At 50.9% G+C, this 115343-nt stretch carries 111 protein-coding genes (1 of these 111 running past the window's edge); 96 read left to right on the top strand and 15 right to left on the bottom strand.

Features of this window, described 5'->3' with window-relative positions; genetic code table 11:
* The 14 genes from AC0YNW_RS12780 to AC0YNW_RS12715 all read left to right on the top strand — a co-directional run.
* Nucleotides 1-202 carry the 3' portion of a metallophosphoesterase family protein gene (locus tag AC0YNW_RS12780; RefSeq protein WP_475832323.1) on the top strand. The gene continues 515 nt to the left of window position 1, outside the view, so only the last 202 of its 717 coding nucleotides appear in the window; the start codon falls outside the window, past its left edge; it ends in the stop codon at nt 200-202.
* 6 nt (nt 203-208) lie between these two features.
* Nucleotides 209-712, top strand: coding sequence for an N-acetyltransferase family protein (locus tag AC0YNW_RS12775; RefSeq protein WP_475832322.1), 504 nt, complete (start codon nt 209-211; stop codon nt 710-712).
* Entirely contained in the window at nt 681-1331 is a 651-nt protein-coding gene (locus AC0YNW_RS12770; protein WP_475832321.1) for an AAA family ATPase, read from the top strand. The genes AC0YNW_RS12775 and AC0YNW_RS12770 overlap by 32 nt, the downstream gene beginning before the upstream one ends.
* Nucleotides 1332-1374: 43 nt before the next feature.
* Nucleotides 1375-1674, top strand: coding sequence for an antibiotic biosynthesis monooxygenase family protein (locus AC0YNW_RS12765; protein ID WP_475832320.1), 300 nt, complete (start codon nt 1375-1377; stop codon nt 1672-1674).
* A gap of 24 nt (nt 1675-1698) precedes the next feature.
* Nucleotides 1699-2100, top strand: coding sequence for a GNAT family N-acetyltransferase (locus AC0YNW_RS12760; RefSeq protein WP_475832319.1), 402 nt, complete (start codon nt 1699-1701; stop codon nt 2098-2100).
* Nucleotides 2101-2135: 35 nt separating this feature from the next.
* Nucleotides 2136-2672: a class I SAM-dependent DNA methyltransferase gene (locus AC0YNW_RS12755; RefSeq protein ID WP_475832318.1), complete on the top strand. Its 537-nt coding sequence runs from the start codon at nt 2136-2138 to the stop codon at nt 2670-2672.
* Between the two features lie 171 nt (nt 2673-2843).
* Complete coding sequence (locus AC0YNW_RS12750) at nt 2844-3257, top strand: hypothetical protein (RefSeq protein WP_475832317.1); 414 nt, start codon at nt 2844-2846, stop codon at nt 3255-3257.
* A 14-nt stretch (nt 3258-3271) separates the two neighbouring features.
* Nucleotides 3272-3988 carry an FG-GAP repeat protein gene (locus AC0YNW_RS12745; RefSeq protein WP_475832316.1) on the top strand — a complete coding sequence of 239 codons (717 nt, stop codon included), beginning with the start codon at nt 3272-3274 and terminating at the stop codon, nt 3986-3988.
* A 14-nt stretch (nt 3989-4002) separates the two neighbouring features.
* Nucleotides 4003-4497 carry a GNAT family N-acetyltransferase gene (locus AC0YNW_RS12740; RefSeq protein ID WP_475832315.1) on the top strand — a complete coding sequence of 165 codons (495 nt, stop codon included), beginning with the start codon at nt 4003-4005 and terminating at the stop codon, nt 4495-4497.
* Nucleotides 4472-5008 (top strand): hypothetical protein, encoded by a 537-nt coding sequence (locus tag AC0YNW_RS12735; protein ID WP_475832314.1) that lies wholly within the window; start codon nt 4472-4474, stop codon nt 5006-5008. Before AC0YNW_RS12740 ends, AC0YNW_RS12735 begins: the two co-directional genes overlap by 26 nt.
* Nucleotides 4968-5759, top strand: coding sequence for a class I SAM-dependent methyltransferase (locus AC0YNW_RS12730; protein ID WP_475832313.1), 792 nt, complete (start codon nt 4968-4970; stop codon nt 5757-5759). Before AC0YNW_RS12735 ends, AC0YNW_RS12730 begins: the two co-directional genes overlap by 41 nt.
* 25 nt (nt 5760-5784) lie before the next feature.
* On the top strand, nt 5785-6429 hold the full coding sequence (locus tag AC0YNW_RS12725) for an HAD family hydrolase (protein ID WP_475832312.1): 645 nt from the start codon (nt 5785-5787) through the stop codon (nt 6427-6429).
* On the top strand, nt 6426-7076 hold the full coding sequence (locus AC0YNW_RS12720) for a carboxylesterase family protein (RefSeq protein WP_475832311.1): 651 nt from the start codon (nt 6426-6428) through the stop codon (nt 7074-7076). The genes AC0YNW_RS12725 and AC0YNW_RS12720 overlap by 4 nt, the downstream gene beginning before the upstream one ends.
* 158 nt (nt 7077-7234) lie before the next feature.
* The gene (locus AC0YNW_RS12715) at nt 7235-7957 is read left to right on the top strand and encodes a YebC/PmpR family DNA-binding transcriptional regulator (protein WP_475832310.1); all 723 of its coding nucleotides are present in this window, start codon (nt 7235-7237) and stop codon (nt 7955-7957) included.
* Between the two features lie 58 nt (nt 7958-8015).
* Here the strand turns inward: AC0YNW_RS12715 and AC0YNW_RS12710 are convergent, their stop codons facing one another.
* Nucleotides 8016-8210 (bottom strand): hypothetical protein, encoded by a 195-nt coding sequence (locus tag AC0YNW_RS12710; protein WP_475832309.1) that lies wholly within the window; start codon nt 8208-8210, stop codon nt 8016-8018.
* A gap of 83 nt (nt 8211-8293) precedes the next feature.
* On the opposite strand from AC0YNW_RS12710, the gene AC0YNW_RS12705 reads away from it, so the two are divergent.
* From AC0YNW_RS12705 to AC0YNW_RS12675, 7 genes are all read left to right on the top strand, one after another.
* Entirely contained in the window at nt 8294-9262 is a 969-nt protein-coding gene (locus AC0YNW_RS12705) for an NAD(P)H-quinone oxidoreductase (RefSeq protein ID WP_475832308.1), read from the top strand.
* Nucleotides 9263-9338: 76 nt separating this feature from the next.
* Nucleotides 9339-10271 carry a helix-turn-helix transcriptional regulator gene (locus tag AC0YNW_RS12700; RefSeq protein ID WP_475832307.1) on the top strand — a complete coding sequence of 311 codons (933 nt, stop codon included), beginning with the start codon at nt 9339-9341 and terminating at the stop codon, nt 10269-10271.
* Between the two features lie 32 nt (nt 10272-10303).
* Complete coding sequence (locus tag AC0YNW_RS12695) at nt 10304-11188, top strand: hypothetical protein (protein WP_475832306.1); 885 nt, start codon at nt 10304-10306, stop codon at nt 11186-11188.
* A gap of 147 nt (nt 11189-11335) precedes the next feature.
* A complete protein-coding gene (locus tag AC0YNW_RS12690; RefSeq protein ID WP_475832305.1) occupies nt 11336-11893 on the top strand; it encodes a YfiT family bacillithiol transferase in 558 nt (185 codons plus the stop codon).
* A gap of 160 nt (nt 11894-12053) precedes the next feature.
* Entirely contained in the window at nt 12054-13205 is a 1152-nt protein-coding gene (locus AC0YNW_RS12685) for a serine hydrolase domain-containing protein (RefSeq protein ID WP_475832304.1), read from the top strand.
* A 230-nt stretch (nt 13206-13435) separates the two neighbouring features.
* Nucleotides 13436-13735, top strand: a complete 300-nt coding sequence (locus tag AC0YNW_RS12680) for a hypothetical protein (RefSeq protein WP_475832303.1) — start codon at nt 13436-13438, stop codon at nt 13733-13735.
* Between the two features lie 25 nt (nt 13736-13760).
* The gene (locus tag AC0YNW_RS12675) at nt 13761-13907 is read left to right on the top strand and encodes a hypothetical protein (protein WP_475832302.1); all 147 of its coding nucleotides are present in this window, start codon (nt 13761-13763) and stop codon (nt 13905-13907) included.
* A 67-nt stretch (nt 13908-13974) separates the two neighbouring features.
* Here the strand turns inward: AC0YNW_RS12675 and AC0YNW_RS12670 are convergent, their stop codons facing one another.
* Complete coding sequence (locus tag AC0YNW_RS12670) at nt 13975-15195, bottom strand: oxalate decarboxylase family bicupin (protein ID WP_475832301.1); 1221 nt, start codon at nt 15193-15195, stop codon at nt 13975-13977.
* Between the two features lie 167 nt (nt 15196-15362).
* Between AC0YNW_RS12670 and AC0YNW_RS12665 the strand changes: the two genes are divergently transcribed.
* The 4 genes from AC0YNW_RS12665 (at nt 15363) to AC0YNW_RS12650 (ending at nt 17778) form a co-directional block, all read left to right on the top strand.
* On the top strand, nt 15363-15806 hold the full coding sequence (locus AC0YNW_RS12665; RefSeq protein ID WP_475832300.1) for a DUF6376 family protein: 444 nt from the start codon (nt 15363-15365) through the stop codon (nt 15804-15806).
* 44 nt (nt 15807-15850) lie between these two features.
* Entirely contained in the window at nt 15851-16165 is a 315-nt protein-coding gene (locus tag AC0YNW_RS12660) for a hypothetical protein (RefSeq protein WP_475832299.1), read from the top strand.
* 181 nt (nt 16166-16346) lie between these two features.
* The gene (locus tag AC0YNW_RS12655) at nt 16347-17531 is read left to right on the top strand and encodes an MFS transporter (RefSeq protein ID WP_475832298.1); all 1185 of its coding nucleotides are present in this window, start codon (nt 16347-16349) and stop codon (nt 17529-17531) included.
* Nucleotides 17532-17571: 40 nt separating this feature from the next.
* Complete coding sequence (locus AC0YNW_RS12650) at nt 17572-17778, top strand: helix-hairpin-helix domain-containing protein (protein WP_475832297.1); 207 nt, start codon at nt 17572-17574, stop codon at nt 17776-17778.
* A 94-nt stretch (nt 17779-17872) separates the two neighbouring features.
* Here AC0YNW_RS12650 and AC0YNW_RS12645 read toward each other — a convergent pair whose 3' ends face one another.
* The gene (locus AC0YNW_RS12645) at nt 17873-18598 is read right to left on the bottom strand and encodes a MerR family transcriptional regulator (protein WP_475832296.1); all 726 of its coding nucleotides are present in this window, start codon (nt 18596-18598) and stop codon (nt 17873-17875) included.
* A 198-nt stretch (nt 18599-18796) separates the two neighbouring features.
* On the opposite strand from AC0YNW_RS12645, the gene AC0YNW_RS12640 reads away from it, so the two are divergent.
* From AC0YNW_RS12640 to AC0YNW_RS12595, 10 genes are all read left to right on the top strand, one after another.
* Nucleotides 18797-19198, top strand: coding sequence for a GNAT family N-acetyltransferase (locus tag AC0YNW_RS12640; protein WP_475832295.1), 402 nt, complete (start codon nt 18797-18799; stop codon nt 19196-19198).
* A gap of 139 nt (nt 19199-19337) precedes the next feature.
* Nucleotides 19338-20150 (top strand): GNAT family N-acetyltransferase, encoded by an 813-nt coding sequence (locus AC0YNW_RS12635; RefSeq protein WP_475832294.1) that lies wholly within the window; start codon nt 19338-19340, stop codon nt 20148-20150.
* 66 nt (nt 20151-20216) lie between these two features.
* Nucleotides 20217-21536 (top strand): hypothetical protein, encoded by a 1320-nt coding sequence (locus AC0YNW_RS12630; protein ID WP_475832293.1) that lies wholly within the window; start codon nt 20217-20219, stop codon nt 21534-21536.
* Between the two features lie 110 nt (nt 21537-21646).
* Complete coding sequence (locus tag AC0YNW_RS12625) at nt 21647-22663, top strand: NAD-dependent epimerase/dehydratase family protein (protein WP_475832292.1); 1017 nt, start codon at nt 21647-21649, stop codon at nt 22661-22663.
* Nucleotides 22664-23734 carry a dihydrodipicolinate synthase family protein gene (locus tag AC0YNW_RS12620; protein ID WP_475832291.1) on the top strand — a complete coding sequence of 357 codons (1071 nt, stop codon included), beginning with the start codon at nt 22664-22666 and terminating at the stop codon, nt 23732-23734.
* A 30-nt stretch (nt 23735-23764) separates the two neighbouring features.
* Nucleotides 23765-24448 (top strand): L-serine ammonia-lyase, iron-sulfur-dependent subunit beta, encoded by a 684-nt coding sequence (gene sdaAB / locus AC0YNW_RS12615; protein WP_475832290.1) that lies wholly within the window; start codon nt 23765-23767, stop codon nt 24446-24448.
* A complete protein-coding gene (gene sdaAA / locus AC0YNW_RS12610) occupies nt 24445-25338 on the top strand; it encodes an L-serine ammonia-lyase, iron-sulfur-dependent, subunit alpha (RefSeq protein ID WP_475832289.1) in 894 nt (297 codons plus the stop codon). The genes sdaAB and sdaAA overlap by 4 nt, the downstream gene beginning before the upstream one ends.
* Complete coding sequence (locus AC0YNW_RS12605; RefSeq protein WP_475832288.1) at nt 25335-26537, top strand: M20 metallopeptidase family protein; 1203 nt, start codon at nt 25335-25337, stop codon at nt 26535-26537. Before sdaAA ends, AC0YNW_RS12605 begins: the two co-directional genes overlap by 4 nt.
* Nucleotides 26534-27460, top strand: coding sequence for a Gfo/Idh/MocA family protein (locus AC0YNW_RS12600; RefSeq protein ID WP_475832287.1), 927 nt, complete (start codon nt 26534-26536; stop codon nt 27458-27460). Before AC0YNW_RS12605 ends, AC0YNW_RS12600 begins: the two co-directional genes overlap by 4 nt.
* A gap of 124 nt (nt 27461-27584) precedes the next feature.
* Nucleotides 27585-29771 carry an outer membrane protein assembly factor BamB family protein gene (locus AC0YNW_RS12595; protein WP_475832286.1) on the top strand — a complete coding sequence of 729 codons (2187 nt, stop codon included), beginning with the start codon at nt 27585-27587 and terminating at the stop codon, nt 29769-29771.
* 45 nt (nt 29772-29816) lie between these two features.
* On the opposite strand, the gene AC0YNW_RS12590 is transcribed toward AC0YNW_RS12595, so the two are convergent.
* On the bottom strand, nt 29817-30632 hold the full coding sequence (locus AC0YNW_RS12590; protein WP_475832285.1) for an SDR family NAD(P)-dependent oxidoreductase: 816 nt from the start codon (nt 30630-30632) through the stop codon (nt 29817-29819).
* A gap of 641 nt (nt 30633-31273) precedes the next feature.
* Between AC0YNW_RS12590 and AC0YNW_RS12585 the strand changes: the two genes are divergently transcribed.
* The 4 genes from AC0YNW_RS12585 to AC0YNW_RS12570 all read left to right on the top strand — a co-directional run bounded on the left by AC0YNW_RS12585 (nt 31274) and on the right by AC0YNW_RS12570 (nt 37467).
* On the top strand, nt 31274-32608 hold the full coding sequence (locus AC0YNW_RS12585; RefSeq protein WP_475832284.1) for a lytic polysaccharide monooxygenase: 1335 nt from the start codon (nt 31274-31276) through the stop codon (nt 32606-32608).
* Nucleotides 32609-32787: 179 nt separating this feature from the next.
* Complete coding sequence (locus tag AC0YNW_RS12580) at nt 32788-34767, top strand: M28 family metallopeptidase (RefSeq protein ID WP_475832283.1); 1980 nt, start codon at nt 32788-32790, stop codon at nt 34765-34767.
* Nucleotides 34768-34909: 142 nt separating this feature from the next.
* The gene (locus tag AC0YNW_RS12575; RefSeq protein ID WP_475832282.1) at nt 34910-35458 is read left to right on the top strand and encodes a GNAT family N-acetyltransferase; all 549 of its coding nucleotides are present in this window, start codon (nt 34910-34912) and stop codon (nt 35456-35458) included.
* Nucleotides 35459-35502: 44 nt separating this feature from the next.
* Nucleotides 35503-37467 carry a peptidoglycan D,D-transpeptidase FtsI family protein gene (locus AC0YNW_RS12570; RefSeq protein WP_475832281.1) on the top strand — a complete coding sequence of 655 codons (1965 nt, stop codon included), beginning with the start codon at nt 35503-35505 and terminating at the stop codon, nt 37465-37467.
* 60 nt (nt 37468-37527) lie between these two features.
* Here AC0YNW_RS12570 and AC0YNW_RS12565 read toward each other — a convergent pair whose 3' ends face one another.
* Entirely contained in the window at nt 37528-39126 is a 1599-nt protein-coding gene (locus tag AC0YNW_RS12565; RefSeq protein ID WP_475832280.1) for a discoidin domain-containing protein, read from the bottom strand.
* Nucleotides 39127-39412: 286 nt separating this feature from the next.
* Here AC0YNW_RS12565 and AC0YNW_RS12560 point away from each other — a divergent pair, with 286 nt between their 5' ends.
* The 10 genes from AC0YNW_RS12560 to AC0YNW_RS12515 all read left to right on the top strand — a co-directional run bounded on the left by AC0YNW_RS12560 (nt 39413) and on the right by AC0YNW_RS12515 (nt 54987).
* Entirely contained in the window at nt 39413-40480 is a 1068-nt protein-coding gene (locus tag AC0YNW_RS12560; RefSeq protein WP_387473010.1) for a GntR family transcriptional regulator, read from the top strand.
* Between the two features lie 77 nt (nt 40481-40557).
* Nucleotides 40558-43026, top strand: coding sequence for a family 43 glycosylhydrolase (locus AC0YNW_RS12555; protein ID WP_475832279.1), 2469 nt, complete (start codon nt 40558-40560; stop codon nt 43024-43026).
* A gap of 92 nt (nt 43027-43118) precedes the next feature.
* On the top strand, nt 43119-44942 hold the full coding sequence (locus AC0YNW_RS12550; RefSeq protein WP_475832278.1) for a cache domain-containing sensor histidine kinase: 1824 nt from the start codon (nt 43119-43121) through the stop codon (nt 44940-44942).
* On the top strand, nt 44935-46542 hold the full coding sequence (locus AC0YNW_RS12545) for a response regulator transcription factor (RefSeq protein WP_475832277.1): 1608 nt from the start codon (nt 44935-44937) through the stop codon (nt 46540-46542). Before AC0YNW_RS12550 ends, AC0YNW_RS12545 begins: the two co-directional genes overlap by 8 nt.
* A gap of 217 nt (nt 46543-46759) precedes the next feature.
* Nucleotides 46760-48082 carry an ABC transporter substrate-binding protein gene (locus tag AC0YNW_RS12540; protein WP_475832276.1) on the top strand — a complete coding sequence of 441 codons (1323 nt, stop codon included), beginning with the start codon at nt 46760-46762 and terminating at the stop codon, nt 48080-48082.
* A gap of 99 nt (nt 48083-48181) precedes the next feature.
* A complete protein-coding gene (locus AC0YNW_RS12535) occupies nt 48182-49081 on the top strand; it encodes a carbohydrate ABC transporter permease (protein ID WP_475832275.1) in 900 nt (299 codons plus the stop codon).
* A gap of 15 nt (nt 49082-49096) precedes the next feature.
* Nucleotides 49097-49909 (top strand): carbohydrate ABC transporter permease, encoded by an 813-nt coding sequence (locus tag AC0YNW_RS12530; RefSeq protein ID WP_387472998.1) that lies wholly within the window; start codon nt 49097-49099, stop codon nt 49907-49909.
* 52 nt (nt 49910-49961) lie between these two features.
* Nucleotides 49962-51722 (top strand): glycoside hydrolase family 2 protein, encoded by a 1761-nt coding sequence (locus tag AC0YNW_RS12525; RefSeq protein ID WP_475832274.1) that lies wholly within the window; start codon nt 49962-49964, stop codon nt 51720-51722.
* 121 nt (nt 51723-51843) lie between these two features.
* Nucleotides 51844-53133 (top strand): MFS transporter, encoded by a 1290-nt coding sequence (locus AC0YNW_RS12520; RefSeq protein WP_475832273.1) that lies wholly within the window; start codon nt 51844-51846, stop codon nt 53131-53133.
* 129 nt (nt 53134-53262) lie between these two features.
* Nucleotides 53263-54987: a TolB family protein gene (locus AC0YNW_RS12515; RefSeq protein WP_475832272.1), complete on the top strand. Its 1725-nt coding sequence runs from the start codon at nt 53263-53265 to the stop codon at nt 54985-54987.
* 67 nt (nt 54988-55054) lie between these two features.
* On the opposite strand, the gene AC0YNW_RS12510 is transcribed toward AC0YNW_RS12515, so the two are convergent.
* Nucleotides 55055-55597 carry an NADPH-dependent FMN reductase gene (locus AC0YNW_RS12510; RefSeq protein ID WP_475832693.1) on the bottom strand — a complete coding sequence of 181 codons (543 nt, stop codon included), beginning with the start codon at nt 55595-55597 and terminating at the stop codon, nt 55055-55057.
* A gap of 165 nt (nt 55598-55762) precedes the next feature.
* Here AC0YNW_RS12510 and AC0YNW_RS12505 point away from each other — a divergent pair, with 165 nt between their 5' ends.
* The 3 genes from AC0YNW_RS12505 (at nt 55763) to AC0YNW_RS12495 (ending at nt 57304) form a co-directional block, all read left to right on the top strand.
* The gene (locus AC0YNW_RS12505; protein ID WP_475832271.1) at nt 55763-56239 is read left to right on the top strand and encodes a GNAT family N-acetyltransferase; all 477 of its coding nucleotides are present in this window, start codon (nt 55763-55765) and stop codon (nt 56237-56239) included.
* Nucleotides 56240-56327: 88 nt separating this feature from the next.
* Nucleotides 56328-56852, top strand: a complete 525-nt coding sequence (locus AC0YNW_RS12500) for a hypothetical protein (protein ID WP_475832270.1) — start codon at nt 56328-56330, stop codon at nt 56850-56852.
* Nucleotides 56849-57304, top strand: coding sequence for a GNAT family N-acetyltransferase (locus AC0YNW_RS12495; RefSeq protein WP_475832269.1), 456 nt, complete (start codon nt 56849-56851; stop codon nt 57302-57304). Before AC0YNW_RS12500 ends, AC0YNW_RS12495 begins: the two co-directional genes overlap by 4 nt.
* On the opposite strand, the gene AC0YNW_RS12490 is transcribed toward AC0YNW_RS12495, so the two are convergent.
* Nucleotides 57301-58185 carry a LysR family transcriptional regulator gene (locus AC0YNW_RS12490; protein WP_475832268.1) on the bottom strand — a complete coding sequence of 295 codons (885 nt, stop codon included), beginning with the start codon at nt 58183-58185 and terminating at the stop codon, nt 57301-57303. The two genes, AC0YNW_RS12495 and AC0YNW_RS12490, sit on opposite strands and share 4 nt — an antisense overlap.
* A 109-nt stretch (nt 58186-58294) precedes the next feature.
* On the opposite strand from AC0YNW_RS12490, the gene aroA reads away from it, so the two are divergent.
* The 33 genes from aroA to AC0YNW_RS12325 all read left to right on the top strand — a co-directional run bounded on the left by aroA (nt 58295) and on the right by AC0YNW_RS12325 (nt 95298).
* Entirely contained in the window at nt 58295-59701 is a 1407-nt protein-coding gene (gene aroA, locus AC0YNW_RS12485; RefSeq protein WP_475832267.1) for a 3-phosphoshikimate 1-carboxyvinyltransferase, read from the top strand.
* Between the two features lie 3 nt (nt 59702-59704).
* Nucleotides 59705-60781, top strand: coding sequence for a hypothetical protein (locus AC0YNW_RS12480; protein WP_475832266.1), 1077 nt, complete (start codon nt 59705-59707; stop codon nt 60779-60781).
* A gap of 97 nt (nt 60782-60878) precedes the next feature.
* Nucleotides 60879-61460 (top strand): nucleotidyltransferase family protein, encoded by a 582-nt coding sequence (locus tag AC0YNW_RS12475; protein WP_475832265.1) that lies wholly within the window; start codon nt 60879-60881, stop codon nt 61458-61460.
* Between the two features lie 200 nt (nt 61461-61660).
* On the top strand, nt 61661-62128 hold the full coding sequence (locus AC0YNW_RS12470; protein ID WP_475832264.1) for an SRPBCC family protein: 468 nt from the start codon (nt 61661-61663) through the stop codon (nt 62126-62128).
* Nucleotides 62129-62260: 132 nt separating this feature from the next.
* The gene (locus AC0YNW_RS12465) at nt 62261-62725 is read left to right on the top strand and encodes an N-acetyltransferase family protein (RefSeq protein ID WP_475832263.1); all 465 of its coding nucleotides are present in this window, start codon (nt 62261-62263) and stop codon (nt 62723-62725) included.
* A 267-nt stretch (nt 62726-62992) separates the two neighbouring features.
* Nucleotides 62993-63901 carry a LysR family transcriptional regulator gene (locus AC0YNW_RS12460; RefSeq protein WP_475832262.1) on the top strand — a complete coding sequence of 303 codons (909 nt, stop codon included), beginning with the start codon at nt 62993-62995 and terminating at the stop codon, nt 63899-63901.
* Between the two features lie 183 nt (nt 63902-64084).
* The gene (locus tag AC0YNW_RS12455; RefSeq protein ID WP_475832261.1) at nt 64085-64885 is read left to right on the top strand and encodes a transporter substrate-binding domain-containing protein; all 801 of its coding nucleotides are present in this window, start codon (nt 64085-64087) and stop codon (nt 64883-64885) included.
* Between the two features lie 52 nt (nt 64886-64937).
* Complete coding sequence (locus tag AC0YNW_RS12450) at nt 64938-65723, top strand: amino acid ABC transporter permease (protein WP_475832260.1); 786 nt, start codon at nt 64938-64940, stop codon at nt 65721-65723.
* Nucleotides 65720-66430 (top strand): amino acid ABC transporter permease, encoded by a 711-nt coding sequence (locus AC0YNW_RS12445; RefSeq protein ID WP_387472966.1) that lies wholly within the window; start codon nt 65720-65722, stop codon nt 66428-66430. The genes AC0YNW_RS12450 and AC0YNW_RS12445 overlap by 4 nt, the downstream gene beginning before the upstream one ends.
* Nucleotides 66427-67179 carry an amino acid ABC transporter ATP-binding protein gene (locus AC0YNW_RS12440; protein WP_475832259.1) on the top strand — a complete coding sequence of 251 codons (753 nt, stop codon included), beginning with the start codon at nt 66427-66429 and terminating at the stop codon, nt 67177-67179. The genes AC0YNW_RS12445 and AC0YNW_RS12440 overlap by 4 nt, the downstream gene beginning before the upstream one ends.
* Before the next feature lie 15 nt (nt 67180-67194).
* Nucleotides 67195-68202 (top strand): LLM class flavin-dependent oxidoreductase, encoded by a 1008-nt coding sequence (locus AC0YNW_RS12435; RefSeq protein ID WP_475832258.1) that lies wholly within the window; start codon nt 67195-67197, stop codon nt 68200-68202.
* Between the two features lie 33 nt (nt 68203-68235).
* Nucleotides 68236-69423 carry an amidohydrolase gene (locus tag AC0YNW_RS12430; RefSeq protein ID WP_475832257.1) on the top strand — a complete coding sequence of 396 codons (1188 nt, stop codon included), beginning with the start codon at nt 68236-68238 and terminating at the stop codon, nt 69421-69423.
* Nucleotides 69420-69902, top strand: coding sequence for a DinB family protein (locus AC0YNW_RS12425; protein WP_475832256.1), 483 nt, complete (start codon nt 69420-69422; stop codon nt 69900-69902). Before AC0YNW_RS12430 ends, AC0YNW_RS12425 begins: the two co-directional genes overlap by 4 nt.
* A gap of 66 nt (nt 69903-69968) precedes the next feature.
* The gene (locus tag AC0YNW_RS12420) at nt 69969-70505 is read left to right on the top strand and encodes a GNAT family N-acetyltransferase (RefSeq protein WP_475832255.1); all 537 of its coding nucleotides are present in this window, start codon (nt 69969-69971) and stop codon (nt 70503-70505) included.
* On the top strand, nt 70484-71815 hold the full coding sequence (locus AC0YNW_RS12415; RefSeq protein ID WP_475832254.1) for an LLM class flavin-dependent oxidoreductase: 1332 nt from the start codon (nt 70484-70486) through the stop codon (nt 71813-71815). Before AC0YNW_RS12420 ends, AC0YNW_RS12415 begins: the two co-directional genes overlap by 22 nt.
* 252 nt (nt 71816-72067) lie before the next feature.
* Nucleotides 72068-73084, top strand: a complete 1017-nt coding sequence (locus tag AC0YNW_RS12410) for an ABC transporter ATP-binding protein (RefSeq protein WP_475832253.1) — start codon at nt 72068-72070, stop codon at nt 73082-73084.
* The gene (locus AC0YNW_RS12405) at nt 73081-74094 is read left to right on the top strand and encodes an ABC transporter ATP-binding protein (RefSeq protein ID WP_475832252.1); all 1014 of its coding nucleotides are present in this window, start codon (nt 73081-73083) and stop codon (nt 74092-74094) included. The genes AC0YNW_RS12410 and AC0YNW_RS12405 overlap by 4 nt, the downstream gene beginning before the upstream one ends.
* Before the next feature lie 25 nt (nt 74095-74119).
* The gene (locus AC0YNW_RS12400; RefSeq protein WP_387472948.1) at nt 74120-75070 is read left to right on the top strand and encodes an ABC transporter permease; all 951 of its coding nucleotides are present in this window, start codon (nt 74120-74122) and stop codon (nt 75068-75070) included.
* Between the two features lie 15 nt (nt 75071-75085).
* A complete protein-coding gene (locus AC0YNW_RS12395; RefSeq protein WP_475832251.1) occupies nt 75086-76009 on the top strand; it encodes an ABC transporter permease in 924 nt (307 codons plus the stop codon).
* 95 nt (nt 76010-76104) lie between these two features.
* Nucleotides 76105-77787 (top strand): ABC transporter substrate-binding protein, encoded by a 1683-nt coding sequence (locus AC0YNW_RS12390; protein WP_475832250.1) that lies wholly within the window; start codon nt 76105-76107, stop codon nt 77785-77787.
* Between the two features lie 151 nt (nt 77788-77938).
* Nucleotides 77939-78112 carry a lysine biosynthesis protein LysW gene (locus tag AC0YNW_RS12385; protein WP_475832249.1) on the top strand — a complete coding sequence of 58 codons (174 nt, stop codon included), beginning with the start codon at nt 77939-77941 and terminating at the stop codon, nt 78110-78112.
* A gap of 9 nt (nt 78113-78121) precedes the next feature.
* Complete coding sequence (locus AC0YNW_RS12380) at nt 78122-79027, top strand: RimK family alpha-L-glutamate ligase (RefSeq protein WP_475832248.1); 906 nt, start codon at nt 78122-78124, stop codon at nt 79025-79027.
* Nucleotides 79028-79047: 20 nt separating this feature from the next.
* Nucleotides 79048-79710: a degT/DnrJ/EryC1/StrS aminotransferase gene (locus AC0YNW_RS12375; protein WP_475832247.1), complete on the top strand. Its 663-nt coding sequence runs from the start codon at nt 79048-79050 to the stop codon at nt 79708-79710.
* Nucleotides 79707-81029: a DegT/DnrJ/EryC1/StrS aminotransferase family protein gene (locus tag AC0YNW_RS12370; RefSeq protein ID WP_475832246.1), complete on the top strand. Its 1323-nt coding sequence runs from the start codon at nt 79707-79709 to the stop codon at nt 81027-81029. Before AC0YNW_RS12375 ends, AC0YNW_RS12370 begins: the two co-directional genes overlap by 4 nt.
* Nucleotides 81026-82078 (top strand): N-acetyl-gamma-glutamyl-phosphate reductase, encoded by a 1053-nt coding sequence (argC, locus tag AC0YNW_RS12365; RefSeq protein ID WP_475832245.1) that lies wholly within the window; start codon nt 81026-81028, stop codon nt 82076-82078. Before AC0YNW_RS12370 ends, argC begins: the two co-directional genes overlap by 4 nt.
* Nucleotides 82078-83967, top strand: a complete 1890-nt coding sequence (locus tag AC0YNW_RS12360; protein WP_475832244.1) for a M20/M25/M40 family metallo-hydrolase — start codon at nt 82078-82080, stop codon at nt 83965-83967. The genes argC and AC0YNW_RS12360 overlap by 1 nt, the downstream gene beginning before the upstream one ends.
* Nucleotides 83924-84727, top strand: coding sequence for a thiamine pyrophosphate-dependent enzyme (locus AC0YNW_RS12355; protein WP_475832243.1), 804 nt, complete (start codon nt 83924-83926; stop codon nt 84725-84727). Before AC0YNW_RS12360 ends, AC0YNW_RS12355 begins: the two co-directional genes overlap by 44 nt.
* Entirely contained in the window at nt 84724-85671 is a 948-nt protein-coding gene (locus AC0YNW_RS12350) for a transketolase family protein (RefSeq protein WP_475832242.1), read from the top strand. The genes AC0YNW_RS12355 and AC0YNW_RS12350 overlap by 4 nt, the downstream gene beginning before the upstream one ends.
* Nucleotides 85661-86890, top strand: coding sequence for an MFS transporter (locus tag AC0YNW_RS12345; protein WP_475832241.1), 1230 nt, complete (start codon nt 85661-85663; stop codon nt 86888-86890). Before AC0YNW_RS12350 ends, AC0YNW_RS12345 begins: the two co-directional genes overlap by 11 nt.
* 157 nt (nt 86891-87047) lie before the next feature.
* Nucleotides 87048-88301 (top strand): ATP-grasp domain-containing protein, encoded by a 1254-nt coding sequence (locus tag AC0YNW_RS12340; protein ID WP_475832240.1) that lies wholly within the window; start codon nt 87048-87050, stop codon nt 88299-88301.
* 58 nt (nt 88302-88359) lie between these two features.
* Nucleotides 88360-88896, top strand: a complete 537-nt coding sequence (locus AC0YNW_RS12335) for a flavodoxin family protein (protein ID WP_475832239.1) — start codon at nt 88360-88362, stop codon at nt 88894-88896.
* Between the two features lie 635 nt (nt 88897-89531).
* Nucleotides 89532-91076: a helix-turn-helix domain-containing protein gene (locus tag AC0YNW_RS12330; RefSeq protein WP_475832238.1), complete on the top strand. Its 1545-nt coding sequence runs from the start codon at nt 89532-89534 to the stop codon at nt 91074-91076.
* Between the two features lie 142 nt (nt 91077-91218).
* On the top strand, nt 91219-95298 hold the full coding sequence (locus AC0YNW_RS12325; RefSeq protein WP_475832237.1) for a discoidin domain-containing protein: 4080 nt from the start codon (nt 91219-91221) through the stop codon (nt 95296-95298).
* Nucleotides 95299-95586: 288 nt separating this feature from the next.
* Here the strand turns inward: AC0YNW_RS12325 and AC0YNW_RS12320 are convergent, their stop codons facing one another.
* Nucleotides 95587-96516: a tyrosine-type recombinase/integrase gene (locus AC0YNW_RS12320; RefSeq protein WP_475832236.1), complete on the bottom strand. Its 930-nt coding sequence runs from the start codon at nt 96514-96516 to the stop codon at nt 95587-95589.
* 211 nt (nt 96517-96727) lie between these two features.
* Between AC0YNW_RS12320 and AC0YNW_RS12315 the strand changes: the two genes are divergently transcribed.
* The 6 genes from AC0YNW_RS12315 to AC0YNW_RS12290 all read left to right on the top strand — a co-directional run bounded on the left by AC0YNW_RS12315 (nt 96728) and on the right by AC0YNW_RS12290 (nt 101250).
* Nucleotides 96728-97297 (top strand): RNA polymerase sigma factor, encoded by a 570-nt coding sequence (locus AC0YNW_RS12315; protein ID WP_475832235.1) that lies wholly within the window; start codon nt 96728-96730, stop codon nt 97295-97297.
* A complete protein-coding gene (locus tag AC0YNW_RS12310) occupies nt 97272-98093 on the top strand; it encodes a hypothetical protein (RefSeq protein ID WP_475832234.1) in 822 nt (273 codons plus the stop codon). The genes AC0YNW_RS12315 and AC0YNW_RS12310 overlap by 26 nt, the downstream gene beginning before the upstream one ends.
* Complete coding sequence (locus AC0YNW_RS12305) at nt 98077-98955, top strand: ABC transporter ATP-binding protein (RefSeq protein WP_475832233.1); 879 nt, start codon at nt 98077-98079, stop codon at nt 98953-98955. Before AC0YNW_RS12310 ends, AC0YNW_RS12305 begins: the two co-directional genes overlap by 17 nt.
* Complete coding sequence (locus AC0YNW_RS12300) at nt 98952-99977, top strand: ABC transporter permease subunit (protein WP_475832232.1); 1026 nt, start codon at nt 98952-98954, stop codon at nt 99975-99977. Before AC0YNW_RS12305 ends, AC0YNW_RS12300 begins: the two co-directional genes overlap by 4 nt.
* Nucleotides 99978-100796 (top strand): ABC transporter permease, encoded by an 819-nt coding sequence (locus tag AC0YNW_RS12295; RefSeq protein WP_475832231.1) that lies wholly within the window; start codon nt 99978-99980, stop codon nt 100794-100796.
* A 97-nt stretch (nt 100797-100893) separates the two neighbouring features.
* Nucleotides 100894-101250 (top strand): hypothetical protein, encoded by a 357-nt coding sequence (locus AC0YNW_RS12290; RefSeq protein ID WP_475832230.1) that lies wholly within the window; start codon nt 100894-100896, stop codon nt 101248-101250.
* 4 nt (nt 101251-101254) lie between these two features.
* On the opposite strand, the gene AC0YNW_RS12285 is transcribed toward AC0YNW_RS12290, so the two are convergent.
* Nucleotides 101255-102136, bottom strand: a complete 882-nt coding sequence (locus tag AC0YNW_RS12285; protein ID WP_475832229.1) for a deoxyribonuclease IV — start codon at nt 102134-102136, stop codon at nt 101255-101257.
* 194 nt (nt 102137-102330) lie between these two features.
* Between AC0YNW_RS12285 and AC0YNW_RS12280 the strand changes: the two genes are divergently transcribed.
* From AC0YNW_RS12280 to AC0YNW_RS12270, 3 genes are all read left to right on the top strand, one after another.
* On the top strand, nt 102331-102984 hold the full coding sequence (locus AC0YNW_RS12280) for a GNAT family N-acetyltransferase (RefSeq protein ID WP_475832228.1): 654 nt from the start codon (nt 102331-102333) through the stop codon (nt 102982-102984).
* 633 nt (nt 102985-103617) lie between these two features.
* Nucleotides 103618-104799 (top strand): multidrug effflux MFS transporter, encoded by a 1182-nt coding sequence (locus AC0YNW_RS12275; RefSeq protein WP_387472906.1) that lies wholly within the window; start codon nt 103618-103620, stop codon nt 104797-104799.
* A 215-nt stretch (nt 104800-105014) separates the two neighbouring features.
* On the top strand, nt 105015-105959 hold the full coding sequence (locus tag AC0YNW_RS12270; protein WP_475832227.1) for an alpha/beta fold hydrolase: 945 nt from the start codon (nt 105015-105017) through the stop codon (nt 105957-105959).
* A gap of 185 nt (nt 105960-106144) precedes the next feature.
* Here AC0YNW_RS12270 and AC0YNW_RS12265 read toward each other — a convergent pair whose 3' ends face one another.
* The 6 genes from AC0YNW_RS12265 to AC0YNW_RS12240 all read right to left on the bottom strand — a co-directional run bounded on the left by AC0YNW_RS12265 (nt 106145) and on the right by AC0YNW_RS12240 (nt 113290).
* Nucleotides 106145-106405, bottom strand: coding sequence for an HPr family phosphocarrier protein (locus tag AC0YNW_RS12265; protein WP_119799892.1), 261 nt, complete (start codon nt 106403-106405; stop codon nt 106145-106147).
* A gap of 12 nt (nt 106406-106417) precedes the next feature.
* Complete coding sequence (gene ptsP / locus AC0YNW_RS12260) at nt 106418-108130, bottom strand: phosphoenolpyruvate--protein phosphotransferase (protein ID WP_475832226.1); 1713 nt, start codon at nt 108128-108130, stop codon at nt 106418-106420.
* Complete coding sequence (locus AC0YNW_RS12255; RefSeq protein WP_475832225.1) at nt 108127-109290, bottom strand: mannitol-1-phosphate 5-dehydrogenase; 1164 nt, start codon at nt 109288-109290, stop codon at nt 108127-108129. The genes ptsP and AC0YNW_RS12255 overlap by 4 nt, the downstream gene beginning before the upstream one ends.
* Nucleotides 109290-109721 (bottom strand): PTS mannitol transporter subunit IIA, encoded by a 432-nt coding sequence (locus tag AC0YNW_RS12250; RefSeq protein WP_387472896.1) that lies wholly within the window; start codon nt 109719-109721, stop codon nt 109290-109292. The genes AC0YNW_RS12255 and AC0YNW_RS12250 overlap by 1 nt, the downstream gene beginning before the upstream one ends.
* Nucleotides 109718-111781, bottom strand: coding sequence for a BglG family transcription antiterminator (locus AC0YNW_RS12245; RefSeq protein ID WP_475832224.1), 2064 nt, complete (start codon nt 111779-111781; stop codon nt 109718-109720). The genes AC0YNW_RS12250 and AC0YNW_RS12245 overlap by 4 nt, the downstream gene beginning before the upstream one ends.
* 72 nt (nt 111782-111853) lie before the next feature.
* Nucleotides 111854-113290, bottom strand: a complete 1437-nt coding sequence (locus AC0YNW_RS12240; protein ID WP_475832223.1) for a PTS mannitol transporter subunit IIBC — start codon at nt 113288-113290, stop codon at nt 111854-111856.
* 749 nt (nt 113291-114039) lie between these two features.
* Here AC0YNW_RS12240 and AC0YNW_RS12235 point away from each other — a divergent pair.
* Both AC0YNW_RS12235 and AC0YNW_RS12230 read left to right on the top strand, forming a co-directional pair.
* Nucleotides 114040-114300 carry a hypothetical protein gene (locus tag AC0YNW_RS12235; protein WP_475832222.1) on the top strand — a complete coding sequence of 87 codons (261 nt, stop codon included), beginning with the start codon at nt 114040-114042 and terminating at the stop codon, nt 114298-114300.
* 42 nt (nt 114301-114342) lie between these two features.
* Entirely contained in the window at nt 114343-114492 is a 150-nt protein-coding gene (locus tag AC0YNW_RS12230; RefSeq protein WP_475832692.1) for an S-layer homology domain-containing protein, read from the top strand.
* Nucleotides 114493-115343: the final 851 nt, after the last annotated feature.

Here is a 115343-nt window from a genome sequence, read left to right as displayed (position 1 = left end):
TCATCCTACCACAGTAGACAAAACCGTCATCTTCGGCCATACCATCACGACAAAGCTTCATGCAAAGGCCGATGTATGGTTCGCCGGGGATAAAATCGGCATCGACGGAGGCTGCTCGATCGGTCTGCAGCTTAATGCGCTTCTGTATAAAGATGGAGTCTATGAAACAGCTTGCGTAGAGAACAAGAAAGCAAAGGAGTGAATGCATATGCTGCACATACGTCCGGTTACGGTAGAAGAGGCTCCGGTATGGTGGGAACTCCGCTTGGAGGCGCTGCGAACTAGTCCTGAGGCTTTCGGCAGCTCCTATGAGGAAGCGCTAGAGACATCACCGGAGGCTGTGCGGGCGAAAGTCCAGGCAACTGCCAGCCAATTTGTACTGGGGGCTTACGCCGATGGCCAACTGGTTGGGATAGCGGGATTTTTGAGACAGACCGCACGCAAGACAAGGCATAAAGGAATGATATGGGGCGTGTACGTCAAGTCAGATTATCGGAAGCATGGAGTAGGCAAAGGATTAATTGAAGAGGTCATCAAGCAAGCACGCCGAATGGAGGGGCTTGAGCAAATCCAGTTGACAGTTGTCACAACGAATACAGGGGCAACGCAATTGTACAAGTCACTTGGTTTCCAGAGCTATGGCTTGGAGCGAAATGCCCTCATTGTGGATGGGAAACGGTATGACGAAGAATGGATGGCTTATGACTTATAGCTGTAATGAATCCTGTCGCTCGGCTAAGCTGATCTGGATTAACGGCGCTTTCGGCGCGGGTAAGACGCAAGCCGCACATGAGCTATGCAGAAGGCTGCCGGATTCGTATTTGTACGACCCGGAGAATATGGGCTACTTCCTTCGGAAGCATATGCCGTCTTCTATTGCACGCGGGGATTTCCAAGAATTCGCCGCATGGCGCGAATGTAATTATGCCATATTGAAGATGCTTCATGAAGAATATGACGGTCCCATAATTGTCCCAATGACTATTGTAGATACACGCTACTTCGAGGAGATTGTAGGGCGTTTGAGAGCGGATGGAATCGAGGTTGTGCATGTGGCCTTATGCGCTTCGAGAGACGTACTGTTGGCACGGTTGAAGAAGAGGAGAGAGGGAGCGAGCTCCTGGGCGGCGCAGCAAATTGACCGCTGTGTACAGGGACTTCAACAGGAGACTTTCCTCCAACAAATCGATACAGATCGTATGAGCATGGATGAGGTTGTAGATGAAATTGCGACTATTGCCGGGATTCAGCTTCAGCCTGATCGCAGAAGCAAGCTTCAGAAGTGGAAGGACAGATGGTCGACTCAGCTCAAACATATCAGATGGTTTTGAACCTGATCCTGGATTAAGGTGACTAAGAGGAGAGAAAACAACGATGATTCTGGAAGTAGCCATATTGAATATTAAGCAGGGTCTCACCCGCGAGTTCGAAGCAAGCTTCAAGGAAGCGTCACGCATTATAGCCAGCATGAAAGGTTATATCAAGCATGAGCTTCAATCCTGTATGGAGAATGACCACCAGTATATCCTGCTTGTCCATTGGGAGACGCTTGAGGATCATACGGTCGGCTTCCGGGAGTCGCAGCCCTATCAAGAGTGGAAAGCATTGCTGCATCATTACTATGATCCATTCCCGACAGTCGAGCATTATGAGCTGGTTCAACTAGACCATTAACGAACTAGAAAGCAGGGATGACTTATGACAATAACATATCACGAAGCTGATACCATTACCCCGGAAGAGCTGGCTGAGGTATTCCTGCAGTCGGGTATCCGCAGGCCGACGCATGATCTGGAGCGGCTCGGACGCATGCTTGCCCAAGCCGATGAATTGCTGACGGCTAGAGCGGACGGCAAGCTGGTTGGCGTATTGCGGGCTATTACGGATTATGCGTATTGCTGCTACATCTCGGATTTGGCTGTAGATCGGGATTATCACGGGCAGCGAATCGGTGAAAGTCTGATGAAGAAGCTGCAGGAAAAGCTGGGCAACGAAGAAGTTCAATACATCCTTACATCAGCGCCAACGGCAGTCGGATTCTATGAACGGATTGGCATGGAACGCTTGGATAAAGCATTTGTCATTCGGCGTCAGCGCTAGGTACTTTATTTACCGACAAGAAAGGAAGTAGGACGATGTCAGAAGCGCAGTCCGATCTCTACGATGCGATATACAGCTTCAAAAACTATGAGCAGGAAGCAGCTGCAATTAAAAGCTTGATTGAAAGCAAGCGACCGGAAGCCAGATCGGTTCTGGATATGGCGTGCGGAACGGGAAAGCACGCAAGCTTCCTGCAAGCCAGCTACGCAGTGGATGGGATTGATTTGAATGAGTCTCATGTTGAGGCGGCGAGGAAAAGAAATCCGAAATCACGGTTTACCGTCGGTGATATGATGAGCTTTCAACTCCATCAAACTTATGATGTCATTACTTGCCTGTTCAGTTCAATCGGATTTGCGAGAACGCTGAGAGGTGTAGAGCAAGCGGTGCACAGCTTCAAGGAGCATCTGGAGCCGGATGGAATTATCCTGATTGAACCATGGTTTACACCAGAAGATTGGCAGCCCGGTTATGTGACAGTCCTTCAATATGAATCGGATGATTGCAAGATTAGCCGAATGTCTCATTCAAGTACGAATGGTTCAACTTCTATTCTACAATTTGATTATTAGATAGGTCGCAGCAGCGGTATTCAACATGTACAGGAACAGCTTGAGCTGGGCTTATTCTCAAGAGAAGAACTGACGGAGCTTTTCATCCGTGAAGGCTTGCATGTGGAGTACGACGAAAAAGGATTGATCGGCAGAGGCATGTATCTATTAAGCAGGAAGTGAGGCTATCGGATGGAACACCAGGTACGATTAGCGCAAGGCAGATATTGGTATGTATTCAGCGGAGTTTTACTTATAACTTCTGCCTATGCAATCGTTAATGCCTTTTATAAGATAAATCCCATACCTTATGCGGTTCTTATCTTGTTTAGCCTGCCTTTTCTATTGAAAAGCATAAGAGATATGAAAAGAAACTATCATCTGCAATGGGCAAATGAGAGTTTAAGCTTTGGCGATACGAAGATTCATGCCGAACACATTCAAAAAATATGCTTTTATTCGCCAGTTTCTTTCTTTGTCTATCGGAATGATGCCGGGTGGTTGAACAGATCCCTACACTTTCAGTGCGACAAAGCGCGCTTCCCGGTAATACAAAGCGAGCTTGGCGCCTGGGCCGAAAACAGGGGCATTACAGTCGAACATTGAGAGGCGGTGGAAGTGTGGTGCGTCAACTGAGAGCAATACGTATGCTGTTCTTTGTAATATTGGTCCTTACAGCATGCCAGTCGCCTAATCAATCAGAATCTGCTCCTCCAGTCAAGGAGCCTGAACGTTCGAATAACGGCTTCACGAATCACGAAGTAGACACTAATCCAGCTGCTATCCAGATTCAGGGACCAATGACGGTTTCACATAATCCACTCCTTTCTTATGTTGGAGAAGACATCTACTTGGATGTATCGATGGTGGAGGGCCGTTATTTTGAAGATTGGAATCCGGGACCTCTCATGGGTCGAAATTGGTATGGGAGCTTTCAATTCATTATTCGTGATGCCGCTGATCAAATCGTGAAACAATTCGATATCGACAGTTCCTTCTTTCAACAGGTAAATCAGTTTTTCGAGCTGTCATTCGCAGACTATAATGGGGATGGCGACTTGGATTTTGCCCTTGGTCAATATGGGACAAGCAACGGTAATTTCTATCAGCTTTATACGATAAGAGAGGACTATTCCATAGAAAGATTAGTAATCGCAGGGCACCAAGAGCTGTTTGCCAGCGGCGGAAGCCGCAACACTATTGAATTGCAAACCTGGGGCGATCATGGCTTTGAACTTGATTACTATGACAATTCCGAAGGGAAGACGTTCACCAACCGCTATATCTGGGAGAAGGAGAATAATCAGTTCAGGCTTCTAGAAACTTCTGAGAAATAGAAAGGGAGAGCGCCATGATTCGGTTATGCGAAGCTCATGAGTGGACGACGGTTCACGCTATTATTAATGACGCGGCAGTGGCTTATAAGGGCGTTATTCCGGATGATCGGTATCACGAGCCTTACATGTCCTTAACGGAGTTGGAGCAGGAACTGAATGACGGGGTCCAGTTCTGGGGTTATACCGATGCAAGCGGCGAGCTGATTGGTGTAATGGGGTTGCAAGACAAAGGGGATGTCAGTCTTATTCGTCACGCTTATGTCCGGTCTATTGCCCGCAATGGCGGCATAGGCGGCAAGCTGCTTCATCATTTGATAACCCGCACCAACAAACCCATTCTTATTGGCACATGGTCGGATGCAAGCTGGGCGATCGGTTTTTATGAGAAGCATGGATTCAGAGTTGTATCCACACAGGAGAAAGAACGGGTGCTTCGCTTATATTGGAATGTGCCAGAAAGGCAGATGGAGGAGTCTGTTGTGCTTGCCAATCAGACGCAGGATGGGTAAGTCTGCACATTCGAGTAAAGGTGTGAACATAGCTACTATGAAGAAATACGTTTTTCTAACCGTCATTATGCTGATTGCTGCCGTTGCTTCCTATCTTCTGTATTCATTTCATCGACCGATCACTATTGAACAAACCTATCAGGGCATTGTTTATGACAATGATAACAACTTTACGGCTCAAGACACCGTCTCCTTCAAAGGCGAGCTCTCACGATTTCTCTTCGGGAGTGACAGCTTAAAAGGAATATTGACAGCAGGAGATCAGACGTATGACATCCAGCTTAAGAAAGATAGACACTACTATTTTGCAGTACTAACTGAAATAAAAGAAAGTCATGTGACAGGCCTCGGCTCCATATATCTTTCAAGCGACTTTAATCAAATCTGGCTGCAACTTAAACACTATAGTGAACGTTATCCTGTAGATCATGGTTATTTTGTTAACGGTGCAGCGACGATTGAGGAAGCAAATGAGGTCGCAGGGAACCTATTGGAGAAGCCATTCAAATAGGAGGGGGATTGCTATACTTAGCTATTCCAATCACGAGCAATCGGATCGAATTGGTCGCATCCGTGCGGAGGAAAAAAGGTATCACGATCAATGCTATGAGCAGCACAAATTATTCGAGCCCGGTTCATGGCTGCATAAGCCGGTGCAGACGGTTATGGAAGTGCTGCCGGAGCTGATTCAAACTGATGGCATGCGGGTACTTGATCTAGGGAGCGGTGTAGGCCGCAATACGATTCCAATCGCCGCTTATCTGAAGCCGTTCAACGGAACGGTGGTCGCTGTGGATTTGCTAAGCTCAGCCATTGAAGGGTTGAGGAGCTATAGCCTTGAGCATCAGGTATACCCCTACATAGAAGTTGTTCACTCTGATATTGAAAGCTACCGGATAGAAGCAGACAGCTTCGATGCGATCATCGCAGTATCTACGCTGGAGCATCTGGGCTCAGAGGATGAATTGAAGCGCAAGCTTGCTGAGATGGCGCTAGGCACCAAGCCAAGCGGTATTCATTGCATCATTGTTGGCACCAACATACAGGAAACGGCTATTCGTACGAATGAAGCACTTGATCCGATGTTCGAGATTAATATGTCGACAGAAGCGATGAATGTGCTGCTTCAACATACATACCAAGGATGGGAGACGATGAAACATCTCGTCAAACCGTTAGAATTTGAAATTTCCAGGGGCGATGAGTCAGTCAGGCTGGTATCGAATGGTTTAACCTTAGTAGTCAGAAAGCCGTTTTTATAGATTGCAGCTTAAAAGGAGAGAGGGCATGTATCAGACATTTATATTCGATGTAGACGGTACGCTGATCGATACCGAGAAGGCGGTGCTTGGTTCGCTTCAGAAGATGCTTAAGCTTGATTATGGACAACATCTGGAAGCGGAGCAATTATCGTTTGTGCTTGGCATACCGGGCGCAGACGCGCTTCCGCAGCTAGGAATTGAGGATATTGATCGCGCGAATGAGCGATGGAACGAATATATGGTTGATTTTGCCCATACGATCACGATATTTAACGGCATTAATCACACATTAATGGCATTAAATAATGAGGGCGTAACTACAGGTGTCGTCACATCAAAAACAACGGATGAGCTTCAAGCGGACTTCGTGCCGCATGGGCTAATGGACAAGCTGCATTATGTGGTGTGCGCGGACGATACAGCCAGACATAAGCCTCATCCTGATCCGTTGCTTAAGTTCCTTGAGCTATCCGGAGCAGACCCTGCATCATCCGTCTATATCGGCGATACGATTTACGACGCCCAGTGCGCGCGTGATGCTGGAGTCGACTTTGCGCTTGCCTTATGGGGCTGTAGCGATTCCGACGCCATTGATGCGAAGCATCGACTCAGCTCTCCTAGCGAGCTATTAACTTTGATTATGAATAGTGGAAGGGAGCATTCAGAATGATCATTGTGGAAGAAAAATTTGCGCTGCCTTCGAAAAGCATCAATTACATGCTTGCATTGCCTGATGCTTATGAGCAGGATGGTGCGCCAGCTTGGCCGCTTATTCTCTTCCTGCATGGTTCCAATCGACGTGGAGACGACTTCGCGCTTCTTCGGGATTATGGGTTGAACACCAGATTGCAGCAGGATAATGACCAGCCCTTTCTCTTATTGACCCCTCAATGTCCGGGTGATTCGTCTTGGACGGATGAATTCGAGAGCATCATATTGCTATTGGATGACATTTTTGATCGTTACAACATAGACAAGAGGCGCATCTATCTGACGGGATTCAGCATGGGCGGCCATGGCGCTTGGTACTATGCGGCGCACAAGCCTGGACTTTTCGCAGCTGTATCGCCTTTATCGGGCTGGTTCAATCCTGACCAGGCGGAATTGCTGAAGGCTATTCCGATTTGGGCATTCCATGGTGATGCTGATGATGTTGTACCGTTCGAGAGATCGCATGAGATGATCGAGGCATTGCGTGACTTGAATCCGCAAATCCGATTTACCCCCATTCCCGGCGAGGGACATCGAATTATGCATCATGCCTATGATCAGGATGAATGGGTAGAGTGGATGCTGTCCAATCAGCTTAAAGCTTAACGACTTTATTAACTCAAACCGTGCAACTCCCACGAGCGCAAAAGCAACCAGAAACTGATTTCAAGCAGGTTCCAGCCCGTTTGCGCGATAGCCTGTCCACATCTGCCTAAAATCGGTTATAATGATGAAGAATCCATAAAGAAGAAAGTGGGAGCAGCATGGGTCGTAAATGGAACAATATTAAGGAAAAGAAAGCGTCCAAAGACGCGAATACAAGCCGGATATACGCCAAGTTCGGCGTTGAAATTTTTGTAGCCGCCAAAAAAGGCGAGCCGGACCCTGAGTCCAACCGCGCGCTTAAAGTGGTACTTGAGCGGGCCAAAACATACAACGTGCCAAAAGCCATTATCGACCGTGCGATCGATAAGGCCAAAGGCGCCGGAGACGATAACTATCAAGAGCTGCGATATGAAGGCTTCGGTCCGAACGGCTCGATGGTTATCGTGGACACGTTGACCAATAATGTGAATCGTACAGCGCCAGAAGTGCGCTCGGCCTTCAATAAGGCCGGGGGAAGCATGGGCGTGAGCGGTTCTGTGGCGTATATGTTCGATGCTACTGCTGTTATCGGTATATCGGGCAAGTCGCTGGACGAAGTGATGGAGCTGATGTTGGAGTCCGATGTTGATGTTCGCGATATCGTGGAGGAAGACGAGTCGGTAATCGTCTATGCGGAGCCGGATCAATTCCATGCGGTACAGGAAGCATTCAAGCAAGCAGGCATCACAGAGTTCGACATTGCTGAATTAACGATGCTTGCGCAGAACTATGTAGCATTGCCGTCCACTGAAAGCCAGGCGCAATTCGAGAAGCTGATCGATGCGCTGGAGGATCTGGAGGATGTACAGCAGGTCTATCATAACGTGGAGCTGGAAGACTAATTAATCCCCCTCCCATGAACAAAGCCGCGACGGTTGTCGCGGCTTTGTTGGCATAAAATTAGACTTGTACTTGTTCCAAGGTTTCGGCTTCGGACTCGGATTGAATCATGTAATCCCGCTGATCGTACGTCCAACGGTTTTCCTCGCTATAATGCAACAGAGCATTTTGCGTGGCGGCATCGCTTTTCTGGGGAAATAACGTTACGATTAAGCTTAGAGCAAGCAAGATCATCAAGGATTGCAGTCGTTTCAAAAGCGTCTCTCCTTGTACAATAGATTAAACTACATACTCAATCGGCAACTTTTCCATTAAAAAAAGCGCTGGAGGTATCCATTATGAGAGCGATTATGCAAGATTCGGAATCGAACCGCCTGATCATTGGGGAAGCGGCAGAGCCTGATCCAGCTTACGGCGAGCTGTTGATCGAGGTAAAGGCTACTGCGCTCAATAGAGCCGATTTGCTGCAGAAGCGAGGGCTGTATCCGCCGCCGCCAGGCGCGTCCCCGATTCTGGGATTGGAGATGGCGGGTACCGTACTGAAAGGGGCAGGCTCATGGCAACCTGGCGATCGAGTCATGGCTTTGCTGCCGGGCGGGGGCTACGCGGAGCGTGTACGCATTCCTGCCGGCATGGCGATGCCGATTCCGCAAGGTCTTTCTTATGCTCAGGCAGCGGGCATCCCGGAAGTATTCCTGACCGCGTACCTGAACTTGTTCCGGTTAGGCGGCCTTCAGGCTGGACAGTCCGTGCTGGTACATGCGGGTGCAAGCGGAGTGGGGACGGCAGCTATCCAGCTGGCGAAGTCGGCTGGATGCTATGTGATCGCGACAGCGGGCTCTGCAGAGAAGCTGGATGCCTGCTTGAAGCTTGGAGCAGATGGAGCTATCGATTATAAAGAGGGGCCGTTTCTGCCGAAGGTGCTGGATTATACAGCCGGTAGAGGCGTAGATGTCATTATGGACTTTGTCGGCGCGTCTTATTGGGAGCAGAATTTGTCTGCGCTTGCCCTCGACGGCAAGCTTATCCTGATTGGCTTGTTAGGCGGCGCCAAGGCGAAGGAGTTGAACCTGTCACAGTTGATCGCGCGACGCTTGCAACTGATTGGAACCTCGCTCAGGACATTGTCGCCCGACCGCAAGGAAGCTCTGACTGCCGAGTTTGCGGAGCGATTCATGCCGCATCTGATGAGCGGAGCCATCTTTCCCGTCATTGATTCGGAATGGGATTGGAACCGGGCGGAGGAAGCTCATGCCTACATGGAGAGCAATCGCAATACCGGTAAAATTATTTTGACGGTATCGTAATCAGTTACAGAATTGATGACACCCAACCTGTCACCAATCATCCGGTATACTGATGGCACATAGGAGGAATTCAAGGTTGAAACGATCGGACAGGCTAATGGCCATTCTTATCGCCTTGCAGCAGAAGCCGGCAACCGCACAGTCGCTGGCCGATAAGCTGGAGGTGTCCAAACGCACCATTCTGCGCGATATGCAGGCGCTCGCCGAGATTGGCATCCCGCTCTATGCGGTGTCTGGCCCTGCTGGCGGTTATCGCTTGATGGAGGGCTATTCACTGCCGCCGCTGCACTTCAGCTCGGAGGAGGCGCTTGTTATTCTGTTCGCGCTGAATGCCGTAACGCGCCTATCCGATACGCCGTTCCATCAGGCTCGCTGGACTGTCATGGACAAGATCCGCTCCACACTTCCGCCAAGCATGCTGGAGCAGGTCGAGCCGGTGCTGAATCGGCTGGAGATCGAGATTCCGGCTAGGCCGCAGCGCACACCGCTGCTGGACCGCTTGTTGGCGTATGCCGCAGAATCTGCATGGATTCTCGCGCATTACCGCTCGGAGAAGCATCAGCGATGGCTTCATATGCAGCCGAAACGTGTGTATATGGCCCACGGCTTCTGGTATTGCCAGGCCTATTCTTATGAGCATGGAGAGCAGAGAAGCTTTCGGGTGGATCGATTCCTGGAGCTGAAGCAAGCGGCACCGCCTGAATCTGGGGTTTCCGAGTCAATCAGTGACAGCAGCAAGCCCATTATGGCTCCACTCGCCATCCACGCCAAGCTTACTTATCGCGGAGCGCTTCTCGCCGAACAGGATACACATGTCGGACATTACGTTAAGCAGATCGATGACAATGAGTGGGAGCTTCGCTTTAAGTGTCCGGCAAGCGAACGGGAATGGGCGGTAAAGTTCTTTTACGGTATGGGGATGGATGCCACGGTACTGAAACCAGATGAGCTGCGGCGCGAATTGTATGAGCTGGGCTGCAAGCTGGCCGATCGGTATGCCAAATCTTGAAATCCTTTTAGACCAAAGGGAGGTAGATTGCGATGACACAATTACAGCTGTTCGAAAAGGCGAGAGAGTTCATATACCGCAATGCGCGATTACTGGATCGGCAGCGATTCGCTTATGGGTTCGAGGGAGGAAGCAAAGCGAGCGTGCTGGAAGCACTGGCGGCCTATCAGAATGAAGATGGCGGATTCGGGCATGCGCTGGAGCCTGATATTCGTTGCCCGCAGAGCCAGCCTGTTCCGACCGAGCAAGCGCTCATCATCATCGATGAGCTGGAGGCTTATGATACAGAGCTAATGGAAGGAATGATTCGCTATCTCAAAAATATTACATTACCAGAGGGCGGCTTTCCGCTTGCCTTCCGCAGCCTCATGGCATATCCTCATGCGCCATGGTGGATAACGGAGAGGGACGACGTGCCGAACCTCAATCCGACAGGACATATTCTGGGCTTACTAATGAAGCATCCGCGCTGGGCGGAATGGGAGCAGGAGGATTGGGTACAGCGAAACCTTCGCTTCGTCTGGCAAGCCATGGTGAAGCCTGAACCGGGTGAATATCATGAAGGCGTGCAATGGGTGTCTTTCCTGGAGCATGCGCAGGTTACACCACAAACCTCGTTTGCCAAGGAGAAGCTAGACACATGGCTGGCCAAGGACGGCGTCATAGAGCGCAATCCTTATGCGGAAGGTTATGTGCAGAAGGTGCTGGACTGGGTGGCAGCCCCCGATAGCTATGCGGCTAAATTCGTGTCGCAGGCCGAATTGAATGAGCATCTGGATGCTCTGATTAAGCAGCAGTCGGAAGACGGCGGCTGGCCGATCAGCTTCCCGGCGGCAAGTCCGTTAGGCGAGCTGGAATGGCGCGGATCTCTTACTGTAGATAGGCTGAAGACACTACGTTCATTCGGCAAGCTTTAACCTTGCTTAAAGGATCATAAGATAACGTTAATCCTTGTTTCCGGTAATAGTCAGCCATTACAATAAGCTCGAAATTCTGCAAACTTTCATCGCGTTTATTCATGGGCGGGCGTTCCGCTCTCTTTTACAATAAGCATAAGCTTGCTGATGACAGTTCATAAAGGGGAGATAAGCCAAGTGGAAGATGTTCGATACCCGATAGGCACATTCCGTTTCAATGATGAGATAGACGCAGCTCAGCGGAAAATATGGATCGATCAGATTGCATCATTACCGGAACAGCTTAGAGAGGCTGTCGCCGGTTTGTCAGACGAGCAATTGAGCACACCGTATCGGGATGGCGGATGGACAGTCAGGCAAGTGATTCATCATGTCGCAGACAGCCATATGAACGCCTATATCCGCTGGAAGCTGGCGCTGACGGAAGAGGGTCCTCCCATCAAGCCGTACCACGAGGATCGTTGGGCAGAGCTGCAGGATACCGAGCAAGAACCCATCGAGACATCATTGGTGCTGCTCGATGCGCTGCATCGCAGATGGACGACGCTGATCAAGTCCCTGCCGGAGGCAGCCTATGAACGTACGTTCTATCATCCCGAACAGCAGAAGTCGATTCCGCTGGATGTGAATCTAGGCATGTATGCTTGGCACGGGCTCCATCATCTCGCCCATATTGTCGTCTTGAAGCAGCGAAAAGGCTGGTAAAAGCAACAGCTATGCTGACGACTGATCATTCACAGCAAGAAAAATATGATAAAATTTCATGATCTTTTATACTTTGCAATGAATTGTCGAAACACCGCTAGACTGGTCAAAACCTATCCATTAGAATGTATTTCTAGTATATAAAAGGGTGGGTGGAGACATGAGTGAAGTAGAGTTGGAGTTGGAATCCAGAGTCATAGAAGGCGCGCTTGACGCAAGTCCCGGCTCGGTCGATATGGACGAGAGCCAGCTGATTAAGCTGGACGCTCATATCCAGGGATTGATGGCTGCCGAGAAGCTTCAAGGCGGAAGCTATCTGGTCGCAAGACACGGCAAAATCGTGGCATGGCGTTCTATGGGCGCATTGACCGGTACGACAGGCACTGGCGAATTGCTGCCGGACGCCATTATGAAAATTTCGTCCATTACGAAAGCTTTTACCGCTGTAGCCATCGTCAAGCTGATCGAAGACGGCAAGCTTTATCTGGATCAGCCGGTTGCGTCGATTCTGAAGGAATTCGACAACCCCATGCACGGGAACATTACCTTATTTCACTTGTTGACGCACACCTCGGGTCTCGCTCCGGTTACGGGCTATTACAATGAGCCATATCCTCGTCCGTGGTGGGGCGAGAGCGGTATGGACGGCTGGATTGCCAAGCAATTGCAGGGGACGCTCGCTTGCGAGCCGGGCACAGCATACAACTATTCAGGCGGAGGCTTCATGCTGCTGGGCGAAGTGATTCGCCGCGTATCCGGGCAAAGCTATGAATCGTATGTTCTCGACCATATCATTGAACCGCTCAATCTGCGACGCACGTTCTTCCAAGTGCCGGAATATTTGCACGGCGAAGTATTAACAATCTCGCAATATGATTTGGATGCCCTTAAGGAACAAGAAGACGAGGACCTTCGTTATCCGCCGAGATCGGCAAGCGGCTTGCACTCGACCTTGTACGATCTATGGCGATTCAGCCAGATGCTGCTCAATGGCGGTACATTCGAAGGAACCCGCATTCTAGGCCGGAAGTCGGTCGAGCTTCTGACCAAGCGCCATTTGTTCCAAGTGCCGGCTTACCATTGGGGCGGTAAAGTTAAGGACAAAGGCCATGCGCTAGGTATCGATCTCGCCATTGATCATATGTCCTATGAATCTATTGGCACGTATCAGATGGAGGGAGCAGGACGATCGGCAATGTTTGTTGATCCCGAGGAGAATTTGATCGTTACGTTCTTTGTTCCATCGATTTATTCCTGGGTGCCGGAATCGGTGCTCGGAACCAAGCAAATTATTTGGTCGAGTCTGAAATAATACCTACGGCACACTGACCCTTTGTCTTAGCAGCTTTAGCTCACATAAGCAATTAGCCCGCGCTGTCAGCGGGCTTTTTTCGTATTGCGGATTATCGCTTATCCTTCGTTTCCGTTATAATAGGGGCAAAGACGTCGTGGAGGTTTATCGGCATGAATGAGTCTGTCCAAACCAGTATCCAGCATTTGTAATCAACTGACCGGAGCCTGCAAACAAAGGCTTTTCTTGATTTGCAATTCCAAACGGAAGAGGTAGTAGACTGGGCGTATGATGTATGGGACGACCTGGTATCGGACTTGTCCCATTCGGACAATCACTGCAGAGCTATTGCCGCGCAGTTGCTGAGCAATCTGGCGAAGAGCGATCCCGAGAAGCGCATCCTGCGGGACTTCCCCAAGCTGCTTGCTGTGACATGGGATAAGCGCTTCGTCACGGCGCGGCATACCCTGCAGTCGCTATGGAAAATCGGGATTGCGGGAGATACGCAGAAGGACATGGTGCTGGATGCGCTCGCCCAACCGTTACCGTAACTGTGCGGATGAGAAGAACGGTACTTTGATCAGATATGATATTTTGGTAGGATTCCGCCAGCTCTATGACCGGGTGCTTGATGAGAAGATTCGAGAAGGTTCACTCAACCTCATCGAGCTGGAACTAGACCCTAAATACCGCAAAAAGTATGCAGCCGTTTGGAAAAAGTGAAATGGCAAGGCCATATTCGAGCAGGCAAGACGAAATAAGCCCCTCACTCGAGGAGGCTTATTCGGCGTTACTCGTTAGCAGATCGGTTGTCATACGTGAACCCTGGCATTTTCACAACAGGCCATTTTTCTTTGCGCAGATGGGACAAGAAGCCTTCTCCTACATTCAAATTGCTTGCCACAAGCGCTTGTGGCGTCAACGCCAGCCATTGGTTAAGGGAGACGTCGGCAAATCGGTCGCTCTTGAACATTTCCAGAAACCATAACGTTTCGGTGCCGGTATTCTGAATATAATGTCCGAAGGCGAACGGCACATAGCCGACATCGCCCGCTCGTACGTCATAGGTGCGCGCATTGCCTTCTGCGCCGAAGACAGTCATGCGGCCTTGGCCAGTCAAATAATATTGCCACTCATCATTATTGGGATGCCAATGCAGCTCTCTCATCGCGCCGGGCTGAATCTCCACGAGCGCAGCGGCAATCGTCCTGGATATCGGGAAGTTGCTGGAATCGACGATCCTTACGCTTCCGCCCGGCGTCTTCAGGGGCGGCTGCGCCAGCAGCTTATGCGTAAATGGCAATGGAACTTCCCCGTATGGGGATTGAACGGCTTGAGACGAGATCGGTCCCGGCACTTTGCCCTGATAGATATAGACTTGTTCGCGCGGGATAGCAGCGAGCTCCGACTCCGGAATGCCGAAATTGGCAGACAGCACTTCCTTGGGCGTATGGGCGAACCAGTCGGATAGCGACAGCGTATTCAGATCAGAGAAATGACCATCGTCGAATACAAGCAGGAACTCGCAGCCGTCCTCCAGTCCTTGAATGGAATGCGGTATTCCGGGAGGGAAGTACCATAGATCGCCGGGTCCCACATCGGCAATAAAGTTTCTGCCATTCTGATCAACGGCAGTGATCCGCGCGCGCCCGACAAGCATATAAGACCATTCCGCTTGCTGATGCCAATGCAGCTCCCGCACGCCGCCTGGGGTCAAGCTCATGTTGACGCCGGCAAGCGTGGTGGCGATCGGGAGTTCCCTAATGGTGATCTCCCGCGACCAACCGCCGTGATTGAGCTGCATATGTGTATCCGAGAACGAAAATCTGACATTCGGTATGAGTCCGTTGTCCGTCACCGGGGGGACGAGCATATCCGGATTTTGACGGTCTCGCATCACATCGCGCGGTCCTCTGTCGATGCCGCCTGCTCCGTCGCTCCTGATCGGCTGGGGGACCGACCATGGAGTGGATGGATCTCTGGAACCCGGCTGTCGACGCTCCTCACTCATGCAAGTTGCCTCCTTCTGTCATCGATAAGTTCCGTTCCCGGATTAGGGAGTTCGGGACGAAATACGGAACGTAGCGACGTTGTTTCCGTATGGTTATGTAGGGGTACAATGAAATAGACGCAGGTAACCGCAAATTGCAAAAGGTTAGGGAGAAGGAGAGAATGAAGATGAAGAAGTGGAGCGTTCCCTTATTAATGGCATTAATGATGTTCATTGCATCCGGCTGCGGCATATTGGAGAGCGTCAATCAGGGTGTTAACTTTGCAACTGAAACGACTGAATATATGAATAAATTGGATAGCTTCAGGCAGGACATGAACGGTCTGGCTGAGCAAGCGTTAACGGATCTGGACGCAAGAACTGATCTGAAAAATCAGCTTCTGACGCTCAAGGATCAGATTATGAGCTACAAGAACCTGGAGGTTCCCGATTATGCCAAGGATCTTCATGCCAGCATCGTAGGCTATAACGACAAGCTTCAGCAGGGACTGGACCAGGCGCTCACAAACATCGAGCAAGGAAGAGCCGCATTCGAATCAACGGGCATTCCCGACACGATGAACAAAATCAATGAGCTGCTTGGACAATTGAACGCGCTGAACCCAAACTAAGGTATAGTGGAGCCTCCATGGAACGGTCATGGAGGCTCCTTCTTATGAATCAAGTGGAAGGAGTGCTAGCTATGTCGTGGATTGCGAAGCAGTCCTACTATAAAATCGAACGAATCTTGACGGGCACAGAAATGAAAACAGTCAAGGAGCCGCGGCAAATGCTGCTCTATGCCGAGCATCTGCAGACCAAGCGGCGCAGCTTCCCGCTGAATGAGGTACATGATCTCTCGTTCCGTCCGATGGGCGATGCGGGAGGCATCCTCTATGTGCATACTGGCCACGGCGTATATGCGTATACGGTGTCAGAAGATCCGGCAGCGTTTATGGAGTCATTCAAGCGGCATACGGGTGATGGATAAGGGAAATGGATGATTAAATGAAGCTGCATGCGTGTTGTTCAACTTGCTGATTCAATTGCAAATAGACAGATAAGTTTGGCTTTAATCCTTCCAGAAAGCCAAGGTTGCCAACCAGGTCCGGCCACGTTACAATGTGTGAGGGCCTCAGGGAGGCATCATTCACGAGGAGAGTGCAATCGTCTTGTCATCAGCGTCTTTATCATCAGCACAGCATCCATCTTCCTACCGATTGCTGACGCTTCTGCTCGTAATAGTCGTTGCGGGCATGAGCCAAGGCATGTTATTGCCTTTATTATCGATTATGCTGGAGGATGCCGGCGTCTCATCGGATCTGAACGGCATTAACTCCGCTGCGATGTACATCGGTATATTCTGTACCATGTTTTTCATCGAAAAGCCGGTGCTTCGGTTCGGTTATAAGAAAGTAATCTTGACCGGCATTACTTTGGTCACCTTGTCAACGTTGCTATTCCCATTAACCCATTCGCTAACGGCATGGTTTGTACTGCGCCTGATCGTTGGCGTGGGAGACAGTGCCCTTCATTATTCGTCGCAGCTCTGGATTGTAAGCACGGCGCCAGCTGATCGACGCGGCCGCTACATATCCTTCTATGGGATGTCGTATGGACTTGGCTTCAGTATCGGTCCGCTTGGGATTAACTTGATGCCACTTGGCAGAGCGGTTCCATTCCTGGTTACGAGTCTGTTCTTTATTACGGTGTTGTTGCTTGTACTGCGTATGTCCAACGAATGGCCGGAGCGTGCAGCGAAGAGGGTTAGAGCGGAAAACCGCTTCTTGACGACTTACCGGGTGGCGTGGTTTGTCCTTATTCCCGGCTTCTTGTACGGCTTGATGGAATCGTCCATGAACAGCAACTTCCCGCTATATGGCCTGCGAATTGCTATCGACCAGCACTGGATATCGCTGCTGCTGCTGTCTTTCGGCATCGGAGGTTTGATTCTTCAGCTGCCGATAGGGATATGGAGCGACCGAATCGGGCGCAAGCCGATCTTGATTGCTTGCGGCATCATCGGTTCGATCGTCTTTCTCGCTATTCCGGCAGCAGGCAACGAAATCGTCTGGCTGTTCATACTCTTTACCATAGCGGGAGGAGTCGTAGGTTCGTTCTATTCATTGGGGCTGGCCTACGCGGCTGATCTGCTTCCTAAGCCTATCTTGCCTGCCGCGAACGTCATTGCGTCCATTCACTTCAGCATTGGCAGTATTCTGGGACCAACGCTTGGCGGCTTCGGCATCCGATATGTTTCAACAAACAGCATGTTTCTGTTATTGGGAGCGGCGTTTCTTGCTTTCGCTTTGCTAGGCTTGCTGTTCCGGCCAAAACGGATACCGGCTGAAGGATAAGCAGGTACAGCATCTACATCTGCTACAGGGGGTTACTCTGATGTCCATCGATTCAACATCTGTATCCGGTTTTCCGAAGCTGGCTAAGCCCGCTCAGCGAGCGCTGGCGAACACCGGTTACACCAAGCTGTCACAGTTGTCAGGCGAGAGTGAAGCTGAGCTCATGAAGCTGCACGGGATGGGACCGAATGCAATGAAAGTGATCAAGGAAGCGCTAGCTGAGCAAGCCATGAGCTTGAATCCGTAATTAGACTGGAATTAACCCCTAATAAAAGCCCGAACTTACTCCGGTAAGCTCGGGCTTTTTGATAGGGGTAACTGACCACTTGATGAGACTGCCGTTACCAATGTGCATACATGGTTGTGATGTGTCCAGACGTACGGCATAGCTCAACTAGCTGATAGACCCCGCTTAACTGCATCCGATTGCGGCCATGCAGCACATGTAGTGCTTCCTCGGTTACTTCCTTCGCTTTCACGACGTCGTGATGCTCCACCGCTTTGACGATCGCTCGCATACGGTCCAGCAAATATACGGTGCGGCGCAATGTTCGAATGAGCAGGATTTGCCGAATTTGTGTGGCGCCAAATATCCGATAGCCGTTCTCGGGATCGCGGTCGGGAATGATCAATCCTTCCTTCTCCCAGTGACGGATGGCTGAAGCCTGCACATTCGTATAGGCGGCCGCTTCGCCAATGCTCATGCGTCCCAACCGCTTCTTGCCGCGGATAGGAGGAAGATCAGGCTGCTGAAGCAGGGCAAGCGTCTGGTCTGCGACCGACTTTTCTTCATGCAGCAAAGCTTGTTCCCGGTTGACCAGCCAGAAAGCAGCGTCAATGTCTCCATTCATGACAAGCTTCAGTGTCTGGCAGGTGACGCTTACTCCGAAGCCGGGGAACATCGCCCGCAGGCAGCGGAAGTACGCGGCATGCACTTCCGTGTATTGTCGATAGCCGTTAGCCGATCTCTCCGGACTCGGTATGACACCCCAGGATTCGTAATGTCGCAAAGCGCTTGTGCTAATGCCAAGCTCTCGGGCAATATCGATGGGTCGGTAGAATCGCATGGACTGCACCGTCCTTTGTCAAAAAAGTAGATTTCTACTATAACAGACAGATTGATGCGCAGCAAGCCTTCATTTTAAACCTTAAAGTGCTTTAAGAAGGGTGTGTCAATTGTGGTTGTAGTAAGAGAGGGTCAGCTTTAGCACTTGCATCAAGGTAGTATGATGATCTATATCCCCATTGAAAAGGAGAATGCCATAATGAACCTGCAACATGTCATGCCGAGTCCCAAACAATACAACATGCTTGCCCGGGCGGCCGGAGTGCCGGAGAAGGTGGAGGAGGAGCTCCAAGTGGCGCTGAATCGGTCCTTATTCGGTGTTGCCTTGTTAGGAGCGGACGGAGAGCCGATTGGCATGGGACGTATGATCGGTGACGGGAGATACACCTTCCTGATCACCGATCTGATCCTCCGTCCCGAATATGCCAGCGAGGACAATACCCGCACCATCCTCCATGCTCTAATAGACTTTATTGAAGAGAATGCCGCGTCAGGCGCGGAAATTATTCTCATGGCCGATGTGCCATCCATCGCCATCTATCAGAAGCATGGCTTTAGCTTCACCTATCCAAACAAGATTAGCTTGAGCCGATCGATCTGAAGATAGACTAGCTATTGAGGATTGACAACTTCTAACAGTGCCAGTACACTTGTAAAAAAATCAATGGCCGTTCGATTAGCCGCTCCTTCCCTTAGGGAAAGGAGCTTTTCGATTAGGCAGGGGAGAGTAGGGGGAACGCATGACGTTAATCGAATTACTGCCAGACGATTTGGCACGCCCTCATCCCAGCTTTTTGCGCGATGAAGCGGCTTATCAATTGTTTCATATGATCACGCAAGGCGATTGCGCGCACAGATGGAAGTCGAAGGACGGAAGAGTAATGTTCGCCCAGTCGACAGGCTACAAGGGCTGGTTATGGCTGTCGCAGGAATTGACGGAGAAGGAACGCGCTGAAGGGATTGCAGCAATATGCGCAATACTGGAAAAGGATCGTCTGCCCGGCATCCTGTCCGATCCGGAAACAGCTGATCAATTCTCCCATGCCTACAGCGCCATAAGCGGGATGAGCTCCAGCCTTGAAATGAGGATGGAGGCCTATGCATGTCCCGCCGTAAGACCTGTAGAGAACGTTGTGGGCCAGTTGCGCCCGGCCGATCCGCAAGATGCTCACGTTATCGCCGAATTTCTAGCTGGCTTCTCCGAAGATGCCTATGGCTATACGGTTACGGCCGAGAGCCAGCTTCCCGGTGCCGAGAGATTAATGAATGCCGGCCATCTGTACCTATGGATCAATGAAGGAATTCCAGTCTCCATGGCCAATATTGCTCACCGTTCGCCAAGACATGCCCGAATCAATGCGGTTTATACGCCTCGCGAGCATCGGAAGCAGGGATTCGCAAGCGCGCTTGTGGGTGAAATTACAGGCAAGGTATGGAAGGAAGGGCTGATGCCGATGCTGTATGCGGATTTAAGCAATCCTCACTCGAATGGCGTATATCGGAGTTTGGGGTATAGCGAGCAGGGGCAAATAACAGATATCCGTTTTTATTAATAGCATTAACTAATAAAGGTTATTTCACGATAGAAGCGAGACACTTCGTAGACAAAGGAGCAGGACATGCAGATCAAAATCGGAGTTATCGGGACGGAGTCTATCATCGAGAAGACACTGTTGGTTATGAAGGCATTCCCAACCTTCGTGCCCGTCACGCGTATGATTGAACAGGAGAAGGATGCGCCCGCTGCCGCTTTAGAGATATCCGGTGAGGTGGAAGTACTGCTTCTCTCCGGGCCGCTGGCGCATCACTTGGTCAAGGAGCAGCTGCCGCCTTCCATACCGGTTCATTATTTGCCGCTTACGGGTGCCGGATTGTACAAAGCGCTGTTCCGTGCAATGCGGGAGGGCAAACTCCAAGTCGGCATATCTGTCGATACGCTGACCAAAAGCATGGTGACGCGGACTTTGAAGGATCTGGGCCTGGAGAGCACTCGCGTCGTTGTCTACGATGGGCCGGCCTACGCATCGCCGGACAAGCTGGTTGCCTTTCACCAATCCCAGTTCGCAGCCGGTCATTGCTCCGTTGCGTTCACTGGTGTCGAGCTTGTCGCCCGGCAGCTGGAGAAGCTGCAAGTGTCAAGCGAATGGCTGCTTCCCTCGGAGCAGGATATGATCGTGACATTGGAGAGAGCTCTGCTGTCGACGGAATCCCGGCGCAACAAGGAAGCGCAGATTGTCGTTGGCATGATTAACGTCGACGACTTCGGTAAGCTTGTCATGCAGCGGCATAATGAACATGAAGTACAGAAGCTGAAGCTCGATATTCACCGAATGGTGCTTGGCTATGTAGAATCGCTTGACGGCTATTCAATGTCGCTTGGCGGTGATGAATTTCTGTTCTTCACGACGCGCGGTATCTTCGAGCGGGAGACGGGCGGGTATAAGACGATTCCGCTGGCCAAGGACGCGAACAAAAGCTACGGCATCTCGTTAAGCGTAGGAATCGGCTTCGGAGTGACCGCGAATGAAGCCGGGACGAATGCGCGAACCGCGTTGCGAAAGTCGAAGGAAGCAGGAGGCAACACCTGCTTTATCGTCAGGGAAGATGTGACCGTGATTGGCCCACTTGAGATGGCTGATCCCGTACAGGCTGTACTTGCGCCAACAGAACCTGAGCTCATTAAGCGGGCGGAGGAGTCCGGGATGACGAGCGCTTATTTAAGCCGGCTGCTGGCGAACATGGCCAAGTTCGGCAAATATGAATACAAAGTTCATGACCTGGCTTCCGTATTGGGCATATCTGTGCGCAGCGCGCATCGGCTGCTGCTTCTGTGGATCGACAACGGGCTGGCCGAGATTGCAGGCATGGAGAAGGTGCCAAAGGGAAGGCCCCGCCAAATCTACCGTTTCCCGTTTCTGATGGACAAGTCTCAGCAATAAGCTGCGTCTTGTCTTTTTTTATGCTCATTTAAAGTCAATTAAAAGACTTGTCTTTATATCGAAGCGGATCGTATCATGGTGGTAACGACAACCAAGGAGGTACGAGAAAAATGAAAACGATTGCGGAATTGGAAGAGAAGCTGGCCCAGCCCTCTGAGGCCTTGATTCAGGAATTGGCGAAGGTAGATGGTGACTTGATCCTGCTCGGAGTCGGCGGCAAGATGGGGCCGAGCCTGGCCAGACTTGCGATGAACGCGATCCGCGAAGGCGGGCTTAACAAGCGCGTGATCGGTGTATCGCGCTTCTCCAACCAGGAAGCGCGGACCGAGCTTGAAGCGTTCGGCGTCGAGACGATTTCCTGCGAGCTGCTGGATAACGAAGCGCTGACGGCTCTGCCGAATGCAGCTAACGTCATTTATATGGCAGGCAATAAGTTCGGTACGACAGGCAATGAGCATTTCACATGGGCGATGAATACGTATCTGCCCGGAAGAGTGGCCGAGAAATTCAAGGATTCCCGTATTGTAGTGTTCTCCTCCGGCAATATTTATCCGTTCACTCCGGTGAGCAGCGGCGGCGCCAGCGAAAGCGTATCTCCCGATCCGCTGGGCGAATACGCACAATCTACGCTAGGCAGAGAGCGCATCTTCGAATATCACTCGCACCGCAACGGCACACCGATGGTGATGTATAGACTCAATTATGCCATCGATATGCGTTACGGCGTCCTGCTGGAGCTGGCGAGAGCGATCCATGAAGGTCGTACGATTAACCTGGCAATGGGCTTTGCGAACATCATCTGGCAAGGCGACGCCAACTCAATGGCGCTCCGCTGTCTGACGCACTGCTCCAGCCCTCCGACTGTCATTAACATTACGGGGCCTGAGACGGTATCCATCCGCTGGGCGGCAGCCGAGCTTGCGAAGCGTATCGGGAAGGAAGCGCTGTTCGAGGGGTTGGAATCGGAGACTGCGCTGCTGAACAATGCGTCGAAGTCGCATCAGCTGTTTGGCTATCCAAGCGTCTCCTTGCTGCAAATGATCGATTGGACGGCGGATTGGGTGCTTCAAGGCGGGGCGACTTGGAATAAGCCGACACACTTCCAGGAACGAAAGGGGAAATTCTAAATGACCGCTCAACAATTATCGCCAGCGCTGCTGGCGGCGCTGCATGATGGACTGGTCATTCCGGCACATCCGTTGGCGCTAGATGAGAAGCGCAAGCTCGACAAGAAGCATCAGCGGGCATTAACCCGTTATTATATGGCCTCCGGAGCCGGAGGCATTGCGGTGGGTGTTCATTCTACCCAATTTGAAATTCGCGATCCGGAGCATGGGCTATTCGAGACGGTGCTTCGCATGGCAGCAGAGGAAGTGGATAAAGCGGGGCTGGATCGCCCGTTCATCAAGGTGGCCGGAATATGCGGCGGCATGGAGCAAGCGATTAGCGAAGCGCATATTGCGCTGGCGCTTGGATATGATGCAGCGCTGCTTAGCATGGGTGGACTGACCGGCTGGAGCGAAGCCGATATTTTGAAGCGGACCGAGCGAATTGCCGCTATTATGCCGGTTATTGGCTTTTATCTGCAGCCGTCGGTCGGAGGACGTATCTTCTCTTATGATTTCTGGCGCGCATTCGCCGATATTCCGAATGTCGTTGCGATTAAGATGGCTCCGTTCAACCGTTATCAAACCATCGATGTGGTGCGTGCTGTCTGCTATTCGGATAGAAGGGACGAAATTGCGCTGTATACAGGCAATGACGATAATATCGTGGCGGATCTGCTCACGACTTATCGCTTTCAGGTTAACGGGAAAACCGTCGAAAAGCAGATCGTTGGGGGATTGCTTGGCCACTGGGCAGTATGGACGCAGAAGGCGGTGGAGCTGCTGGAGGAGATCAAGTCGTTCCGCGGCGCAGACGTCATATCGACGGAATGGCTCACCCGCAACATCCAGGTAACGGATTCCAACGCGGCGTTTTTTGACCCGGCGAACCATTTTGAGGGCTGCATCCCTGGTATTCACGAAGTACTGCGCAGACAAGGCTTGCTGAAGGGAACCTGGTGCCTTAATCCGGATGAAAAGCTGTCTCCGGGCCAAACAGAGGAGATTGACCGCGTCTATGAACAGTACCCGCATCTCCATGACGATGCGTTCGTTGCGGCTCATCTGGAGAAGTGGCTGAGTCACGATTAACGCATAACTCACATAGAAAGGGACTCGGCCATGAGATTCAAGGATGTATTCTCCATTATCGGTCCCAGCATGATCGGCCCCTCCAGTTCCCATACGGCAGGGGCCGTCAGGCTTGGGCGATGCGCGAGGCAAGCGCTGGGCTTGGCGCCCGAGGAAGCGATCATCCGCTTCTATGGCTCTTTTGCGGACACTTATATGGGCCATGGCACCGATCTGGCGATTACCGCCGGCATTATGGATTACGATACGGACGATGATCGGATTCGGAATTCGATCCAATTGGCAGCGGAGCAGGGGATTGCGATCAGCTTTCAATCTGAGCTGAGGCCCGGTCCGCATCCCAATACCGCGACCATCCTGCTGCGAAAGGGGGCGAGTACCGTTCGAATGACGGGCTGCTCCATTGGCGGGGGCAATATCGAGCTGGTGGGCGTGAACGGCTTTGACGTGAAGTTTACTGCGATCTATCCGACGCTGCTCATCTATCATCGCGACCGCTCCGGCATCCTTGCAGAGATTACCGACATCGCCAAACATTACGGCATCAACATAAGCTATATGGAAGTCGACCGCAAAGCGAGGAACGGGGAAGCCTTGACCGTCATCGAGAGCGACCAGCCGTTCAAGCCGGAAGCAATCGCCAGGCTGGAGCTGCTGCCTGATGTTCAGGAGATTAGCGTGATCGACTTAACGAGCAGGGAGGAAACGCGATGAGATTCTCCACTCTGGAAGAGCTGAAGGAGCTGTGCAAAGCCGAATCGCTGAGTATCGGCGGGATGATGGTGAAGGAGCAGGCCCTCGAAACGGGCAAAACCGAGCTTGAGGTTATCGAGCAAATGTCTGCATATTATGAAGTGATGAAGGAAGCTGTGCACAGGGGGCTGCACCAGGATACGACCTCTCGCAGCGGATTAACCGGGAAGGATGCCCAGCGCGTCTCTGCCTATATGAATCAGACCATTCCGTCGCTGGGGGCCGATGCATGCACCGCTATGGCGTATGCGCTGGCTGTATCCGAAGTGAATGCCTCAATGGGCCGAATCATCGCCACGCCGACTGCAGGCTCATGCGGTATTATTCCAGGCGTATTCGTCAGTACGCAGGAGCGGTTTCAGTGGGGGGACTCGCATATGGTGTACGGATTGTTCGCTGCGGGAGCGATCGGCTATGTCATTGCGAACAACTCCTTCGTCTCCGGAGCGGAAGGCGGCTGCCAGGCGGAGGTTGGCTCGGCTATCGGTATGGCGGCCGGCGCGTTGACCGAGCTGCGCGGCGGATCGCCGGAGCAATCGGTCCATGCAATCGGGCTCGCGCTCAAAAACTCGCTCGGTCTCATCTGCGATCCCGTAGGCGGCCTGGTCGAAATACCGTGTATCGTCCGCAACGGATTTGGCGCGGTTACAGCGCTTGCCGCCTCGGATATGGCACTCGCAGGCGTACGGAGCGTCATCCCGTCGGATGAAGTGATTGACGTCATGCTGGAGGTCGGGTCCGCCATGCCGGAGAAGCATCGTGAGACGGCTAAGGGCGGGCTCGCGCAGACGCCTACAGGCCGCAGCATTATGAATCGGTTGTATGGGAAGGGAGGCCAATCGACAACATGATGGCTAACAAATCAGATTTGCGGCGGGACGCGCTTGATCTGGCGCCCGCATTAGTCGCACTGCGCAGAGAGCTTCACGAATACCCGGAGCTAAGCCATGAAGAGTCCGAGACGGCAAGCAGAATAGTAAGAGAACTCGATCGACTCGCCATCCGTTATCGCTCAGGTGTAGGCGGCCATGGCATTGTAGCCGAGCTGACGGGCAGCCAGCCGGGCCCGATTATCGCGCTGCGAGCCGATATGGATGCGCTGCCGATTCAAGAAGAGACGGATATCGCTTTTCCATCGAAGCGCCCCGGCGTCATGCACGCCTGCGGCCATGATGCGCATACCGCGATGCTGATTGGCGCCGCTGAGTTACTGTCGGCTTCTCGGGAGCAGCTTCAGGGAACCGTCCGCTTTCTGTTCCAGCCAGCCGAAGAGGTGAACGCGGGGGCAGCGGCGATGATAGAGGATGGCGCGCTGGACGGCGTCAGCGAAATCTATGGCTTGCATAACCTGCCGACCTTGCCCGCGGGCATGGCTGCTACAAGGTACGGCGCTCTCATGGGTTCGGTAGATCGAATCGAGATCACGCTGGAAGGCAGGGGCGGTCATGGCGCCATTCCCGACCAGAGCGTCGATCCGATCGTATGCGCTTCCGCGATCATCCAATCGCTGCAGAGCGTCATTAGCCGGGAAGTGTCGCCGTTTGATCCTGTAGTGGTCACAATCGGCAGCATCCATGCAGGGGAAGCGAATAACGTTATTCCGCACTATTGCCGAATGACCGGAACGGTGCGCGCATTCCATCCCGATGTGCAAGAGAAGCTGCCAGAACGGATTGACCGCATCGTTCAAAACATTGCGGAAGGTTATCGCTGCCAAGCCGCCCTTCACTATATCCGCCAGACGCCTGTCTTAATGAACCATGAAGAGCAGGTGAAGTTCGTCGAATCTGTTATCGACGATACCATAGGCAGCCAGCACCGCATTACGGCCCAGCCTACACTCGCTGGCGAAGATTTCTCGATCTACTTGAACACTGTGCCGGGTTGTTTCTTCTGGCTTGGCTCCGGTCCTGAAGAGCATGCCGAGCAAGCGTATGGCTTGCATCATCCGAAGTATTGGCTGAATGAAGACTGCCTGCCCTATGGCGCATCGCTGCTCGCTACTATTGCACGAACACGTCTCGCTCAGCTGGCGGGAGGTCCTCTATGATGCTTCAGGAGCCGCTTCGAATCGGCATTATAGGCACAGATACATCCCATGCCATAGCCTTTACTCGAATGATTAATGAGGTTAATGATCCTCATTATGTTCCGGGAGGAAAGATCGTTGCCGCTTATCCCGGCGGCTCTTCGGACTTTCCGCTTAGCGCTTCAAGAGTGGAAGGATTCATGAAGACGCTTGAAAAAGAATTCGGGGTAGCGAGAGTGGATACCCTGGAAGCTCTGGCCTGGCAATGCGACGCTTATCTGCTGTTGTCGGCTGATGGGCGGGTGCATCTCGAACAACTGCGAGCGATTGTTCCTTGTCGCAAGCCTGTTTTTATTGATAAACCGCTAGCCTTATCCCTAAAGGAGGCGAAAAACATATTTGAGCTGGCGAATCATTGGGATGTCCCACTCATGAGCAGCTCTTCGCTTCGCTTCCTGGAGTCGCTTGTGCATGACCTTGATGAGCGCGGCCGACAGCAGGTAACGGCGGCTTCCGTACAAGGACCGCTTACGGTAGAGCCCACTCAGTCAAGATATTTTTGGTATGCCATTCATGCTGTGGAAATGCTCTATGCCATCATGGGTCCAGGCTGCCACGAGGTTCGGGTCGAAAGGGATGCGACAGGAGATCGCTTAATTGGCGTCTGGCAAGATGGACGAATAGGTGAGGCTATATGCCGAACCGATGGTGACGACCGATTCCTGGCGCAGTTGGACCGGAGCGGCGTGCTTACTAAGCTGGATGCGGCGCAAAGCGCAACGCCATTCTATGCAAGCTTAATTGCGAAGATCATACCATTCCTGCAAACAGGACGCTCGCCGGTTCATTGGCGTGAGACAATGGAGATCATCGCATTCCTTGAAGCAGCCGAAAAGAGCCTTGCGGCAGGCGGCACTCCTCAGCCTGTAGCCGGGGTATTGTAAGCGATCCATGCAACGCAATTGAATATTGGCAACCTTTACCTATCCTGTCTCGTCTTAGAAGCCAACAGGGATTAGCATCTGCATCGCTGACAGACAGGATAGAAGAAAGGTGGCATGTTCGTCGATGAAACAATCAACAAAGCGGATGATGCTCGCAACCATACTGTGCACAGCTCTTCTTACCGGTTGCGAGTCTGGAAATACGCCTATCGAAAGCAGCGCCGTTACACCGCCCCCTACGGCAACCCCCTCAGCCAGTCCTTTACCAACTGTGAAAAATCCTCAACCAGCAAATTTATACCAGACGATAAACGGAGTAGTCTCTCTGAATTGGAAGTTAGAACCGGCATCGTACTTTCTGCTTCAATCCGGAGACAGATATATTGTGAATGATGAACAGGGTGACTTTTCAGAAATCCGTACCGATTCCGGTGAAGGGAGATGGATCCCGACTTGGTATTTGGACGAGGAAGCCACTCAAATTCGCAATCTGGAGCCAGAAGTTTTGTCCATAAGCCTGGGTACAGATGCGCTCTGGTTCCCTAACGGCCAGATACCTGCATCTTCCTTGAAAGCAGGAGAGCAGGTATATGCTTATCAGGAATATAGAGATTGGTATGGCGTCATTGCTTCGAGCACAGATGACGCTCCTAGTCCGTTCATGCTATGGATACCTAAAGCGAATGCTGAAAAATCAGGTCAGGCACCAAATTGGTTTGGCAAGGGCGTGGATGAAGAGGCAGCGAAACACATACTGGCAACTGCCGTACCATCTTTATTAGTTCCTGGCACCACACAGGAACGAGTTCGCAAGTTATTCGGTGAGCCTACATATGTGGAGCAATCAGGTAACACTGCGGAGACAGGAGCTATACCTATTACTCTACCTGTTTGGCGATATGAAACTCGCACTTCGCATTTGATTATCGGATGGAACGAAGCAGGCGTATTGGAAACCGCCTATTATCGAGACGCTGACCGATTACTGAACCTGGGCCAATGGACGGGATTTTTAGCCGGCGAAGCTTATCTTGTTCCTTCCATCGTACCGGAGTGGGAATGGCGGTTTCAGTCTGAGTTGGCCTATAATTTTTTGATCGATAAGATAGGCGATACTTTAATTATTGCGGGCGAGGACGGTGGGTTCAGCGGCATGCATATGAAGTCAAACCTATATGCTTTGCATAAGCGGACAGGGAAAAAGATCTGGCAATTTGATTTTGGTCCATACGCCCATATGTATGGAATGTCAAAAGATAAAAGTCTGATGGCTATCCTCAAGCAGGACTTTAATACAAAGACTTACCCTTACGTGCTTGAAGTCATTCATACCAAGACGGGACAACAGGCATGGCGGCATAAGATGGGCAATGTTAATGTGCAAGATTTTGCCGTATCCGGCAATGTGGCGGCTGTCTTCTATGCCGATATGCTGAACGGCACGGTGACAGATGACAATTCCTTGCAGGCATGGGATATTCGCACTGGAAAATCACTCTGGACTAAAAAGCTGCCAGATTATAAAAATATATCTATACTAAGCCATCCAGGGCTGGTCATCCTCCAGGCATACAGGGACGGATATGATCCAGATGGAGGCACCGTAATCGCATTAGACGCGAAAACAGGCAAAGAGCAGTGGACGCTGGAGAAACGCAACACGTCCATGTTCAGCCTATTGGAAGACCCTAATGGGCTCACCCAAAGCACAGGAAGGATATGGACAAGCACAACCGATCGTTTATGGTTAACGGATGTGAGAACAGGAGCAGATATCGAACAATATCCGCTACATCAAGAAGGCTGGTATGAAGTTCTGAACGACCAATACTTGTTTTCCGTCATATCGGATCGTTCAGGAGACGAATGGAAACTTACCAGTTCCCTTATTGACCGGAAGACAGGAGAGAAGCTATTTACAGAGCCGGGCTGGGCCTCATTCGGCATAATCGTCGGGGATAAGCTATATTACCGGCTTAATAATCACACCGTCTCGTTCGATCTGAAAACCAAAAAGAAAACTGGTTCCGAATACGAAGGTAATGTTAACTATAATGATCTTGGACCAACTATCGCTTATGGCGATTTCCTGGTAAGCGCTTATCCCGTGAATGGAACGGTGTACGTGCTGGACCCCGTTACGATGGAGCCATTAGGGAGGCTGCTGGATACTCGGGTCGGACTATACGATATTACGCCGAGTCAATTCCTGCAAGGCTATCTGACTGACATCGATGGCTCACTTTATATCGGCTCAGCGAACGGCTTGTTCAGCAAAATAAAGTCGATTGAGCTGCAGCCTGCGCCCTAATAGAACTGCCCAGGCCGGTAAGCCTGGGCAGCTCTTCTATAACGATTATGTCACCTGCGCTTCCCGCACGACGCGGCAGACAAGGCGCATGAGCTTTCGATGTGCAGCGGGGAAGAGGTGGAAGAACACTTCCATTGTTTTGCGCATCGGAATCGGGCAGATGATAGGTTTGTTTTTACTCAGTCCCTTCAGGGCAAAGGCGGCGAATGCTTCTGGACTCATCATTTTACGCTGCTTGACAGTCTCGTTAATTTTCGATTTATGAAGACCGATCGCATACCCGTTGTCATAGATGGCTGTATCCACGTGACCTGGGCAGATCGCACTTACTTTAATGCCATAAATCTCCGCCTCATAATGCAGCGAGGTTGTAAAGCCAACGACTGCATGCTTCGTTGCGGCATAGGCGGACACCATTGGGGTAGGACTTAGTCCGGCAGCTGATGCCGTATTCGCAATATGGCCGAAGCCTTGCTCCTGCATGATGGGATATGCAGCGCGCGTGCCATTGATAACACCCCAGAAGTTGATATCGACAATTTTCTTCCAATCCTCTGGCTTCATAAGTTGAAATTCACCGTACATCGAGATGCCTGCGTTATTGAACAAGTAATCCAACCTGCCAAACTCTTCATATACATCGCGGACGATTTTTTCGAATGCTGCAGCATCCGTTACATCCAAATAGACGAATCTGGCAAACCCTCCGCGCATAACGATTTCCTGAGCAAGCTTGCCGCCAAGTTCTGCCTGAATATCAGCAATGACCACCATAATCTGCTGCTCTGAAAGCTGCTGGCAGAGCGCTCGTCCAATACCGGAAGCGCCCCCTGTAACAATAGCTATTCTCCCATATTCCATCCCGTTACCTCCCCATAATTGGTGTATGAAGGATCTAGAAAAACCGGATTTTATACCTTAATACTGCCACAACTTTCCACTCGTAGGCAGAGAGAGTGATGGCGGAATCGTGGAGGAACTGCAACGAAATTGTGTCTGATTATGGAAACAAAGCAAATACAGGTTGAAATTACTTTAGTTCTAAAGCACTTTTCATTTGTCGAAAAGAATAAGCCTTTTCGCATATCATCGACATTCACAACATGACTCAAGAATCAGAATATTCCGAATAAAACTGATTCGTCTTGTTTATTGCTCCTTGCCCGCTTCAGGATTACTATTGGGATATATCTATTATTTTACTTATATGGTTTTGGAAACGCTTTAATATTGTTCATAATTCGATATAAATTCCTTCGGGAGTTTATATACACAATTGGCAGGCGAGGAGGGAAGAGGTCGTTTTTTAACAGATAGGCTAGAAAAATAGCAGGATAGAAAGGCGGTGGCATCGGTTAACTTGAATGGGATTCGCATAGGCTTCATAGGAAAGAACGAGTAATTCCTCTAAGTTTTCCCTCAGGGCGGAGCTTCTTCCCGTTTCTACGTTATGCTTTACCACGATAGGTTGTTCACCCCAATCCATATTAGGAGGTTATAAGATGAATTCATTACAATTGACCATGCCGGGTCGGGCAAAAATGATAATGGCCGGCGTGCTTGCACTTATTATGGTCGTATCCATGCTGTTCATTCCTTCAGGTAAAGTATCCGCTCATGGCAACATTACGAATAGCCGGGCTGGTTTATGTGCCAGCGGTCAGAATCAGAATTGCGGGCAAATTATCTACGAGCCATACAGCTTGGAAGGACCAAAAGGGTTCCCGGCTGCAGGACCGGCGGATGGGAAAATCGCCAGCGCTAACACTTGGTTCTCTGAACTGGATCAGCAATCGGCAACTCGCTGGACCAAAGTGAACATTAACGCTGGATCATACACCTTCAACTGGAATATCAAAGTTTCTCATGCTACGACTAGCTGGAAATACTACATGACGAAACAAAACTGGAACCCTAATGCCCCGCTCACTCGCGATTCCTTTGACCTCACGCCATTCTGCAGCGTAAATTCCGGCGGAGCCATGCCGGGCAGTACTTACTCCAATACATGCAACATCCCAAGCCGCACCGGTTACCAAATCATTTTGGCCGTATGGGAAATCTATGATACCAATAATGCGTTCTACAATGTCATTGATGTGAATTTTGGCGGCAACGCGGATGTGACTGCTCCAACTGCTCCATCGAATGCTGCTGCATCCAACATCGGATCAACAACGGCAACCGTTTCTTGGGGAGCTTCCACAGATAACGTCGGTGTTGCCGGTTACCGAATTTTCAATGGTTCGAGTGAGCTTGCAAGCACGACCGGAGCGCTATCTGCTTCGCTGACTGGTTTGACTGCAAATACAGCTTATAATCTGACGGTAAAAGCATTCGATGCTGCGGGCAATCTGTCCAATGCGAGCAATACCGTTTCCTTCACAACCCTCCCGGTAACCGGACCAGACGTAGTAGCCCCAACTGCGCCGTCCGTTCTCCATGTCATGGGTACGGTCACCCATAACTCCGTACCGCTTATGTGGAATGCATCGACAGACAATGTAGGTGTAACAGGGTATCAAATTTTCCGCAACGGCACGCTGGTCGCTACTGTAACGGGCACGACGCTGCAATACACCGTCAATGCACTTAGTTCAAGCACGGCCTACACTTTCACGGTGAAGGCAATTGACGCAGCGGGCAATGTATCGGCGGCAAGCAATTCGCTGAGCGTTACAACAACAGCGATTCCTACGACTTATCCTGCTTGGAGCTCGACGACCGTCTATGTAGGCGGCAATAAAGTGTCTCATAACGGCGTCAATTACGAAGCCAAATGGTGGACGCTAGGCGAAACGCCGGGCAGCGCCGATGTTTGGAAGGTTATTCCTTAATAGAAGTAAAGCAGTGGCCTGCATAGCGGTTATCCGCTATGCAGTTTTTTTTGCTTCTACGAAAGGTGAAACCAGTGAAACAATCTATTGAATGTTAAGGATATCCATAATAGAGAGAATTATATATAATGACATTAACGGACGATTTGCTTACGAAATACGACAGGAGAGAAGATTCATTGAATCTGAAACGACTAGCAGCCATGATCACAACGATTGGATTAAGCCTTACTCTGGTAAGCTGTATGGAGGATGCGCCACAGAATCCGTTCGAGCAATCGGTCAAAACATTGACTGCCTCGGAGATGAAGGGAAGATTGGCGGGCACGGAAGGAAATGAGAGGGCAAAAGCATGGATTGAAGAACAATTCAAGACAATCGGCCTGACGCCTCTTGAAGGAGACAGCTTCGCCGTATCTTATGATCATGTATACCATGATCCAGATAAGCAGTCTATTACTTTGGAAGCTGTCTATTCCAACGAACAGCGCAGCACCTTCAAGCACGGCGTTTCTTTTATCGTCCAAGCTTATGCTGAGAGCTTCGACGAGTCCGCGCCGATCACATCCAACGTGAACGACCCTGAGCTTGCCAGTAAGATATTAATTACAGACCGGGAAGTGTATCTCAGCCAACTCAACATCAAGCCTAAAGCTATTTTAGTGAAAACAGCAGAATTTAAGAAAAATACGATACGTCACAATTCGTATATAGATGTCCCCCTCGTACAAATCAGTCCAACGACTTATCGCAAGCTAATCAAGGAGAAGGATAAGCTGGAGCAGATCAGGCTAAGTCTTCAGCTTCAGCCAGAGAAGATTCAAGCGGATAATGTGATTGGGGTATTGTCTGGTCACAGGGAAAGCGATTCGCCAGTACGCTCAGCCATCGTGGTCTCTGCCCACTTCGATGCCGTAGGCTGGACGAATAATACGGCATTCAGCGGAGCGCTGGACAATGCATCCGGCGTAAGCGCATTACTGGAACTTGCTGCCGGGCTGAAAGACAAGGAGCGGGAAGAGGCGGATCTTGTATTTGCAGCGTTCAACGGAGAAGAATCCGGCTTGCAGGGCAGTAACGCTTTTGTCCAGCAATTAAAAGACTACTATGATATCGTCTACAATATTAACTTGGACTCGATTGCCGGCACTTCAAGAGGATCTACTCTGATTTCGTCGGCGAATAATAGCACAGAGCTTGCCATGGCTGTAGGCGAATCGCTGAAGCAGAGTGGCATTGCCGTCGAATATAGCGAGGATGCCGGCTCTAGTGATCATCTGTCTTTTTCAGAGGACATCTATCAAAGCGTGACGATTTCTGACGATAATCTAGAGGTCATTCATACACGACAAGATACAGCAGAGCACATCGATTATGCCTATCTGGAGCGACTGGTGCAAGCTTTATCCGATTTTCTTCTTGCCAAGAAGCATCATCCAGAGCTGTTCAGATCCTACAAGATCCTTAAGCAAAACCAAGATGAATTTACGGAAGAACAACTTCGGATCATGAAAGAAGAAGCGGAGCGCCATCTCGCCCAGCTTAAGCTGGGACAATACAAATATTTTGTGCATCCTATTACATTCACGAACCAGCCGATCTATAAATTTGAAGCTATTATTGAATACGCAAGTGAGTTTGAAGAGCAATTGCAAGGCATGAAGGTGCCAGAGCAGATCGCAGGATATCCGTTTCAGCTTGCCAATGTGAGTTTTCGCCATTTGTTTGACAGGCTTGTAGAAGCGCCTGAATTGGATGTCATCTATACCGTTGAAGATCTTTCAGCAAAGGACATTACCGCGCTCGGCCTTCAATATACTGAAGGAGAACAAGGCATATATGTCTATTTGTATCCACTCGGCGATGATATGTTCAATGATATGAATTATTCTTCTGCAATCGTCAAAGTAGAGGAGTATAATGCCAGCGAAGATGATCACTATTATTTGGAGTACTACCCGGAAGACGATAACAGTCTAACCTATATTAAAATAATGGAGATCGACGGTCAGATTTACTACACGAGAATTTATGAGCTGGTCAGACAAAATGACCAGGCAAGCTACGGGAGAAATTCTTCCTTAGCGGAAAAGCAAACGCTGGTAGAACGGGCACAGTCCATTCCACTCGAGGCCATCATTCGAGAGATGGGCATCTGATCCTGTCTTTGCGAAGCAAATGGAACGAAACTCGGAGTTTTTTTAGTTGCGTATCCTTTGCAGCAACCTTATAATGGGAATTCTCGTTATAACATCTGTATAACGTCGATCACTTATAAGTAAGCAAAGGCGGGATTACGAAATGGAACGACTGACATCCAGATTGCGGCTATTTACCTTGGACGATTTTGCAAAGGCGCCGCTTGTACTCGATTATTTTAAAAGGAATAAATCCTTCCTAGCGGCATGGGAGATTGTCAGGGAAGATTCCTTCTATACGCTGCAAGCACAGCAGGACATTTTATTTAATGACATGAATTATTCGGCGGCTGGCCAGCTCATCAAGCTATGGATCAGCAAGCAGGGAGAAGATCGAATCATTGGCTCGGTAGCGCTGAGCAACATTGTATATGGCGCCTTCCTGTCCTGCCATCTCGGCTACCGGCTGGATGGAGAAGAAGAGGGCAAGGGCTATATGACCGAAGCGCTTCAAGCTCTGATTGATTATGGGTTCCAGGAGCTGAAGCTGCACCGAATTGAGGCCAATATAATGCCGCATAACGCGGCTTCGTTCCGGGTGGTGGAGAAGCTCGGATTCCAGCATGAAGGGCTGGCCCGCAAATATTTGAAAATTAACGGTAAATGGGAGGATCATGTGCATATGGTTCTCTTGAATGAAGCATTGGAATAGAAAGCAGCAGCATCTAAACTGATCGGATGAGGGAGGCAAACGCTGTGTCAGAGGAGCAAGAAAAGAAGGCGATTGCGATACGGCGGCAGCATTTTTTTCGGCTTAACTTGTTTTTTCTATTGGTATTTGTGTTATTCGCCATCCTGATCATTAGGCTTGCTATCCTGCAGTTTGTCGAAGGTCCAACCATCCTGCAGCAAGTAAAGGACAAGATGGGTAATACGCCTGTTCGAATCGCACCCATCCGGGGCAATATTTATGACGCTGACGGCGTGAAACTGGCGTATTCGACATCTGTGCAGTCTCTTTACTTCTCCATTGAGCGCGGCTTCAAGGCGAAGGATGCCAATGCGTTTGCCGCAAAGCTCAAAGAGGTATTCGACCAATACGGCGATCCTGCCAAAAGCATGACGATTGACCAGATCAAAGAAAATATGGACTTGATCTACCGCAGAAACAATATATCTGTGCCTCGCCGAATTAAGTCTGGTCTGACCAAAAAGGAAGTCGCCTATTTCTCTGAAAATCTGGCGAAGTACGATGGTGTGGATATCGTGGAGGAGAGCATTCGCCATTATGATCCGGATACGGTAGCCGTTCAGCTTGTCGGTTATCTCAAGAAATTCAGAGGCTCCAAGGACCTGTCGTTCTATAAGAACCTGGTGCAGGATAATCCACTCCTTAATTACATCGAAGAGGAGGAGGTCGGCTTCGACGGCTTGGAATATATGTTCCAAGAGCAGCTGAGGGGAAAAAACGGACTGAAGCTGATACCTATCGATTCTATGGGGAGAGTGAATGGCGAACCTCAAGTAACGCCTCCTGTTAAAGGAAATAATCTTCATCTGACCATTAATAAAAAGGTTCAAATGCTTACGGAAGAAGCGATTATGGACCAGCTCAAGATCTTGCAGGAGGGAGGCGACCCCCGAAGCAAAAATGCCCGTACCGGATATGCGGTCGCGATGGAAGTAAAGACTGGGAACATTATCGCAATGGCCAGTATGCCGGATTACGATACGAATATTTGGGAAGGCGGGGGCGTTAACAACGACGAACTGAAGGAAATTCTGTTTTATATGGTTAATGGCACAATCAGAGAGGTCTATCAGCCCATCCATGATGATAAAGAACGCGCCAGACACCCTGGCTCTATTGTGCCGCTAGGCTCAACCATCAAGCCGTTAACCGTTCTCGTCGGCTTGAACGAGAAGCTGATAACGCCGACTACGAGCTATAGTGATACAGGTATCTTCCAATTCGGGAAGGCTGGCATTCACCGCAAAAGCATCCGCAACGCAGAAAATGCTGTTTACGGGCCGATGGACCCGGCGCGCGCGATAGAGAAATCATCCAACCCATTTATGACGGAGAAGATCGGCAATGCGCTGAATATCAAATATAAAGGCAGCGAAGAAGGCGTACAGAAGTGGGACGAATATATGAAGATGTTCGGGCTTGGCGTCTCGACGGGCAGCGGTCTGAATGAATGGCCTGGCACGATTGAATATTTTAACGAAGCCAAAAATGCAAGCACGCAATCCGCACTGATTTATGCTTCCTTCGGGCAGCAAGGCCGTTACACAACGCTCCAATTAGCCCAATATACCGCAACGCTCGCAAGCCGGGGAAAACGCATGAAGCCTCAATTCGTTACTGAGATCAAAGATTCCGACGGCACCGTCATACAGAAGTTTGAGCCGGTCGTGCTGAATAGAGTGGATTTCCCTGACAGCTACTGGGAAGAGATTGAAGCCGGCATGCGGAAAGTTAAAGTGACAGGCTTCGATGATTTCCCGCATGAGTTTTTGCGGAAGACCGGCACGTCGGAGCAAAGCGTTGCCGGAAAGATTGTGGAGAATTCCGTGTTCATCGCGTCTGCGCCAGCGGATGATCCTGTGCTGGCTGTAGCCGTAGTCGTGCCGGAAGGCGGATTCGGAAGCCGGGGAGCCGCGCCAATCGCTCGCAAAATATTCGACGCGTATGATGAGGTATACGGATTAAAGTAAGCCATTATATAGGGATACGTAATAAAAGAGAGGGGGCTAAAGAGCCCCCTCTTTCCGTTTCTATTGAGCAAGTGATTGCTGATATTGCGTCCACAAAGTGCCCACCGGAATGCCGGTGATAAGCTGGAACTGGCTTTCCTTCCATGCGAAGATTTGAGCTTCTGTAAGACCATAAGTATCCAAAGAAGCTTCGTTTAGTTGGCGAATAAATCCGCGATGCTTGGTATCGTCAATCCAACGAATGAAGTTGGCGGTGCCATGGGTGTGCCAGCTGCCTCCTTGCGTTATGCCGTACCGGTCATGATAGCCGGTAGTATAACGCAAGCTGTCCGTCAACGCTTCCACATCGAAATTGCCGTATTGATAGGCATGTCCAATCTCATGATACAGAATGCCGATAATCTCATCGCGCAATGATTGATTAGGATTAGCCGCCACGTTCGCGAGATGCTGGGAATTGAAGGTTAGCGTCTTGAGCTCGCTGTCTCCTCCCATGGAAGCGACCGGACCGGTAGGCTCGATTTTCACTAGTATTTTCTTCACCTCAAGGGGAGCATCTGCCGGACTTAGATACAGCAGCTCATTAACTTTGCGCGTAATTGCCAATATCTCTTGTTCGGCATTGGGAAGCGCCTGCTCGAATGGCGTGAAGCCCGCCAGATTCTGTATTTCAATGGCCGGATTAACAGCATGCCACAAATCATCGGTACGAGAGAACTCTACTTCGCTAAGCTGAACGGTCCAGCCGCTATGATTTTGAATATTGTTCAGCTTGTAGTAACGGTAAGCCGTTGTATGGTTCTCCAGCAAATAATGCTTTCGCTGATGCCGGAGCCTGAAGTTCTCGTTCGTTTTCGTGTCTATCGTCGTCCAGGCAGCAAGATCGTTTGATCCTTGGAGCACCCAGCTCTTGGGATCAGCGTCAGGACTATGATTAGGGGTCTTGGCCGAAGTCAGCGCATAACCGTCGATGGTTACGGCTTCGCCGAAGTCGAATTGCAGCCATGCCGTGTTATTGTAAGTCAACCATTTGGTATTGCTGTTTCCGTCAACCAGATTAGCTTTCACATCGGTTGGCGCATTTTCGCCGCTGGCGGTAACGGTAGGCTTGATCGTTTTGTAGGTCTGCGCTTCGTCGCCGAACAGCTTGATTTCAGCTAATTGCAAGAGACCGCCGTTCTGGTATTGATTCACGAATTGATCAAACTTGATATATTTGTAAGGGGTTGAATTGACGAATGAATACGTATTTGTGTGATGACGCCCCGCAAAGCTTTGATTGGTCTGCGTATTCAAATCCGTCCATTCAATTCCGTCATTGGAGCCTTTGACGACCCAGTTTTTCGGATCACGGTCCGGCGCATCTTCTGCTGACGTAATAGAATAAGCATTCACAACTTTTGCTGTGGCGAATTCATATTGCAGCCATGCCGGCGTACTGAAGGTAAGCCATTTGGAGAAAATAAATTGATCGAATGCTTTGTGCCTGCTTTGGTGATCGCCATTCTCGCCGCTAGCGGTGACTGTTCCGCCTTTTGCGAGATTAGTAGGCAAGATTGTAGTTGTAGACTCCGCAGCTGCTGCGGTCGGAATAGAAGCATCGCTGCCAAAGCCTAGTCCGATTACTGCCGCCAACAGTAGTACTCCCAGTTTCTTCATGTCTCCACGTCCTTTTTATCTATATATGGTCAAGCTCCAAACGAAAACCATTCACCTCCTGATCCTAGTAATAACTAATATGTAAAATATATCATATAAAGTCGAGTTCTCATAGTGTATTTCTCGTAAATATAAGGAGGGCACTTGTCTGACTACTTTATAGGCTTAAATTTTAGCCTCCTAAATTATGGAGCGGAATATAGCAGAGATCATGTTATAATCCTACTAAAGCAGCACATCATCGCACTCAATCCGCAAGCTATTAAGCTTACAACGAGGGGTAATTATGAAATCGCTTCCGCTGTATAAGAGAATTCAAGAAGATATCCGGTTTCAAATTCGGACAGGGCAGCTCAGGCCGGGGGACCGCGTTCCGTCGGAGAAAGAGCTCGCCGAGCACTACCATGTCAGCCAGATTACGTCCAAAAACGCGATTAACGGTCTAGCAGAAGAGGGGATACTTGTCCGGCATCGCGGCAAAGGCACTTTCGTTAATGCCAATCATGAGGATCTGCCTGCGATGAGCCGTCATAAAGGCTTCATCGGGCTGATTTTGCCCAGCATGAAAACAAAGGTCGACCAACGCATTATGAATGCGATTGAACAATATGTCAGAGAAAGCGGCTACTACTTGCTGGTGAAGATTACGCAGGAATCCCCGCTTGAGGAGAGCAGGGCGATCGATGATTTTATGCTGCTGCGGGTGAAGGGGCTTATCATCTTCCCGATTGAGCAAGAAATGTACAACAATGATATATTGCGCTTGACGTTGAATCGGTTCCCGCTTGTGCTGATCGATCGTTATCTGAAGGAAATTGAGACGTACAGCGTCTCTGCGGATAATCTGGACGGAGCTTGCCGCGCAGTCGGCCATCTGCTCAGCAAGGGTCACGAGAACATCGCATTTGTCACCGTGAAGGTGACCAACTCTGCGACGGCGGATCGGGCGGCTGGATTCGAGAAGGCGTTCCTGGAGCGCAATCTGCCTATTCATAAAAGCTTGTGGTGCACGCTGGGCATTGAGGATATCGCATCGGGAAGGAGCGTCTCGATCATACAGGAGTTTCTGGAGGACAATCCCGGCATTACGGCGGTGTTCACTTGCAATGCGGAGCTGACGGGATATACCTATCGAGCCATGAGCACGCTCAGCCAATCGGGGGGGAGAAGGCTGGAGCTGGTAAGCTTCGACCAATCCGAGCTTTCCGATGTGAGCTATGTCAAGCAAAATGTAGAGGAGATGTGCAGGATCACGATCGAGCTTCTGGTGGAGCAAATTCAAGGAACCTATAACCCTAGAAGAGTGGCGGTGCCCGTCACGCTTTTTCACAAAAATATACTTAATAAGATATAAAACCGGAGGGGCCATGGTGGTACGATGTAGGCGTAATATGAAAACGATTACATCAACCGATGGAAAGGGAGGAAGTTATGAAGAAATCGAAGCTACTGCTTGCACTCCTCGTCTTATGCCTGATGTTGCCCGCTTCACTGGCAACCGCGTACCAGAATCCAAGGCCGCTCAGCAACGAATGGCCGACCTATGGCTCCGGCGATCCGTACATTCTGAAGTTCAAAGGCGTCTACTATTTGTATGTCAGCACCAAAGATTCCGAGATTGGCATCAAGGCTTGGAGCTCGACTGATCTGGTGAACTGGACCTACGCCGGATTGGTAGCGACAGACCCCATTACGAAGGCTGCTTACGCGCCGGAGGTCATCTACTGGAACGGATATTTCTATATGTATACCTCCCCGGGGGGCGGGGGCCATTATGTGCTGCGCAGTGAAAGCCCGACAGGCCCTTTCACCATCCAGACTCCGAATAAAGGGCTGACCATTGACGGCCATGTCTTCATCGACGATGACGGACAGTGGTACTTCTACCGCGCAGCGCACGGTCAGATGGTCGCGCATCGCATGAGCGATCCCTATACGTTCGGTCCCGGCTTCAATACTGGCGCAACTGTGAATGGCGGCTGGACCGAAGGGGCGACAGTTGTCAAACGCAACGGCAAATATTATATGACGTACACCGGCAATCACGTACACAGTCCGGCTTATCGGGTCGACTACGCGGTAAGCGACAATCCGCTGACTGGATTCGTACCTGTACAGAACCAAAATCCGGTGCTCATCTCGACAGAGGGGCCAACGATCGGCCTTGGGCATAACGGCTTGGTGACAGGTCCGGATCTGGATTCCATGTACATGTTCTATCATGATTGGAAGGGCTATACGCCTGAGGGCTGGCCGATTCGCAGCATTAATATGGACCGGGTCGTCTGGAACGGCGACAAGATGACCGTCCTTGGACCGACGACGACTTCACAGCCTGATCCAGCGCTTCCTGCTTTCCAGGACCGTTTCAACCGGACAACAATCGGATCAAGCTGGACCAATGTCAATGGCGGCACTTGGGGCATCTACAATCAAGAGCTTATGTGGCAAGATACGATTGGGACGACAACGGCATACAAGCAAATCACCAATGCTGCAACCGCTTCTAATTATACAGCTGAATTCCACGCGAAGCAGATGGCAAGAGGAACGAGCGCAGCACCTCGGTATGGCGCGACCTTCTCCTATGTGGATGAGAACAATTATGGCGTAGCGATGCTTAGCTCCAAGAACAATCAACTGGAGACGAATATGGTTGTTGGCGGAGTCTCCCAAGGCTGGGTGAACGCGGCTTTGCCGGCTGGCTTTGATTACAGCAAGTGGCATAACATTCGGGTAGAAAAGTCGGGGAACTCGTTCAAGATTTACGTGGACAATATGCTGAAGGTTACGAGAACCGCTAATCTGGGAGGCGGTAAAGTAGGCTATGTCTCCGAAGACACCCATGCCGACTTCGCTTATGTCGCCTTTAGCAATCAAGCAGGCGGAAGCAGCGATTGGGACGCGTATAAGCCGATTCCGGGCAAAATTGAAGCAGTCCACTACATGAGCGGCGGCGAAGGAGTCGGATACCATGACTTGACGCCAGCGAATCTCGGCGGTCAATACCGCAGCGATGCGGTAGATATTCGCGTCAATCCCGAGGGCGGCTACAACGTTGGCTGGAATCAGACGGGCGAATGGCTGAAGTATCGGGTGAACGTGGCAGCGACAGGAGCTTACGACGTTACGTTCCGTATGGCAACAACGATGAACGGAGTAGGCATTCGTCTATGGGACGGCGCGACAGCCTTGACAGGCGTTATCTCCATCCCGAATACCGGCGGCTGGGATGCATGGCGATCGGTTACGGTGACGAATATTCCGATGACGCAAGGGCTGCGGGAGATTAGGGTGGAGTTCGTAACGGGCGAAGCGGATTTCGCCAGCATGGAATTCCACAAGCATGCAGCCGTTCCGAGCTTGACGGATAACTTCAACGACAATAACAGCGACGGTTGGAAGCGCTGGGAGGGCAACTGGTCGGTGAGCGGAGGCCAATACCATTCGGCAGGCGGCACCTTCGCGAAGACGACATTCGGCGATGACAACTGGGCCAATTACACGATTGAAGCTGATATCAAAATGAATGAGAGCGGCGGAGATGCCGGGATTATCGTGAGAGGGAAGAATCCGGCAAACGGTCTGGAGCGTGCACAAGGCAATGCCGACTTCTTGCAGGGCTACTACGCCTATATCAAGACAGACGGGGTCTATCTTGGGAAACAAAATTACAATTGGAGCAATCTGGCCGGATTCACAACGCCGCTTGCCATTAATACGTGGCATAAGATGAAGGTCGTCGTGAACGGCACGAATATTAAGGTGTATGTGGGCGATATGACGACGCCGAAGCTGGATTACAATGACCACTCGCCAACGGCGTTCACTCACGGCAAGATAGGCCTGAGAACGGCACACAAGCATACATCGTTCGACAATGTCATCTTGTATCCTTAAATTCATAGACAAGCAGAATTGAAGCAAAGACGGATCCTGCCATGCGGCCGGGTCTTTCTTTGTTCGACAGATCAGATGCGGAGATGATGAACATGGCGGCTCTTGGGAAAGGCAGAACACAATTACGGTCCAGCATTACGTACAAATGGCTGTTGCTGCTCGTGGCGATCACATTGATACCCTTGCTGGTGCTTGGTGCGGTCTCTTATTCCATCACCAAAAATGCAATCGACAAAAAAGTGACGGATGCCTCGAAGCAGCTGATCAGGCAGACGGCGGAGAACATCGATATCCGCTTCTCGGGTTATAAGGATATCGTCATGCAGATGATTACCAATCCGGAGATTATGTCGCTGCTGCACCGGATCAGTCAACGTGACGAGCCATCTGCCGAGCATATATCGCTAACGTCGAAGCTGGCGTACTTTACGGCCGTATCCCCAGAGTTCAAATCCGTGTCCTTCGTAACGGATTCGATGTACATCAAAGGCATATTCCGCTGGGACGACCAGGCCGAGCTGAAGTCCGAATTCTACACCAAGACTATGGCTGCAGGCAACGACTTTGTCTGGTTTCCGACCAGACGAGGCTATTATTCCGATACGGCAGACAGCCATGAGGAAGTCGTTTTCTCCGTCTCGAAGCAAGTGTTCAACATTCATGACGGGCGCCAGCTCGGCATGGCCGTTGTGCTCGATATCCGGGAGGAGATGCTCAGCGAGATATTGAGAAACAATGCGGATGGCGACTTGCGCACGGAGAGCTTTGTCATCGATCAGAACGGCTACATATTGTCCCATGGGGACAAAGGGATGCTGCTTACTCCAGTCGAGAATTGGTTCGAAGCGGAAGAAGCCTCCATACTCATAAGCGGCGGCAAAGAAGACAGCTTTGTCGCCCATTACAAAGGCAAGGAAGTAATGGTCAACTATCAGCAACTCAAAACAAACCATTGGCGGGTCGTGCACGTTATTGAGCGGTCCAGTCTCTATAAGGATTCGGATCAGGTTATTCAAGTGATCGCGATTCTGATGGCGGTTTGCGCATTATTTTCGATAATCGCAGCTTATGCCATGGCGAATTCCGTCTCCAGCCCGTTGAAACGAATGGTGAAAGCCATGAAGCAGGTGCATATCGGCAATCTGTCCACGCGAATCAAACGGGATGACAAGCGCATCGACGAAATTGGCAGCCTCGAATACCATTTCAACGATATGGTGGGACGAATTGAAGAATTGGTGCAGGCCGTCTATCAGGAGCAGAACAATAAGCGCATTGCGGAAGTAAAGGCGCTGGAAGCGCAGATTAACCCGCATTTCTTGTACAATACGCTTGATGCCATTAAGTGGACGGCCTTGTTCCAGAAGGCGAACAATGCCGCCGAGATGGCCAGACTGCTGTCCAGGCTGCTGCACATCAGCATCGGCAAAGGCAGAGACACCGTGCTTGTACAGGAAGAGCTGGAGCATGTGGAATGTTACATGGGCATCCAGAACTTGCGCGCTACAGGCCGTATCGAGATGGTGTATGACATCGAAGAGGAAGTGAAGCTCTATCGGATTCCGAAGGTGATCCTTCAGCCGATCGTAGAGAATGCCGTCCTCCACGGCTTCGCCGACCGCCATGAAGGAGCTGTCATTCGGATCGGATGCCGGAGCATGGAAGGCCGTCTGCTCTTCAGTATTGAAGATAACGGTCACGGATTCGAGTCAGATCTGGCAGATAGCTTCAGCCATCAAATAGAAGATATGCCGAAGAGCGCAACGTTCCTGGGCGTCGGGCTATCGAATGTCGAAGAGCGGATCAAGTTAATTTGCGGCGAGGAATACGGGTTAAGCATAGATAGCAAGATCGGCGAAGGCACCCGGGTAATCATTACGTTGCCGGTCATGAAGGAGGAGAGCAGCCATGTATAAAGTTGTCATCGTCGATGACGAGCATTTGGTCCGTTACGGGATAAAGGCGATGATCGATTGGGAGAGCATCGGCTTCCAGGTCGTCGGAGAGGCCAGCAACGGCCGGGAAGGCTTGCAAGCATTCCAGGAGCTGGCGCCGGATGTGCTGATCACGGATATTAAAATGCCCGTCATGGACGGCATGGAGCTGATCGCGCAGGTACGCATGATTGACCGGGACGCGAAGCTTATCTTGCTGACTTGCCTGGAGGACTTTGAATATGCCCAGCAGGCGCTTCGCCTCGGCACCACCGATTATTTGATTAAATCCAATATGATGCCGCAGGACATGGAGCAAGTGATGCATCATTTGAAAGGCTTGCTAGATGAGGAACGCGGAATGAACGATCGGCCATCTGCATCCAGTGATGCTGCAGCAGCGGAAGCAAGAGAGGCCATCGCCACTGACGCCTTGTTGCTCGGCCTGGCGCACGGGACACTGTCAGCGGGTCATATGTCAGAGGTTATGCAGCGCACATCGGACCTTGACTCTGCGGAAGGGGTTGTTCTGCTTCATATCGAGCTGGACTACATAGAGAAGGTCTGCCGGCAATTGCCGGAGCAAGAGCTCTTGGAGCTGCATACCGGGGGAGCGGGACTCGTGCGCGAGATCTGCTTGGAGATGCTGAACGGCGTCCACTCTTTCTCAGGACGCACCGGAGAATGGAACGTGCTGGTCAAGCATACGGAGGATGTCGAATCGGCAGGGAGAGAGATTATTGACCGGTTATCCGCAGCATGGCCTGTATCCGCCACAGTAGGGATGAGCAGCGCAATTCATAACTTGAAGGAGCTTCGCGACGCCTACCTGCAAGCAGAGCAAGCTTGCCGATTAAAGCTGTTTCTGGGCTGCGGCAGCGTCATTGTTGCAGAGGCGCATCACATGAAGGATACGTCTCAGCAACCAGCGCCGATCACGAACAAAAAGCTGAACGAATATTTGTATTCACTGGACAGCGACGCGATGAGAACATACATCGACCATATCTTCAACGATGCAGAGGGGAGGCTCGATGTGGAGAGAGCACAGCTCATCTCCATCGAGCTGCTGCTTAATCTGACGAATATGTATGCCGACTTAACCCATGATCATGAGTGGCTGTATGATCGGAAGAAGGAACTGTTCGACCAAATTAAGGAGCTGGAAACCTTGACTGACCGCAAGCGCTGGTTCGTTCAGGTGTATGAGGAACTCATTATGAAGGTGCGAAGCGTCTATACCAGCGACCAAGGCTCTATTCCGAAAGTAGTCTCGTATATTGACCAGCATTATGATCAAGAGCTCTCCTTGCAAATTTTAAGCGAGCATGTCCACCTTAGCAAAAATTATTTGGCCAACCTGTTCAAGAAAGAGACGGGAGAAGGGGTCATCGACTACATTACAAGAGTGCGCATCGACCGCGCCAAGTCGCTGCTGCGCGGCACGGAGCTGAGAAGCAGTGAGATTAGCCAGAGGGTAGGCATTCCGGACTCGAAATACTTCTCCAAGCTGTTCAAAAAAATGACTGGCGTGACGCCCAGCGAGTATCGGGAAGCCGTTCATGCGACATCGCATCTGTAGATTTGACACCTGCCGGTACATATTCCACCGCACGGATCGATAGCAGGATTCGTGCGTTTTTTATTCCATCATATTTTACGACAGACACCGTTGATCCTAACGTTTCTGTATGACGGTTCAACCCTTATGATGGATACAGGAACGCGGTGAACGCGCTTACATCATGAGACAAAGCGCTGACTCGCGTCCGAATTCGATAAGGAAAAGGGGTACATCCATGGCAAGAAACAAAAGATGGGTCAACATGCTTCTGACATCGCTTGCAGTCATTCTCGTATTGGCGGGCTGCTCAGGCAACGGCAACAAGCCGGCGAATACGAGCAGTCCGTCGCCGACCGCTTCGAACAGCGGCTCGGACGGCGGTGAATCCGGCCAACCGGTCGAGATTACGTTCTGGAATTTGTTCGGCGGCGGCGAAGGCGACTTCGTCGATCAGATTGTGAGCGGATTCAATGAGTCGCAGAACGAAGTGACGGTCAAGACGCTAAGACTGGAATCCAATGAATATTACGCCAAGTTCGGCACCGCGCTGGCTTCGGGCAAAGGCCCGGACGTAGCTGTCGCACATGCTGACCGTCTGGCTCCGTTCGTTAAGGCAGGCCAGCTTAGCCCGCTCGATGAGCTTGCAGGTCAAGCCGATTTCAACTTCACAGAAATTACAGACGCGAACGTCGAGAGCGTCAGCTACGACGGTAAGCCATACGCCGTACCGCTCGACACGCATTTCCACATGTTCTACTACAATAAGGACTTGCTGGAGCAAGCCGGGCTGCTGAACGAAGACGGCACTCCGAAGTTCAATGACATCTCGCCGGAAGGCTTCAAGCAATTCCTGTCCGAGATCAAGAGCAAGGTGCCTGATGTTACGCCATTCGGCGTCAATACGCCTTACTTCCATGAGCCGTTCTACAACCTCTATTATCAAGCAGGCGGCAGCATCTTGACCGATGATCTGAGCCAAGCGGCTATTAACAATGAACAAGCGCTTAGCGTGCTGAATTTCTACCTGGATCTGTATGATCAAGGCCTGAGCGATATTAACGACAAGACGCCTTGGGATACCTTCCACAGCGGCAAAGCTGCAACCTGGTTCGGCGGTGTATGGGAAGCCGGTTGGCATCTGGGCGAAGAAGGCCTCAATGTCGGCATTACTTCCATTCCTGCTTTCTTCGGTAGTGAGTCTCATTGGTCCGGATCGCATACGCTGGTCATTCCGGAGTATGTAGCGGATGAGAAGAAGGTAGCGGCAATGAAATTTATGAAGTACTTCACGATGGAAGGCGGCAAGACTTGGGGCCAAGCGGGACATGTGCCAGCGGGCAAAGCTGTTATTGCAAGCGACGAGTACTTGAGCCAGCCATACCGCGATGAATTCATCAAGTCTCAGCAAACCGTTAAATATGCGCCGAAGACCGACCAATACAACGCAATCGATACCGTTGTGAAGGAAGCTCTGCAAGGCATCATCTTCAAGACGATCACGCCTGAGGAAGGCTTGAAAGGCATGGAGAAGGAAATTAACGAAATCGTTCAAAACTAATCGATTGACCGCTGTGGAATTGCATCGCTAAGGATGCCGTTCCACAGCTTTATCTTACAGAGACAGATACGGCTTGCCGGCCATTGGAGGAGGATAACCGTGAAAGTTCAGCAAGCTGCCAGCGCCGGATGGAAGAAATACATGAAGCTTGAACTGTCGGCGCTTGCCTTTTTGGCGCCGTTCCTAATCCCGCTGCTACTCTTTTATATTTGGCCGCTGCTGAGAGGCGTATGGATCAGCTTTCATTCATGGGGCATTCTCGGCATGCAGAAGTACGTTGGCCTCAGCAACTATAAGAAGCTGCTGACAGGCGGCGATTTCTTTCATTATCTATGGAACAGTTTTTATTTCGTGCTGTTGATCGTGCCGATCATTATTGCGCTGGGTTTGCTGCTAGCCCTATTGGTTCAGAGAAAGATCCCGCTACAGACTACCTTCCGGTCGATCTACTTTTTACCTTATGTGCTCTCCGTTTCGGTGATCAGCTTTATCTGGCTGCGGATGTTCGATTCGAAAAACGGGCTTCTGAACGTCATATTGGATTTCCTCGGCTTGCCGGCCGTCCATTGGCTGACAAGTCCCGGGGCGGCATGGTGGTCGATCGTCATCGCTACCGTATGGTGGACAGTCGGATTTGTTATGGTGCTGTTCTTGGCAGGGCTGCAAGAGATATCGCCTGACCTGTATGAAGCGGCGGATATCGACGGCGCATCGGCCTTCCATAAGTTTCGTTATATTACGCTCCCTGGATTAATGCCCGTGATGAAGATTCAGATCTTCTTCCAGATTATCGCCGGCCTGAAGCTGTTCGGCCAAGTGCAAATTATGACGAACGGCGGTCCAGGCGATGCGACGAATACGATTATTCGCTATATCTACGTAACCGGGTTCAAAAAGGATATGTTCGGTCTAGCGGCCGCACAATCCACTATGTTCTGCATCTTTATGCTGCTAGTCGCAGCCGTTCAATACATGTTCATGAATCGCAAGACAGATTAGAAGGAGGGAATGCGTATGGCACGTATCTTCATCTACTTATTGACTTTGCTGTTGGCCGTCGTGTTTGTGATTCCTCTAGTCTGGATGTTCGTTGTTTCCTTCAAACCTGAGGGCGTATCCGCCATCACGATCAAAGAATGGATTGATTTCTCGGATCTGACGCTGAGCAACTATGCCAAGGTATTGACAGAATCCCAGATTCTAACATGGACCTGGAACAGCCTGGTTATCGGTGTGATTACGACCGTTATTACGATAGTAATTAGCTCGCTGGCTGGATTTGCATTTTCACGGAAGAAATTCAAAACCAAAGGCTTCTGGTTTCTCTTATGCGTATCCGGGCTTCTGATTCCGACGGAGGCTATGCTTATTCCGCTATATGAGACGGTGCTGAACATTCAATTGCTGGACAATATATGGGGAATCATTCTGCCAAGCCTGACCAATCCACTGGGACTGATCCTGATCAAGCAGTTCATGGACGGACTACCGAAGGATTATAAGGAGGCAGCGCAAATAGACGGCTGCAAGGATCTGCGCATGTGGTGGTCGATTTACGTACCGCTGACGCGCTCGGCTATGATTTCGATCGGTATTTTTTATTTCATCATGTCATGGAACAACTTTATCTGGCCTTATATCGCTATCAACACGCAGGAAAGCATGGTGCTCGCGACAGGGCTGCCGACCTTCCTGGCGAACAACGTGCTGCATGTGAATACCATTATGACAGCGAGCGCGATAGCGGCGATTCCTACTATGATTGTCTTCATTCTTTTGCAGCGCCATATCGTGCAAGGGGTGGCCATGACCGGGGTGAAGGGATAACGGATTGCTGCTTGGATAGATTGACTACGACAAAGGAGTGCAGGATGCGACTATGACAACGAGCAGATATATCAAAGATTATCCTCGGCCGCAGTTCGTCAGGGATGAATGGACGAATCTGAATGGGGAATGGGCGTTCGGCTTCGATGACACCAATATCGGTGAAAGCGAGGAGTGGCCGTCGCAATTCGGCGGTGACCGTACGATAATCGTGCCGTTCACGTATGAGACCGAAGCAAGCGGAATCAACGAGCACGACCACCATCGTAATGTATGGTATCAACGGACAATGGAGGTTCCGGTTGAACAAGCAGGGAAGTCCGTTATCCTCCACTTCCAGGCTGTGGATTACATCTCGAAGGTATGGGTGAACGGCCGGTATGTCGGTCTGCATCAAGGCGGTTATAGCGCCTTTTCCTTTGATATTACGCCATATGTGGTATATGGAGGAAGCAACAGCGTGACAGTTAAAGCCGAAGACAGCATGGACGCCGCCCAGCCGCGCGGCAAGCAGCGCTGGACGAAGGACAGCTTCGAATGCTTCTATGTCCAGACGACGGGCATCTGGCAATCCGTATGGCTGGAATATGTGAATCCGGTACATATCCAAGCGGTCAAAATGACACCGGATATCGACACGCGCAGCCTGAAGCTGGAATATCAGGTTCAAGGCGATCTGACCTCTGGAGACATCCGTCTGGAGACCATCATCAGCCTGAAAGGAAATCGCTTGAAGCAGCTGAGCCTGGCGATTGATCGTCCTTGGCTCCAGCTCGATATCGATCTGCTGCATGAGCAGAACGGCCCATGGAAGATGAGCTACTGGACGCCAGCGACTCCTCATTTGTATGATATCGAATTTGTTCTGTACAAGGGGAATGAGAAGCTGGACCATGTCTATTCTTACTTTGGCATGAGAAAGATTTCGACCAGGGACGGACAGATTCTGCTGAACAATGAACCGATCTACCAGCGGCTGCTGCTGGATCAAGGCTATTGGACGGAGAGCCATCTCACGCCGCCGTCGGAGGAAGCGATTCTGAAGGACATTCATGCGATTCTAGCGATGGGTTATAACGGAGTACGCAAGCATATGAAGGTGGAGGACCCGCGCTTTCTGTATTGGTGCGATGTGCTCGGCTTGCTGGTGTGGTCAGAGATGGCGGCGACCTTCGAATTTAATGACGATGCCATTCAGAGGTTTACCAGTGAATGGATGGATATTGTGCGCCAATATTACAATCATCCCTCGATCATTACGTGGGTGCCATTCAACGAGTCATGGGGCATCATGAATGTGGCCAAGGACCGCAGGCAGCAAGCATTCACGGAGTCGATCTACCACCTGACCAAATCCTTTGATCCGATGCGTCTTGTCGTCTCTAACGACGGATGGGAGCATACGGTCTCCGATATTCTGACGCTTCACGATTATGTGGAGAGCGGCGAGGAATTCCGCCAGCGCTACAGTAACAAGGATAACATTGTTCACAACCGTATTGCCTTCAACAACAGGAAATACGCTTATGCTGACGGATATCAGTATAAGGGGCAGCCGGTCATCCTGAGTGAATTCGGAGGCGTCGCCTTTAAGAACGATGCAGGATGGGGCTATGGCAATCAGGAAGCGACGGAGGAGTCCTATCTGAATCGGCTAAAGGAGCTTCATGAGGCGGTTAAGGCGACAGACTATATTGTCGGCTACTGCTATACGCAAATTACCGATGTTCAGCAAGAAGTGAATGGCTTGCTTGCGGAGAACCGCGATCTTAAGGTTCCGCTTGCGGCCATCAAGGAATTGAATAAGCCGTAGCCATTCATTGTGCTTCAGGTAAGTCTGTGGACCGCGCCCTCGTGTGCGGTCTTTTTTTCTATTGAACTATACGGGCCAATCCCCCATAATACACGATAGAATAGGAGGAGGACTCGAGTCCATGCATATTCAAGCCAACACGAAAGTCGATCACGAAAGCAAGGCCGGGAAGCTCCAGGAGTGGACAACTCCCGGCAAGCAGCAGCAGCTCTATAAGCGCACGCTAGCCATTGTTGTATGTTCTCAATTATTCGGTGGTGCGGGACTTGCGGCAGGCGTGACCGTAGGCGCGCTGCTCGCGCAAGATATGCTTGGCACGGAGCGTTATGCCGGGATTCCGGCAGCTCTGATTACGCTCGGCTCCGCACTCGCATCCTTCCTGATGGGACGTCTAACCCAACGATTCGGAAGACGGTCCGGTCTGGCGACTGGTTTCCTTGCAGGCGGAATTGGAGCTATCGGAATTATTATGGCAGCCGTGGCTGCGAACATTCCTTTATTGTATTTCTCACTCTTTATCTATGGGGCGGGCACAGCCACCAACCTACAAGCTCGCTATGCAGGTACCGATCTTGCGAAGCCGAAGCAAAGGGCAACCGCAATCAGCATCGCCATGGTATCTACGACATTCGGAGCGGTAGCCGGCCCTAATCTGGTCAGTGTGATGGGGAACTTCGCTGAATCGATCGGCGTCCCGAGACTGGCAGGACCGTTCATCCTAGCGGCGGGAGCCTTTACGCTTGCCGGACTCATCATTCTTGTGTTGTTGCGTCCTGATCCGTTCTTGGTCGCCAGCAGGATAGCGGAAGCGCAAGCAGCTGCCCATCCATCACAGAACAGCAAGGCTCAAGCGGGCAACCGTCAGGGGATCAAGCTGGGAGCAGCCATTATGATCTTGACACAAATCATCATGGTCGCCATCATGACCATGACACCGATCCATATGACTCATCATGGCCACGGACTCGGCGAAGTGGGCATCGTCATCGGCATCCATGTCGGCGCAATGTACCTGCCGTCGCTCTTCACCGGCATGCTGATTGATCGCATCGGCAGAATCAAAATGGCTTGCGCGTCCGGCGTCGTCTTGCTTGCGTCCGGACTGCTCGCAGCATTGGGACCGGCGGATTCCATGATTTCGCTTATCACGGCGCTTGCGCTGCTGGGCCTTGGCTGGAATCTGGGGCTCATTAGCGGAACAGCCCTTATTGTCGATTCCACTAGCCAAGCGACCAGAGCGAAGACGCAAGGCACGGTAGACGTGCTGATTGCACTCGCGGGTGCTTCCGGCGGCGTGTTATCCGGCATGATGGTGGCGCAATTCAGCTATGCGGCACTTGCTTTGGCAGGTGGATTGTTGTCTCTGCTGCTCATCCCGGTTATGTTCTGGTCATCCAAATCATCCAAATAGCAGGTTGAGTTACGCTGTTCAGGCAACATGCAGGCGGATAGGAAGAAAGCAGCCATTCTTGCCGGATGGCTGCTTTTTGTTATTCCAGCAACCTTAAACCAAGTTGTTTCGTTTAGGAAATAGTAGAAAATGATGGATTTATCAAGAGGGGAGGAACGGATGATGGTTGCAAGGCTACAGCTGAGGTATGGGGTCGTTTTCCTATTGTTCTTCCTGATCCTGCAGGCTTGCAGCGCAAAAGCGGAGGTTGAGCAAAATGACCAGCCTGTTCCAATCCCGCTGCCAGCGAATATCGGGTCTATTACCGTTTTCGAGCAACAGCTCAATCAAGTTGTCGTGGAGCATACTGCTTCTGATACGATAGAAGTATTGCTCAAGGGGTTAAAGCAAGCGAAGCCTTCCTATATCGGCGATCCCGAATACAGCGGTACGAAATATAGGGTTGAATTGGCTGCTCCGAAGAAAAAGCTAGTCTTGGAGCTGAATGACCTGACAGCAACCGCTTCAACCGATGTCAGCGCCAAGGTATATCTGATCTTGCCTGGTGAAGAGCGGGCGAGGGCCTGGTCTCTGCCGTCCGAATGGATACAGAACCTGCTGCACTCAGAGGCTGAACCTGTTATTCAATTGACGCTGGATCAGGTCAATGATTCTGTCACGCTTGCAGCGAATCGTGCGATTGACAAGACGTCCCTAGAGGAAGCTCTGAAAACATATATGGTGATTTATCCGCCTGCAGGAGATACTGCATCTGTATACAGGCTGAATTGGACGGACTCTCGCAGAGTCGTCATCGGATTTCCTCATTTGCCGGAAGGGTCAGCTGCGGAATTCAAGCTGGACGGCGTGCTGACGCAGGAGGGGAAGCCATTCCAGGTTAACTCGCCGCTGGAGGGCAGGTTGATAACGATTCATCAAGGGCTTGCTTGGAGTGGTCTGCAATGGGTAGATCCAGGGGGCAAAAGGGTACGCGAGCATGCTTTTCAAACGGCTGTGTCCATCATGCCGGCAAGCTCCTCATCTCATGATTCGGAGATCATCATTTATAATCATGATATACCAGCGTATCGGTTGGATTTGAAGTCTGGTCATGTTGAGGATATTCTGACCAAGGAGGCAATCGATGTATCTGAGCTTGCAGTGAACGATAACGGAATAGGCTTTATATTTTCTTACAGTGACAATAAGGAACGGCTTTACATGCTGCATGGATGGGAAACCGTCTACCGGATGGAGACAAACGGCGGCCAGAAGAAATTGATTTATACCTCGGACCGGCCGATCTATGGCATGGCCGCATCGCCAGACGGAAAGCATGTAGCGGTATTGACCGATTCGAGCGGGAGCTTGGGGCCTTATGCCGATTTGCGGGTAATCGATGCCGACGGGAAGTTGGTCTCCGAATTCAAGGAGGCGGCATACAGCGGACATAGCGACGGCTGGTATTTCATATATCCGGTGAGATGGACGGACAACGAGAGGATAGAGGTGCCTATAATCGGCAACTCGGGAGAAGCATTTTTCCGAGGCAAAGCGGCGTTCCATTATAAGAAGGGGTTGCAGCAGAAGCAGGGGAATGAGACTTTGTCTGCGGCTGACATTGCGATTCTAAAGGCATCTATTGACGGATGGGACGAAATGGATCTGTTGCGTGTGCTTCCAAGGTCCGAAGCAGCCGGGGAACGGTATATTGCCATTACATTGGCAGGCTCAGGCAGCTGGCTGATTGATCGAGAGGAGCAGCAAGCACGCAAGCTCGGATCAGGGCCGGTAATTGCCTGGACGCCCAAGGGGCATGTGGTTTACTGGCATACTACTGAAGGAATGTCTGCGGACTTTATTTCCATTGATTAGCTCGTAGCGATGGAACAAGCAGCACCCCGTTCAATCACGTACAGGGTGCTGCTCTTTTCATATAGGACTAAGTACGAATCGTCTTCAGAGCGCCGCTCCATGCGATGACTTGATCCAGCATGCCATTCACATTGGTCAAGTGCAGGTCGGCAGGCTTGAATACGGTGCCGTTCTCGAAGTCTGTGAATAGCGACAATGCCGCATGAATGCGAACGTCGGCGACGGATACCTCGCCAAGAATGCCTCTCAGATGCTCTACGGCGCGTGCGCCGCCGACGGAGCCGTAGCTGACGAAGCCGGCAGCTTTGTTGTTCCAGGCGTCGCGAGCGTAATCGATCGCATTTTTAAGCGCTCCGGAGATGCTATGGTTGTATTCTTGCACGATAAAGACGAAGCCGTCCAGGCTCGCCAGCTTAGCATTCCACTTGGTCGCTTGCTCCGTTGCATCCTCTTCGCCAAGAAGAGGCAGCTTATAGTCCGCAATATCGACGATTTCATAGTTGGCATCGCCGCGCTTATCCGCGATTCCTTTTACCCATTCGCCTACCTGTGGGCTTACACGCCCTTGACGCGTGCTTCCGAGAATAATTCCGATATTCAGCTTTGACATCATGATGTCCTCCTTATTATCATTATTAGATGCGGTGCTGGCTGCCAACGATGAGTCGCTGCATCCAGTTCTGTTTCAACCAATCTTTTACACTTATAGATTATGCGGCTGTATGCCTCATTTCATACATGATTTAATGGTAAATCAGCCAGCAGGGGAGACATCATGGCAATCATACGGAATTTGCGCAAGGAAGATAACACGGCGATCGAGCTGGTCGTTCGCAGCTGCTTGATCGAATTCGGCGGCAACCGCGCCGGACTGGCATGGGAGGATGCTAGCTTAGCGGATCTTTTTCACTATTATGATGAACATCAACATGCTTCATATTGGGTCGTGGAGATGGATGGACAGGTTGTCGGCGGCTGCGGGATTGCGCCGTTCGCGGAGTCGGAGACGATCTGCGAGCTGCAGAAGATGTATTTGCTTCCTCAAATAAGAGGGACAGGGATAGCCGGCTCGCTGCTTCAAACGGCACTGGAATTTGCGAAGTTGCATTACCGACATTGTTATCTCGAGACGCTTCAGACGATGGGCGCTGCTAATCGCTTCTATGCCAAGCACGGATTCAAGCAGCTTGACGAGCCTCTTGCCGGCTCAGAGCATTATGCATGCGATGCTTGGTTTATGAAGGAACTGTAGGCAGGGATCACAACTTTTTGCTGGATCAAATTTCCTATACCGTATAAAATGGGAGTAGAAACTTGCGGACAGGGAGAGAAACACGAATTTGACAAGACAACAGATTAGTTACCAGACGGTTATCCGCCTCATCAGTTATGGTCTGCTCCTTTCCTTTTTATCGTTTTGGGTGAGCTTCTACCAATATCCTTTATGGGCTGACTATATGAAAACGAGCGGCACTATTGTCTATCTGTTCGTCACCGTCATTCTGGCATTGTGGCTGGATGGATATATCGACGGGAAGCCGAGAGAGGGTGCCAACCGTTTTCTTTTCTTTACCCTTTTTGCAGGCAGCACAATCATGTCACGTGTCATCTATGGACGGATGGATGGAGCAGATCATGAAATCTTGCTGGTCATCACGGCCTCACTGCCTTACATGATCTATACGTTCTATCTGCTTCGCAAGTTTGTGGCGTTCCTCACCAGGAAGACAGGACAAGAGCTAGGCTCGTTATGGAATATTTTCTTTATCGGCAGAATTTTTTATGCCATCGTGATGGGAACAGCCTTTTTGTTGGGATATGGCACGCATGTCCTGTTATTAGAAGTATGGGGGAATCCGGCATGAACATTGGTGCAGCGGAATGTACAGATTTGTCTGCTATATTGCAGTTGCAAATCGAAGCCTACCAAAGCGAAGCGGAGCTGTATCAAGATTACAGCATCCAACCGCTTACACAAACGATTGAGGAGCTGGAGCAGGAGCTTGCAGATGGCATCTTGCTGAAAGCCGAGCTGGACGGACGCATTATCGGCTCGGTGAGGGGACACCTACAGGAGGGGATTCTGTCGATCGGCAAGCTGATCGTCGCTCCGTCCCATCAAAATCAAGGGATCGGCACCAAGCTCATGAAGGCCATTGAGGCTTGGGACGCCGAAGCCCATCGTTTCGAATTGTTCACCGGTCACAAGAGCTTGAAGAACCTGGCGTTGTATGAACGGCTAGGCTACCGCAGATTCAAGGAGTTTCTGGTGAATGACAATCTTATTTTGGTTTATCTCGCCAAAACGAACGCTTAGTCCTGATCCATTAGCATCCGAACAAAGGAGTCTGCCGCTAACGACAGGTTCATGTCGCGGCGCAGGGCCAGTCCGATGCTGCGGGAGGGGAGTGCTTCCTCCAGTTGAAGCTCGAATAACTCTCCAGCCTTTATTTCCTCTTGGATAAAAGAGCGGTTGATGAATGCAGCTCCATATCCCAGCATGGCGAATTCAACTAACAGATCGACGCTTCCAAGCTCGATATCCGGCTTCATCTCCACGCCCCTTCGATTCAGCCACTCATCAATCGCGCTTCTTGTACTGCTGCCCGGTGACATCATGAGCAGCGGCAATTGCGCCAATTCCTGCGAAGCCAAGGTCCGATTCGACCATTCCTTGAACCGCTTGCCAACGACGAAACAATGCTCGAACGAGGCAAGCTCTCGTATTTGAAGCATAGGGTCGATCAGCGGCATATGCACAATGCCGCAATCCAGCAGCCCGTCCTTCAGCCGATTGGCAATATCGGGCGATTTGCCGTGCGACAGCCGGATGCGGATACCCGGATATTGCTGATGATATCGGTTCAAATAAGGAAGCAGCACATGCTTAATCAATGAATCGCTCGCTCCGATCCGCAGCTCGCCTTCATTCAGCTGCTTCATCTCCCGAATATAATGCTGCCCGGCATCCAATAACGAAAAGGATTGCTCCACATAAGCCAGCAGCGATCTGCCTTCTTCGGTAAGCGATACCCCCTTGGACATCCGGTGAAAGAGCTTCAGTCCAAGCGCATCCTCCATTTGCTTAATCGCATAGCTCACAGATGGCTGGGTAATATGAAGCTGCTGGGCAGCCTTCGTCAAATTCCCTTGCTTCGCCGTTTGCAGAAAAATACGATACCATTCCAGATTGATCATGATATAGACCTCCTTTATAACAGAGATAAAAAATAGGTATTTTCTCTATTTCATTGCTCTCATTATAATCAACTCAAGACAGTCAATCAATGAGTAGAGGTGAGAGGATATGGAACAACTGAAGAGCATCCCCGATATGGAAGCCCGTACACCATGGTCATCCCATCAAGGAATCAAGCAAGTGAGCATTAGCCCTCCACAGCAGAAGATAGCAGGCACCATCCGTGTCTCGGGAAGCAAAAGCCTTACGAACCGCGCTTTAATCCTGGCTGCGATGGCGGAAGGCACGTCTCGAATAAACGGTATCCTCAGAAGCGATGACGCGTATTGGTGTATCGAAAATCTGAGGAGGCTTGGTATAAACGTTACTTTGGAAGGAGAATCCGCAATTGTGGACGGATGCGGAGAAAACTGGCCTGTGAAGGACGGAGAACTGTATGTCGGGGCGGCAGGAACAGTAGCCCGATTCTTGCCAGGCGCGCTGGCGGCTGGACACGGTTCTTGGACCTTCAAAGGAAGCAAGCGGATGGAAGAGCGTCCGATTACGCCTTTATTAACGGCATTAATGAGCCAAGGCGCTCATATCAGCTATCTGAATCAAGAGCATGCGTATCCTTTTGTCTTGGAAGCCAGCGGTTTGAATGGAGGGACTGTCGAGATAGCTGGTGATCAATCCAGCCAGTTCGTAAGCGGCCTGCTCTTAGCTGCACCATACGCTCGTCAGCCAATAACTCTAAAACTTCAGGGATCGACGGTGCAGAAGGAATATGTCAACATGACGATAGAATTGATGCGCGCATTTGGCATACAAGTGGAAGAAGGGGGCGGCTCATACGCTATTCCGATAGGAAACTATGCGGCTCGTTCCATTGAATTGGAGCCGGATATATCAACAAGCTGTTATTTCTGGGCTATGGCAGTTTTGACAGGCGGGCAGATACGGACAGAAGGCATTGATGCGGCTCGTACACGCCAGCCCGACATTGAGATGTTAGGCGTACTGGAGCAAATGGGCTGCATGGTGTCGCGCGGAGAGGGTTATGTCGAAGTAGAGGGAGCGGCTCAGTTGCGTGGGGGCTTCGAGATCAGCATGGAACGATGGTCCGATCAGACGCTGACGATGGCGGTGCTTGCGCTGTACGCAGATGCGCCTATCACGTTGAAGGACGCTGGCCATATCCGCCATCATGAGTGCGACCGAATAGCTGCCATTTGTACCGAGCTGCGAAGGCTCCAGGTTGGCGTAGAGGAGCATGCTGACGGATTAACCGTCTATCCGGGCGCTCCGGTCCCGGCTGTGCTGGATTCGTATGACGACCACCGCATGGCCATGGCGTTGTCGCTCATCGGTTTAAGAGTGGACGGCATCACCATTCTCGATCCGGGCTGTGTGTCGAAGACTTGTCCCGATTACTTCGAGCGGCTTCGCGACTCGGTGTATATTCAATATCTATTAGTCCATAAGCAACAAATATTTCTAAAAAACGTTATGAATAGAAAAAGGAGAGTGGTGTAAAACATGAAAAAGTTTTGGATAGGCATGATTTGCGGGATCATACTTTGTTTTGCCACGGCAGCAGTGGCATCAAAGGCGGTACAAGGTACGCTCTTTCCGAGTAAAATCACGATTTATAACGGCGCACAAGTGAAGGAACTCAGTACGACAAAGGGTACAGTGGTCATAAACTACAAAAATCAAACGTACATTCCATTGCGCCTCTTCTCCGAATCCATGGGATCCAAAGTCAACTTTCAATCTGCATCTTCAGCCAATGGCAATTTGAATCAAATTCAAGTTTTTAGTTCATTAACTTTGTCAGGGCTCCATTTGCAGAGCAATGAAGGCTATGCGTCGGCAGGTCACTTGATGACGAGCAAGAATGACAACGGATATATTGAAGGCGGAATTATCAAAATCAATAAAGAGATGAAGGGCAAGCAGATCGTATTAGAAGCCTTAAAGGATAATGTGGTGGTTGGCGAATCCGATTATTTCTATATCGATAATGAAAATATTAATCCGCCAAAGCCTGGCGACATCAGATCGTTCAAAACTTTTTTATCGTTTGCCTATCCTCATAAAGAGGTCACATTCAGATTGAAAGTGCTTAATTTCGTACATGTAAAGTCTAATCCAATAGGGGAGCTTATGGGACGAGAAGCAGAGTACTACACAGCCCCATTATATGGAGGGATAACGCCACCGTTTGGCTCTGGTGACGGATACTCTATTGCAGATCGAGCCGTTATGCCATTCTCCTTTAGCTTGACTAATGTTAGCGATGATACTCTCGTACTGGATGAAACGCCATTATCTTTTATCGTGTACAAAACAGACCCGGATGGCTCTAATCCGAAAAAGGTGACGGAATACAAGCTTCCGCCTCTGAAGGGCAAGCTTGCCCCTGACGAAGCGTTTGATCTTACTATTCCTTGGTACATGAAAGATGAAACTGGTACAGTCAAACCCGGTGATTATCTAGCCTCGCTGGTCATCCCTGAGAAAATCCATCTTCTTAATGAAACGACGGGAAAGAAACAAGTATGGAATACAAGCTTAAGGTATGGCACACAGTTTGGTATCAAAATGTTATAGCGTACCCATAAGGCGTCCCTATCGATGATGAAATCGAAGGGACGTTCTTTTGCCTACATGATATAATGGGAATGTATGTTCGGAGGGGTGGGTAATCATGAAACTAGAAAATGAGGGCGACATTATTCGTTTAGTAAAAGAGGATAAGTGGATGATGGACATTTTGCATAATGCCCAAACTCTTCAATTGCCTGATTGGTGGGTCTGTGCCGGTTTCGTTCGATCTAAGATATGGGATACGTTGCATGGTTTTACGGCAAGATCGCATCTGCCTGATATTGATGTCATCTATTTTGATAAGCGCAATCTAGATGAAGTAGTGGAAAAGCAGCTGGAACAAAAGCTTAAGCAGTTAGACTCTACCGTCCCGTGGTCTGTCAAAAACGAAGCGAGAATGCATATCGTGAATAACATCCCGCCGTATGATTCTTCGGTTGATGCCATCTCCAAATTTCCAGAAACGGCAACAGCCCTGGGGCTATCCTTAGATAAGAACGGCAACGTAGTTCTCACCGCTCCTTGCGGCATAGAGGATGTACTGGGCTTGAACCTGAGGCCAACGCCTTATTTTCAAGAAACGAATGAAAGAGCAAGAATCTATGAAGAGCGTATTCGCAAGAAAAATTGGGTAAGCACTTGGTATAGAATCAATATTCACCCTATTCATCAAGCTCGGTAATACGTTTATTTATCCCTTTATCGGCCTGGTAAAGGCAATGTTCCTTTTGTGCGCACATACCTATAAATGATATACTTATCTTATAAGACTAAACCATTAGACTCATTAATCATTAATGACATTAATTTAAAGTGAATACCTTGATTCAAGCTGACAGCGCATGTGTTTTTGCGATTTCTATTGACGAAAGGGAGAGGGATATGACGATAGCTCATCAGTTTCCGGTTGTGAAAGCAGAGATGCTTATTCGCAGGCCAACCTATGAAGTGTTTGAAGCATTCGCGAACCCGGCCATAACGACCAAGTTCTGGTTTACCAAAAGCAGCGGAAGGCTCCAGGCGGGCAGCCATGTTCGTTGGGAGTGGGAGATGTATGGCGTATCCGATGTACTCCACGTCAAGGAAATACGCCAAAACGACTATATCCTGCTCGAATCGTCGGACGGTACACTGATTGAATGGGTATTTGCCACACGGGATGAAGACGGCACATTTGTCACGATTGCGAATTCGGGCTTCACCGGCACGGGTGATGAAATCCTCCAGCAAGCGATTGACTCCATGGGCGGATATACGATGGTGCTGTGCGGTCTCAAAGCTTACCTGGAGCATGGCATCATTCTGAATCTGGTTGCGGACAAAGCGCCGGATGCCCATGTGCAGGGATAGCTAACGCATCAACGCAGCAATCCCCCTTAATTGGAGGAAGAATGCAAAAAATTCGTCACGAACTTCATAGGCGGCTCCCTGTCGAAGGTGTATGCTAAAGGCATTACCTGAAAGCAGGGAGGAGCAAGGAACATGTCGCAAGAATCATCTATGATCGTGCAGCAAGCTACGTTGGAACAATTGGAGGAAATCGCCCCGCTTTTTGATGCTTACCTGATATTTTATGGACAGCCATCCGACCTGGAGGGCGCCAGGCAATTCCTGTTCAACCGGTTCGAACATCAACAATCCGTTATCTTCATCGCCACCGACCAAGCAAGCGGAAAGGCTATCGGATTCACGCAATTGTATCCCGTCTTTTCTTCCATCTCAATGAGACGCGCCTGGATTCTAAACGATCTGTACGTGCTGGAGCAAGAACGAGGCCGCGGCGCAGCCAAGCTGCTGCTGGAGCAAGCGAAGCGTCATGGACAGCTTACGGGGGCGAAAGGAATCGAGCTGTCAACTGCACCGGATAACTTAATCGCACAAACTTTGTATGAGAAAAATGGCTATGAGCGCGACGAGACCTTTCTTCATTACTTCTTAACGTTATAGCAAAACCTTTTCGCTAATGATTCCATTGACAGAAAATGGGTAGCGAGCATATAATCGATTAAAGCTTAGTATTTGCATTGGAATTATTGGATAAAGGAAGCGGCCAATCATGAACCACATAGGGATGCGATACCCGACATACTCGCGTCTACCGGATGACCGGAGACTTCTTATGCACCGCCATAAGAAGTCTCTTTTTGTTTTTCAGAAAATCTAGCTGGCGAGAGGGATCATCTGTTCCAATCATCAAAACAGGAGGTGTGCGCTATGAATTTGGAAAATATCGAGGCATTTGTGTTCATTAATCATTATGGGAGCTTCAATAAAGCAGCGGAAGTGCTGTACCTGTCACAACCATCCGTAACGGCCCGTATCCAATCCCTCGAGAGGGAGTTGAACTGCAAGGTGTTCGACAGGCTGGGCAAACAAATTCAGATTACGGAGGAAGGCAGGCGATTCCTGCCTTATGCCCAGCAAATCCTGATGACCTACCAGAAAGGAAAGCTGCACACGAATCAGAAGAAGTCGCTGCCCGACGAGCTGCGGATCGGCAGTACGTTGTCTGTATCGAATTATATCATTCCCGATCTGCTTCCAAGGCTTAAGGACCGATTTCCGAATACGCACTTCAAGCTCATTACCGGCACGTCCGATGATATTATTCATAAAGTCATTAACAAGGAAGCGGACATCGGCTTCATTCGCAACATTAGCCATCCGAATCTGCAATCGGTGAAGTTTTTTGAAGATCCGATACGCTTGTACGTCTACGAGGGACATCCGTTCTTGTCCGAAACGCGAATTCCCATTGATGAAATAGCGGCACAGCCGCTCGTATTCTTCGAATGCGGGGCGCTCGACTGGCTGCGCATCCACCGCATATTCGGCAGTCTGGACAGACCGCCCAATATTCAATTCCTGGTCGACAATTCAGAGACCGCGAAGAAGCTCGTCATGCAGAAGGCAGGCATCAGCTTCTTGCCCAGCCAAAGCGTCCAGCAAGAAACCCGCGAGGGCAAGCTTATTCCGATTCGGTTGCCGGATACGGAGGGCATCTCGCTGCAGACCAACCTGATTTCATGCCACGGCAAAAACGCCTTGTTCTTCTCAGCCATCAGCGAATTCGGCAAGGAGCTGTCGGCGCGAAGGGATGGACTAATTGCTTCAATCGGCTAGCGGTTGAATGGGATCTATTGAAACAAGTCCTCCTATCAAATTATTGGATCGTTGTATAGATTTTCTCTATTATGGGACGGATTGACCACTTTGAAAGGCGAGTGCTACAGTTAGGTCAGCCATAAACCACACTTAACCTGTAGGATTTATGAGTTTAATAATAAGCCATTGGAGGAACCTGTTTTGAAAAAAATATCCGTTATCGCTTTAGCACTTGTCTTCACGCTTGCGGCATCCGCCTGCTCCAGCGAATCCAGCCCTGCTTCATCAAGCGGTGCGCAAAAAATTGTGATCGGCACCGGCAACGACTTTGAGCAAATTGCTTTCCTGGATGACAAAAACAATCTGACCGGCTTTGACGTCGAGCTTTTGCGCGAAATCGACAAGCGGCTGGACGACTATGAGTTTGAATTCCAAACGATGGATTTCTCCAACATTCTGCTCAGCCTGGAGACGAAGAAGGTCGATCTGGCCGCCCATCTCTTCGAGAAGAATCCGGAGCGCGTCGAGAAGTTTCTATTTAATGAAGAGCCTTATGCTTATTGGAGAAATAAAATCATTATCGCTTCAGACAACAACGACTCCATTCAGACTCTGGACGATCTGGTAGGGAAGAAGGTGCTTGTCGGGCCTACCAGCGCACAAGCTCAAATTCTGGAGAACTACAATAAGGAACACAAGGAAGGTATTCATATCGTCTATCAGCAAAACGATGCCAATGACGATGTCATTCAAATTACTTCCGGCCGCGTCTACGCGACGCTCGGCGCAGATTTCTTGCTTCCGATCAAGGACCCGCAGGGCAAGCTGAAGACGGTAGGCGAATCGCTGAATGAAGGAAACATACAGTACGTCTTCCGCAAGGATGATCCAGATTCCAAGAAGCTTGCCGATGCGGTAGACGCTGCAGTCAAAGAGCTGAAAGCGGATGGCACGCTCAAGAAGATAAGCGAGGAATGGCTTGGCCAGGACTTCTCCAAATAATGCGCCAGGCAGCCCGTTAGCCGGGCTGCCGAAAGTGGGGTGAGGACGATAGATGGGGCAACATCCATTTGATATCTCCTATGTATTCGAATATTTCGTCAGACTGCTGCCGTCCCTGCGCATTACGCTTTATATCGTAGTTAGCTCAATCCTTCTCGGCTTGATTGTCGGTCTGCTCGTCGCGCTGCCGCAGTTGTACCGTGTGCCGGTGCTGCAGCGATTGGCGCGTATCTACATTTCTTTTTTCCGGGGAACACCGATTCTGATCCAGCTGTTTCTATTCTACTACGGCATGCCAGAGCTGCTGAAGCTGATCCATATCGATGTCAGCAAGACGCCAACCTTGTTTTTTGTCATTCTGACGTACTCGCTTCATAGCGGGGCGTATATCTCAGAGGTCATTCGCGGGGCTGTCACAGCGGTCGACAGGGGGCAAGTCGAGGCAGCGTATGCAATGGGGATGAATGGCTATCAGGCTTTTGTCCGTATTGTTATCCCGCAAGCGCTGGCGATTTCGATACCGGTATTCGCCAATGTCGTACTCGGCAATCTGAAGGATACGTCACTGGCTTTCTCTTTAGGCATACTCGAAATTACGGGAAAGGCGCAGACGATCGGCACGCTGTCGCAGCGCTTCGCCGAAATCTATCTGTCGCTCGCGCTTCTGTACTTTATCATCTGCGTAGTGCTGGAGCGATTGTTCTTCCGGCTGGAGAGAAGGCTTCTGCGTCATGAGCGCTCCGCAGAAGCAGAGCAACGGCTGCGTCGCATAGAAGGTTCTTTCTTCGGCAGGGTGACCAATGCGGCGAAGCTTCGCAATAAGGAGGCCAGACTATGAAACTCGATCCTTCCTTCATCTGGACGGCATTTACGCTGTTATTGTCCGCAATCCCGACAACGCTAATTATTACGGCAGTAGCCATGGGCTGCGGGACGATCATCGGCACAACGGTCGCTTTGATCCGAATCTACCGTGTGCCTGTGCTGCATCAGCTGGCTGCCGCATACGTGACGTTCATTCGCGGAACGCCGATGCTGACGCATCTGCTGCTTATTTACTTCGGCTTGCCGTATCTGATCGACGGCCTTGCTATACAGCTTGGGTGGTCGTTCCGCTCCGTGTCCATTCCGATGATCGGCTTCGCCTACATCTCGTTTTCGATTACAGCAGGCGCATATTTGTCGGAGGTCATTCGCTCCGGGCTGCTTGCCGTGAATAAGGGGCAGCTGGAAGCGGCGTATTCCCTCGGCATGACGACCAGGCAAGCGATGAAACGAATCGTATTCCCCCAAGCCTTCGCGATCCTGCTGCCCAGTCTGTCCAACAGCACGATCAATATGCTGCATGGCACGACGCTCGCCTTCACCATATCGGTGGTCGACATTAACGCCAAATCGCAAATTATCGCTTCGTCGAACTGGAAGTTCTTCGAAGCTTACATTGCAGCAGCAATCATTTATTGGGGGCTTACGATCTTGATCGAACGAATTACCGCTACCATTGAAAAACGAATCAATCTCTATAACCGGGGTGGAGTTGCATGATCAGGCTGAAGCAAATCAAAAAGTCTTTCGGGCGCCAACATGTGCTAAAGGGGATCGATGTAAGCGTAGAAAAGGGTCAAGTCGTTGCTATATTGGGGCCAAGCGGATCTGGCAAAACAACGCTGCTTCGCTGCATCAACTTCCTGGAGCGGCCAAGCGACGGAGAGATTGAGATAGACGGAATCTCCGTACAGTGCAAGCGGCCCAGCAAGTCAGATATTCATACGCTTCGCAAGCAATCCGCAATGGTGTTCCAGCAATATAATCTGTTCCGTCATAAAACAGCTCTGGAGAATGTGATGGAGGGACTTGTCGTCGTGCAGAAGGTTCCGAAGGAGGAAGCGCGCGAACGCAGTATAGCTCTCTTGAAAAAGGTTGGCCTGGAGAACAAGCTGGACGCTTACCCCAGCCAGCTATCAGGCGGACAACAGCAGCGGGTCGGCATCGCGCGGGCGCTGGCGCTGAATCCGAAGGTCATTCTGCTGGATGAGCCGACGTCATCGCTTGATCCGGAGCTTGTCGGCGAGGTGCTGTCGGTCATCCGCAAGATTGCCAAGGAAGGCATCACGATGATTATTGTGACGCATGAGATGGCGTTCGCCCAGGATGTGGCCAGCCACATCATCTTCATGGATGACGGCCTGGTTGTGGAGGAAGGGACTCCGGCCGAGATTTTCAATTTCCCGAAGGAGGAGCGGACGCGGCAATTTCTGAAACGGTATACGCCTGACGGTGTCTATTCCATCTAGGAGGAGGGGATGTATATGACGATCACGCTCGGAATTTTGGATCAGAGCATTGCGTATGCCGGCCAGTCGCCAGCCGAGGCGCTTGCGAACACCGTGAAGCTGGCTCAGCTTGCAGAGGCTCTCGGCTACGAGCGCTTCTGGGTGTCGGAGCATCATGATTCGGCTCAGCTCGCGGGTTCCTCGCCGGAAGTACTGATCGGCTACTTGCTTGCAAGCACGGAGCGGATTCGAATCGGCTCCGGCGGTGTGATGCTTCAGCATTACAGCCCGTATAAGGTTGCGGAAAATTTCAATGTACTGGCTTCGCTTGCGCCTGGACGCGTAGAGCTGGGGATCGGACGCGCGCCGGGCGGTTTGCCGCGTTCGACCAAAGCTTTGCAGTGGAACGATGACGCAAGATCATTAAGCGATAAGCTTGCCGAAGTAGAGACGTATATGAGCGGCCCTGCGCCGGACGGACATCCCCTTGAGGGCTTGAAGGCAAGCCCGATCCCGGAGCAGCCGGCGGACATCTATATACTGGGCACAAGCATCGCCAGCGCGGAACTAGCCGCCGAACGCGGATTGCCTTATGTATTTGCCTTGTTCATCAACAACGATCCCTCCGCCGCCAAGCAGGCATTCGATATATACCGCAGCCGCTTTGCTAGTACGACAGGTTCAACGCCTCGCTCCATTCTCGCGTTATCTGTCATTGCCGCCGATTCCGACGAGGAAGCTGCGGAGCTGGCCGGCGAGCTGAAGAGTGTCCGGGTGACGCTGGCCAGCGGCAAGACGGTAAACGTCAGCACTGAGGAACAGGCACAAGAGTTCGCGCGTCAAGCGGGCGAGTCCTATACGACAGAGGTTCGCGCAGCCGATATGACGAAAGGGACCAAGGAGTCCGTGCGCAGTCGAATTCTGGAATTGGGCCGCTTGTACGGCGTGGAGGAGTTTATGATAACGACAGCTGTCGGAGAGTTCGAACAGCGTGTCCGTTCATTCACGCTGCTCAAGGAAGCATTGGCAGAGCAGGTTGTCTAATATCAACGGACACAGCATAAGGAGGCATACAGCGTGAGCACATCTGCTGCACAATCCATTCAGAAACAACTTGTCGCGATCAGGCGGCATCTTCATTCTCATCCGGAGCTGTCGCACGAGGAAGTGGAGACAACAGCATATATACGCGAGCAGTTGCAGGAGGCAGGCATTCGCATTGCGGCATTCCCGCTGCGAACCGGCATTGTCGCTGAGGTAGGAGGGCGTAAGGAAGGAGCTCTCATCGCCATTCGCGCAGATATCGACGCGCTTCCCATTCATGAGGAGACCGGCCTGCCATTCGCGTCCCAAGTTGCCGGTCGCATGCATGCATGCGGTCATGACTTTCATACAGCAGCCGTGCTGGGGACGGCTTTCTTGCTGAAAGAGCGTGAAGAGACGCTGCCCGGAACGGTTCGCTTCCTGTTCCAGCCGGCGGAGGAGAAGGCGAGGGGCGCGCTTGAAGTGATCGCCAGCGGCGCGCTTGAAGGCGTGCAAGCCATCTTCGGCTTGCATAACAAACCAGACCTGCCGGTTGGAACGATTGGCATTAAGGAAGGGCCAATAATGGCTGCCGCTGACGGCTTTGTGGTGGAAGTAGAGGGACGGGGGAGCCATGCAGCCGTACCGGAAGCATCGGTAGATCCGATCGTCATCTCCGCTCATATCATTACCGCCTTGCAAACGATCGTGAGCCGCAATGTCGGAGCACTGGAGAGCGCCGTCGTCAGCGTCACCCGGCTGAACAGCGGGACGGCTTGGAATGTCATTCCTGACAAGGCGCTGTTCGACGGCACGCTTCGAACGTTCGACGAGAACGTGCGCACAGCCGTCCGTGAGCGCTTCGAGCGAATTGCAACAAGTGTGGCCCAAGCATTCGGCGGAGCGGCGAACATCCGCTGGCTCGAAGGACCGCCGGCCGTAGTGAATGACGGAGCTTGGGCGGAAGCGGCTCGATCTGCTGCGGGGGCTGTCGGACTGACGCCCATTACCCCATTGCCGTCTCCTGCGGGGGAAGATTTTGCATTTTATTTGAGAGAAGTACCCGGATTGTTCGCTTTTCTCGGAACAGAAGGTCCGCAAGAATGGCATCATCCCGCGTTCGATATCGACGAGAAGGCTTTGCCGCTGGGAGCCGCTTTTTTTGCAAAGCTTGCCGAAGACGCCTTGAACCGGTTAACACATACCGCCCAATCCAGTACGAAAAGGAAGATGCCGCAATGAGTCAATTGCCAGTCGATATCGAAGCTTATCTGCATACGCATGAGCAGCTAAGCAAAGCCATCGGAGGATTAACAGAAGAACAATTAAAGTGGAAGGCAGCTCCGGAGTCTTGGAGCGTCACGGAAGTGATTGCCCATCTTGTTGATCATAGCATTGTCATTGCCTTCCGGCTCCGGGAGATCCTATCCGATTCCACAGTACGCTTGCCCGCCTTCAGCCAAGACGCCTGGGTTGCCGGGCAACGGGCGAACGACGGGAATGTTCATGAGTCCCTAAAGCTGTTCCAGTCGCTGCTGGAATACAACAGCGGGATCTTCAATCGGTTAACGCCGGAGGATTGGGAGAAGACCGGGGTGAACGCCAAGGGTGATACCGTTGCGCTGCCTTTGATTGTGAAGTCCTTCATCGCCCATGTCCAGAATCATCTGGGACAATTGGAGAGAATCAAGAGCGCTCTCGCAGCTGAGACCACGAAGTAAGGACAGGTTTGTTCCCGATTTCAGGAACAAGCGTCTCCTCCATACCAGGAAAGGCAGGTGAGTGTCATGACCCGTATTGTCATACGAGAAGCGGAGAAGACCGATGCTGAAGGGATTCAATCCATTATTCTGAATGCTTATAACCAGTATGAGCAGCATCTGCCGCAAGACCGCTGGGAGCAATATCAGGAGGATATGAAGAATGCAGTTCATAATGAGAAAGTGAAAGCGAGAATAGTAGCCGAGCTTGACGGAGAGCTTGTGGGCAGCGTATTCCTGTACGATTCATCCGAGGCGGCCTATGGGCTGCCGGAGCTCGGCATTCATTCACCGATTATGCGCCTGCTGGCTGTCACGACAGGAGCGCGCGGGCACGGCGTAGCCACGTCTTTAATACGCGCCAGTGTTAACCGATCGCTGCAATGGGGGGCCGAGACGCTGCATCTGCATACCAATGACATGATGAGTTCAGCCATTAAGCTCTATGAGCGGCTAGGCTTTGAGCGAGCATACGAGAAGGACATCATTAAAGGAGATTCCGTAGTAAAAAGCTATCGGCTTCTCTTAAGGAGTGAATATTCATGGGTAACCGCAAGCTACTGAAGCTGGGCGCGCTGATTCACGGCGTTGGCGGAAATATTACGGCATGGCGGCATCCCGATGTGCCAGTGGATGCCAGCGTCAGCTTCCCATTCTACAAGCAGCAAGCTCTGACGGCGGAAGCCGGGAAGTTCGATCTTCTGTTTATTGCCGACGGCCTGTATATTAACGAACAATCGATCCCGCATTTTCTGAACCGGTTTGAGCCGATCACGATTTTATCCGCACTGGCAGCTGCGACTACCAATATCGGACTGGTCGGCACACTGTCCAGCTCTTACAGCGAGCCGTTCACCGTTGCCCGCCAGTTCGGCTCCATCGACCATATTAGCGGCGGACGCGCTGGTTGGAACGTGGTCACTTCTCCACTGGAAGGTTCCGCGCGCAACTATAGCAAAGCGGAGCATCCGTCCCATGATGAACGTTATCAGATAGCCGAGGAGTATCTGGAGGTCGTCCGCGGCCTGTGGGACTCTTGGGAGGATGATGCCTTTGTCCGTGATAAGGAAAGCGGCGTTTTCTTCACCCCCGATAAGCTGCATCGCTTGAATCATAAAGGTAAGTATTTCTCCGTGGAAGGACCGCTTAACCTCGCTCGTTCCAGGCAGGGCCACCCTGTCGTCTTTCAGGCCGGTTCCTCCGAAAGCGGCAAGCAGCTCGCCGCCAAGAGCGCAGACGCCGTCTTTACCGGACATGATACGATTGAAGAAGCGAAGGCCTTCTACAAGGAAGTGAAAGACCGGACCGTCCAAGCTGGACGCTCGCGGGACGATATTGTCATTCTGCCGGGTATTGGCCCCATCATCGGACGCACCCAGGAGGAGGCGGACCGCAAGTATGAGGAGCTGGCCAGCCTTGTCAGCATCGACAAAGCGCTGGACTACCTAGGCCGGTTCTTCGATCATCACGACTTCAGACAATACCCGCTGGACGAACCGTTCCCGGAGCTGGGAGAGATCGGAGCGAACAGCTTTCGAAGCGGTACGGACAAGATCAAGCGGTATGCGAAGGAGTATGGTCTGACGCTCCGCCAGGCAGCGCTTCGTTCCGCAACGCCGCGAACGCCGTTCATCGGCACGCCGGAAGCGATAGCGGGCCTGATTCAGCAATGGTATGAGGAGGAAGCGGCTGACGGATTTATCATCTCGCCGCCGCTGCCGGGATTCTTGAAGGATTTCGTAGACCTTGTCGTACCGATTCTGCAGGAGAGAGGCCTCTTCCGCACCGAATACGAATCCGACACGCTGCGCGGCAATCTGGGTCTGCGCGTCCCGGCCAACCGTTATACGGCAGCCGTTCAACTGAATACGTAGCACTTAACAGTCGCTCATCACCGATCCCGTTCACACGAACGCCGGACCGGGGTTAGCGGCTTTTTTGCTTCAACATAGAGCCAATCTTCTTAATCAAATGAAGGAAAACTTTTCTATTCATAGATAGATTTATTCTATTATCCAAACCCTGTCCGCTGCGGTATGCTGAATACAGATAAAGTTAATTAATCTCATAGGAATTATAAGGATTAGTAAATATGCGAATCCCCTTAAGAAAGCAGGTGAATCGACATGGGGGAACTGTTAAGGGTGGAGCAACTGCAAATTGCGTTCCGCAACGATCAAGGGGAAACCGTATCGGTAGAGGACGTCAGCTTCACGATCCGGCATGGCGAGACTATGGCGATTGTCGGCGAGTCCGGCTGCGGGAAGAGCGTAACCTCATTAGCCATAATGGGGCTGCTGGGAGCAAGCGGCTCCGTTGCAAGAGGCAGCATTCGCTTTCTGGATAAGAGCTTGACCGCGGCAACGGAGCAGCAGCTTCGCAAGCTGAGAGGCAGCCAAATCTCTATGATCTTTCAGGAGCCAATGACCTCGCTGAACCCCGTGATGACGATCGGCCGGCAGATCGAAGAAGCGATCAGGCTGCATCAGGGCAGCTCACGCAAGGAAGCCAGGCGGCTGGCAATCGACATGCTGCGCAAAGTCGGCATTCCGCGGCCGGAATTCATCGCAAAGGCCTATCCGCATGTGCTCTCCGGCGGCATGCGGCAGAGGATCATGATCGCCATTGCACTCATCTGTCAGCCTAAGCTGCTTATCGCCGACGAGCCGACTACGGCGCTTGATGTCACTATTCAAGCGCAAATCATTGAACTGATGAAGTCGCTTCAGGCCGAGAACGACACAGCTATTCTGCTGGTCACGCATGATCTCGGAGTCGTTGCCGCAATGGCCGACCAAGTTGCCGTTATGTATGCCGGGCAAATTGTGGAAAGGGCAGATGTCTATACGCTGTTCCGGTCGCCCCGGCATCCCTATACGCAAGGCCTTCTGAACTCCATTCCCCGGCTGGATGCGAATGACAGAGGGCGAGCACCCGCTATACCGGGGCAGGTTCCCTCGCTTCATGAAATGCCGGAAGGCTGCCGATTTCATCCGCGATGCCCGTATGCGGATGCGAGATGCAGGGAACAGCAGCCCCAGCTCAGTCCGACAAGCGAAGATCATCATGTGAGGTGTTGGCTGACTGTCGCTTCCGAGCCAGATGAAGCCAAGGCGCCTGAAACGCAGAAGGTGGCCCTATGACCGAAGCGGTATCCATTCTTCATGATGAGCAGGCTGTCGAGCGCAAGCCGCTCATGCAGATTGAGCGGTTAAGCATGCATTACCCTATACGCGGTTCCTTCTTTACAAGACGGACGGGTGCGGTCAAAGCAGTGGACGATGTCAGCCTGACGTTGTACGAAGGAGAAACGGTCGGGCTAGTTGGGGAATCCGGCTGCGGCAAGTCGACGCTGGGGCGCACGATCCTTCGGCTGGAGCAGCCAAATAGCGGACGAATCCGGTTCGAAGGCAACGACATTACGAACGCCTCGACTAAGCAGCTTATTCCCGCAAGGATGCGCATGCAGATGATCTTCCAGGACCCGTACGCTTCGCTCAATCCCAGAATGCGCATTATCGACACGCTGTCCGAGCCGCTTCTTGTCCATCGGCTAATAAGCCGGGACGAAGTGCGGCGAGAGGTCAACAAGCTGCTGGAGCTGGTCGGGCTGCCGGCTTCGGCCGGCAATCGGTATCCCCATGAATTCTCGGGCGGACAACGGCAAAGAATCGGCATTGCCCGGGCATTATCGTTCAGGCCGAAGCTGCTCGTATGCGACGAGCCGGTATCCGCGCTGGATGTGTCGATCCAAGCGCAAATTCTGAATCTGCTGCAGGATTTGCAGGAAGAGCTTAAGCTCACGTACTTGTTCATCGCACACGGTATTGGTGCGGTGAAGCAGATCAGCACGCGCGTCGCTGTCATGTATTTGGGGAAAATCGTAGAGCTTGCCGATACAGAAGAGCTGTTCCGTCATCCGCGACATCCCTATACCCGGCTGTTGCTTGACGCTTATCCGCCTCCCGATCCGTCATTCAGGCGGAAGGGTGCCAGCGTAATCCTTCATGGCGACGTGCCAAGCCCGGCCAATCCGCCGGCAGGGTGCCGGTTCCATACCCGCTGCCCATACGCCGAGCAGCGATGTCGGATCGACCCGCCCCAGTTGACCGATCAGAGGCATGCCGTAGCATGCCATTACCCGCTAGCTTGAAGCTCATGCAGAAAGGAGGCTTACAGTGGGTCCTTACTTGGTTCGACGCCTGCTTATCGCCGTTCCTGTCTTTTGGGGCATCACGGTGCTCAGCTTCCTCATTATGAATATGGCGCCGGGCAATCCCGTGGACATGTTTATAAATCCGAATGTTCCGCCTGAGATGCGAGAGCTGAGGAAGGAGCTGCTGGGCTTAAACGATCCGGTCTATCTACAGTATTTGAAGTGGCTGGGCGGATTGCTGAAGGGAGAGCTGGGTTATTCGTTCAGCACATACGCGCCCGTCACTCAATTAATCGGAGAACGTATCGGCCCGACGCTGCTGCTGGCGTCATCTTCGCTGGCCATCGGCCTGCTCATCGCCATACCGGTCGGGATTCTGAGCGCGGTCAAGCAAAATTCAAAGCTGGATTATATGTTGACAGGGCTATCGTTTCTCGGCACGTCCATACCGCCATTCTTTCTTGGGCTTGGCCTTATCTATCTGCTTGGCATTGAGCTGAAGTGGCTGCCTACGGGCGGAATGAAGACGCTTGGCGGTGACGGGGGCATCGGGGATATCGCCGTTCATCTGATTATGCCTGTCTTGGTGCTCGGAATTACGATAGCGGGCAAAAAGGTTCGTTATGTGCGCGCAAGCATGCTGGATGTGCTCCAGCAGGATTACTTGCGGACCGCCCGGGCCAAAGGCTTAAGCGAATGGGCCGTTACGAACCGGCATGCGCTGCGCAACGCGCTTATCCCGATCCTAGCCGTCATCGGAGCCGAAATCCCGCTGCTGCTGGGAGGAAGCATCATTATCGAGCAAGTGTTCCAATGGCCCGGAATCGGACAGCTCACCATGGAAGCGATCCTGTCGCGGGATTATCCGACGCTGATGGGCCTTAATCTCGTAGCTGCTTGCGTCGTGCTCCTGACCAATCTGATCATGGACGTCTTGTATGCGGCAGCCGATCCGCGGATTGAATTTAACTAAAGAGGAGGGCAGACGATGAATGCGACGGAGCTTGCATGGAGCAAGGATGCCTTGGACTCGAAGAAAGGGACCGAAGGCGATCCGATAGCGCCACATTACGAAAGCTACGCCGGGCAAGTGAGACGGAGGTTCATGCGCCATAAGCTCGCCGTGTGGGGGCTTGGCACGACCTTGCTGCTGCTCGCTGCCGGATTATTGGCGCCATGGCTTGCGCCCTATCAGCCGAACGAAATTACCGACTCCTTCTCGGCTAGTCCGTCTGCGGGCTATCTGCTAGGCACTGATCAGGTGGGACGCGATGTGCTGAGCCGATTGCTCTACGGAATGAGAGTATCTTTGCTGATCGGCTTCACCACGGTCGCGATATACGTAACGTTCGGCACGTTCATCGGCATGATCGCCGGATATTACGGCAAGTGGGTCGATATGCTGCTCATGCGTATTACCGATATTTTCTTAAGCTTTCCTTACATGCTGGTCGTGCTCGTCATTGTCAGTGTAATGGGCGCAAGCCTGTGGACCATTATTATTGTGCTTGCTCTGTTCAAGTGGCCCGCGATCGCCATGCTTGTCCGAGGCATTGTCTTGTCGCTCAAGAAAGCGGATTATGTCCGGGCGGGCGTCGCTTTGGGATACCGCACGCCGCGCATTCTACTGCGCCATATCTTGCCTGGCGCAGCGGGCGCCATTATCGTCAACGCGACGTTCGGCGTCGCCAGCACCATCCTGAGCGAAGCCGGACTTAGCTTCCTCGGCATGGGAGTAAAGTCTCCGCAAGCAAGCCTTGGCAATATGCTGCATGACGCCCAGTCGCTCACGGTGCTCACAGAGCAGCAATGGCTGTGGCTTCCGGCAGGCTTTGTCATCCTGCTTACGGTGCTTGCCTTTAATTTTGTCGGCGACGGCTTGAGGGACGCGCTGGACGGCAGGCAATCGTAACGAAGCTTTAACATAGCTTGAACCACTACCGACGGAATACCGGATTGATTCACAAAAGATCATACTCATGAAACACAGACAAGGGGAGAGACAACATGCTGAAAAGAAGATTCAGAACAAGAAAATCAATGATTTTGATGGCCGCCATATTCGCACTGCTGCTGTCGGCTTGCAGCAAGCCGGAAACTCCGGAGGCTAATTCGTCGGCTAAGTCAGCCGGAGAGAAAACAGCTGATCAAACCCAAGAAATACCTGACGCAACGAATGCAGCTCCCAAAACGTTAACGATCGGCATCGTCAATGCGCCGGTCACGCTTAACCAGATCAATACGCAAGGCAGCTCCGCCTCGCTTGCTCCAATCAATCTGCTGAACGATGCGCTGCTCGATGTGACGGATGAAGCCGAGTTTATCCCGAAGCTGGCGGATTCCATTGATACGCAGGACAAACAAACGTACCGCATCAAGCTGAAAGCGGGCGCGAAGTGGAACGACGGAACGCCTTTTACGACTGCGGATGTCGCTTTCACCTTGAAATCAGCGCTGCACCCGAAGGTTGATACCTCGTTCCAGTTAAACTTCATTGAGGGCTTGAATGAAGCAGGCAAGCTTGATGAAGGCGTCACCGACATTACGGGTCTCACGGTGATCGATGCGACGACTTTCGAAGTCAAAACGAAGAGGCCCATTGATCCGCTTGTATTCAACGAACGGTTTGGCGTGAAGGTCAATTTCTTGCCCGAGCATATTCTGAAAGACGTCAACCCGGAGCAGCTTGCCACTCACGAGTACTTCCAGAAGCCGACGGTGACGATCGGGCCATACAAATTCGCCAGCTATGTGCAAGGCCAGCATGTCGAGGTGAAGAAGAATGAAAATTATTATCTCGATGTGCCGAAGATCGATACGATCTTCATCAAAGTGCTTCCGGCCGCGAACCTCGTTGCGCAGCTGCAGACCGGAGAGATCCAGTTGAACTCCCTGCCGGTCGGGCTTGTCCCGATTACGGATTACGATAAAGTAACCGGCTTCGATAATGTGAACGTCACATCGGCACCAGCCTCCGAGCCCGCCGAGCTGTTCTTCAATATCGAGAAGCTCCCGGATAAGAAAGTCAGACAGGCGATTGCCCATGCGCTTAATCGTCCTCAGATTGTTGAGAAGCTGCTGAAGGGGCAGGCCGAAATTATTGACGGCGGTATTCCGAGCAAGCATCCCTACTTCAACGCGAATATCAAAAACTATGATTACGACCCGGAGAAATCCAAGCAGCTTCTGAAAGAAGCCAATTGGGATACAAATCAAAAACTCACATTTCTCATTCCGGTCGGCAACAAAGTACGAGAGCAAGCAGCTGACATTCTGGTTCAAAATTTGGAGGCCGTCGGCTTGAAGATTGACGTGCAGAAGTTCGATTTTCCTACGCTCATCGACAAGGTTGAGAAGGGCGAGCACCATATTACGATATTCACAAGGGACTACTATATCGAACCTAGCTTATACTTCACAACCTACAAGAGCGATGATCCCGAAAGCGTCATCCGTTACAGCAATCCGCTCGTGGATGAGCTGATCCAGAAGGGCGAGAGGGAGATCGACGAAGCGAAGCGCCACGAGATCTACAATCAATTGCAGGAAGTGCTTCACGAGGACGTGCCGACGCTGGCGGTTTATTCCGAGAAGCGGCTTCAAGTCGTGTCCAAGGATGTCCTGGTCGGCAAGCCGCTTAATCTGGGCACGTTCAACAACGTCAATCAGTGGGATATCGCTGTGAAGTAGCTATCATCATGAATCATAGATTTTAGGCCAGTCATTGCTGCGCATGCGCGTCAGCTTCCCGAGCTCGCGCATGCGCCCCAACCTACGGTTGTAGAGGATATTTCCTTTATAATAAATCGCTTTAACCCATCCTATAGGAGGTGCAAGAAACATGGCAAATTTGAATTGTTTGGTATGCAGGTCGGATATTGAGGTGGAGGAGCAGGCTTCTACAGGCGAGATTGTGGAATGCGCTTCTTGCGGACAAGAGCATGAAGTGCAAATCGAGTCCCATCTGGTCTCGATCGCCCTGGCTCCGGAAATTGAAGAAACCTGGGGGGAGTAATCAACCACTATGACACCAACACATGCAGTGCTATTATGCGTGACGAAGCTCAGGGAAGAGGAACAGCGCATTGCCGGCTATCTAGGCGAGCTGGGCGTGCGCGTTCATGTCAATCTGGATTCAATGGAGCTGCCCCTTGGCACAGGAGAAGAATCCTCCTTCGCCATCGCCCTGATACGGTGCCTGTCACAGAGGAGCGCACTGCATCGGTCGCGGCTGCTGGAATTATCGGGCCTGCCTACTTTAAATTCGGTTGAGGCCATTACGATCTGCACGAATAAAATCCATCAGGCGATCGTATTCGAGAAGCACGGCGTTCCGCAGCCAAGGTTCAAAGTCCTATTTACGCCCGCCAAGCTTTATGACGCGCTGAATGAATTTGACGGTCTGTATGTGATTAAGCCGGCGACGTCGTCATGGGGGAGGGGGATTGCAAGAATAACGGGAAAAGAATGTTTGGACGGCTGGATGGCGGCCAGAGAATCAGTAGATCCCAGCCACCAATCGTTCCCGGTACTGGTACAGGAGTATGTCGAGAAGGGGGATTATGACATACGGGTCGTCATCGTCGGCCGCAAGCCGATTGCAGCGTTCAGGCGGGTATCCGCGGAGAACTGGAAGACCAATACTCATCTAGGCGCAGAGATTGAGCCCATCGAGATTAACGACGAGATCGCCTCTATCAGCAGCAAGCTAATTGAGGTGCTGGGAGAGGGCATATATGGCGCAGATTTGTTTTTCGATTATAAAAACCTGCGTTATGTCGTGTGCGAAGTGAATCAGAATCCGGAATTCGCCAAGTCATGGAAGGTGCATGGGGTAGATGTCGCTTACCATATCGCCCAATACGTAAAGGAAACGATTGATCAACAAGTTCATAACCAACAGCCCGCTAACGTTACGATTCATACCTGATAGAGAGAGGAGCTAGATTCATGGGAGAGACGCTGACAAAACCAAAAACGGTCATTCAGAAGGGGCATTACTTTTCATTATCGTTTGTGCTATCGCGCGTACTGAATTCAGGCGTCATTATGAGTATCGAAAAAAACGATCAAGAGCTTAAAGGATTGGAGAAAAGCATAGCCAAGCTGACTCAGACCCGCTATGTTTCCTTATTCAATACGTATACAGGCGCGCTGCACGGTGCGCTTTGGGGTCAGGACCTCGTCCACGGCTCTTCTGCCAGGCTGGCTCATCCAAGCGAGCAAGAGCGCAATTTCCTTCAATGGCTCGGCATAAACCTTGTACATGACACTCAGGTTCCGATCGCCTACGCAACCGTGGAGGTGAGCTGGGACAATCTGGAGCAGCTGGAGACCGCGGTCAAGCAAGCGCGCGCTGCAGCCACCGTGCTGGTGCTGGACTTTACGGCGTTGGGCTTCGGTCCGGCCGCCGCAATCGCCGCCTCCGACGAGCTGGTATGGAAGAAGGCGGAGCGGCTGAAAATATTCGGCGCCTTCGACTTGCAGACGATGTGGACCCAGGAAGAGAGCGAGCCAGAGCTGCAGCCGGCGGTTCAGTTCAATTACCGGCTTAGTCCGCTCGTAGCCGCATGCGTGAAGCTGACGCTGCTAAGGAGGAACAACGCCTCATGAAGACCGACTTCATACGCAAGCCGCTGGCTCTGCCGAAGGAAGAATGGGTGAGCGATCCCCTCGCTTTCCTTGGCGGGCCGTCTATTATACCGGAGGATGTCCGGAAGACTAATTTCCCGATCATTGCAAAGGAAGACCTAATCCAAATGTTCGTCTCGATTCAGCAGGACGGCGAGCAAGTCGTCGAGGAGTTCCAAGAGGCTTACCGGAAGTATGTCGGCGCTAACTACGCCATAGCGACTGCCAGCGGCACGTCCAGCCTGCATCTCGCGCTCGTGGGTGTTGGGGTGCAGCCCGGTGATGAAGTCATCGTCCCGGCCTTCACCTTCATTGCTACCGCGCAGGCGGTCGTCGCGGCCAAGGCCATTCCGATCTTCGTCGATATTGATCCCGTTACGTATTGCCTCGATCCGTCGAAGGTCGAGCGCGCCATTACGAGCAAGACAAAAGTGATTATGCCTGTGCATGTGCACGGATTACCGGCAGACCTGCATGCGCTGCGAACCATAGCCGATCGCTATTCGCTCCGGCTTGTCGAAGATGCGTCCCATGCGCATTCGGCATCCCTTAACGGTCAATTGGCAGGGTCCATCGGGGACGGTGCGGGACAAAGCTTAATGGCGGACAAAAACTTCCCCGTTGGGGGAGAAGGCGGCATTTCCTTTTTCCGAGAGAAGGCGGATTATGAGCGGGCGCTAAGCTTCCTCCGCTCGTCGGGCATCGATTACCGCATGTCTTGGATTGCCGCTGCATTCGGCCTTAGCCAGCTGGATCGGCTGCCGTATTATGACGCCATTCGTGCGCGCAACGCCGCGTATTTGACGAAGGAGCTGGAAGGTACGAAGCTGTTCAGCGGCCCTTTCGTACCGGAGGGGTACAATCACAGCTACAATATGTATCGCGTGAAGCTATCTCCTGAGCGGCTCGGGCTGGATGATCTGGAGGATTACCGGGTAAAGGATGCGGTGCAGCAGCTCATTAACCAGGAAGGCGTATATGCGAGAGAGTGGCAGAACGTGCCGATTCCGGGACATCTGCCGTTCAAGAATCGCAAGGGTTTTGGCAACGGCTATCCTTTCTCGCTGTCGAACCGCCAGGATTTCGGATATGAGCTTCAACATTTCCCTGAGACGCTGAAGATGCTGCGCAATACGCTAACGATTTGCCGTGAGCTGCGTACGCCGATTGAATACGAACGTATCCAGGCTTATGCGCTTGCTTTCAAAAAAATCGACGCCAATCCGGAGGCCATCAGGGAACTGGCCGCGCGAAGCAGCGATTTGACCGTGCTGTACGAAAGGGACGCACGGCTGGGATGACGGAAACAACTTACGGACAAAAACGGGTAGCCATCCTCGGCGGAAGCGGGTTCACCGGCGCAGAGCTGTATCGGCTGCTCGGCAGACATCCCGAATTCGAGGTCGCCTTCGTCTCATCGGAGTCGAAGGCCGGCTTCCCCGTGGACAAATACTTTATCGGCTCCATTCACAAGAAGAAGCCGAGTTCCCTGAAATTTAGCAAGGCAAGCGATCTGGATGGACATTATGACGCCATCTTCTCCTGTCTGCCTACGGGGCAATTGCCCAAGATCGCCCAGCGTGTCGCCCAGCATACCGATTACATCTTCAACGTCAGCGGCGATTACCGGCTGTCTGATGCCGATCTGCTGCAAAAGTATTATCCGGAGACGCTTCAGCATGAGTTGGACGGAAGCGCCCATTACTTTATTCCCGAATTCAGCGAAATCGACCGTTCAGCCAAAGTCGTTAATCTGCCAGGGTGCATGGCGGTAGCGACCATCTACACGCTGTATCCGCTCGTTGCCGCTGGGCTGATCGAGCCGCGCGTTATCACTGACGCCAAGACCGGCTCCAGCGGCGGGGGGAAGTCGACGACCGAGCATCATGCGGAGCGCTCCCAAAACTTCCGGGTACACAAGCTGCACGGCCACCGGCATCGTCCGGAGATTGAGCATGCACTGTCTCTTCATTTGAAGCAGACCGTCGACTTGCAGTTTTCCGTCTTTAGCCTGGATTTGCCGCGAGGCATCATGGCGACGTCTTACTCCTATCTGAAGGAGGAGGTAACGGCAGCTGATGTGAAAAAAACGTTTTTCAGCGCTTATGCCGGCAAGCCATTCTTGCATTACTTCAGCTCCGGCAACGGAGCGCCTATGATTAAAACCGTCGTGAGCACGAACATCGCCGAGATCGGCGCTTATGTCGACGGACGCAGCTGCGTCTCGATTGCTACAATTGATAATTTGCTTAAGGGTGCGGCAGGGCAAGCTGTGCAAGCGGCTAACCTGTACTTCGGATTTCCCGAGGAGACAGCGCTTCGGTTCGACGGAGAAGGAGCGTGGCCTTAATGAGACAAGAAAGCCTGTATGTCATTAAGCTCGGCAGCAGCACCATTGTGAATCATCCCGGTATTTTTGCCGAAATCCATGAAATCGTGAAGCGAGGTAACCGGCTGCTGCTGGTCGCCGGAGGCGCGGAGGCCATTCGCCAGAAATATGAGGTCATTGGTCGTGCGATGCCTTTCTTGACGCTGCCGTCTGGCGATGAAGCCAGATATTGCTCGCCGGAGGAAATGCCTTATATCCGTCAAGCCTATCATGAAAACATCTTGTCGGTTATTCGAGATCAGTTATCGGCGTTAGGGCTGACCGTCTATGCCCAGCTTGGCGGGGAGCAAGGACTTATTCGCGGCCGAAAAGCAAAGCCGATCAAGGCGATTCGCGACGGACGAACCATTATTGTCCGCGACTCGCTGTTCGGCACTTTCACCGAGAGTCTGAAGCCGTTCCTGTTGTCCGCGCTTGACGCCTTTGATGCCGTCGTATTGACACCGCCAATCTGGGACCCCGAGCTGGCTTCTTATATTAATATTGACGCAGATGTGCTGGCTGCCCATCTAGCCAATGAGCTGGGCGCCCACCATTTGCGCTTCGTCACCGGCACGCCCGGATTGCTGCGTAATATGGAAGAACCGCTCTCTACTATCCGGCATGTCTATGCTGAGGACGAGGTCGACGCGGCGCAAGGCCGGATGAAGCAGAAGGTGCGCGCCGCACGAATTGCCTTAGAAGGCGGAGTCAGCGATGTCAGCATAGCTGGACCTCATACGCTGGAAGGCGGCCGTACCTGGTTCTGGCCGTTCAACCGCGATACAGCAGAACGTAATTTGCTTCATTGGACGACAGCTATTCCTTCTGTCTCACGCGATGAGCATGAGCTTGCCCGTTTTCTGCTGGCTGAAGTGAAGCATCCGAATGTGTCGGGCGAGATTGACGGCGCGGGCAATATCGTTTTTCGGAAAGGAAATGGCCCTAATACCTTGCTCCTGCTGGGACATATCGATACGGTGCCGCATGTATGGCCGGTTCGGGCCAATGCGGAAGGCGTAGGCGGAAGGGGAGTCGTAGATGCCAAGGGCAGCTTCGTCAACTTCCTGCACATGCTGGAGGATGTGGATGTGCCGGAGAATGGCTCTCTGCTTGTCATCGGAGCGGTGGAGGAGGAAATCTCTTCTTCCAAGGGGGCTTTCTTCATCCGGGACCATTATACCGCCGATGCGATCATTATCGGTGAGCCGAGCGGGGAAGACAGTCTGACGCTCGGCTATTACGGCCTGTTCAAGCTGCGCATTGCGATTCGCCGGGCGCAAGAGCATACGGCAGCGAAAGACAGCATCAGCGTTATCGACGAGCTCTATGGCGTCGTGGCCGAAATACGCCAGCGCGTCAGCGCTATCGATCCTGAGGGGTTGTCCTCCCTGATCGATATCGAGCATCGGCAGGAGCAAGGCTACTCCACCGTAGCCGGCACGCTGAACTTTCGCATCTCTCCCGCGGCGGGAAAGAACTATAAGGACCGCGTAGACTTGAACTTGGGTGAGGGGATCACGATAGAAGTGCTGCGCGCGACGCCGGGTTTTGCCAATCCGCGATCGGATACGCTTGTTAAGGCTTTCGTTCGCAGCTTCGCCAAGCATGGCAAGTCGATTCGCTATCTTAAGAAACGCGGCACAAGCGATATGAACACGCTCGCGACCACCTGGGAGCATGTTCCGATGGTTGCTTATGGTCCAGGCGATTCCAGTCTGGACCATACGAACGATGAATACTTGCATCATGCTGAGGCGCAAGGCGCGCGATCAATTCTGAGAGAAGCCGTGAGCGAGTGGTTCCGGCTGCGAACGGAGGTTCGAAATGGAGCAAGCGTTATCGGCACCAAGCAGGGAAGCTATTCCTGAGCTGCTGAGAAAAGCGAAAGAAGCCAGAGAGCTGATCATCGATATGGCTGCTACACCGACAGGCTGCCATATCGGCGGAAGTCTATCCGTCATCGATCTGCTGCTCGGAGCTTATGCGAAGAGAGGCGATGACCCCTCGTCGCTTGTCCTGTTAAGCAAGGGACATGCGGCCGCGGCGTTATATGCCGCGCTTTATGTGAACGGAACGATCACGGAGAACCCCGCTGCCGGATATGGACGCGCAGGCTCGCTCTTCACCGGACACCCCAATCACAAGCTGCCCGGCATTCCGTTCGCAACTGGCAGCCTTGGCCACGGGATATCGTATGGAGCAGGATGGGCGCTTGCCCAGAAGCTCAGGGGGAAGGACGGTATTAGCATCGTTATCGGCGGTGACGGAGAGCTGCAGGAGGGACTATGCTGGGAGACTGCGCAAATCGTGCAAGCGCAGTCGCTTGCCAATTTCATCTATGTCGTAGACTGCAACGGCGGGCAAAATGACGGTTATGTGCAGGATATCTCGCCTATGCCCAACTTGCGGGAGCGCTTCGAAGCATTCGGTTTCACCGTAAGAGAGATTAACGGCCACCGCTTCGAAGATATAATGGAGGCGCTAGAGCCAGATCCCGTCCGTCCGGTCGCCGTCCTGGCCCAGACGGTGAAAGGTAAGGGCGTACCGGCCATTGAGGGCAATCCGGAAGCGCATTATGCGAAAATTCCGGAGAAGCTGGCCCGAAGATGGAAGGTGAGTCTGCCATGACGCTATCAGGCCGTGACGCCTACAAGGACGAACTCTCAAAGCTCGCGTATACGGATGAGAGAATCATCTGTATGGAAGCCGATCTTGGCGGCAAAAATCACCCCTTCCAAAAGCAGCATCCCGAACGCTTCTACAATGTGGGCATCGCAGAGCTAGCCGGCATCGACATTGCCGCTGGTTTGGCGGAGGCTGGGTATGTGCCGTTCTTTTCCACCTTCGCCGCCTTTGCCGCACTGCGGGCTTCCGAGAGCATCAAGCTGTCGATGGGCTATATGGGCAAAAACATCAAGGTGGTCGCAGCATACGGGGGAGTATCAGGCGGCTGGTTCGGCACGACACACCATACACTGGAGGACATTGCCGTTATCCAGTCCTTCCAAAATATCCGAATCGCTTGCCCCCATGGGGAGGAGGAAACGAGACGGGTCATTAGAGAAGCAGCCGCATCGCCGGAGCCTTACTATATCCGGCTATCCCGCAACGATACGTTCGACAGCCTATACCGTCCGGAGGAAGCAAGCTGCCGCGAGCTTCTGCTGCAAGGCGGAGCAGATGGTGGAGGAACTCGCTCGCGCTTATGCCTGATCTCGGTAGGAGAGCAAGCGACTGAGCTATGCAAAACCATTGTGGAGGAAAATCCAACGATTGCGCATGCCCATCTCTGCTATGTCGATATTGACAGCTTGAAGTCTTATAGCACGATGCTGACCTCCATAGCCGACCGTTTCCTAGTCGTAGAGGAGCATCGCGCTACAGGAGGGACAGCTTCGTACTTGGCACTGCTTCTCCCGCAGCATGAAATCCATTCGCATGCTTGCGGCGAGCATTGGCCGGTCTACGGCGGCAGCCATTCAGAGGTATTGGACGATTTGGGCTTTGGTCTTGCGCCGCTGCGGAAGCAAATCAGCCAATTGGAAGAAGCAGGTGTAGCGCATGATTTTTAGCGTATTGAAGCCGAGGAACTTTCGGCATTATTTCATTGCGGATATTGTGTCGGGCTTCGGAGTAGGCATGAGTACGATCGGCGCCAACTGGTATCTGATGGATGCGACCGGCTCGCTGACTTCCGTTGGTCTTATGCTCTCGTTGAATGTCATTGCAGGCTTTCTGATCTCTTCCTTTGCCGGTACGCTAATTGACAAGTGGAATCGCAGGTCGATTATTCAGTGGGCCAATATCGTCCGCGCCGCCGCGTTGCTGCTGATCGCTGCCGCTTTCTTCACAACAGGTTTCCGTATCGAATATTTGTATGCTTTCGCCGCTATTAACGGAATGGGGTGGGCGCTCTATATGTCCGCTTCGCGAAGTCTCGTCCAGGAGATCCTGCCGGAGAAGGATCTGATTCACGGCAACTCGCTCATTGAGATCAGCCTGCAGGTGGGCATGTTTATGGCGGGCGCTCTTTCGGGCATTTTGTACAAATATATTGGGTTTGAGATCATCTTGCTCTTGAATGCTGCCGCTTTTATCGTGAGCAGCGTCTTCCTGAGCCGAATCCGCTATACGCCTATTCAAGCGGAGCAGGAGGGCGAGCCCTTCCTCGTGACGTTCAAAAACGGCATTCGCTATCTGACAGATAGGCCGTTTATCTTCCTGCTCGGCATTGTATCGGTCATCCCGCTGGTATCGACCATGGTGTTCAACGTCGTGCTTCCGGGTTATGTCAGTCAGGTCGTTGGAGGCGATTCTGTCGTATTCGGGTTATCGGATATGTTCTACGGCGTAGGAGGACTTCTGTCGGGATTTCTCGCAGCTCCGCTTGCAAAGAAACTGTCTTCGCACGGCGCCATTGTGCTATTCTTCTTGGTTGCTGTACTCAATCTAATTGCTGTAGCGGTGAACAGCACAATTCTTTTGTTGTACGCTGGCAGCGTCTTGATTGGGCTTACGAACTCTTCTCTTCGGATATTGATCACGACAACGCTGATGGAGACGGTATCCAAGTCGTATATGGGCCGGGCAACTTCCGTATGGATGGCGATCTCCCTGCTGCTTCAGACTGTATCGGCCACTGGACTTGGCGTCATCATTGACCGCTATTCACCAGGGATCGGCTTCTTGTGCATGAGCGGCATCATGTTCTTTGGTTTTGTTATTTACTTCGTTCTGAATAGCAAAGCCTCGCAAAAGAAACCGGTGGAAGTGGAGGCTAATTTGAGTTAGATCAAGGGAAGGAAGCGACTTGCCCGGTGTAGTCAGTGCAGGCTGCGTCTTCCTGGTTATGGATGTGAGTTTGCTCACGAAGTAGGTTTGCTCCGCAAACCTTAAGCTCATGCTTACGAAGTAGGTTTGCGGAGCAAACCTTTTAGGAGGATATAACATGTCAATAAAAACAGTAGCTTTTGTGGAACCCAGCTTTTATGGGGTCAGCTTCGCCAGAGTTGCTTACGAGCAGGGACATCACGTCATCTCTATCGTCTCATCAACGGATAATCCGCAAAAATACGGCTACGAAGGCATCTACCATGACCTGATCGTAGCCGACATCAGAGACGAAGAATCACTCTATCAAGCGATTCAAGCTTCGCCTTATGCAGGGAAACTGGATGCGCTTATCCCCGCGACCGACTATGCGTCGCACTTGACTGCCAGAGTGGCAGAGCGGCTTGGCCTGCGGGGCATTCCTTATGAGTCCGCGCTCAAGGCGCGCAATAAGGATCTAGCCCGCCAAGCTTATGCGGAGCATGGCGTACCAAGCGCCAAGTTCAAGAAGGTGAAAACCTATGAAGAAGCGTTGGCCGCATCTGAGGAGATCGGCTATCCGGTTGTGCTGAAGCCCACCAATGCGGCAAGCAGTCAAAACGTCTATTTTATTTATGATGAGACGGATTTGAAAGCCGCGTTCGACATCATTGTAGAGTTCAAAGTCACGTATATGGACTTTAAGGTGCGCGACGAATATTTGATCGAAGAATATTTGGAAGGACCTGAATTCAGCGTGGAGTTATTCTTGAACGAAGGAGTGCCATTGTTCCACACAGTGACGGAGAAGCTTACCTCGCCACTGCCTTATTTTGTGGAAATTGTACACACGCTTCCCACACCTTCTTATGCGGAGCAGGAGAATGACTTGATTCGCACTGCTGTCGACGCGCTTCATGCGATCGGCATCGTAAACGGACCAAGCCATGTCGAAGTGAAACTTACTCCCGGCGGGCCGCGCATTATTGAGGTGAACGGAAGGCCGGGCGGCGACAATATCTCCTCCGATTTGCTTGTTCAAGCGTTCGGTGTTGATATCTTTGAAGCGACAGTCAACTACTACTTGGAACGTCCAATCGATATTCAGAAAAAGCATGAACGCGCAGCAGCGATTGCATACGTAACAGCTGATCAAGATGGCTTGTTCGAAAGCATTAATGGATTCGTCGCGCTTCAAGCGCATCCTCAAGTTGTCCGATCTCATCTTATTGCTGAGCCCGGAGATGCTGTAGCCGTAGCCAGGAGCTCTGATGACCGTCTCGGCTACTTCATCACCACAGCCGATACGCCACAGGAAGCGAAGCAGCTTGCCCTACAGTTACTGGGGAATTTACAGGTCGTATACCGTCAGCAGGAAGCAGGCATTGTATAGTTAATGTCATTAACAAATGAATTTGCGTGAATTTTCTCCTTAGGAAAGGTGGCTAGCAATGGGAATCGCAGTCATTTACGGCAGCTCGCGCCGCAACGGGAACTCAGAGCAGCTGGCCAAACGGCTGGTTGACGGCTTCGACGCCGATCATATTTATTTGTCCGACTATGCCATTCAACCGATTCAAGACTACCGCCACAGCGAGAAGGAACCTTATCCCAATGACGATTATCATCATGTGATCGGTCGGGTGCTGGAACAAGACAAACTCGTATTTGCCACGCCGATCTACTGGTATGGGCCGTCAGGATTGACCAAAACATTCATTGATCGCTGGTCCCAATCGCTCAGGGAAAATAAGACGGAGTTTCTTGCCCGATTAGCCACCAAATCCGCCTGGGTCATAGGAGTCGGCGATGACGTGCCGCATTTGAAAGGAATTCCGCTTGTACAGCAATTTCAGTATATATTTGAATATACAGGCACATCGTTTGAAGGCTATATTTTAGGCAAAGGCAATCGCCCAGGCGACATCTTGCAGGACAACGCAGCGCTAGCAGCCGTCGAGGAAATTCGTAAGAACTGGCAAGCGTAACACAAAAGATAGCGAATCTTGAACTAGTGGCTCAATCGTTGAATTTATTCCAAATACCGTCTTTACTCCTTCAGCCTTCCCTAAGTGGGAAGGTTTTTTGTTGTGCAAAGAGCGAAGCTGCTTGTACGAGCCATAGCTAGACTAAGTCGCTGCGTACAAGAAGCCTCCAAGTGGGGAGATGGATGTTCATTCCAGACTGATCACCCTATTTTAGTTAACATAATATTAGTTATGTTACAATCCGGCCATCTGGGTTTTGATCCCATTATTTCATTTGCTATACATAGAATCATTTAACCATGTTAATTATTTTAATTTAACTACATTAATTATTGGAGAATCATATTCATTTCGGATTCCATTTCCTCGATAAAATAGATGAGGCCTAATGAATTAGACACCAAAATCACAAATAACTTGAGCACATTTCGGGTTTGACGGAAAAGGAGAAGGTGAGCGACAATAAAGGCACTTTACTAATACGTTGACGGCGGGCGATTGCCGTGCATCGGACGGATAAAGAAAGGAGGCTATTGGAGTATGAAAGCGTTCACAACATCATTTTTGGAAACGTTATAACTCAGGATATAGGCCAATCGAAGGTCGCGATAAAGGCGGGAAGGGCGTGTTGGCAGATGTATAAAGCCGTTCTTGTAGATGATGAAACTTACGATCTGATCGGAATGCAACAACTGGTGCCGTGGCGATCGCTGGGCGTCGAGATCGTATTTAGTACAAATAAATCAATGGCTGCGCTGCTCTATATCCAAAATCATAAGATTGATTTGCTGGTCACTGATATTAAAATGCCCCTCATGTCGGGAATTGAATTAGCCCGGATTTCCATAGAATTGCAGCCTGAGCTCAAAACGCTGTTTATTAGCGGACATCAAGACTTCGACTTTGCGAAGCAGGCGCTGCATCTAAGAGCGGACGGCTACCTGCTGAAGCCCGTAGACGAACGAGAAATTGCGGAGAAGATCCGCGTTATTTTATCTGAGCTGGAAGAAGCAAGACAACCTTCACGACCCTTGCCTAACTATGGCATCATACGACAGGACATGCTTCGCCGGCTGCTGGAAGGGACCATGACTGACGATACGCTGCATCAACTGCTGGATACCTATATGCCGGTCGTACATACTGGGCCTTATCATGTCGTTCTAATTGAGATTGATCATGTGGAAGCGGACTTAGAAAACCACAAGACGATTGACTGGGTGCTGCTTCAATTCAGCAATCAATTAGCCCGACTGGCTTTTGGCTTCGGCTGCCGGCTATCGGTCTATCGGGCTGCGATGGTCTATGCGGGAACTCCCGATTCTTTAGAGCCGGAAATCGAACAAGTTCGCCGCTCAGTACAAAGTAAGACATCCTACACGCTAACGGCGGCGTATGGCAGCCATGTCCCGCAACTAAACGAATTGCCGCGTTCTTATCGGGAAGCGTCGGAAGCAATGGACAGCAAAATGTTCGCGGGCAAAAACCGGATTATTCCGCCTGGCCACATCAGGCTTGGAACCGTTCATGGCTCAACTGATGTCAAGGCATTAACCGACCAGTTGCTCGATGCCGTTACTGGCTACCGACTGGTTGCGGTATGCGACACGATTGACGAATTATATAACCAGGCGAGTGTTCATGGTGATCCCGTCCGCATCCGCCGTTTCACGATGCTGTTAATGACCAAGCTAGAGGACTATGTTCAAGAAAAAGAGGAGTCCGTGAACAAGGGCGGAGACTGGGGTCATAGGGAGATGGCTGCGATAGAACGATTCGAAACGATTGGCGAAATCAAATCTTGGCTCAGACGAACGGCTTTCGAGCTATCCGAGACGATGCAGCGGAAGGAAGAAACCAACCAATGGGCATTGCTTCCGGAAATTGAGAGCTATGTGCAGACTCGACTCAGGAGCGACTTGTCGCTGAAGGAGGTAGCTGACGCTTTTTCCTATTCACAAAGCCATTTCAGCTATTTGTTCAAGGAGCATGCCGGGGTGAGCTTCAGCGATTATATCGTCAGGGAAAGGATGAATCGCGCTAAGGAGCTGCTGCTGTCTCCGGAACTCATGATTTACGAGGTGGCGGAGCAAGTCGGCTATAACAGCTTGACGTATTTCAGCAGGGCATTCAAAACCTATTCCGGCATGTCGCCGGGTAGTTACCGGAAGAGAATGTAACCGAGCTGGATCGTTACGTGATGAGAGAACACCAGATTATTATTACAATTTCCGTTGATTCGTGCAGTTCAACCGAGGTCTCTATCCTTTTACACTCATAGTGAGCAGGTTAACGCCTTGCTCAATACCAATGAGGAGGTACATGATGGAGACGATTAAGAGAAAGAAACCTTCCGGGATACGGAAGGGGCTGCTTACTATGCTTGCCGCGGCGCTTATGACGCCGCTCATCAGTTTCGCTTCACCTGATCCGGTGTATGCGGCGGATTCCTACCTGCTTTCGCAAAACAAGACCGCCTACGCATCGTCAAGTGAAAGCGGCATGACGCCCAATCAAGCTGTTGACGGAAATTCAGGTACGCGATGGTCGAGCGCGTGGGGCTCGGACGACGAATGGATTTATGTCGATCTGGGAGCACAGGCAACGATTGACCGCATCAAAATTCAATGGGAGGGCGCTTATGCAAGTGCATACAAGATTCAAACCTCCAATAACGAAATGAATTGGTCAGACATTCATACCGTCGTGAACGGCGATGGGGGCGTCGATGATCTGGCGATCACAGGCCAAGGCCGGTTCGTCCGCATCCTGGGATTGGAGAGAGCGCTTAGCGCATACGGCTACTCCATCTTCGAGTTTGAAGTATACGGTACGGGCGGCATTAACGAACCGCCTCTGCAATATGGTCCCAATGTCGCTTTGAGCCGGCCAGTCGTCGCTTCTTCTTATGAGCAATCCGCATACTTGCCGCCAAATTCCACTCTTCCGGCACATGCGGTAGACGGCAACCCTGCGACACGGTGGAGTTCGAACCACACGAATAATGAATGGATCTATGTCGACCTTGGCAGCAAGCGCACAATCGGGCGCATTGTGCTTCAATGGGAAGCTGGGGGCCGTACGTATGATCTGGAAGTGTCGGATGATGCCCAGAACTGGACGCCGATCTACAGGGAGCTGTACGGAGCCGGTGGCAAGCAAGATATTCAGGTCTATGCCTCCGGGCAATACGTACGCATGAAGGGCATTAGCCGAGCAACCAGCTTCGGCTACTCGCTCTTTGAGTTTGAAGTATACGATTATGTGGCGGGCCATCCGCAGCCTTCGCATCCGATCCCGGCTTTGCCGCAGCGCAGTATTGTGCAGGCCGGTGAAGGCAGCTACCTGACGAATGATATCGGCATGCCCCAGCCTAATTATCCAAAATACAAAACATCAAACGTCAATACGCCGATCGCCTCCAATGACTGGTGGCAGTCGATGCTCATCAAGCCTTTGGGTGATCCCATCATTACGTTGCCGCTGAAGTCCCGCTTTACGCCGCAAGGACTTAGCATTCTGAATCCGGGTACGGGATGGATGGACAGCGCAGGCAATGCGGTGAACGCAGACGGTCCGCCGGACCTGTATCTGATGGCGAACAATATCAACACCTCCAAAATGTCGAACCGAGTAACAGGCTATAGCGACTTCGCCGTAGATGCTGTACTGAGCGACGACACTACGGATAAGATGAAAGTAACTTTCGTGAAAGGCTCGCCGTATGTGTTCAGCCGGTTCAGCGACGCTAATTCGGTAGAACTGTACTCATCGCTCATTACGCAAATTACTGACGGAAACGGAACACCGATTCTCGCTTCTGACGGCGCGACGTTCACGGGCGACCGGATTGGGATTCGCATTGCCAATACGGACGGCAGTCCGCAAGGTACGATCCAGACCAGATATTATGGCATGTTCGTACCGCCAGGCACCGTGTTCCAAAAAGCAGGATCCAAGCTGAAGCTTCAGCTTGGAAGCGGCGGCAACTATGTATCGCTGGCTTCACTGCCATCCGCTTCTGCACTTGATTTCTATTACCAGCATGCTTATGCGTTCGTAACAGATACCGGTGTAACGTACAGCTACAATTCAGCGGATGCTACCGTTACGACGAATTTCCAAGCAGAGACGCAGCTCGTACGCAGCGGTTTCTCGAACCAGACGCTGCTGGCGCTGTATCCTCATCAGTGGAAAATGACGACGTCCGCGCTCACCTCACATTCGTATCCGTCCATTCGCGGTACGCTGAAGGTGCGCGAGGGCAATTCCTTTACCACCGTGGACCGCTTCTACGGCATGATACCGCAATTCACGGAACCTGCGAATCCGGAATATTCGCGTGCGCAAATGGTAGAGTATCTGGAGATTCTGGACGAGGAAACATCCGGCAATCTGATGGCGGCAGACGCGTACTGGCAGGGCAAGCGGCTTCATCCGCTGGCAATGGGCGCACTGGCTGCCAATGAAATGGGCGAGATTACGCTGCGGGATAAGTTCCTGAGCCGAATCAAATTGATCCTAATCGATTGGTATACGTATACCGACGGCGAGCCGGACTACTTCTTCTACTATGATCCGCATTGGGGTACGATGTACTACAAAACGAGCGAATTCGGTGCTAACTACGGCATAACCGACCATCACTTCACGTATGGCTACTACGTATTCGCATCTGCTGTTCTGTCTACTTTCGATGACGGCTTCCGTCAGGATTATGAGCCAATGATTGATCATCTCATCCGCGATTATGCGAATCCGTCGGACAACGACCCGCTCTATCCGCGCTTCCGTGCCTTCGATCCGTATCAAGGCCATTCATGGGCAGGGGGATACGCGGACAATCCGAACGGCAACAATCAGGAGGCAGCCGGAGAATCCTTGTTCGGCTGGGTTGGCCAATACATGTGGAGCTTGCTGCAAGGCGATACGGCGAACCGCGACGCCTCCATCTATGGCTTTACCACAGAGCTGAAAGCGATCGAGCAATATTGGTTTAATTATGACGGGGACAACTGGCTGCCGGAATGGACGCATAAGTCGGTGGGCCAAGTGTATGGCACTTCGTATTTCTACGGCACATTCTTCAGCGGTGAAGATGAGCATATCTACGGCATCCACTGGCTGCCTACTAGCGAATATTTGACGAGCTATGCCTTTAACAAAACCAAAGCAGCTGAGCTGTACGCTGGCTTCGTAGCCGACAATGGCGGTCCGGAGACGGATTGGCAGCATATTATTTGGCCGATTCAGGCGCTAAGCGATCCGCAAGCCGTACTGGCCAAGTGGCAAACGACGACTATGCAGCGCAATGAGATTTTCAACACGTATTGGTTCGTTAACAGCATGGCATCGCTTGGCGAGAGAACAACGGATGTCTGGGCAACCGGCTGGAGCGGAGCTTCCGTATACAAGAAAAACGGACAATATACCGCTCAGATCTGGAACCCGACTTCCAGCACGGTAACGGTAACGTTCAAAAACAGCTCAGGTACAACTGGCACCGCGATTGTCGGACCCAAATCGCTTGTATCCGTTAACCCGCTGCAAAACACGAATGCCGCAGACGATTGGGTTGAGTGGGATGGCGGAGACGGCTCAGGCGGCGAGCAGCCCGATGTGAATCTGGCGTTAAATCGTCCAACGACCGTCTCTTCTGTTGAAGGTCCTTTCACAGGCGGCGGAGCAGTTGACGGTGACTCTGGCACGCGCTGGGCATCCCAATACAGCACGAATCCGGAGTGGATCGCAGTCGATCTCGGCAGCGAAAAAACGATCAGCTCTATCAAGCTAACCTGGGAAGCAGCATATGCTAAATCCTATAAAATTCAATTCTCGAACGACGGATCAGCTTGGAACGATATCTATAGCACAACGACAGGGGACGGAGGCGTCGACGAGATCGCAGTAAGCGGCAGCGCTCAACATGTGCGCGTCTATGCGACGGAACGAGCTACACCTTATGGATATTCCATTTATGAGCTGAAGGTATACGGAGGGGGCAATCTACCATCGGAGTCCTTGCTGTCGCAAGGCAAAACCGCTTCGGCTTCCTCCATTGAAGTCCCGTTTGACGCTAGCCTGGCATTCGACGGAGACAGCGCTACACGCTGGGCATCCCAGCTCGGCAATGATGAAGAGTGGATCAGCGTAGACTTAGGGCAAGCACGAACGCTGACCCGCATCGAGCTGAATTGGGAGACGGCATACGGCAAGTCTTACAAGCTGCAAGTATCGAGTGACGGCTCAGACTGGACCGATCTGTACAGCACTGTAACAGGAGCGGGCGGTACGGAAACGATTCCAGTGAGCGGGAACGGGCGTTATGTACGATTAAGCGCCACAGAACGCGGAACACCATATGGTTACTCCCTGTACAACTTCGGGGTATATGGTTATTAAAAAAGATAAGGTAAGCTTCAGACGACTGCATCGAAAATCGGTGCGGTCGTTTGTTGATTTTAATTAATGAGATTAAGTTTACATAAATATAGTTACGTTCACAATTATTATATTTGTAACATTTAAAAATGAATCAAGTGGTATATTGTAACTGGAATTAAAGGTATTGCCAATTATTAGAGGCTTCGCTTCAAAAAGTGTGTAGAGGGATCATGAACTCCATAATTGGAAGTAGAGGCTGGTCATCTCGCCCAGCCTCTTGTGCTTGCAGCTGTATTTTAGCTAAATTCATAATTCGCTTGCGGCAAAGCTTGGAATGGAAGGACGGACGCTGCTCATCGCACGCTGCTTCGTCTCGTCGAGCACATGCGTATAAATTTGCGTTGTCGATATGTCTTCATGGCCCAATAACTCCTGAACTGCACGAAGGTCAACACCGCTGCGCAGCAGATCGGTTGCAAAGGAGTGTCTGAGCTTATGCGAAGAAAGCGGCATGCCTCTTAAATGCGGAAATTGCTCCTTCAAGGCGTCAAATGTCGCTTCTGTAACGGTCTGAACCATTCGCTTGCTAATGCGGCGTCCGAATTGCGATATAAAAAACGCATGCTCGTCTTTCTTGTTGCGCGGTTCGAGCCGTTCGTCAGTCAAGTAATGCAGCAGCAGCTCCAGCAGCTCCGGGGGGAGGGGGATGTAGCGCCACTTGTCGCCTTTGCCCCGAACGCTTAGCGTATTCCCGCTGATATCGATCGTATTCAGCTTTACGATTTCGCTGACGCGCAGACCAGCATAAGCCATTAAAGCAACAATAGATACATCACGTACACGATATTTGCCCTCGATCAGCCCCATGCAAGAATCCAGGTACTGCTTTTCCAGAAAAGCGGGCTTACGGTTTTTGTCCACCTTGGCTTTCTCGATATCCATAGCGGGATTGGCCGATGCCGCGTTGAACTTAATCATCACCTTATAGAAGAGGCGAATAGCTGATTGGCATCGGTTGCGATAGCGGGCACCCGCTCCCGTTTCGCGCACGAGGGTAAGATGGTTCATAATATCGATGTTCGTGACGTCCGTTATTTTTTTGCCGTCTATGTTGATCAGAAAATGCTTCAGATCGTGAAGATAAGCCGTCTGGGTATCCTTGGCATATTCCCGGTCTTTCATGTACATTTGGAACAATTGAAGCTCTCGCTCATACGTTTCGGATGGATAAGTCATCAAGTCACACCTGTTCTCGTTGTTTGTAATCAAAGTTGCATTAAATATAGATTTAATGCAATTTTATCATACCTTTTTTTCGGTAAAAAGGGGCTAAAATGAACGATTGGAGGACGTTTCGTGTCAGCGGCTGAATCTTTTTCCAACAAATTCAATTAAACATTAAATCGTTTTGCCTCTGCTGACCGTTAATAGTAATGAGGTGTTGAACATGCAGACTGATGAGGAGCTAATCGAAGAAATCAAACGAGGCTCGCCAAGCGCGATGGAAGTGTTGATCAAGCGGCATTACAAACTGGTGTTTGCATACCTGTACCGCAACACTGGCGATTATCATCTCGCATGCGATCTTACGCAGGATACATTCATGAAGCTGGTCAAGCACATGGGCAGCTACTCCTCACGGGGCAGCTTCAAGCCGTGGTTGCTTCGAATCGCGCTGAATACCTGCCGAGATTATATGAGAAGCAGTGCCCGCCGGAGCCACATGTATGCCAAGGAAGCAGATGAGTCCCTGCAAGACCCAAAAGCCAAGGTCATCGATTTAATCGAGCTAAAGCAGGAGAGCAATCGGATTCGAAACGCCATCATGGAGCTCCCTCCGTATCAGCGCGAAGCGCTTGTCTTGCGCTATTTTCATGACTACAAAATCAAGCTTATTGCCGAAATGACATCAAGCGGGGAATCCGCCGTGAAATCACGGATCTCACAAGGACTAGCGAAGTTAAAATCTATTCTGGATGGGAGGGACGGCCATGAACGGCAACAGTCCAAAAGATAACATGCCAACGGAAGAAGAGTATGAGGACATAATTTCTCAGCTTCAGCGATTCGAGGTCAAGTACCCAGACGAAACGGAAATCACTCGTACGGTAGAAGCCGTGCAACGACATATGGATCAAAACCGCGCCAGCCGAATCCGCAAGGCCGGAAGACGAATTCGCGAGCTGCAATCGCTGGCTTTATCGGAGATTACCTTTATGAATCCAATGTATTGGATCATAAGTCTAGCTATCTACACAGCTGGTGCGCTGCTTATGCTTGGTGGATTAAGCACAGCATTAATCATAACAGCAATAGCACCTATACCATTCCTGCTCGGGCTGCTAGAAGTTTTTAAAGGCAGAGATTCCGGAATGATGGAGCTGGAGGCTTCTTGCAAGTTTAACGCCGTCCAAGTTATGCTCGCCAGATTATGGGTCATCACGATCTATTCCGTTCTTCTCAATTCGGCACTGTCTTTGTTTTCTATACCAGACCAAGGGGAGTTGCTTCTGCGGGACGTCACGCTGTTATGGCTCACTCCCTTATCGCTTACAAGCGGATTGGCGCTGACCATGGCCGCTTCCTTCCGTAGTAGTCGCGCAATTTCCGCATTCCTGCCGATGTGGCTAGTTGGGAATCAAGCTATGCAGTCGATTCCGTCTCTGAAAGCAAACTTTGAAATCATCCAGCCGCCCATGCAGCTAGCATTGGTCGTGCTGGGCATCGTATTCGCTGTCATCCAAGCTTGGAGAGTAGCTGTACGTGCCAAGTTATATTTTGAAAGGAGTATTCCGTATGAAGCTGTCGATTAACGGGCTGACCCGCTCCTATAAACATAAACTCGCACTTGATGAGGTCTCGGCAGAGTTGACACCTGGCGTCTACGGATTAATCGGACCGAACGGCGCTGGTAAGACCACGCTTATGCGCATGCTGGCCGATGTCCTGCTTCCATCGAAAGGGAGTATTCTCATAAACGGGGAGGACATCCGTGTTATGGATGACCGTTACCGGGATATGATCGGATATTTGCCACAGGACTGCGGTTTCTACAGCCATTTTACGGCAGAAAGATTCCTGCGTTATATAGCATCGCTGAAAGGAATAAAGAGTGGTCACGCGGAGGAGAGAATCAGCGAGTTGCTCCAACTCGTAAACTTGCAAGGAGAGCGGAAGCAGCGAATTGGGCGCTTCTCCGGTGGGATGAAGAGAAGACTTGGGATTGCCCAGGCGCTGCTTGGTGATCCCAAGGTGCTTATCTTGGACGAACCTACGGCTGGACTGGACCCGAAGGAAAGAGTCCGATTCCGCAACCTGCTGTCGGATATATCGGGTGAGCGAATTGTCATCTTATCCACGCATATTATTACAGATATTGAATACATCGCCAAAGAGGTCTTGGTGCTGAGAAACGGGAAGCTGGTCAAGCAAGCAAAACCCGAGCATATCCTTAAGGAATTGGAAGGTAAGGTGTGGCACGTAACGGTACCAGCCGAAGAAGCCGATGAGCTAGAGCGTAATTACACGGTCGGCAATCTATTGCGGAAGGGGACAGATATCGAGGCAAGGCTAATCTCTGATGCCAAGCCTGCTCCGAGCGCCACCCTTCAAACACCTCGACTGGAGGATATCTATTTGTATTATTTTGGCGAAATGGGAGGGGATGACCGATGAGTCTGATCAAGCATGAGCTGTATAAATTGTTCAGCCAGCGTGTCTTCTATATTGCGGCGATCGTATTCGTCACGCTTCAAGTGCTCTATTTCTTCGCCGATAATCAAATAGAGCAGCATAACCGAATCAAAGCTGTTTTCCACGAGCTTCAAGCTATGACACCAGTTGAAAAGCAAGCATGGGCCGAAAAACTACAAACTGAAGAACGTAAGCATATCGAAGATCGGCAACTGTATGATGAGGTATTGGCAGCAAAATTCACCGTTGCCCGTGAAATCACGAATCCTAGACTGGAAGGTATGGTTGTCTCCCATGATCTTCAAGGCTGGCGTAAGGTACTGATGTTCAACGAACATCTGGGTTACTATTTAATCGGCGGGCTTACAATTATCGGCTTGTCCGCGATCGTCTCGCGAGAATACACATCTCGTATGGATAGCTTGATCTACAGCAGCAAGCATGGGCGGAGAAAGGCGGTAGCGGCTAAGCTTGCCGCAACCGCACTATACTGTGCGTCCGTCTGCGGCTTATTCGCAGGAATACAGCTCATTCTGAGCGTAATCTTCTATGATCTGAACGGGAGCGGCGATCCGCTTAAAGCGGTTTATCAGTTTTATTCCCAGACATCTTATACCGGCTCTATCTGGAGCTTTTTCATCATTCAATTGTTCTTTACTATAGCAGGCTGCACAGCATTGGGACTGTTTATCGCTTTTCTGTCCTCACTCACCAGACATGCCATTATTCCTGCATTCGCTGGAGGAGTTGTCTTCCTGCTGCCGGATGTCATGATCAAGCTGAACTTGTGGATCCCTTATGTATCCATGAAAATAATTGCGCTTTTGCCGTATTCGCGCTTTGTCAGCCTAGAATATTTAAACTTTGTCCATCTTAGTCCACATTATGAGATAGCCGGCTTTAATTTCTATTATGAGACGAAAACCTTGATCCTCATATCCTTGTACATTGCCGTTACATGCGTGCTCGTTTACTTCAGCATGAGAAAGCGCCAGGTGAGCTAAATGACCGCACTTATCCGCCATGAATTTTTGAAGATAGCGGCTGTCAAAACGATCTATTTCCTAATAGCCTTGTTCCTTCCGGTGCAGCTGTACATTGTTTATTGGCAGCACCGCTGGCGTTCCGGTTCGGCGTGGGAAGGGATTAGCGCTTTGCCGTATTCAATTGGAACTGTCTTTGAGGGATTGATCATATTAATCGCGTTATCTGGCATCTTTACAATGGAATATAGCCAGCGTACGGATGGATTGATCCGGAGTACAAGATACGGACGTTCGCGAATCGTTACGGCCAAATGCGCAGCTGCTATGATTTTTATCGTCTTCATTGTGTTTTACATATGGATCGTCAATCTTACAATGAACCTTGCCATGGAAGGGGCAGGGGGCTGGGCCGAGCCTATGCAAAGTCTGGAGCGTTATCAGCAAGCTCCATACGACTTGGCCGTCTGGCAATACATTGTGGTCCAATGGGCGACAAATCTACTGGGCTGTTTGGGTTTTGGCTTGCTGCTGTTAGCGCTATCCGCGCGTACGTCGTCTATTCTTACGGTCTTTTTTATAGCTGGATTCGTATTGGCCATACCATTCCTCGTACGAAACCTCTCAGATTTGTCTATTGCTTGGATGTTAAAAAATGCCGGATTCACAGAAATCATGCGGGTCGAAAATCTATTTAACCGCCCTCGGCGTGTTATGCTCGGCAACTTCGGCATGACTCTTCATCTCTCCTTTTTTTATCTATATACCGTTCTGTTATCTGCCGCCTTAGCGTGGCTAAGCTATCGGAATTATGAATTGCGCAGGAGATACGGAATGTAACGATGAATGTTAAGACATGAATCAACTTGCAATGCTGCATCGTACCAATTTATGGGCATACGCAATCCGACGAGGACGTTCGAGAGGAGAGCCATTCATGCATCAATTATCGGTTAGGCAAGTCAATAGCTTGTTACAGGGTAACGCTCTGGCTGCCGAACTGCCAGCCATCATCGATAGCAACCGGTCTTTTATCAAAATACAAGCTGTTGACGCGCCGCTATTATTGAATCCGCACTCAGAAGCACTGACCACTATGCGGTTCTATTTAAGGAAATACGAGGTGCCTATCGACTACCTGGAAAATGACTATGATATTTCAGACGAAGAGCTTGTGCATTCAATCCATTTCACTAACCTAATCGGGTTTAGCCAACTGGAAGAGAAGCTAGCGCTTTATCTCCACGACTTCTCCATCTTAATAGAAGAATGGAAGTGCGATAATCCATTGTAATGTGTTACTTGGGTTTCTGAATCGGCTCATCCACTTCGCCGCGAAGCAAGGCGATCTCGTGCTTGTAAGGCGGATTACTGTACTTCTTCTCACCGATAGATGGGGTCTCCAGCAGCTTCGGTATGTCATCTAATTGCGGGTGGTGGACGACATATCGAAGCGCTTCAAGCCCAATGTAGCCATGGCCAATATTCTCGTGTCGGTCTTTATGGGAGCCGCGCGGATTTTTGGAATCGTTCACGTGAATGACCTTTATCCGCTCAATACCAATCAATCGGTCAAACTCCTCCAGTACGCCGTCAAAGTCCTCTTTCACCTTGTAGCCCGCATCATGAATATGGCAGGTGTCCATACATACGGATAAACGCTCATTGTGTTTTACGCCCATCATGATCGCTGCGATTTCCTCAAAAGTACGGCCGCATTCCGTTCCTTTGCCCGCCATCGTCTCTAGTGCGATCTGGACATTTCGCTTCTCGGTTAATATTTCGTTTAAACCTTCTATAATCTTCAGCAAACCGGGAACTGTACCCGCTCCGCCATGCGATCCCGGATGAACGACAATCTGATCTGAACCGAGGTATTCTGTCCGCTCAATCTCCGAACGCAGAAATTCAACCCCGTGCTCAAAACGGCCGGGGTCTGTCGTATTGCCTAAATTAATGATGAAAGGGGCGTGGACGACGATATGGCTAATGCCATGTTCCTTCATATGCGCATGCCCAGCCTCTACATTAAGCTCGGTTAATGGCTTGCGCCGCGTATTATGCGGAGCTCCCGAATAGATCAGAAACGTATTCGCACCATAAGAAGCCGCTTCTTCACTCGCTTGAAGCAGCATTTTTTTGCCGGACATCGATACATGAGAACCAACTAATAAGGCCATTGCGTTCATCCTTCAACTCTTTTTGTTCTTATTGTTGCCTTGTTTTGGATTCAGTAAGCACAGCTGGATCTTTCATGCTCAAAACAATCAGTGGACAAAGGGCTTGGCGCAGATCAAGCTCTCATGGTACTGTGGAAATAGCCATTCACAAGGAAGAATAGACACTACTACTTCATCTAGAAAGCAGGGATTCCATGCTAACTCCAGTCACGCTTCAAGGAAATATTATCCGGCTAGAACCTATGACCATCGATCATGCGGGCGATCTACATGCCGCAGGTATGGAGGATCGGTCAACTTATTCCTATACGAATGTACCGGAGAGTGCTCAGGAAGCGCAAGCTTACATACAGGGCGCTTTGTCCGGTTGGGAAGCGGGCCGTATGCTGCCGTTTGTCGTGCGCCATATGGAATCAGACCGTATCATTGGATCAACGCGATTTCTTGATTTGGACGTGTTTGGCTGGCCTCCGCCATGGCCGCCAGGCGTAACGAAAGGGTTATCGCCATCTGATGCAAATCCGCCAACCGTAGCGGAAATCGGAAGCACCTGGTATTCGGCCACAGCTCAGCGGACAGGCGTCAATACGGAATGCAAGCTGCTTCTGCTTAGTCACGCGTTCGAGGTATGGCGTTCGGTTCGTGTGACACTCAAGACAGATGCCCGCAACATGCGGTCCCGGCAGGCGATCGAACGGATCGGCGCTTTGTATGAAGGGATACGAAGAGCCCATGTGCCCGCTAGCAATGGCGGAATACGGGATACAGCCTATTACTCGATACTTGCTGAAGAGTGGCCTGAGGTTCGTGCGAATTTGACGGATCGGCTTCAAAGAAGCTACGAGTAGCGAAAAATAGGAGGAGGGAACGTTTGTTCGACGTTAGGTATGGATTCAGGTGCAATGGGGGATGCCAGTATCGTAATCAGCTGAATGGAAGAAAAAGCCGTCGCATACGCGTCGGCTTTGTGCTAGTTACGATTACCTTCAAATATCTATGTCTGAAGCGTATGGGACGGCATTTCTTCCTTTACGCGCTTAGCTTGCGTTTCAGGTTTGTAAACCAGGTTTGGGTAAAGCGAGCTTGCTTCTCCCATTCAGCTTCACGAACTTTCCACAGCTGATGCGATACGTAGTCATTCATGAACATGGTTGCCAACTCCCTTTTCTCTTGTCATGCCTCCATTATGCGTCAGATTTCCCCAGAGAAAAAGTGTACATTGCTGCTTCCCGTTTTCCCCTTTTACAGCATCCATTGTCCATCTTAAGAATTGCCGCTCCTACCACGCATCTCACAAGGTGCTTTTCACCCGCAAGGATTTAAGATATAGTAGCCTAATGAGCAAGCCCTCCTAAAACCATTCCAAAAAGGTGATTGACATGACATCGTACGAACGTATCCTAACGATGGTCCCGCCATTTCCCTAGCTAGGCTCCTCCTATAACTAACCAATAGACCATGCTTGTAGGAGGGCATACAACGTGAATAAAAAGGCAGCACCATCTTTATTGTTAATGATTGTATTAGTCGCGTTTCCGCAAATTAGCGAAACGATTTATACCCCGTCGTTGCCGGACATCTCGGATGCTTTCGACGCATCGAATCGTCTGGTTCAAATGACGTTAAGCATTTACTTCATCGGATTTGCGCTAGGCGTATTCTGCTGGGGCTGGATGTCCGATCTGATCGGGAGAAGACCTGCCATGCTTGCCGGTCTTGTGTGCTATGGCATCGGCAGTCTGATGTGCTTACTGTCGCCAACTATCGAGTGGCTGCTCGTGAGCAGACTCGTACAAGCGTTCGGCGCAGCAACAGGCTCTATCATTACGCAGACGATCCTGCGCGAGAGCTTTTCAGGGAATGCACGAAATGCCGTGTTTGCCCAAATCTCGGCGGTTATCGCTTTTACACCTGCGGTAGGGCCGCTTATTGGCGGCTGGGTGGACCAAATCTGGGGATTCGAAGCGGTATTCTTCGTACTGGTCGCCATAAGTGTAGGGCTATTCGCGTATGCCTACGCCAAGCTGCCGGAGACACATCCGCCTGATGCCAGAGTTCGTGCAGCTGTGGTTCCGGTTATAAAGCGGATGATCACCTCACCGCGGGTGATCGCCTTTGCGTTGCTAATAGGCGGCATTAACGGCGTGCTCTTCAGTTATTACGCCGAAGCTCCGTTTATTTTTATCGACCACTTTAAGCTGTCGACTGGCTTATATGGCTTTCTAGGCATTATGGTTGCATTAGCGACGGCAGCAGGAGCGATGTACTCTAGGCGGTTACTGCCTCATTATCGTCCGGAGACGATCATTCATCTAGGATTGGCGGTCATGACAGGCGGTGCATTGTTGCTGGTTGGCGTGAATGCCATGGAGATGGCTGATAGCGTTTTGTTCTGGTCGATAATTGTTTCACTATTCATCATGCTGTTAGGTGCAGGCATGGCATTGCCGAATTGCCTAAGTCTGGCGCTTGTCGACTTCCGCGATGTGGTGGGAACAGCAGGGGCTATCTTCAGCTCGGGCTATTATGTACTCGTCAGTCTCATTACAATGGGAATGGGACTGCTCCATACCGGGTCACTGATGACGATGCCGATTTATTTTATGACATTAAGTATCGGAATGGCTGTGATCGGCTTTGTCTGGGTTAGAAGAAAGCCGTAAAGGCTGCGATTGTAGAGATACTGTTATAAATGCAGAAAAGAAATAAGAAAATGAGCATGATTGGATAAGCGCCGGAGCGGGAGGCGCTTATTTTTTTTGGAATTGTATCCTATAAGGAGAATTAAGATAGCGTTAAGCTTCTGTTTTATTTGACTTTAAACTAATTTGTTACATTAGACTCTCACAAGCACGACGATACAGGGAGGAATTACGTGATGAAGAAGACACTTTTCGTTTTGTTAAAAGTATTGGGCATCATTTTGCTAGTCATCATCGCTTTATTGGTGATTGTGTATGCCGTTAATGCAGCTAGCAACCGGTCAGAGGAGGCTAAAATACAATCGTATGGCCAGCATATGACGGTTGACGGGAAAAATATGAATGTGCTCATTCAAGGGAGCGGGGAAGAGACGATTGTGCTGTTGCCTGGATATGGCACCGCAGCGCCGGCACTTGATTTCAAGCCACTCGTGGACGAGCTTGCTCCATTCTATAAGGTCGTTGTTGTGGAGCCATTCGGTTACGGATTAAGTGATATCACTGAAAAAGAACGTACGATAGAGAATATAACTTCCGAGCTTCATGAAGCTCTTCAGCAGTTAAAGATTGATCGCTATATCCTCATGGGGCATTCTATCTCCGGTATATACGGGTTAGAGTATGTCAATCAATACCGGAATGAAGTTAGTGCGTTTGTGGGGATCGACACCAGTGTTCCAGCACAAGGCGGAGGAGAAGAGCTGCCTGTTGATGCCATGAAAATGTTGAAGGATTCAGGATTTTACCGTCTGCTTTTAAAATTATCTCCAGACCAAGTGATTGCCCCAGACGTCGACGAGGAGACAAAAGAGCAGATTCGAATACTCACCCTTCGAAATATGATGAATGCCAACATCGCCAACGAATCCAAGTACTTTGACGATAACTTCAAAGCGGTAGAGAACAAGCAATTCCCAGCAGATCTGCCACTCATTTTCTTCCTTGACGGAAGTTCGACGGATGTAGAAAACTGGATTCCGATGCATGAAGAACAGGCCAAAGATTCGATTCATGGGAAAGTCGTAACGATGGAGGACGGTACTCATTATTTGCATCACCAGTATTCCAAAGAGATTACAGAGCAATTCAGAGCGTTCATGAGCGAGATTGCAGCTGATTAATCACATTCGAACGACGAGAAATGATCGAGCGGACCGCATGATACGGTTCGCTCTTTTTCATATACAAATCATTTAATGTCGTAAGTTAACATAATAATTATTACGTAATTTATGGAGCTGAATCTTCCTTAAAAAACAAATCCCCCATTCAACGCTTGTTAGCGTGATAGGGGGATTCTCGTTGTTTATTCGTAAATATCCGTCAGCAGCTTGCCGAGCTGCTCCATTGCTTCTTGCTCTTGGTCCCCGTCAATCTCAAGCGTAACCTCATCCTGTGCGGCTATGCCAAGGGTAAGCATGCTGAGCGAGCTTTTGCCGTTCACTTTTTTGCCTTTGTTTTCGACTTTAATCGTGCAAGGGAAGGCGGATGCCGCTTGAACAAACGCTTTGGTAGGTCGTACGTGGAATCCTGTCGGATTGATAATCGTAAATGTTTTGCTAATCATAACGTTGCCTCCTTAAGATTGGCTTCTAACGAAGTCTTGAATCTCATCTTGTGTAGCCATCGCTAATGCCTGTTCAGCTAGCTGCGACCAGCGCTCATAGGAGAGACCGCCGATCTGTGCTCTTGCGGGCAGAATCGAGCTTGCGCTCATGCTGAATTCATGCAGTCCAAGACCGAGCAGCAAGGGAATAGCCGACTCGTCGCCAGCCATCTCCCCGCACATGCCGACCCATTTACCTTCCTTGCGCGCTGCTTCAATAACCATTCGAACAAGGCGAAGGACTGAGGGATTACATGGCTGGTACAGATAAGAGACGGTTTCATTCATACGATCGGCCGCCATTGTATACTGGATCAAGTCGTTCGTGCCGATGCTGAAAAAATCTACTTCCTTGGCGAACAAATCAGCGGATACCGCCGCCGCCGGAATCTCGACCATCATTCCGATTTCGATTGTATCTGAGACAGGGATTCCTTCTGCCAGAAGCTTGGCTTTTTCTTCTTCCAGAAGCGCCTTGGCATCCCGCAATTCACTCAATACGGCTATCATCGGGAACATAATCTTCAGGTTTCCATAGCTGCTTGCCCGCAGAAGCGCGCGCAGCTGTGTACGGAATAGATCGGGGCGTTCCAGACATAGGCGCAATGCACGCTGTCCAAGAAACGGATTTGCTTCCTTCGGTAATTCCAAATAAGGGAGCTCTTTGTCACCGCCAATATCGAGCGTCCGGATGACTACCGGCTTGCCGTTCATTTTTTCCAATACATATTTGTAGCTGGTGAACTGTTCTTCTTCTGTAGGCAGCGAGCTGCGGCCCATATAAAGAAACTCGGTTCGGAATAAGCCAATCGCCTCAGCGCCATTGTCCAGAGCCTTCTGAACATCCTCCAGCTTGCCGATGTTGGCAGCCAATTCTACGCAATGGCCGTCATCGGAAAGGGAATGGCGGCTAACCCACTTGGCTAGCTCCGCTTGCTGCTGGTCGTATTGTTCTTTTTTGCCAGTGAAATCTTGCTGCTGCTGCTCGCTCGGGTTAATCGTGACTGTCCCATTCGTTGCGTCAAGCAGCGCCAACGCTCCTGTCTGGATATCATCGCTTAGCGCTCCGACACCAACAATCGCGGGAATACCCAGCGATCGGGCCATAATGGCCGAATGCGAGGTGCGGCTGCCGATTTCAGTAATAAAGCCTTTGACCACCCCTATATCCAGCTTAGCGGTATCTGAAGGTGCAAGATCGTTCGCAACGATAATACAAGGTTCCGTTAATTGCGATAGATCGGTTTGTGTGACACCGCTCAAGCGTCCGATCAGCTTGCCCGATACGTCACGAACATCAGCCGCGCGTTCTCTCAGATACTCGTCGTCCATTTGCTTTAAAACTTCGATGAAGGAAGAGGAGGCGGTGTGTAACGCGTACTCGGCATTGACCGATTCATTTTGGATCGCTTCCATAACTGCATCTATAAGATCGGGGTCTTCCAATATCATGAGATGACCCTCGAAGATTTCCGCTTTTTCTTCGCCAAGCTTAGCTTTCACGGAGTCGCGAAGCTGCTCCAGCTCTGCCCGTGTCTCGCGCAGCGCAGCCTGCAGCCGCTCGATTTCCGACTTGGTATCTGTAATGGTTGTTTCTTCAATGACGGGCTGACTGTTGCGATAGATCAAGATCGGTGCGACTGCCATGCCTGGCGATGCGTTAATGCCTTGCAATAACCGTGTCATATGCGATCACTCCTTTCCTTCTTCAAGGTATTGTATGCTTCCCGTACAGCGGCATGAAGCGGGTGATTCTCATCAAGACCGGTGAACTCAGTCACCGCAGAGGAAATCCCATCCCGGCTGATCGTTTGCTGAATCTGCACCGCTTCCGGATCATCCTGAGAATCAAAGAGCAGCGCAGCTGCCATTGCTTGGGCCAGGTACGGCGTTTCAATCCCAAACTCATAGGCGGATAGGGCAGGACGTACGAGTCTATCATTTGGAGAAAGCTTGCGAATCGGGGAACGGCCAACCCGAACAACCTCATCGGTCAGATGCGGATTGCGGAACCGCTCCAGAATAGTTTGAGTATAACGTTTATGCTCATCTGCATCAAAGCCATATTGTGCGATTAGCGCACTGCCCGTCTCTTGCATGGCGCCTTCTACTTGCGCCACAATAGACGGCTGCCTCATAACCTCTTGTATGGTGTCCAAGCCTTGCAGATAGCCATGATAGGCTGCGCAGCAATGTCCGGTATTCACGGTGAACAGCTTGCGCTCAATGTAAGGCTGCAGCTGATCCGCATAGTGAACACCCGGAATCTCTTTATGACTGGGTGGCAGGGAAGAGCGGTCAACTACCCACTCGTAGTAAGGTTCGACAAGCACTTTGAGACGATCCTCGTGCTGCTGAAGAGGAACAATGCGGTCAACCGCAGCGTCGGGGAAGAAAGCCATTCGGCTTGCCTCTGCTTGTTGCTGCTTCGTTAGATGGCTATAGACAAGCTCTTGGAGCTGTGTGCTTCCGCCAATGGCATTCTCGCAGGCAATGAGGACTAGCGGGCCGCCTGACTGCTCGAGCCTTCTAACGATACCCGAGGCGATTGAACCGGCAATATGCTTAAGCACATTCACGCCTACGGCTGTTGTGACCAGATCGGCCCCGGCAACCGCCTCGGCGACTTGCGCCTGGTCACTGCCATGAATGGCGGTGACATGATCTACTGTAAAGGATTGTTGCTCGTCACCGGCATACACGACGGAATATTGCCTACGCTCCTGAAGCAGCCGGACAAGCTCTTGATCCACATCTACAAATGTGACTTGGTAGCCGGCTTGAGACAACAGCAGGCCAATAAAACCGCGCCCGATGTTGCCTCCGCCAAAATGTACGGCCTTCATTATTCCATACCTTCTGCAAAGATGCCAAGAAGCTCTTCTTTGCTCGAAGCGTTCAGAATCCGCTCCATATCGTCTTCATCCGATACAAGAACGGCCAGGCTGGACAGCAGCTCCAGATGCTCATCGCCTACGGCGGCAAGACCGATGACAAGACGAGCGGCTTCACCGCCGAAGTCCACTTCATTCGCCAGTACAACGACGGAGATGCCTGTCGATTGAATCAAGCTTTTGGAATCATTTGTGCCATGGGGCATAGCGAGCCCGCCGCCCAGGTAGGTAGAGGAGACTTGCTCACGCTCAATCATTTTGTCCACATAGGCGGCAGGTACGTGGCCCGCATCGACCAGCAGCTGTCCGGCAAGGCGGATCGCTTCGAATTTATCGGCAACGGATGCGTTCAAAATAATGGTGTTTGTTGTCAGTATGCTCATGATGGTTCTCTCCATTCCAATTTGGATTTCATATATATCTCTAGTTGGCGTGACATGAAGGAGCGGATTCGCTCCGCTATCCCTTCATTCAACAGCTGGTTCATCTCTGGCTGAAGCAGCATCGCACTAATCTCACTGAGCAGCTCCAATGCGATCCGGTTCAAGCCTGCCGGAGCCAGCATAATAAGAAATTGCGAGGCAAGCTGCTGTTCCTGTTCATTCATGAGAAGCGGCTCTTGCAGGCGGAACAGCGATATCAACGGCTTTGTTATAAGCTCGCTTCGGGTATGGAACATGGCCAGGCTCGTATCCGGGATAAACACGCTGCCTTGCTGCTCGCGCTGAATGAGCAGATTGGCAATCGCATTCGTATGCTGTCGATCGTCTTCCTTAAGCATGAGCGGCAGCGCATCCTTCAGCAGCCCATTAAGCTTTGGAGAACGCCCGTGGTCCAACTCATAGACATGGAACGACTCCAAAATCATCACCGTTTCCATTGCATAACGGTTGAGCAAATTAAGCCTTTGCCAAGCATCTTGCTTATCATCCTTCTCATCCACGATCTCAGGGGATACCGATAACTCGCAAATATGACTGCGCAGCCGTTCGGCTTCATCCTTAGTCAGAAGGGGACTGAGCTTAATATAACGATCAGGCTCAATCGGCAAATCGACTGTAGATATAATCAAATCATATTTCTCACTCGGCATGCGTGACGCTTCATACCAGGAGTAGTGCCCAAGTAGCTCCACTTGCGGCACTTCCTTAACGATGCGAACGGCAAGCAGCTTGGAGGAGCCGATGCCGCTCGTGCAAACGAGCAAGGCCCGCACTTGTCTTGGAACAAGCTTCCAACGCTCGATGGCTGCGCCGAAATGCATAGCTAGATAGCCTGCTTCTTCTTCGGGTATAACAAGGTCCGGCCATGCTTTCGCAGCGCTGCGAATAGTCGACTCCAACAAAGATTCATAGTCGTTTTTGATTTGAGCGAGCAGGGGATTGCGAATCGCTTCACCCTGTTGCAGCCGCTCCAGCGCATGTCCCAGATGGCTGATCAAGCCTTCAAGCAGCGTTCGATCTTTGTGAAAAGGGGTCCCGGTTTCTTCCTCCATCAAGCGTATGAGTGATATCGCACGCTCGGCGAGTCCAAGCCCGTATTGCTCCAGCAGTGCAGATGCACTGCGCTTTTCTTTTTCTTTGGCCTGATCCAGCAGTGACTGCATATATCTAAGCTCCTCATCAGGCATTGCGTCGATCCCGAGGGAGGAGGAGAGGGCATTCAGCTTTTGTTTGCTTTCCTCACTGATTTGGACGGAGGATAGACGGGCAGCAGACGAGATCAAATGTCCTTTTTGGATACGAATAAAGGCAACGGATAACCGTACAAGGAGTCGGTTATAGTCGGCTTCTCTTAGCCGCCTGACCCAAATCTCGTCCAGCTGCCATAAAGTGCGCTCTACCGAAAACAAGGCATCATGGCCTACGAGCTTCAGCAGCTCATGAGTGGTTGGCCATATTTCTTTTCGAGATAAGGCGCCAAGAAAATCATCGATATATTCCTCCGCCAGCTTGACAATGAAATTGCGGCGGTCTGTTTCCTCACCCGTAATCTCTATGCCGTACCCGCGCCTGCGAACGAGAGCAAGGCCACTGTTCGTCAGTGATGTCTCCAGCTCTTCCAGGTCACGGCTGACGGTAGGAATCGCCGCTTGAACCTCGCTTGCGAGAGAGAAGAGCTTGATCGGTTCATCCTGACTAAGGAGTTGACAGAGGATGAGCACCTTGCGTTCTTCAGGGGAATACGTCTCGGTATCGGATCTCCGCAGCTGCTCTTGAAACTCGCCGAGGCTGCGCTGATCGCCCATGAGCTTAATGCCGGAGCCGGATTTTTTGACAAGTGCTATATCATAGCCAGCCAGTACGGGGTCTAGTATTTGAAGCTCCCGATGAACCGTTCTGGAGCTAATCCCAATGGTCTGACCCAGCTGATCGGCTGTAATATCGTCCTGCCGGCTAAGCAGCAGCTCCAATATTTTGCGTTGTCTATTGGATACTTTCATAGTCCGGCGGCCTCCTTTACGGAAAATTAACGTAACGCGGGCGTATCTTCACGCCAGCGTTACGATTTCTTATTATGTGCCTAATCGGCTTACTAACTCGTCATACTGCGGGCTTTTCAGGAAGTCATCGATGGAGATATGCTCTGCTGCAGGAACCTTCAGCCGCGCCCGATCTGTCAGTGTCTTATGCGTAATGACGATATCAGCGTCACTCGGAAGATCGTTGATCGCCGTATTAATGACCGTCACATCAATGCCTGATTTCGTCATCTTCTTCCGCAGGATGGAGGCGCCCATCGCGCTTGAGCCCATGCCCGCATCGCAGGCAAATACGATTTTCCGAACGTTTTCGATCGTTTTAGGCGCCGCTTCTGGAGTTGGGGACGCTACCGCTGTCCCTTTCGCCTGAGCTTTCATTTCTTTCATTTTGGTCTGTGCAGATTCCAGATCTTCGCCATCCTCTTTTTGCTTGGATGTCTTCATCAGCAGGGCAGCGACGAGGAACGATACAATCGTTGCTACAACAACACCGCTAAGCATCGGCAGCCATCCGCCCTTTGGCGTCATGGCAAAGTAAGCGAAGATACTGCCCGGTGAAGGGGTGGCGACAAGGCCTGCTCCAAACAGAACGAAGGTGAACGTACCAGCAACACCACCGGCAATCGCTGCCAAAATCAGTCTCGGGTTCATCAGGATGTACGGGAAGTAGATCTCGTGAATACCGCCCAAGAAATGAATGACAACCGCGCCTGGAGCAGATTGCTTGGCAGCTCCGCGCCCGAACAGCCAGAAGGCGAGCAGGATGCCGAGACCCGGACCTGGATTCGATTCCAGCATGAAAATAATCGATTGCCCAGTTTTCGTCGCTTGATCAAGTGCGATCGGGCCTAGCACGCCGTGGTTAATGGCATTATTCAGGAACAATACTTTGGCCGGCTCAATAATGATATTCGTGAGCGGCAGCAGTCCCGCGTCAATCAGCCATTGAACGCCGTTAGCGAGCCCTTTGCTGATCATCTCGACAACGGGGCCAATGCCTTTGTAGGCACCGAGCGCCAGAAGTCCGCCGATAATCCCGGAGGAGAAGTTGTTGATCAGCATCTCGAAGCCGGAAGGAATCTTGCCTTCGATCGACTGATCGAACTTTTTAAGTATCCATGCGGCCAGCGGGCCGATAATCATGGCTCCGAGGAACATCGGAATGTCTGAGCCGATAATAACCCCCATCGTAGCCACAGCGCCGATGACGCCACCGCGCGTGCCGTGAATCATTTGGCCGCCGGTATAGCCGATCAGAATCGGCAGAAGATAGGTAATCATCGGTCCGACGAGTGTCGCCAGACTTTCATTCGGGAACCATCCGGTTGGAATGAACAGGGCCGTGATCAAGCCCCAAGCAATAAAAGCGCCGATATTAGGCATAACCATGCCGCTCAAGAATCGTCCGAATTTCTGAATAGCGACTTTGGCACCGCCTTGCTCGGAAGCGGATTGCTGTTGTTGACTCATGATCAGTTGACCTCCTTAATAGGGTTAATTATTCATAAATGCTTTCTTGAAGCTGTAGTCATCATAATACGTAAGCGTTTTCAAGTTCAATCAAATGAAAAGCAGCTTTCGTCATGAAAGCTGTTGACAATATGTTATGATGGCGCAAAAAAAAGCATGAATAATTTAAGATGAAAGCGCATTATAGCAGCATTGTGCAGCTAGTATTGAACATATGCAAGCGATAGGAAGGACATATCAGTGACAACCGTTCGTTATGAGAGGAGCGGCCCTATATATCCTTTATTTACTTTTAATCTAAGCGCCATACTTCTTCCATTTGGCCGCCCGGTTCGTCATGCAGCTGGACCAAGGGAAAGTGAGTTCGTTATTGTAACGCTATGCAACAATGTCATTCAGCATATCGAGACTTTGGATTTGAACGAAAAGTCATATACGCAGATAGATAAAGCAGGGGAGTAGAGCCAAATATGTTGGGACATTCACTATGATTGATGGTGAGTCCTTTTTGTGGCTGACAGGAAAATGGCAATGAAGCGGGTGATGATTAATATAGTTAAATAAATAATGCAACTAGTTGACTTCATTATTATGGATATATCTTGTGTTTGCCTCAGATATATCCGTTCCTTCCAAAGAGTACAGTTGAAGAGCACCCTACTGACGCCATATCCATCGTTCATTCTATTGCTATAACCGCAGTTAGATTTCATGATCTATGAATTCATTTATAATTCGGGGATAGGTTGATGTTGAAACAATCTATCAATATCAACAAAGGCGGGGTAAAACCGGCAATGAAAGGTGAAGCGAATGGAATGAGAGCAACGAATGGGAGATATCTTTTTCAATTACTTCGTGACGATAATGTTGAAATCAGCCTTTACTGGCTCAATGAAGAAATGGATGAATGGATAGAACTGAATAATTTCGGGATCGAAAGGGAGAAGGGCGTCGTAAGCGGTACAACCGACCACTTTACCAAATTTGCAGTATTGCGAAACCTGTAGCGGAAAATAATTCTGGAGTTCACTTAACGATTTGAATGGTCACTGGGCGTTTCTACATGGGCACAGAAGGCGGTCGTTGTCGCAGTAGAGCATGGAATGATTGCCGGTTATCCGGATAACACGATGAAACCCCAAGCCCATGCAACCAGGGCGGAATCGGTAACTGTCATATTAAAAGCTATCGAAAAATAATCAAATGACCCCAAATCAATGTCTCATTTTGTTGGAAAAGGATGAAACTCTAATTTGACGGGTTTCATCCTTTGTCTTGGGACAACAAGAATACTGACCGTTGAAACAAAAGTGGGTGCATAACATTAGTTTGAATCAAAACAGGATGCATAATTAACAGAACTACAACTATCATCCGCTACAGGGCTGGATCGTCTGACTAGCGACCGAAATTATGCTGCTGTCTGCGGGATGATGCAGATCTTCCAGGGCTACTGACTGCGAACGGGGTTAGGCATGATTTGGGGTACGGAACCCATCAATCAACATAAAAGTTATGAAAAAGTCTAGCGTATTACAGGCGAGGAAAATGCTCGTCCTATCTCTTCATATTGGTCGGTTATGAATGGATATCGTTTGTTATACTACCAGCTCGAGCAACCTGAATACCGATCCAACACTCATTTAGTCAACGCCTTTTGCATTCGCAGGTTCTAGTGCTGACAAGTTCTCAACTTTCTGGTTGTGGAATTGCTCATGAACTTTGGCTCCTTGATCGTTCGGAATAGAGGCAGGCATAGCCTCACTCGTTTTATATGAATATGTCTTCACCAAGCTATATTATTTTAAAAAACTAAAATTGGAGTTGTTCTGAGAAATATCGTCCCTACTCATATGTAATTAATTACCTGTAGCTATTGTGAAACAGCCATGTTATATTATTAGTCCGGCCGCGAGATACAAACGGCGGATACGAAAGAGATTGTTCTTTGAAAACTGAACAACGAGCGAAACTGCCCTGTTAATTCTAAGGAATTAATAGATAGAAGAAGAGCTCACATTGACCTTGGTCAGTGTGAAGAACTTCGAAG

The organism is Paenibacillus sp. J31R120, from assembly GCF_056269225.1.
Note: the sequence above shows the minus strand (reverse complement) of the source record. Positions and strands in the feature narration are given on the sequence as shown.

Coding starts and splice junctions, on each gene's coding strand:
- AC0YNW_RS12285 (WP_475832229.1), bottom strand. CDS start 102,136: ATGGCCTTATTAGTTGGTTCTCATGTATCGATGTCCGGCAAAAAAATG.
- AC0YNW_RS12760 (WP_475832319.1), top strand. CDS start 1,699: ATGACAATAACATATCACGAAGCTGATACCATTACCCCGGAAGAGCTG.
- AC0YNW_RS12645 (WP_475832296.1), bottom strand. CDS start 18,598: ATGCGATTCTACCGACCCATCGATATTGCCCGAGAGCTTGGCATTAGC.
- sdaAA (WP_475832289.1), top strand. CDS start 24,445: ATGAGATTCTCCACTCTGGAAGAGCTGAAGGAGCTGTGCAAAGCCGAA.
- AC0YNW_RS12585 (WP_475832284.1), top strand. CDS start 31,274: ATGAATTCATTACAATTGACCATGCCGGGTCGGGCAAAAATGATAATG.
- AC0YNW_RS12685 (WP_475832304.1), top strand. CDS start 12,054: ATGAGTGAAGTAGAGTTGGAGTTGGAATCCAGAGTCATAGAAGGCGCG.
- AC0YNW_RS12670 (WP_475832301.1), bottom strand. CDS start 15,195: ATGAGTGAGGAGCGTCGACAGCCGGGTTCCAGAGATCCATCCACTCCA.
- AC0YNW_RS12715 (WP_475832310.1), top strand. CDS start 7,235: ATGGGTCGTAAATGGAACAATATTAAGGAAAAGAAAGCGTCCAAAGAC.
- AC0YNW_RS12325 (WP_475832237.1), top strand. CDS start 91,219: ATGATGGAGACGATTAAGAGAAAGAAACCTTCCGGGATACGGAAGGGG.
- AC0YNW_RS12575 (WP_475832282.1), top strand. CDS start 34,910: ATGGAACGACTGACATCCAGATTGCGGCTATTTACCTTGGACGATTTT.
- AC0YNW_RS12695 (WP_475832306.1), top strand. CDS start 10,304: ATGACACAATTACAGCTGTTCGAAAAGGCGAGAGAGTTCATATACCGC.
- AC0YNW_RS12465 (WP_475832263.1), top strand. CDS start 62,261: ATGTCGCAAGAATCATCTATGATCGTGCAGCAAGCTACGTTGGAACAA.
- AC0YNW_RS12240 (WP_475832223.1), bottom strand. CDS start 113,290: ATGAGTCAACAACAGCAATCCGCTTCCGAGCAAGGCGGTGCCAAAGTC.
- AC0YNW_RS12555 (WP_475832279.1), top strand. CDS start 40,558: ATGAAGAAATCGAAGCTACTGCTTGCACTCCTCGTCTTATGCCTGATG.
- AC0YNW_RS12255 (WP_475832225.1), bottom strand. CDS start 109,290: ATGAAGGCCGTACATTTTGGCGGAGGCAACATCGGGCGCGGTTTTATT.
- AC0YNW_RS12290 (WP_475832230.1), top strand. CDS start 100,894: ATGCATCAATTATCGGTTAGGCAAGTCAATAGCTTGTTACAGGGTAAC.
- AC0YNW_RS12520 (WP_475832273.1), top strand. CDS start 51,844: ATGCATATTCAAGCCAACACGAAAGTCGATCACGAAAGCAAGGCCGGG.
- AC0YNW_RS12540 (WP_475832276.1), top strand. CDS start 46,760: ATGGCAAGAAACAAAAGATGGGTCAACATGCTTCTGACATCGCTTGCA.
- AC0YNW_RS12330 (WP_475832238.1), top strand. CDS start 89,532: ATGTATAAAGCCGTTCTTGTAGATGATGAAACTTACGATCTGATCGGA.
- AC0YNW_RS12420 (WP_475832255.1), top strand. CDS start 69,969: ATGACCCGTATTGTCATACGAGAAGCGGAGAAGACCGATGCTGAAGGG.
- AC0YNW_RS12235 (WP_475832222.1), top strand. CDS start 114,040: ATGTTGAAACAATCTATCAATATCAACAAAGGCGGGGTAAAACCGGCA.
- AC0YNW_RS12270 (WP_475832227.1), top strand. CDS start 105,015: ATGAAGAAGACACTTTTCGTTTTGTTAAAAGTATTGGGCATCATTTTG.
- sdaAB (WP_475832290.1), top strand. CDS start 23,765: ATGAGATTCAAGGATGTATTCTCCATTATCGGTCCCAGCATGATCGGC.
- AC0YNW_RS12395 (WP_475832251.1), top strand. CDS start 75,086: ATGAATGCGACGGAGCTTGCATGGAGCAAGGATGCCTTGGACTCGAAG.
- AC0YNW_RS12770 (WP_475832321.1), top strand. CDS start 681: ATGACGAAGAATGGATGGCTTATGACTTATAGCTGTAATGAATCCTGT.
- AC0YNW_RS12405 (WP_475832252.1), top strand. CDS start 73,081: ATGACCGAAGCGGTATCCATTCTTCATGATGAGCAGGCTGTCGAGCGC.
- argC (WP_475832245.1), top strand. CDS start 81,026: ATGACGGAAACAACTTACGGACAAAAACGGGTAGCCATCCTCGGCGGA.
- AC0YNW_RS12410 (WP_475832253.1), top strand. CDS start 72,068: ATGGGGGAACTGTTAAGGGTGGAGCAACTGCAAATTGCGTTCCGCAAC.
- AC0YNW_RS12315 (WP_475832235.1), top strand. CDS start 96,728: ATGCAGACTGATGAGGAGCTAATCGAAGAAATCAAACGAGGCTCGCCA.
- AC0YNW_RS12390 (WP_475832250.1), top strand. CDS start 76,105: ATGCTGAAAAGAAGATTCAGAACAAGAAAATCAATGATTTTGATGGCC.
- AC0YNW_RS12665 (WP_475832300.1), top strand. CDS start 15,363: ATGAAGAAGTGGAGCGTTCCCTTATTAATGGCATTAATGATGTTCATT.
- AC0YNW_RS12375 (WP_475832247.1), top strand. CDS start 79,048: ATGGGAGAGACGCTGACAAAACCAAAAACGGTCATTCAGAAGGGGCAT.
- AC0YNW_RS12295 (WP_475832231.1), top strand. CDS start 99,978: ATGACCGCACTTATCCGCCATGAATTTTTGAAGATAGCGGCTGTCAAA.
- AC0YNW_RS12435 (WP_475832258.1), top strand. CDS start 67,195: ATGACGATCACGCTCGGAATTTTGGATCAGAGCATTGCGTATGCCGGC.
- AC0YNW_RS12250 (WP_387472896.1), bottom strand. CDS start 109,721: ATGAGCATACTGACAACAAACACCATTATTTTGAACGCATCCGTTGCC.
- AC0YNW_RS12490 (WP_475832268.1), bottom strand. CDS start 58,185: ATGATCAATCTGGAATGGTATCGTATTTTTCTGCAAACGGCGAAGCAA.
- AC0YNW_RS12425 (WP_475832256.1), top strand. CDS start 69,420: ATGAGTCAATTGCCAGTCGATATCGAAGCTTATCTGCATACGCATGAG.
- AC0YNW_RS12355 (WP_475832243.1), top strand. CDS start 83,924: ATGGAGCAAGCGTTATCGGCACCAAGCAGGGAAGCTATTCCTGAGCTG.
- AC0YNW_RS12510 (WP_475832693.1), bottom strand. CDS start 55,597: ATGTCAAAGCTGAATATCGGAATTATTCTCGGAAGCACGCGTCAAGGG.
- AC0YNW_RS12725 (WP_475832312.1), top strand. CDS start 5,785: ATGTATCAGACATTTATATTCGATGTAGACGGTACGCTGATCGATACC.
- AC0YNW_RS12525 (WP_475832274.1), top strand. CDS start 49,962: ATGACAACGAGCAGATATATCAAAGATTATCCTCGGCCGCAGTTCGTC.
- AC0YNW_RS12750 (WP_475832317.1), top strand. CDS start 2,844: ATGGAACACCAGGTACGATTAGCGCAAGGCAGATATTGGTATGTATTC.
- AC0YNW_RS12765 (WP_475832320.1), top strand. CDS start 1,375: ATGATTCTGGAAGTAGCCATATTGAATATTAAGCAGGGTCTCACCCGC.
- AC0YNW_RS12450 (WP_475832260.1), top strand. CDS start 64,938: ATGGGGCAACATCCATTTGATATCTCCTATGTATTCGAATATTTCGTC.
- AC0YNW_RS12445 (WP_387472966.1), top strand. CDS start 65,720: ATGAAACTCGATCCTTCCTTCATCTGGACGGCATTTACGCTGTTATTG.
- AC0YNW_RS12635 (WP_475832294.1), top strand. CDS start 19,338: ATGACGTTAATCGAATTACTGCCAGACGATTTGGCACGCCCTCATCCC.
- AC0YNW_RS12370 (WP_475832246.1), top strand. CDS start 79,707: ATGAAGACCGACTTCATACGCAAGCCGCTGGCTCTGCCGAAGGAAGAA.
- AC0YNW_RS12720 (WP_475832311.1), top strand. CDS start 6,426: ATGATCATTGTGGAAGAAAAATTTGCGCTGCCTTCGAAAAGCATCAAT.
- AC0YNW_RS12345 (WP_475832241.1), top strand. CDS start 85,661: ATGATTTTTAGCGTATTGAAGCCGAGGAACTTTCGGCATTATTTCATT.
- AC0YNW_RS12360 (WP_475832244.1), top strand. CDS start 82,078: ATGAGACAAGAAAGCCTGTATGTCATTAAGCTCGGCAGCAGCACCATT.
- AC0YNW_RS12605 (WP_475832288.1), top strand. CDS start 25,335: ATGATGGCTAACAAATCAGATTTGCGGCGGGACGCGCTTGATCTGGCG.
- AC0YNW_RS12310 (WP_475832234.1), top strand. CDS start 97,272: ATGAACGGCAACAGTCCAAAAGATAACATGCCAACGGAAGAAGAGTAT.
- AC0YNW_RS12640 (WP_475832295.1), top strand. CDS start 18,797: ATGAACCTGCAACATGTCATGCCGAGTCCCAAACAATACAACATGCTT.
- AC0YNW_RS12335 (WP_475832239.1), top strand. CDS start 88,360: ATGGGAATCGCAGTCATTTACGGCAGCTCGCGCCGCAACGGGAACTCA.
- AC0YNW_RS12545 (WP_475832277.1), top strand. CDS start 44,935: ATGTATAAAGTTGTCATCGTCGATGACGAGCATTTGGTCCGTTACGGG.
- AC0YNW_RS12245 (WP_475832224.1), bottom strand. CDS start 111,781: ATGAAAGTATCCAATAGACAACGCAAAATATTGGAGCTGCTGCTTAGC.
- AC0YNW_RS12755 (WP_475832318.1), top strand. CDS start 2,136: ATGTCAGAAGCGCAGTCCGATCTCTACGATGCGATATACAGCTTCAAA.
- AC0YNW_RS12415 (WP_475832254.1), top strand. CDS start 70,484: ATGGGTAACCGCAAGCTACTGAAGCTGGGCGCGCTGATTCACGGCGTT.
- AC0YNW_RS12690 (WP_475832305.1), top strand. CDS start 11,336: ATGACAGTTCATAAAGGGGAGATAAGCCAAGTGGAAGATGTTCGATAC.
- AC0YNW_RS12620 (WP_475832291.1), top strand. CDS start 22,664: ATGACCGCTCAACAATTATCGCCAGCGCTGCTGGCGGCGCTGCATGAT.
- AC0YNW_RS12560 (WP_387473010.1), top strand. CDS start 39,413: ATGAAATCGCTTCCGCTGTATAAGAGAATTCAAGAAGATATCCGGTTT.
- AC0YNW_RS12625 (WP_475832292.1), top strand. CDS start 21,647: ATGAAAACGATTGCGGAATTGGAAGAGAAGCTGGCCCAGCCCTCTGAG.
- AC0YNW_RS12595 (WP_475832286.1), top strand. CDS start 27,585: ATGAAACAATCAACAAAGCGGATGATGCTCGCAACCATACTGTGCACA.
- AC0YNW_RS12740 (WP_475832315.1), top strand. CDS start 4,003: ATGATTCGGTTATGCGAAGCTCATGAGTGGACGACGGTTCACGCTATT.
- AC0YNW_RS12775 (WP_475832322.1), top strand. CDS start 209: ATGCTGCACATACGTCCGGTTACGGTAGAAGAGGCTCCGGTATGGTGG.
- AC0YNW_RS12340 (WP_475832240.1), top strand. CDS start 87,048: ATGTCAATAAAAACAGTAGCTTTTGTGGAACCCAGCTTTTATGGGGTC.
- AC0YNW_RS12565 (WP_475832280.1), bottom strand. CDS start 39,126: ATGAAGAAACTGGGAGTACTACTGTTGGCGGCAGTAATCGGACTAGGC.
- AC0YNW_RS12650 (WP_475832297.1), top strand. CDS start 17,572: ATGTCCATCGATTCAACATCTGTATCCGGTTTTCCGAAGCTGGCTAAG.
- AC0YNW_RS12470 (WP_475832264.1), top strand. CDS start 61,661: ATGACGATAGCTCATCAGTTTCCGGTTGTGAAAGCAGAGATGCTTATT.
- AC0YNW_RS12705 (WP_475832308.1), top strand. CDS start 8,294: ATGAGAGCGATTATGCAAGATTCGGAATCGAACCGCCTGATCATTGGG.
- AC0YNW_RS12385 (WP_475832249.1), top strand. CDS start 77,939: ATGGCAAATTTGAATTGTTTGGTATGCAGGTCGGATATTGAGGTGGAG.
- AC0YNW_RS12300 (WP_475832232.1), top strand. CDS start 98,952: ATGAGTCTGATCAAGCATGAGCTGTATAAATTGTTCAGCCAGCGTGTC.
- ptsP (WP_475832226.1), bottom strand. CDS start 108,130: ATGACACGGTTATTGCAAGGCATTAACGCATCGCCAGGCATGGCAGTC.
- AC0YNW_RS12600 (WP_475832287.1), top strand. CDS start 26,534: ATGATGCTTCAGGAGCCGCTTCGAATCGGCATTATAGGCACAGATACA.
- AC0YNW_RS12380 (WP_475832248.1), top strand. CDS start 78,122: ATGACACCAACACATGCAGTGCTATTATGCGTGACGAAGCTCAGGGAA.
- AC0YNW_RS12440 (WP_475832259.1), top strand. CDS start 66,427: ATGATCAGGCTGAAGCAAATCAAAAAGTCTTTCGGGCGCCAACATGTG.
- AC0YNW_RS12320 (WP_475832236.1), bottom strand. CDS start 96,516: ATGACTTATCCATCCGAAACGTATGAGCGAGAGCTTCAATTGTTCCAA.
- AC0YNW_RS12530 (WP_387472998.1), top strand. CDS start 49,097: ATGGCACGTATCTTCATCTACTTATTGACTTTGCTGTTGGCCGTCGTG.
- AC0YNW_RS12550 (WP_475832278.1), top strand. CDS start 43,119: ATGGCGGCTCTTGGGAAAGGCAGAACACAATTACGGTCCAGCATTACG.
- AC0YNW_RS12350 (WP_475832242.1), top strand. CDS start 84,724: ATGACGCTATCAGGCCGTGACGCCTACAAGGACGAACTCTCAAAGCTC.
- AC0YNW_RS12480 (WP_475832266.1), top strand. CDS start 59,705: ATGAAAAAGTTTTGGATAGGCATGATTTGCGGGATCATACTTTGTTTT.
- AC0YNW_RS12280 (WP_475832228.1), top strand. CDS start 102,331: ATGCTAACTCCAGTCACGCTTCAAGGAAATATTATCCGGCTAGAACCT.
- aroA (WP_475832267.1), top strand. CDS start 58,295: ATGGAACAACTGAAGAGCATCCCCGATATGGAAGCCCGTACACCATGG.
- AC0YNW_RS12515 (WP_475832272.1), top strand. CDS start 53,263: ATGATGGATTTATCAAGAGGGGAGGAACGGATGATGGTTGCAAGGCTA.
- AC0YNW_RS12590 (WP_475832285.1), bottom strand. CDS start 30,632: ATGGAATATGGGAGAATAGCTATTGTTACAGGGGGCGCTTCCGGTATT.
- AC0YNW_RS12265 (WP_119799892.1), bottom strand. CDS start 106,405: ATGATTAGCAAAACATTTACGATTATCAATCCGACAGGATTCCACGTA.
- AC0YNW_RS12460 (WP_475832262.1), top strand. CDS start 62,993: ATGAATTTGGAAAATATCGAGGCATTTGTGTTCATTAATCATTATGGG.
- AC0YNW_RS12305 (WP_475832233.1), top strand. CDS start 98,077: ATGAAGCTGTCGATTAACGGGCTGACCCGCTCCTATAAACATAAACTC.
- AC0YNW_RS12505 (WP_475832271.1), top strand. CDS start 55,763: ATGGCAATCATACGGAATTTGCGCAAGGAAGATAACACGGCGATCGAG.
- AC0YNW_RS12660 (WP_475832299.1), top strand. CDS start 15,851: ATGAATCAAGTGGAAGGAGTGCTAGCTATGTCGTGGATTGCGAAGCAG.
- AC0YNW_RS12475 (WP_475832265.1), top strand. CDS start 60,879: ATGAAACTAGAAAATGAGGGCGACATTATTCGTTTAGTAAAAGAGGAT.
- AC0YNW_RS12630 (WP_475832293.1), top strand. CDS start 20,217: ATGCAGATCAAAATCGGAGTTATCGGGACGGAGTCTATCATCGAGAAG.
- AC0YNW_RS12730 (WP_475832313.1), top strand. CDS start 4,968: ATGAGGTCGCAGGGAACCTATTGGAGAAGCCATTCAAATAGGAGGGGG.
- AC0YNW_RS12495 (WP_475832269.1), top strand. CDS start 56,849: ATGAACATTGGTGCAGCGGAATGTACAGATTTGTCTGCTATATTGCAG.